This window comes from Klebsiella sp. G-Nf4, assembly GCF_002810615.1.
Taxonomy (GTDB): domain Bacteria; phylum Pseudomonadota; class Gammaproteobacteria; order Enterobacterales; family Enterobacteriaceae; genus Klebsiella; species Klebsiella variicola.
The window spans coordinates 112,840-226,413 of record NZ_PION01000001.1; the positions used below are offsets into that span (position 1 = coordinate 112,840).

Here is a 113,574-nt window from a genome sequence, read left to right on the forward strand (position 1 = left end):
GGCGGTAATGCCGTTTAACAGGTCGAATTTGGCGCCCACTTCGTAAGAGGTGGACTCTTCCGGCGGCAGCTCGCCGATATAGCTGGCGATCGACGACTGCGGCATAAACGACTGGGCGACGTTGGCGAACAGGGAGACGTTCGGCGTCACTTTGTAGACCAGGCCGGCTTTCGGCGTCCATTTCTCATCGCGGCTGTCGGTATTGACGTTAAACGGTCGGCCTTTACCGGCGTACTGGGTGTAGTACTGGTAGCGCACGCCGGCGACGGCGATCCAGTTGTCGGTCAGGTACAGCGCGTCCTGCACGTATGCGGCATAGCTCTCCTGCTGGATACGCTGATCGCTGTCGGATGCGGAAACGGTATTACAGGTGTCGAGGGTGCCGTAGACCGGATGATAGATGTTAAAGCCTTTCACGTTCTTGCAGCGCAGCATATCGGTGCGCAGCAGATCGTAATTCTCATAGGCGACGCCGGTCAGCAGTTCGTTATAAAAGCCGCCCACCACCACGTTGCCCTGCAGGTCGGCGCGGGTGGAATGCATCTTCTGCGTTGAACCGTGGGTACCGTCGACCCGGCGGGTGAGGTTGCCGGTCGCCGAATCATAGGCCATCACCCGCGCCTGGTTATCGTTGTAATTATCCTGGCTGTAGCTGTAGTCGAAGCGCGCGGTCCAGGCGTCGTTAAGGCGATACTCGGCGTTGAGCTGAGCGAGATCGGAATAGCCATCGGTAATATTAAACGCTTCATCGAAGCGGGTTTTGCGATCGACGTTCACCGCATGGCCGGTATTCAGATCGAAAATAGTGCCGCGGTCAAAGGGCGCGCTGTAGTCGCGGTGCGAATAGGACGCGGTCACCGTCGCCCGTTCACCAAACCAGGTCAGGGAAGGGGCGATAAAGCTGCTTTTGTTTTTACCAAAATTGCGCCAGTAATCCTCATTCTGATATTCCCCAATCAACCGGTACGCCAGATTTGTACCTTCGATGGGACCAGTGACGTCGAAGCTGCCGGTACCGCCGCCAAAGCTGGTAGACGTCGCGGAAACCGAACCAGAGAACTGCCGCTCCGGCCGTTTGGTGATGACGTTGATCAGCCCGCCGGGGTCGAGGATACCGTACAGCGTCGAGGCTGGCCCCTTCAGGACTTCCACCCGTTCGGTGGCGGCGTTAAAACTGCGCGGCAGCACGGTGCGCAGGCCGTTGGTCATGATCGAGCCGTCGCGGTTGGCGCCGAAGCCGCGGCGGGTAAAGGCGTCCTGGGTACCGCCGAGGGTGTTGGTCTGCACCACGTTAGCGACGTTATACAGCGCCTCGTCGAGTGAGGTGGCGTGCTGATCTTCCAGTACCCGATCGCTGACGGTATTGACCACCTGCGGAATATCCAGCAGCGGCATCGAGGTCAGCGTCGCGGTGGCGGAGCTGAGTGGCTGATAGCCGCTGGTGGCGCTCTGCTGCGCGCCGTCGGCCACCACGGTGATGGTCTCTTCCGCGTCGTTGTTACTTTTCGCCGCGCTATTGTCGGCGGCCATTAATCCCGGTGAGGCTAAAAAAAGAAGCGAAAAAAGCGCGCGCCCTTGCAACGCTCTGCAGGCGACATGGGGTTGAGTCATTATCTGTTTCTCGTGAACGAATCTGCCTTTGCGGTCAGATTAAGCCAATAAAATCATTGCCCTGAATAATAAAAGCACTCTGTTTAGCGTCTGAATGCGCCTTCAGATGTGTAATTGAGAATCATTCAATCATGAAGAGATGTAGTAGTAAACGTTATGTAAGATAAAAAATTGGCGATGGTCAATGGCGGGGTTATCACGTTTTATTGATATGGGGTTTTGTTGTTATTTTATTGATATTAGATGATTTTATTGGTTTTTATTTAGCGCGACCTCGCTGTAGTTATCGTGACAAACTGAAGACAGTGGCGAGTATTGACTACTACATCTATCCCCGTCATGATCAAAAGAGAATGAGATTTATTTTTGTTTGACTGCAGAATGTCCAGCGATGACCTGGAACGCTGCGGCGCAGGAGCGAGTTATGCCACAGCGGGTGAAACCTGCAGAGCAGGGGATCGTACTGGATGCCCTGTCGGCCGGATACGGCCAGACCCTGATCGTTAACGACATCAACCTGACCATCCCTACCGGCAAAATGACGGTGCTGGCCGGGGCGAACGGCTCCGGCAAATCCACGCTGCTCTCGACCATCGCCAGAATGCTGAAACCGCTCGGCGGTTGCGTGCGTCTGGACGGGCAAGCCATTCACCAGATGCCGACGAAGGCCGTCTCGCGCCAGCTGGGCATCCTGCCGCAATCGCCGCTGACCCCGGAAGGGTTAACGGTTTTCGAGCTGGTCTCGCGCGGGCGCTACCCGTGGCAGGGGCTGATGCGCCAGTGGTCCGAGGCCGATGAGCTGGCGGTGGAGGAGGCGCTGCGCTTAACCGGTACCGCCGAATTCGCCCATCTGCCGGTGGACAGCCTCTCCGGCGGCCAGCGTCAGCGCTGCTGGATCGCCATGGCGCTGGCCCAGCAAACGGCCACCATTCTGCTCGATGAGCCGACCACCTGGCTCGATCTGCGCTATCAGGTCGATATCCTCGAACTGCTCCAGACCCTCACCCGCGAACATGGCCGCACGGTGGTGACGGTACTCCATGACCTCAACTTTGCCGTGAACTACGCCGATCTGCTGGTGTTCCTCAAACAGGGGCGCATCGCCGGCACGATTAGCGACAACGACGTCTGTAGCCCTGAGCTGATTAAACGCGTGTTTGACGTTGACGTGCAGATGTCGATTAACCCGCAAACCGGCAAACCGTTCTTTATGCCGTTTCGCGCCCGCCAGGCCGTTGACGCATGAGCGCCGCCGTTCTGTACGCCGCGCGGCGTCATGCCCGCCCCCGACTGGCGCTCTTGCTGCTAACGCTGCTGCTTATCGCCGCCTCGCTGGTGCATCTTGGTTTGGGTGCCCGCTGGATCGCCCCGCAGACGGTGCTGCAGGCGCTGCTGGAGTACAATCCGCGCAATTTCGACCAGCGGATTATCGTCGATCTGCGCCTGGTGCGGCTGGCGGCAGCGCTGCTGACCGGCGCGGCGCTCGGCGTCGCCGGGCTGCTGCTGCAGACGGTGATCCGTAACCCACTTGGCGAGCCGCATATTCTCGGCCTTAACGCCGGCGCCTCGCTGGCGGTGGTGGCGACCTCTGCGCTGGGCCTGTCTCTCGGCGCTTTTCCCGCCGGGCGCCCGCTGACCGCCGCCTGCGGCGCAGCGCTGCTGTTCGGTGGCGTGATGGCGCTGGCCTCTGCCGGGCGCGGCGGGGCGACGCCGCTGCGCATCACGTTGTGCGGAGTGGCGCTGTCAGCGTTTGCGTCGGCAGTGACGGCGGCGATATTGATTCTCGATGAACAGACGCTGCTGGCGATGCGCACCTGGCTGGCCGGCGACCTGGCCGGACTGAACTGGAGCACGCTGCAGACGGCGCTGGTTCCGGCGCTGTGCGGCCTTGGCGTCGCGCTGCTCATTGCCCCACGGCTCAATGTGCTGGCGCTGGGGGATAAGGTGGCGCTGGGCCTTGGCGTTAATCTCGTCCAGACGCGGCTGCTGGGCCTGCTGGCGATTGCGCTGCTGTGCGGCGCGGCGGTGGCGGTGGCCGGGCCGATCGGCTTTGTCGGGCTGGTGGTGCCGCACGTGGTACGCCGTCTGGTGACGGAAGATATCCGTCTGGCGCTGCCCCTGGCGGCGCCGGTGGGGGCGCTGGTGCTGGTGCTGGCTGACATCGCCGCCCGGACGCTGGTCGCGCCGCAGGAGCTGGCGACCGGAGCGATGACCGCCCTGGTGGGTGCGCCGCTGTTTATCTTTATCGCCGCGAGGTTTTTTAAATGAAGCGCGCCGTTCACCGGGCCGGTTTTCGGCCGCTGGTTATCGCCTCCCGCCAGCTGCTGCTGCGCCCGGCGGCGCTAAAAGTTGCCGCCATCATGATGCTGATGCTGCTGGCGCTCGGGCTGTACAGCCTCAGCCGCGGCAGCTATCCGTTGCCCGCGTCGACGCTGCTGACGCCGCAGCGGTTGGGCGAGCAGCCGCGCTTTATTCTGTTTGATATCCGCCTGCCGCGGATCCTGATGGCGCTGCTGTGCGGGGCCATGCTGGGGCTGGCCGGCGCGGCGATGCAGAGCATCACCCGTAACGGGCTGGCCGACCCGGGGCTGATTGGCGTCAAAGAGGGGGCCAGCATCGTGGTGCTGGCGCTGGTGCTGTTTTTCCCGGCGGTAGGCCTGGTCTGGCGGCCGCTGGCGGGGATGGTCGGCGGCGTGGCGGTGGCCCTGCTGGTCCTGACGCTGGCGCGCGACTGTTCGCGGCCGCGTTTTATTTTAATTGGCATCGGCGTCTCCTGGACCCTGGCGGCAGCGGTCGGCATCTTTATGACCACCGCCGACGTTCGCGACGTGCAGACGGCGATGATCTGGCTGGCGGGCAGCCTGCAGGCCGCCACCTGGCCGCTGCTGGCGGTGGCCTTTTGCTGGGCGCTGCCCGGGGCCGTCATCCTGTTCTGTACCGCCCGGGCGGCGGACGTGGCGCTTCTGGGCGACCGGACCGCCATCGGCCTCGGCGTACGTCTGCAGCAGCTGACGGTGCTGCGCTTTTTCGCGCCGGTGCTGCTGACCTCGGCCAGCGTCTCCTGCGTCGGCAGCCTTGGATTTGTGGGCCTGATGGCGCCGCATATGGCGCGTTTCGTGCTGCGCGGCGGCCAGGTCTCGCTGCTGTGCGGCAGCGCGCTGATTGGCGCCTTGCTGGTGCTGGTGACCGACACCTTTGGCCGGCTGGCGTTTGCGCCGCTGCAGATCCCGGCGGGGATTGTTATTGCCCTGGTGGGCTGCCCGTTCTTTGTTGTCTTGCTCTGGCGTCGCCGTGATGCCCTTTAACCAGGAAGGTAGTATGCGTTGGTTCGTCTCATTGCTGCTGTTGCTGACGGGGGCCGTCAGCGCCGCCGCCCCACAAACTCAAACTTTCACCGATGATTTAGGCCGCACGGTCACCGTGCCGCTGCATCCGCAACGCATTGTTTCGATGCACGATCTCGATATTACCATTCCGTTGATTGAGCTCGGGGTGCCGCCGATCGCCAGCCACGGCCGGACGCGCCCGGACGGCAGCCACTATCTGCGCGCCAGCGCCCAGCTTACCGGTGTCGATTTCGACAACGGCGATATCCGCTTTATTGGCACCGCCGATATCGATCTGGAAGCGGTAGCCGCCGCAAAGCCGGATCTGATTATCACCGAGCCCAGCCGCCACGTGTCGGTAGAGCAGCTGGAGAAGATTGCCCCGACGGTGAGCATCGACCATCTGCAGGGTAGCGCCCCGGAGATTTACCGCAAGCTGGCGCAGCTTACCGGCACCCAGCCGCGGCTGGCGATCCTCGAGCGCCGCTATCAGGAACAAATCAAACAGCTGAAAGCGATGGTCAACCCACCGCAGTACAGCGTCTCCGTGATCCAGGCGAACAACGGCAAGGTCACCGTGCATCATTCGTATCATGCGCTGGGCCGGGTGCTGCGCGATGCCGGGTTCCGCTTTCCGGCGCTGATTGAGAGGATCCCCGACGGCCAGCGAATTGACGTCAGCGCAGAACAGCTGCCGGAGCTGGATGCCGATTTTGTCTTCGCCACCTGGCGGTCGGATACCGGCGGTAAGCCGCAGGATGAGCTGCAGGCGATGGAAGGCGTGATGCCCGGCTGGTGTGACTTTTTGCGTGCCTGCCGCACCGGGCACTATATTTTGCTGCCGCGGGAAGAGGTGATCTCTAACTCCTACGCCGCGCTGTCTCTGATGGTGGCCCAGGTGCAGTCGCATATTGCCGGCCGGCCGATCCCGGCGGAGGCCAAATGAAAAGCGCGGTAAAAAAAGAGAAGGGCAAAGTCGACCTGTTCGGCGAACGCTATCGCGCCCGGGCGCACCAGCTTTCCCCCCGGCTGCGGGCCGTGGTCAGCTATATCAACGACAACCGCGAGGTGGTGCTGGAGCATACGGCGATGGAGATCGCCACGGCGACCCAGACCTCCGACGCCACGGTGGTGCGCGCCATCCAGGCGTTGGGCTTCGCCGGGCTGCGCGAGCTTAAGCAGACCATGGAGCGCTGGTTCGGCACCTCGGTCACCTCGGCGGAAAAGATGCGCTCGACGGTCACGGCGCTCTCCAGCGACGTCAACTCCAGTATTGATTTTGTGCTTGAAGGCCATCAGCGGGTCTGCGAGGTCCTGGCGCGCGCCGACAACCGCGCGGCGGTGGCCCAGGCGGTGGCATTGCTCAGCGACGCGCGACAGGTAGGGATCTTCGGCATCGGCGCCTCGGGGATCCTCGCCGAGTACACCGCCCGGCTGTTCAGCCGCATTGGCTTGCCGGCGTATGTGATGAACCGCACGGGCTTCAGCCTCGCCGAGCAGCTTATCGGCCTGCAGCGCGGTGATGTGCTGATCATGATGGGGCAAAAATCCCCCCATCGCGAAGGGATGACCACCCTGCGCGAGGCGAAGCGGCTGGGTATCCCGACCATCCTGCTGACCCAGGCGGTGGACTCACGCTTCAGCCAGGAGGCGCAGGTGGTGATTGACGTCCCGCGCGGCGGGGACAGCACCAGAATGCCGCTGCACGGCACGGTGCTGGTATGCCTGGAGATGATTGTCCTGTCGGTGGCCTCCACCACGCCACAAAAAACGGTGAAATCCCTGAAGCGAATCAACGACCTGCACCGGGCTATTGGTAAATCCGGCGGTAAACGCGGCAGTTAATACGATAATTCACCAGCGGGAAGGTTTCCGGTTGCATATAAAAGTCAGTGTGTGTATTTTTATGCAAAATAAATGCATAAAAAGGAAATCTCATGATCAAGAATTTGCTCAAAGCGTGTTTCATGATGGCCGCGCTGACGGCAGCCGGACAGGCGGCTGCGGAAACCTATACCGTCGGTTCCGGCGGCACCTACCGGCCGTTTGAATTTGAAAACAGCCAGAAACAGCTGGAAGGTTTCGACATCGACATCATCAAAGCCATCGCCAAAGCCGAAGGCTTTGACGTCAAGCTGGTCAATACCCCATGGGAAGGCATCTTCGCCACGCTGAACACCGGCGACCGCGACATCATCATCTCCGGGATCACCATCACCGATAAACGCAAACAGATGGTCGATTTCTCCGCGCCTTACTTCCCGGCCGAGCAGTCTATCGTCGTCGCCCAGGACTCGAAGGTGGATTCGCTGGCGGCCCTGAAAAACGAGAAGGTCGGGGTGGTGAACTCCAGCACCGGCGATATCGTGGTTTCTGAGGTGCTGGGTAAAAACAGCACCGCGATCAAGCGTTTCGACAATACCCCGCTGATGCTCCAGGAGCTGTTTGAGGACGGTGTCAGCGCCGCGGTGGGCGACGTCGGGGTGGTGAAGTACTACATCAAACAGCACCCGGAGAAGCAGTTCAAACTGGTGCCGGATGCCAAATTTGAGCGTCAGTATTTCGGTATTGCGGTAGCGAAAGGCAACAGCGAACTGCTGGGCAAAATCAACGCCGGGCTGCAAAAGATCGTTGCTGACGGGACTTACGCCAAAATCTATAAAACCTGGTTCGACGACAACGTGCCGACGCTGCCAGCGCAATAATCCACTTTTTTCAGTGACCACGGCTATCGCCCAGGCGATAGCCGTATTTTTTAGGGAAGGACTATGACGGGATTCCGTTGGGAGATCATCGAGGAGTACGGCCCGCTGTTTGTGGACGGCGCCCTGATGACGATTAAATGTACCATTATCTGCGTGATCCTCGGGACGCTGTGGGGGTTAACTCTCGGTCTCGGGCGGATGGCGAAGGCCGAGCACGGGCCGTGGAAATATATTCTCCGCTACCTGGTGCAGTTTCCGGTGCGTTTTTACGTCAGCGCCTTCCGCGGTACGCCGCTGTTCGTGCAGATCATGGTGGTGCACTTTGCGCTGGTGCCACTGTTTATCAACCCGCGCGACGGCCTGCTGGTGACCAGCGGCCTGATGAGCGCCGACTTTGCCCGCGAGCTGCGCGCGAGCTACGGGGCGTTCCTCTCCTGCATCGTGGCGATCACCCTTAACGCCGGAGCCTATGTGTCGGAGATTTTCCGCGCCGGCATCCAGTCGATCGACAAAGGGCAGATGGAGGCCTCCCGCGCGCTGGGCATGCCGTGGTGGAAAACCATGCGCAAGGTGATCCTGCCGCAGGCGTTTCGCCGCATTCTGCCGCCGCTGGGCAACAACGCCATCGCCATTGTTAAAGACTCGTCGCTGGCTTCGGCGATTGGCCTGGCCGATCTGGCCTACGCCGCGCGCACCGTCTCCGGCGCCTACGCCACCTATTGGGAACCCTACCTGACCATCTCCCTGGTCTACTGGGTGATCACCTTCCTGCTGGCGCAGCTGGTTAACCGTCTGGAAAAGAGGTTTGGCAAAAGTGATTCACATTAATAACTTACATAAGCGCTTCGGCGACAGCCACGTGCTGCGCGGCATTAGCTGCGATATTAAACCGCAGGAAGTGGTGTGCATCATCGGCCCGTCCGGCTCGGGAAAAAGTACCTTCCTGCGCTGCATGAACGCCCTGGAAACGGTCAGCGAAGGCGAGGTGGTGGTTAACGGCTTTGCCGCCCACGACCGGACCACCGACCTCAACAAGATGCGCGAAAGAGTCGGCATGGTGTTCCAGCGCTTTAACCTGTTCCCGCATATGACGGTGCTGGAAAACCTGATTATGGCGCCGATGAATCTGCGCAATATGCCGCGCCAGCAGGCGGTCGACCTGGCGGACGCCTTGCTGGCGAAGGTGGGCTTAAGCGATAAGCGCGACGCCTGGCCCTCGAGCCTGTCCGGCGGCCAGCAGCAGCGGGTAGCCATCGCCCGTGCGCTGGCGATGAAGCCGTCGATTATGCTGTTCGATGAGCCGACTTCGGCGCTGGATCCGGAGCTGGTGGGCGACGTGCTGGAGGTGATGAAAAACCTCGCCAGTGAGGGGATGACCATGGTGATCGTGACCCACGAAATGGGCTTTGCCCGCGAAGTAGCCGACCGGGTGATCTTCATCGACCAGGGCGTGATTCAGGAAGAGGGCAAGCCGAGGCAGATCTTTAGCGCGCCGACCAACCCACGCACCGCCGCCTTCCTCAGCAAGGTGCTGTAAACAGAGCGGGCTGGCGCAATGTCATCTGTGAGGCGTTCTATAGGCTATGACATAGAGAGTAGAAGGGAAGAGGGTTAAACACGCTGAGAATAGCGAGGGTGAGAGTTTAGGACATAAGAAAGGCCGCTCTTTGGCGGCCTATATGATTTAATGTAAATATGCTGTTAGAGTCTGGTTTATTACTGGGTCTATTGTGCTTCAGAGCGTGGCCATTACCGTAGTCCATATAACCAAATGAGCCGCCATCAAGCTAATTTTCATTGCACTCTCACTAATTCACCATGCCGGATGTTTTCTTTACGATCTGCAAAGAATTCAGCCACCAGGCCGCACACTGATATTCCACAGCAATAAGGGCTAGCAAAAGAGGCCATTATCAGCAGCGCCTGAAGCAGCCACGTAGAATTGAAAAGGGTTCATCTTAATCGCCTAGCATGATTGCGTTAAATTCAGGATCATGCCATAAATCTTCAGGGTCACGCTTACGAAAGCGAGGGTGATTAAATACAGCACCTACTTTACGTTCATGCGCAATCCGTCTATCACGCTGTTCTTTGGTTTCCCGTTCATTAACTGGCGTTACTACGTATTCTTCATATGGTGTAGTCATTACTTAAATCACCCCAGCCATTAAACAGCAAAGCGCGATAAAGCCAATCACTGAAAGGATAATGTTTAGCGTCTGCTTACTGTGCTGGCGCTCTCTGAATGCCTCCAGTGTGGTGATCTCAATATCTCGCCAATCCTGATATGTATCAAAAATCGCCATATTCTTACCCTGATACATTCCCTCCGCTACTACGTATCCCTGCTTTAGCATCACTTCATAGTAACTTACATGGGGATTCATCACGCCGGGTACAATGTTAGCCTCTGCTACTGCTTTAGCTTCCCGGATTTTTTCTAAATCTTCCTGCATGATCAGGCCTTATTGTTCACTGTATTATTGATGGTGATAGGCGCTTGTGTAGGAGCTAGCACATGCATTGTATTACTTGCGTTAGCGTCTGGATGTGTTGGATCTGGCTGTGTATTCACTGTAACCGCTGTGTCTAAATCCCACGCAGCGCCAGTGATAAGATCAACGCCACCACATACAATCAACCCGCAAGCAATATCACCCCAGAGCCAGCCGTTCAGATTGTCTGTTACTGTGCCAGAGGTTATAGGGGCTGAGTCTGTACGCTGGAGTGTCACAGAATAGGGCGCATCGCCACGCTTGAGGTTTACCGTTGTAGGTGCAACGCCTGTACTCACTACTTCACCATCACCATTTCTAATCGTGTACATTGCCGGGGCATTAGTCTTAATGGCTACAGGCTGTGTTTTACCATCCACTATTAGCGCACAGCCAGAAAGTGACATAGCAGCAACAATAGCAGACAGCGCTACACAGATAGATTTGGTTTTCATTACAAGTGCATTCCTATTGATTGGATTAAATTGCTTTCTTAAAAAGTTTTGACTGATAATTACTACGTGCTTTTAGTAGAGCTTGAGTATCTTTACTTTTCCATTCGCTTAGCTTAGCCGCTAGGGTAATACCTGTATTAAGTTCCATTTGATATTTAGTCTCGAACCAGAGCGGGGGATAATGATTAATAGCAAATACCCCCGGCATGGTGTGAACCGTAGCCACCGTGGATATGTTCGCCCCTCGGACAAGCAAAGGCACCAGTAGCCACACAGAAAAGCAGGACAGCTAATAAAGTTTTCATTTGACCCCTTTCACCTTATGGCAACTAAAACTATAATCCATCTGAGCCAAATCAGGAGTTTTAGTAATTGCATCTAAGCTATATAAAAAGGTATAGCTTGCAGTATTACCTAATATCTGGAGTGATGTTGTAGACTCTCCCATAATGAAATCGTATCGAGTGCTATCACCCTTATTTGGAGTCATGATATATGAGTTACCTGTACTCTCCAAAAATTGCCGGGTAACAGGATTAAAACTTAAGTACAGGTGTTGTGGATCTTGCCCCTTGTCGATATTCTCACAGGAAAAGTTTAATACAGGATCTGTTTTTGCTTCGGTGTCAGTGTTGAATTCACCTTTACAGCCAGCCAGCACAGAGCAAGCCATTACAGCTAATAAAATCTTTTTCATTTCTAAGCATTCCACGGATTACTTACTTCAATTCGTTTACATTGGTAATTAAGACCACCGCCAATAAAAGAGGCGCTAACAGCTTTAAAATGTTTATAGGTGATCGACAAAGTTGCAAAGCCCCACGCATGGGAAAACTCTCCCACAGTAACTACGCCGTTTCCGTGAGCATTAACGACTTTATTCATGCTAATGTTTGCATCTTCACCATTACGAAAAATCTGGTGAGGCGTATCACCTAAAAAATGGTTATGAGCCACTAAGGAAACATCATACCATTCATCCGGTACTTCAGATTGTTCAACGCTGGAGATATAGCGACCGCCAGCAAAACTAACATTCATATCCCCATTACATTTGAATTCAAAATTTGCCGGGTATGTGTTCTCACCTCTGCTAATACTTCTAAGCCCCATATCATCATAATCAGAGACTTTATCACGCCCTACATACAGAGGCTGAGCAGTCTGTACAGGCGCTGAGTATTCAGGAGGAGGCGTATAGCCACCGGGACGCACAGAAGCCGCCCTAGCTCCACACAGAGAGCCATCTTTAGCTATTTGGTCTGGATAGTCGCAACGGTTAGCCTGTGCGCCAAAAGAAGCCAGTACAGCAAGAGCAATAATTAACTTTTTCATTGGATATGCGTGTCATGTGTAGAAGAGGAGCAAGAATGGTAAGTAGTACCGCCATCATTACTATAAGAATCTTTCATTGTGTTCAAATTGCTCACAAAAATAAAGCCGGGAAAGCTATATACACCGATCTGATTATTATCATAACTTGTGAAAATATGAGAGCCATTACCGATATATACAACCGTGTTATTTGTTTTTACAACGAAATTAGACACCCATGAAGAACTTTCATCTGTTTTCATGCCAGTGTCAATTACTGTGTGATTACCACAAAAATCTGTAGTTGTCTGAATAGTAGATCCGGCATTAGCCGCTACAGGCATAAGCATAGCCAATGCAATAATAAATAATTTTTTCATCTTCATGTTCTCTTTTCGTCTCCCACGTAGCGGGGAAAGCAATAGTAGGTCTATTACCATCTAATGGGTTAAGCTAATAATGATATTAGCCACGCCAGCTACTAACTAATGCGTGTTGAACCATAACGCTATGAACAACTTGCTTTAGCTTGCCCTGCACAGTGCTATAGGCTAACCTTTGACCTGCAAAGATTACCCACATAGCAGTGTTAAAAGTGATTTTAAAGTAGCAAGGGAAATCATCTCCTTTAATCACTGTCTATACGTCTGAAACGTCAGTAGGACATACAATATTATCAACTGCTTTAATTATCGATTTCTTATTGTTCAGCAGAGTATTGTACATTTCTTTAACGCTGTTGACCAAAGCATGGGCATTCAAGTTAGTGATAGTAGAAAATTCTATTAACCTCATGTTTGTTGTTCGTCATTACTGCTGTGTGATGAATTATCCTAGGGACATTCTAATAGGGCCACTACTATTGAGATGATTCTTATGTAATGCGCACAAATACATTAAGAATTTATATTTATAATCAGACCTGCCCATCATTTCATATTTATATATTTATGCCGTTTATGAAATTAACATAACAGTAAAATAAAGTGTATTTAACGGTTACATTCAAAGCATTTAATGTAGTGTACACATGTGATTACTCAGCATGCATGTAACACATGCGTAGAAGTAAATGAGATGTGATTAATGCGCCGCAGTTATTTACTTTACTCTGTAAAAAACGATGAAAAGGAAAGAAAAGTAAAAAAACAGCTATTGCTAGCTAATACATACACTCAATGGCTTTACATCACATAGCTGTATGAATTTCTGCAAAACGAACCATTCACTTTTCCTGCGCTGCATGAACGTCCTGGAGACGGTCAGCGAAGGTGAGGTGATTGTCAACGGTTTTGCCGCCCACGACCGGACCACCGACCTCAACAAGATGCGCGATAGCGTCGGCATGGTATTCCAGCGTTTTAACCTGCTCCCGCACATGACGGTGCTGGAAAACCTGATTATGGCGTCGATGAATCTGCGCAATATGCCTCGCCAGCGAGGGGATGACCATGGTGATCGTGACCCACGAAATGGGCTTTGCCCGCGAAGTAGCCGACCGGGTGATCTTCATCGACCAGGGCGTGATTCAGGAAGAGGGCAAGCCGGGACAGATCTTTAGCGCGCCGACCAACCCTCGCACCGCCGCCTTCCTCAGCAAGGTGCTGTAAACCGAGCGGGCTGGCGCCAGGCCAGCCCGCTGAGCGCTGATCAGAAATGCATCACCATTATCGAGTTACTGAACCTCCATTTTTGCCACAATCCGCATTTCCACAAGGGCATTTTCGGGAATGAACTCTGATACACCGATGGCGGTCCATGCCGGGTATGGCGCTTTTATATACCTATCTTTCACTTTAGAAAAAAGGTCTATATGTTTTTTTAGATCAATATGAAAAGTCGTCATTTCAAGTATGTTTTCATAAGTTAATCCGGCAGCTTCTAAATAAACCCCCAGCTTATAAAAAGCATCATGGAATTGTTCTTCAGGATGTTGACTAATCGGTTTGTCTTTACGCGCGGCGGTGACACCTGAAAGGTACACTGTGCCATCTGACTCGATGATGGGGGAGAAGTGCCAGTCATTAAAATAATGTTGAAACTCTTCAGGAACTATCGACTTTTTCATGATTTTTCTCAAATGGATGACTTAAAAATGACAGCGTGCTCGAAGCGGTGATGTCCAAAAATACGGTTAAACAAGCTTAAACTATCTCTGCGGTCAGGGGGGCTGTTTGAGCATCGCGTATTCAATCAGCCACCTGCCTGTTGCTTTTGCTGCCAGCAAGACGGGCCTCAGTTGAAAATAAACCGGTGGAGCGCCTGATAAGCCGGATACTTAGCCCGGCGCCCGTGGCGAGACATACCGCCATCGTTAGCAGGGCGACGATAAAGGCATGCGTGATGTGTGCGCCACTTCTTCCGTTTTCCAACATGCTGTAAAAAATGCCGCCGATAATGGCGACGCTTAGCGCCGTGCTGATCTGGAGCGTTGAGCTGGTCACGCCGGCTATCATCCCTGAAAACTCTGGCGCAACGCGGCCTGTTACCATCCGCACCAGCGTAGGCATCGCCAGTCCCTGGCCAAGACCGGTGACAAAGAGCAGTAGCGCGAGAGGCAGCATGGGCGGAGGCGTGCCCGTCATCGTGTTGGCAATCAACCCTGCAAGGCCTGCTAGCCCGAAAGTCTCGCATCCCATCCCTATTGCACTCAGATAATTTCCGACAAAACGTCTCAGGAAAGGGGTCAGCAACGGACCGATAAGAAAGCCGACGCCAAAAGGCAGAAAAATCAGGCCCGCGTTCAGGGCGTTTAAATGTAGCGCGTCCTGGAGATAGACAGAAAACAACAGGAAAAAGGCGCCGATGGAATAAAACAGCAAAACGATCGCCAGTCCCTGGCCCAGGCCTGGGGCACGTAACACCGTCGGATCAAGCAGCGGAGAACCGCCATGCTGGCTAAGGCGACGTTCATAACGCCATAACAATGAGACCAGTAACGGGAAGGCCAAAAATGACAGCCATGTCCACCAGGGCCATCCCGCCTCACGGCCTTCAATCAGTGGCACAATCAGCGTGCTCAGCATGACGGTTGCCAGCAGCATACCGACGGGGTCGAGTTTTGAGCAGATTGCGCCCGTGTCTCTTTTACCAGCGGCAGACCACAGAGAATGACCAGCAGCGCCACCGGCAGGTTAACGAGAAAAATAGCTCGCCATCCCAGGTGAAACAGGTTCACTGAAATGAGAATGCCGCCCAACACCTGCCCGATAACCGACGCCAGGCCAAATACTGCGCCATAGAGGCTCAGTGCTAGCGGTTTTTCCGCCTCCGGGAAAATAGCCTGTACGGAAGCCAGCGCCTGGGGTGCCATAATCGCGGCCGTGGCTCCCTGTAACACCCGTCCGGTAATCAGTACCCATGGTGACCAGGCTAAACCGCACAGCAGCGATGCGGCAGCAAAACCGACCAGCCCAAGAAAGAACATCTTTCCACGGCCATATATATCACCCAGGCGGCCGCCGGTAATTAATGTGACCGCGTACACGGCAGCATAGGATGAAATGACCAGTTGTTCAGCGGAGGATGAGGCACCCAGCTCACCCTGAATGGCAGGCAGCGCAACATTGACTATAAAAAAATCGAGCGGCGGCAAAAACGCGCCGACCAGCAGGATGACAAACATTGCCCAGCGACGCGGCTCGGCTTGCATGATGGTAGGTGTCGACATTGTACACTCCATAGTGAATGGCCGCCGTCCCCGGTAAGAAACGGCTGTCGTGAGGGTGGGGTCAGCGCATGCCGCCAGAGGCCAGAATCACCTCGCCGGTGACCCACCCCGCGTCGTCTGATGCAAGAAATGAGACAATTGGAGCAACATCCTGCACCTGGCCGATGCGTCCAAGCGGCGTCTGCTTTTCATTCCATATCTGAAAATCCGAGTTCATCGCGCCCGAAATATGGCTACCTTCCGTTTCGATAAGCCCTGGGTTGACCGCGTTGACGCGGATTCCTCGTGGGCCGAGTTCTCGTGAGAGTACGCTGGTGATGGCGTCAATTGCGCCTTTGGTGCCGCTGTAGATGGCGCTCTCGGGGATAGCGACGCGAGTGACGAACGAACTGATGTTGATTATGCTGCTGCCCTTACCCAGATGCGGGGTGGCGGCGCCAACCAACAGCAGCGGGCCGAGAACATTGATGTCAAACTGCCTGCGATAGAGTGCTTCCGTACTATCTTCAATCCTGGCGAACTGATAGATACCGGCGTTGTTCACTACAATGTCGAGGCGCCCGAAGTTGCCAATGGTTGAGTTAACCAGCGCCTCGACCTCTGATGGGTTGGTGACATCTGCCGCTACCGCCACGGCCCGTCCACCGGCAGCTTCAATATCTGCAACAACCTTATCTGCACTGCTTCTGTTTGACGCGTAGTTGACGATGACCCTCGCGCCGTCAGCCGCCAGCTGACGGGCAATACCTGCTCCGATCCCACTGGATCCACCGGTTACAATGGCCACTTTGTCTTTTAATTTGTTCATATCTAAGCTTCCTCGAATTGCCGTCCTGAGCGGTATGGTTGAGGAGGCTATAGTGATATCGACAAAGTTGTTTTAGAACTGACGATTTTGTATATTCGATGTTCATTTTTGAACGGCGAGGCAATGGCATGGAATGGGGCGACGTCCGGGTGTTTCTTGCTGTCATGCGTAAGGGGTCTTTCGGGGAGGCGGCCCGTAGCCTTGGCGTAAGCCATCCGACGGTGGGTCGGCGGATAAAGGCGCTTGAGGCTGAGGCGCAGCAGGCACTGTTTCGCCGGACAAAGGAAGGGCTGGTGCTGACGGATGCTGGTGATAGAGTGTTGAAGCTGGCAGAGGCGGTCGAAAACTCCGCACTGGCGATGGAGCGACGCCTGGCAGGGAATCACGAACGTCTCGAAGGGATACTGCGGATATCTTGCGCTGAATGGTTTGCTAACTACGTTCTGGCGCCGGTTCTGAGCGAGTTGACGCGCCGCCATCCCGCGATTGTACCGGAGATAATCGCGAGTTACCGCTTGCTTAATCTGTCGCGCCGTGATGCCGACATCGCGTTTCGCATCGTGCCCTTTACCGAACCGGATATTGTCCAGCGCCGCCTGATGACCATTCCCTATGCGCTGTATGGAACGCCGGATATGGCCGGGATCGCGCAACACGACCCGGCTGCAGTGGGGCTTATTCTGATGAATACGGCACAATCCCATTTCTCTGACGTCGCCTGGCTGCTCGACAGGTTCCCTCAGTCACGGCGTGTGTTTACCAGTACCAGCCGGGCCGTACAGGCGCAGATGTGCCAGCGGGGGATGGGGATTGCCGTGCTGCCGCGGCCGCTTGGCGATGCCATCATCGGTTTGCAACCCATCAGCATGCCAGAGCCACCGCCATCCAAAAATATATGGGTGGGTTATCACTCTGACCTCCGGCATATGGACCGCCTGCGTGTCATGCTGGATATTGCCGATGTGTTGCTTGCGGATCCCGGGACGGCCGCAACGTGAGCTTACGGTTTACGGATGCCAGTCATGCTGTTGAACACGCCGTCACGTAGCACGAAAGCATGTAGCAACGCAGCCGCCAGGTGAAGCATCACTGTTGCGAATAATGCCAGAGCCACCCAGGTGTGAAGAGGCCGTAGTTCCGCATACCAGTCATTATTGACTCCCAGGATGGGGGGCAGGACGATCCCGTAGCCAAGGGTGACGGGATATCCTGCAGCTGAAAGCATGGCCCAACCTATTAGTGGTTGGGCCAACATCATCAGATAGAGTACCCAGTGCGAAAGGTGGGCAATGCCACGCTGCCAGGCAGGGATGGTGGCGGGCAAAGAGGGAGTAGGCGTGGTGAATCGCACCCACAAGCGAACGATAACCAGAAGCAATATCATCACCCCCAGAGGCTTGTGGATCGACACCAACAGGCTGTGCAAGGAGGATACGGTCGAGACCATCGCCACTCCGATAAATAACATACTGAGGATCGCAGCGGCCATCAGCCAGTGAAGGACGCGCAGAGCCGGATGAAAGTAAGCAACCTGTTTCATAAATGCTCTCCTGCTTGTTGTGCCTGTTCATGCGTACGCAGATTGTAGGATTTGGCATAAGCCGATGAGCGTGCGTTAAGTATCGGGTCATCAGACGCGGCAATGCCATCAGGCAAGATCAAGGGATCGTAGTTAATGTCATTACAGGGGCCTTGCTGTTGAGGGATGGCCTTGTTTAAGACTAACGTACCGGCATTAATCGTTTTCCGGTCTGCGGGCCAGGCTTTGGTGGAATCGTTACCTTTGTCCTCCGCCTGAGCCAGCGTGAAAACTAAATTCCACTCCAGCGTGCCCTGTTCCAGATGTTGCTGAAGATCCTGTTGCAGAAAATCTTTGTTCTGTTTATTGATATCGCTTATGGGGACAAACCTGGTGTGCGGCACCATACTCCAGCGAACCAGATGTTCATTGCCCGCCTGATCGATCAGGCGAAAAGCATTCAGGCTGTTAAAGCGATCGCTGGCCCAGCTTGAAGAGGGGATGTATTGCTTTGCCCAGGCAAAAAAAGGCTTGATTTCCGGATGGCTCATGACAAACGCATTTACTTTTTCCGGATTCGGTTTGCCGGTTTTGGCGTCCGGCAGCGTCGCGGTTTGAAGCTCATAGAAACTTTCGACGGAACTGACGGGGAAAAATGGCATGGCGTTCATCCCGGTTCGCCACTGTTCACCATTGGCCTGCGTAAAGGACAGCGCCATACTCCTGACAGGCACGGTATAATCCGGAGCTGCGGGGTTACCTCCTGCAATAGCCAAACGTCCTGTTACCGCGGTTTCGCCTTTGTTGAATAGTAAGGCGCGCGATAGCGTGCTGGCATTCCCGTTTGAGATAAAACTCCCCAGCACGCACATGCCTTTAGCATGATTCCGCCGATAGCCTTGATGAACGCCACCCGACTGTTGTAATACCGTGACAAGCTTATCCGACGTCAGCCTTTCAGGCGTAAGCCATCCACCAGCCCACAGGAATAATAAAATAAGGAACAATGGAATAATGCCGACCAGCGCCAGACGCACTAACGTCTGTTTGTTTACCTGTACTTTGATATTCATAGTGTTAACTCATTCTGTCCACGATTTTTGCTAAACGAGAAGTGCATTCAGCCTGGTTGTTGTGCTTCTCTTTTTTGTCGAACGGTTAGCGACACGGTTGAAATACAAAAATAGAAGGCGCCAAACGCCGCATAACCTACAATGTTGTCTATAGACGGTGGTTCTGTTGTTCGGGACTGAAAGAGAAAAAAAGCACCTGCTAACGTAGACTGGGCGCCACTTAATATCATGCTCCATTGCGCACGATAGTTTTTCCAGCGCTGTACCGCTGCGCCCAACTGTAGTAGGCCTGATAATATTGCCCAGCAACCGAATATCCGAATCACATCATTCATGCTGCTGTTAATAGCCAATATCACCGCCAGCGTTGTGACGGCGCTTACGATAATATTGACGGTCTGCATCCGGTTACGGACGAATCCGCCGTTTCTAATAGCATCAATGTAATTCGCTATCGCATCCCAGGCGGGATAAAGAATTAACAAAAATGACGCCAAAAAATAAGAATGCCGGGCAGCGATAAATGCGGAAACAGCCCATAAAATCGAGAAGATGGTGCGGGAAAAATAATACTGTCTGAGCCAGTTCTGCTGATTCCCCTGATGAATACTGTCGGTCATTTTAACCCTCTCAAGCTGGCATGTTGGACAAGCGAAGCATCGACGTGAGCTTCTTTCCGTTAGTAAACCTACTAGTAGGTAGGTAAAAGATCAACATGTTTTGATGCAATCCAGGTGAGGTCATAAGAGCGTTATCGAGGTGCGAGAGGTAAGGGGCCGTTTTGCAACAAGTATTGCCCGGTAAGTCACCGGGCAACCGTCAGGCGACTTTTATGATTTTGTTTATCAGAGGCCAGGCAATCTGATCAAACACCAGCGGATTATTGAATGCCCGTGCTGCCAGCATGGCACCATGTATACCAGCCATCAGGGCTCTGGCTTCTACTTCCGCCGTTTCATTGAGTTTGAAAACGCCCTGGGTTTCACCCGCCCTAAGTAACGATGCCAGCCAGTCAGAGAGATCGCTGAAATGGCCAGTGACCTCATCGGCAATATCGGCAGGTAATGTCGGAAGCTCAACAGCAAGCATGACACAGATGCAAAATGACGAAGTACCATCCTTGATACATGCTGACCAGAAATCGGCATACCCTTTCACTTTGATCAGCGGATCGTGTATTTGCTGATCCATGGCCTCCATGCCCGCCCGGGCTTCTGCACGGTACTCCTGTACAACAGCATGAACTAAATCTTCTTTGCTGGGAAAATGATGATGGATACTGGCTTTACGAATTCCCACGCGCTCAGCAAGATCGGCATAGCTAAAACTTTTATACCCTCCGACGGTGAGCAGCTGTCTCGTATTGGCCATAATTTCTCGCGCTTTCGGCGAACGTTCGATCATTTCACGCTCCAGCAATCATTGCGGTGAAAAAGTGCGCTATCTACAGCGGGTTCTATTCAGCCGGGACAACCTACTGGTAGGAAGTGAGATTGTCAAATTTCCTCTCCTGCCAGCAGCCCGCAAGCTCCTCAGATCTCAACGTTCAATCTGCAGACGCATAATAAACAAACGCCAGCTTATTGCCGTCGGGATCGCGGACGTAGGCGCTGTGAAAACCGTCGCCATACTGCGGCCGGTGACCGGGACCGCCTTCGTCACGTCCGCCGAGTTGCAGGGCGAGGGCATGCAGTTCCGCAATATGCTCGACGGAGCGGGCGTTAAGCGCCACCATCGTTCCATTACCCACCCCGGCAGGCTGCTGGTCAAAAGGGACGCCCACGCACAGCCCACAGGTGTGATTGCCGTTGAAGGTGCCCCAGGACGCCCCCTGTTCGTTACGGCCGGCTTTGACGTGTCCCAGCATCGCCATTAACGGGTCATAGAACTTGATGGCGCGTGGCAGGTCATTGGTTCCAAGCATGATGTATGAAAACATGATGTCCTCCTGGAGCAGGTTTGATGGCGTAAAACCTCAGCCTGGTTGCTGGCGAGCGGGCTGGCGCCAGACTAGCCCCACGCAAAACTAGCGTGCGGACTCCGTCGCCTCGTCCATCTCCTCTTCCTGCTCACTGGCAAGCAGGGTTTTCTCGTTTTTGCACAGACACTGAATCAACAGGAACAGCACGCCGCTGGCCACCAGGGTGACGATCAGGCCATCGTAACCGGTGATGCCGATCAGCATGCCGCTGACCACCGGCCCGGCGACGCTGCCGGCGGACCAGAAAAAGCCGAACAGGGCGTTAATCATAATCAGCTTCTGCCCATTGAAGGTTTTCCCCGCCCGCACCAGCGACAGGGTATAAAGCGCGCCCGCCGCGGCGCCCAGCAACAGGCAAATGGCCATCAGCTGAATGCGCGAGCCGAGCATCAGCGGCAGGGCCAGCAGCGACAGGCTGAAGACTACCGCGCAGGTCAGATGCACGCGGCGAATGCCGACCCGGTCGGCCAGCCAGCCGAGCGGGGTCTGGAACATCGCATCCCCGGTGAGCACCACGGTGACCAGCAGCACCGCCATTCCTTCATTAAGTCCTTTGTCCATGCCGTACAGCGGCAGCAGCGCGAGGATGCTGGCGTCAAAGAAGGCGAAGCAGAACACCCCGGAGGCGAGTACCGGCAGGAAAGCGCCGAGGCTGCGCCAGCTGGCGCGCTCCCCGAGGCTTTCGCGGGTACCAGTGGGCAGATGGCGCAGCATCAGCAGGCAGACGGCGGTGACCGCGACGATCGCCATCAGCGCAGAGGCCTGCCAGGCGGGGCCGACGGAGATCAGTAACGGCCCGGCCAGCTGGCAGCCGGTAAAGGCCGAGGCGTAGATGCCGGTGAGGGTGGCGCGCTGGCTGCCCGCCGCGCCGCCGGTGATCCAGCTTTCGCCCAGCACGATAATGACCCCGGAGGCCAGGCCGGTCAGCAGGCGCGGCAGCAAAAGCAGCGTCATATCGGTGGTCATGCAAGAGGCGATGGTCGCCAGCGCCAGCAGGATCAGACTGCCGCTCAGCAGCACGCCCATTTCAACGCGCCGGCACAGCGCAGGAGAGAGGAAAGAGGAGATCATCATGCCGGCGGGCGGCAGGGCGGCCAGCAGGCCGACGTACAGCGGCGCGATCTGCTGCTGCGCCAGCTCAAGACTGATTAACGGCACCGTATAGCCGGTGATAAATCCCACGAGCGACGCGGCCATGATCATCGCCAGCGTGGGGGCAAGACGATTCTGGTCTGGGTTAAACATTTTATTTCCGATGACGGAGAGGTCAGTAGTGGATCCTTCGGCAAATTGCCGTCCTGAGCTGCATAATAATTAATCGCCTGGCCGTTGTCACCGTTGAAATCACTACCAAAAAAGGACCGCAGGGCGTCGACAGGGCTGTACGCCGCGCCGCCGCCGCATTTCGTGACGTTGTCAGCGTGTTAACGACAGGATATAACGGAGGGAGCGGCAGCGACCCGACGCCGGTGAGCGACGGGGAAAAAACGCGACGCATGACCGATTATTCAGCATTACGCTATGCAGGAAAGGAGTAATACATGGCCGTATCGCCGTCACTGATCGCCGAAGCCACAGGCTGGCGACGTGAATTTCACGCCGCGCCTGAGCTCGGATATCAGGAGCAGGAAACCTCGCGCCGCGTTGCGGAACTGCTGGCCTCGTTTGGGCTGCAGGTACACCGCGGGCTGGCCGGCACCGGCGTCGTGGCGACGCTGGAAAACGGCCCCGGGCCGGTCATCGGCCTGCGCGCCGATATGGATGCCCTGCCGATCACCGAGCTGGGGAGCGTCAGCTATCGCTCGCGCCGTCCCGGGGTGATGCACGCCTGCGGCCACGATGGCCACACCGCGATGCTGCTGGCGGCGGCCGCCCATCTGGCGCAGACCCGCCAGTTCAGCGGCACCGTCCACTTTGTCTTCCAGCCGGCGGAAGAGAACCTCGGCGGCGCGCGCAAAATGGTGGAAGAGGGGTTGTTCGAACGCTTCCCGATGGACGCCATCTACGCGCTGCATAACTGGCCGGGGATCCCCCTTGGCGAAGTGGCGCTCAGCGATGGTGCGATGATGGCCTCGCTGGACGCCTTCGAGATCACCCTGCGCGGAAAGAGCTGTCATGCGGCGATGCCGGAGAGCGGGGCCGATCCGATCGTCGCGGCGGCGCAGCTGATTATGGCGCTGCAGACCATTCCTTCCCGCCGCCTGTCGCCGCAGGATTCCGCGGTAGTCAGTATCACCCAGATAAACGGCGGCGAGGCGATCAACGTCCTGCCGGACACCGTGGTGCTGCGCGGTACCTTCCGCTGTCTGAGCAATCGCGTTCGCGCCCGCGTGCGCGAGCTTATCGAAAGCTATGTGGCGACCCAGCCGCAGGTGTCCGATGTGCAGGGTGAGATTAGCTGGTTCCCGGGCTATCCGGTGACCAAAAACCATGCGCTGCAGGCGCAGCAGGTGCGCGAGGTGGCCGTCGCCACCCTCGGCGCGGAAGCGGTGCGCTGGAACCAGGCGCCGTCGATGGCCTCCGAAGATTTTGCCTGCATGCTGGAGGCCTGTCCGGGAGCCTATTTCTGGATAGGCACCGACGGCGAAACCCCGTCGAAGCCGCTGCATAACGCCAGCTATGACTTTAACGATGCGCTGATTAGTCCCGGGGTGGCCATGTGGGTGGCGCTGGTAGAGAAACAGCTGCCGGCGGCGTAACCACCGGCAGCGGCAGAGGGAGCGCGCGCGCTCCCTGAGGTCAGACGTCGGCGGTGGCTTTCAGCCGCGCCTTCATATCGCTGTAGGCCGTCCAGGCATAGCGCTCCGCCCACTGCTGGTCGGCAATCGCTTCCACTTTCACCGCACAGTATTTGGTTTCCGGCGTTTTGGAGATCGGATCGAGGTTATCCTGGGTCAGCTCATTGCAGGCGCCCACCCACCACTGATAGGTCATATAGACCGCCCCCGGATTGATGCGATCGCTGAGGTCGGCGCGGGTGATCACCTTCCCGCGCCGGGAGCTGACCCACACCAGCTGTTTGTCAGCGATCCCCAGTCGTTGCGCATCCACCGGATTCATCTGCACCCGTCCCGGCTCGTCGGCCAGCGACTGCAGCGCGGCACAGTTGCCGGTCATTGAGCGGCAGGAGTAGTGCCCCACCTCCCGCACGGTGCAGAGCACCAGCGGCCACTCGTCATCCGGGCGCTCCGCTGGCGCGCGCCAGGCGGTGGCGAACAGTTGCCCTTTACCCGATGGGGTATCGAAGCGGTTGTCTTTATACAGCCACGGCGTGCCGGGGTGGTCGAGGGTCGGGCACGGCCACTGGACATGGCCCATATCGCCCATTTTCTCCCAGGTCACGCCGTAGAACCGCGGGCAGAGTTCGCGCATCTCGTCCCAGATCTGCTGGTTGCTCTCATAGTGCATCGGATAACCCATTTCGCTGGCCAGCAGGCTGATGATCTCCCAGTCGCGCTTCACATTCCCCGCCGGAGGGATCGCCTGTTCAAAGCGCTGGAACCCGCGGTCGGCGCAGGTGAATACGCCGCCGTGCTCGCCCCAGGAGGTGGCCGGCAGCAGGACATCGGCAATTTCCGCCGTTTTGGTCATGAAGATGTCCTGCACCACCACAAAGTCCAGCGCCTCGATGCCTTTGCGCACCAGGCCGAGGTCGGCTTCGGTCTGCAGTGGATCTTCGCCCATGATGTAGTAGGCTTTGATCTCGCCGGTCAGCGCTTTATGCGGCACCTCGGTGATGCGGGTGCCGACCTGGTCATCCATCAGCGCCGGGTCGACACCCCAGGCGGCGGCGAATTTGGCCCGCACGGCGGGGTCGGTGACCTCCTGATAACCCGGGAACAGGTTCGGCAGCACGCCCATATCGCAGGCGCCCTGCACATTGTTTTGCCCGCGGACCGGGCCCACGCCGACGTTCGCCCGCCCCAGGTTACCGGTGAGCAGCGCCAGGCTTGCCAGACCGCGCACCACGTCCACCGCCTGGCCAAACTGGGTGACGCCCATGCCCCACATAATAGTGGCGGAAGGGGCCGCGGCGAAGATGCGCATCGCCTCACGGATCGCCTGCGCGCTGACTCCGACAATCGCTTCCACCGCTTCCGGGGCATAATCCTTCACCGCTTCACGGTAAGCATCCAGCCCTTCGGTATAGCGTTCGACATAGGCTTTGTTGTACAGCTCCTCCTCCAGCAGTACATAGCCGAAGGCATTCACCAGCGCCATGTTGCTGCCGTTGTTGAGCTGCAGATGACGGTCAGCAATGCGCGCAGTCTCAATGCGCCGCGGATCGCAGACGATGATTTTGGCGCCGTTTTCCCGGGCTTTGATCACCCGGCGGGCGACGATCGGATGGGAGTCGGCGCAGTTGTAGCCAAAGACCAACAGGCATTTCGAGTTTTCGATATCGCTGATCGAGTTGCTCATCGCCCCATTGCCCAGCGCCTGCTGCAGCCCGGCGACGGAAGGGCCGTGGCAGACGCGGGCGCAGCAGTCGACGTTATTGGTGTTCAGCACCGCACGGGCGAACTTTTGCATCACATAGTTGGTTTCGTTGCCGGTGCCGCGTGAGGAGCCGGTGGTCATGATGGCGCGCGGGCCATGCTTCTCTTTGATCTCCCTGAGCTTGCTGGCGGTATAGCGAATCGCCTCCTGCCAGCTGACCGGCGTGAAGGCGCCACCTTTCTGGTAGCGGATCATCGGTTGTTTGAGACGGGGCGTCAGGAGCTGCGTGTCGTTAAGAAAATCCCAGCCGTAGTAGCCTTTCAGGCACAGCTGGTTCTGGTTGGTGACGCCGTCGGCGGCTTCCGCGCGAATGATTTTATTGTTGTCGACAACCAGTTTAAGTTTGCAACCCGCCCCGCAGTAGGGGCACACGCTCGTGATTTTTTTCATCAGTAACAGACCTGTTAACAGTGAACAGAGGATCGCTGTCGCGCCGGGCCCGACGGGCAACGATCGCGGTAACGCCTGGTCGTGATGCAGACGCAGGCCTGCTGCGCTATGCAGGTCTTGTGCCAGAATTTAATTTATTGATTTGTAATGGAAAACAAAAGGTGATTACTGACGGGAGCGTGACCTCGTCACTAATGACGATGACGCAGAGCGCCGACGTCAGACGCTCTGCGGGGGTAAACGTGGCTAGGCGAGAGGGCGGCAGCGGTCGAAGTGCGATTCGCTCAGGCCGACGTCACGCGCGGCGGCGCTGATAGCCTGCCAGCTGCCGGCATCCAGCGGGATCCCCTGCGCCAGCCGCGCTTCGCGGTTGGCGGCCTCCCATTCGCCGGGCGCCAGCACCGGGGCATCGGGATCGTGCGGCGACTGTTTACACCATGCGATAAAGGCCTCCGTCTGCGCCTGGCTGTCCGGGGCATCGAACGCGTCCGGGCGCAGGATCACCGTGGTCATGCAGTTAAAGATGGCGTCGACGCTGATCTGCAGGCTCTCCTGATGGGTGGTTTGCCCCCCGGAGAGCGCGCCGCCGAGCACTTCGCACAGCGTCGCCAGGGCATAGCCTTTGTGCTGGGCGAAGGTGAGCAGGGCGCCCAGCGGCGAGGTCTGCATCACCGCCGGGTCGGTGGTGGGGAGCCCTTTGGCGTCGATCAGGCAGCCAGGGGCCACGGCTTCGCCTTTATGCCAGGCGACGCGGGTTTTACCAAAGGCGATGGCGCTGGTGGCGTAGTCCAGCAGCAGCGGAGGATGGCCCGCGCGGGGAAACACCACGCACAGCGGGTTAGTGCCGAAGCGGCTGTCCTTCCCGCGGAACGGGGCGACCATCGGGTCGCCGATCACGCTGACGAAGTGAATGGAGATCAGCCCCGCGGCGGCGCACTGCTCGGCCCAGTAGCCGATGCGCCCGACGTGATGCGCATTGCGCAGGGCGATTGCCGCCATGCCGTGCTGCTTCGCCTTTTCAATGCCTAACTGCATCGCTTCGTGGGCGACCACCTGGCCGAAGCCGGCGTTGCCGTCGAGGGTGACCACGGCGCCGGCGTCTTTGGTCACCGTGGCGTGGCGGTTGAGCTGCAGAAAACCACCGGCGTGGGATTTCACGTAGCTTGGGATCATCCCGATGCCGTGGGAGTCATGCCCGGCAAGATTGGCAGCGATCAGATGGTCCGCGACGAGGGTGGCTTCTCTTGAGGTACTGCCGAGATGGGTAAACAGTGAGACGACAAACTGATGCAGATCCGTCGCCAGAAAGCGGTGTCCTGTTGGCACTGATTCTCTCCTGTAGTCTGTTGTTATTTTGTTATGTTTGCCGTTTTATGCTGCGCCGCCCGGCGCAGAAGGTCAAGGGCGGGGGCTTCCGGCGGAACGTCACTGCGTCTGAGTCAGGCGACAGGCGATAAAAAACCGGGCCGGGATCGCGTTTTAATTAACGCCATAAACACCACATTTTTAAATTCTGCCAGTGTCACAAAAGCCAGAAAAAAGCCATCCCCGGCGTTGCAAGGGGAGCTGATACCACTATATGTTAAATTTGTGTTTATTAATTGATGGTTAAAGGTTGGTATCATGTATAAGAAAATAAGTGGTTTAGTGGTTTCACTGACGGCCGTTTTCGCCTGTGCCGCCTGGGCGGAGGTGCCTGCGGGCTATCCGGCGGATTATCAAAAAACGGTTGATGCCGCCGTAAAAGAGGGCAAGGTGGTTATTTATTCCACCACCGATACCAAAGCAGCCGGGCCGTTAATTAAAGGATTTGAAGCGCAATATCCGGGCGTCAAAGTTGAATATAACGACATGAACAGCACCGAGCTGTATAACCGCTATATCAGCGAGCAGGCCGCCGGGGGCGGCAGCGGGGACGTGGTGTGGAGCTCGTCGATGGATACCGCGCTGAAATTAGCTACCGAATACGCCGAACAATATGCCTCGCCGGAGGTGAAGCAATTACCCGACTGGGCGGTCTGGCAGCAGAAAGCCTATGGCACCACCTACGAGCCGGTGGTGTTTATCTATAACAAACGGCTGATCCCGCAGAATGAGGTTCCGGATTCGCATACCGCGCTGGCAAAACTGATCGCCAGCCAGGCCGATAAATTTAAAGGCAAAGTCACCACCTACGATATCGAAAAATCGGGCCTCGGCTTTATGCTGGCGGTGCAGGACAGCCAGGCCGACGCGAACTATTTTGCCGACCTGGCGAATATCGCTAAAGGCGGTCTGACAGTGCAGTCTTCCACCGGCACGATGATGGAGCGCGTCTCCTCTGGCGAAAACCTGATCGGCTATAACATTCTTGGCTCCTATGCCGAAGCACGGGCGAAAAACGATCCCTCTTTAGGCATCGCCTATCCGAAAGATTACGTGCTGGTGCTCTCCCGCGTCTCGTTTATTAGCCAGGAGAGCGAACATCCCAATGCAGCGAAATTGTGGCTGGATTATGTCTTGTCGGAAAAAGGCCAGCAGATCCTCGCCAGCCAGGCGGATATTCCCTCTATTCGTCGCGATATTGAAGGTAAAAATGATATCGATGGTATGACCGCGCTGTTGGGCAAAGCGTTAAAACCGATCCCGGTCAACGAAACGCTGCTCGATTATTTACAGCCGCAAAAACGTCTGCAGTTTATTAAACAATGGCGCAGCGCCGCCGCGAAATAATCCTCCCCAGGGGGCATCGTTGATGCCCCAATTCCACACCCGGCGGGTTTTTTCTCCTGACCAAAGGGATGAACCATGAATGTATTACGCAGAAAGTGGCAGGGGCTGCCGCGCGGCGTGGTGGTGTGCATCACGGCGCTGGTGATTTACGTCCCGCTGTTATTTATTGTGGTGCAGAGTTTTCTCTCCGCGCCATTCTTTTCCCGCTCCAAATCGTGGAGTCTGGAAGCGTTCGCCTTTATTTTTACCGACCCGGATTTTTATCTGGCGTTAAGGTCAGGGTTTATTCTGGCCTTTGGCCTGGTGATTATTGCCATTCCGCTGGGCGGTATTTTGGCTTTTCTGATGGTGCGCACCGATTTACCCGGCCGGCGGATCATTGAGCCGCTGATCCTGGTGCCGATCTTCGTCTCGCCGATGGTGCTGGGCTTTGGCTACGTAGTGGCCGCCGGGCCGGTAGGCTTCTTTTCCCAGTGGGCGCAGCAGCTGATCGGCTTTGTACCGTGGAATATCTACTCGATGTTCAGCATTGTGGTCATCGCCGGGTTAACCCACGTTCCGCACGCCTATCTCTATATCTCCTCGGCGCTGCGCAGCGTCGGTTCGGACGTGGAAGAGGCGGCGCGCACCGTCGGCTCCACACCGCTGCAGGTGATGACCTCGGTGAGTCTGCCGATGGTGCGGCCATCCATTCTTTACGCCTGCGTGCTGCTCTTCTTCCTCGGTCTGGAAGTTTTCGGTCTGATGCTGGTGCTGGGCGACCCTGAGGGCAACATGGTGCTGGCGACCTATCTCTATAAGCTGACCAACAAGCTCGGCACCCCCTCCTACCATCTGATGGCGGCGGTGGCGGTGGTGCTGATCTGCATCACCATCCCGCTGGTGATGCTCCAGCGTCGGCTGATGCGCACCGCCAACCGCTTTGTCACCATGAAGGGCAAGGCGTCGCAGGCGCGGGCGCTGCCGCTGGGCAAATGGCGCTGGGTGGCCGGGGCGGTGGTAGTGGCCTGGCTGACGGTGACCATCGGCGTACCACTGCTCGGCGTGGCGCTGCGCGCCTTTATCTCCAACTGGGGCGTCGGCGTGTCGCTGTGGGATGAGCTGTCGCTGGCGACGTTCCACAATATCTGGCAGCAGCCCAACCTGCTGCGGGCGATCGTCAACTCGATGGCTATCGGCATCGTCGGCGGCGCGCTGGCGGTGGTCTGCTATCTGTTTGTCGGCATCGCCATGCACCGCAAAGCGGACAACGTCACCCGCTTTCTCGACTACAGCGTGCTGGTCCCGCGCGCGGTGCCGGGGCTGCTGGCCGGTCTGGCCTTCCTGTGGGTGTTCCTGTTTGTGCCGATGTGGCTCGATCAGTCGCTGAAGCACGGCTGGCTCTCAGCGCTGCCGGTGGCCGACTGGCTGCGCGAACACGTTATCGTGCAGCTGCGCGCCCTGCGCAACACCATCTTCAGCGTCTGGCTGGCCTACACCGTGGTATGGATGGCCTACGGTCTGCGGCTCATCTCTTCGACGCTGCTGCAGGTGGGCCCGGAGCTGGAGGAGGCGGCGCGCAGCACTGGTGCCTCACGGGGGCAGATCACCCGCCACGTCACCGTCCCGCTGTCGCGCTATGGGCTGATTGGCTCGTGGCTGTTGATGTTCCTTATCTTTGAGCGCGAGTATTCCACCGGCGTCTATCTGCTGTCGCCGGGTACGGAAACCATCGGCTCGATGCTGGTGTCGCTGTGGGCGGCGGGGGCCATTGATATCGTCGCGGCGCTCTCCTTTATCAATATTCTGCTGGTGGTGGTTGGCCTTGGCATCGCCCTGCGCTTTGGAGTGAAATTACATGATTGAGTTATCGGTAGAAAATCTGCATCTCACCTATGGCGACAACCCGGTGCTGAAGGGGGTGTCCATGACGCTTGGCCGGGGGGAGGTAGTATCGCTGCTGGGGCCTTCGGGAAGCGGCAAAACCACGCTACTGCGGGCGGTGGCCGGGCTGGAGAAGCCGACGAGCGGACGGATCGCCATCGGCAACCGTACGGTGTACGACGGTACGCCGCGCAGCGAAATCCCGGCCGAAGAGCGTAACCTGGGCCTGGTCTTTCAGTCCTATGCCCTGTGGCCGCACAAAACGGTGTTCGACAACGTGGCCTATCCGCTGAAGCTGCGTAAAGTCGCCGCCGGGGAGATAAAAGAGCGGGTGCAACGCGTGCTGGATCAACTGGGGCTGGGGCACCTCGGCAACCGCCATCCGCACCAGCTCTCCGGTGGCCAGCAGCAGCGGGTGGCCATCGGCCGGGCGCTGGTCTACAACCCGCCGGTGATCCTGCTGGATGAACCGCTCTCCAACCTTGACGCCAAGCTGCGCGAAGAGGCGCGGGTGTTTCTGCGCGAGCTGATCATCAAGCTGGGCCTGTCGGCGCTGATGGTCACCCACGATCAGAATGAAGCAATGGCTATCTCCGATCGTATTCTGCTGCTGAACAATGGCGTCATTGAGCAGCAGGGGACGCCGCAGGAGATGTACGGCAGCCCGGCGACGTTGTTCGCCGCTGAGTTTATGGGCAGCAATAACCGCCTGCACGGTAAGGTGACGGCGCTGGAGAACGGCTGTGCGAGGGTTGAAGGCGCCAGCTGGACGCTGTGGGGACGAGCGGGCGAGGGGGTCAGCGTCGGCCAACCGGCGACGGCGGTGATCCGCGTCGAGCGCCTGCGTCTCGACGGCGCAGCGCAGGATAACAGCCTCCAGCTACCGCTGCTGACCAGCATGTACCTCGGCGACCGCTGGGAGTACCTGTTCCGTACCGAAGGCGACGACTTTCCGCTGCGCGCCTACGGAACGGCGCTACGCGATGCCGAACACTGCCATCTGACGCTCCCGGCGGAGGATGTGTGGATTTTTCCGCAGCGGTAACTACGCGAAGCCACGGAAGGCAAGCATCAGTACGTCGCGCTACGTTCAGGGTATGACAAAAGCGTTTTGCGCCTGGCTGCGAGGCGGGCAGGCAAGTAGGGTATATCGGTTTTGGTCAGCAGCAAGTCGACGGTGGTGATATGGGGACATACTTTTTCGTTTGATAAAGGTTGATGCTGATGCGGAAACCCTGCGGAGTGCAATTATCGTAAATCTGGTGTTTTAATACGCCGCTAAACACAATATGCTGGTGTCTTCCCCACATGCGTGGGGGTGTTTCTCGAAGAAGTCGAGTCTGGTGCATTTGATGGCGGTCTTCCCCACATGCGTGGGGGTGTTTCTGAGGGGATACAGAAAGAAAAACTACCCTTTCCGTCTTCCCCACATGCGTGGGGGTGTTTCCTTTCAGCAACAAGCGGCTATCGTTCGGATTGAGTCTTCCCCACATGCGTGGAGGTGTTTTCGCCTTTCAAGTGACGACAAGTCACGTCTGTGCGCATTTCTCAGATGGAAGGGGATTCCTGACGTAAAGGCATCAATGCCGTGACATAGTTATCCTTAATGTAGATCAATGTCTTCGAAATTTCGTTTGGCCAGCACAGTCTCATATATTTTTTATATGATTTTACTTATAAATATTCGTGAACTATGTTTGTTCTATACTTTCTTTAGGGACATCTAAATCGTTCGAGTTTCTTACTCGTCTGGAGATATTGTTCTTCATATTAATTATTTATAATTTTTTATATTATTATTTTTGGCTTTTATCTTTAATTCAGCGTGTTGTGGATATTTTTGATTTTATAAAAAGTTATTTATAAATTTCCCGGTTTTTAGTATTAATAAAGGGCACATGTTTTTTAAGGAAAAATTCCATGAGGCGCTTGACCAGGGTTTCGCTACAAAATCAACATGCCATAGCGGCGATAAGTTTTGAGAACTGCCCAGCGAAAACCCGGATGTTGAGTGATGGTCGCGTGGTGCAGGGACGCTCGGTATTGAGCCATTGTCAGATTGTCGGGGAGATTGCTCGGGCGCTTATAGCGCTGTATCCCGAGTCGATGCGAAGTCGACTCTTTCCAGCGGGAAGTGAAATGGCGGCTGCCGGTCACGATATCGGAAAGGTCAGCCCAACTTTTGCCGCCAAAATTTTTGCAGCATGTGACGTTAATGATCACCGTCTTGCTGGGTTATCGGCGGTGAACCCCGGACTCGAAACACTCTGGGGAGGACATGCAGGCGTCAGTCAGGCGACAGCGGAAAGTTTACATGCTCCGCGCTATGTTCCTGAGATCCTCGGTCAGCATCATGGTTTTAATCCAGGGCTCAACGGCAGGCGTGGCGACGCTGAAGTATTCGGCGGGCCGCTCTGGTTTGATGAGCGTAAAAAACTCGTGGATAAGCTGAAAGCGGAATTCTCCGCAGATTGGCCGACATTTGATTCAGCCGCTCAGGCTCGCGTGGTCGCCGGGTTGACCTCGGTAGCTGACTGGATTGGCTCCGGTGAGTTTTTTGAAAATCCTGAGCAAGCGTGGCAGCCTGTCATCACAGCAGCCCTTAATAACGCCGGCTTTATTAAACCCGTTATCCGTCAGGGACTATCCTTTGAGGACGTCTTTTTCCCTGACGATCCGTCGAAGAAACCACGCGAAGCGCAATCGCGCTTTATTGACCAGGTTGTGGGGCCTGGTCTCTATATTCTCGAAGCGCAAATGGGAATGGGGAAAACCGAAGCCGCGTTATACGCGGCTTATCAAATGTTGGTCCAGGAAAAAGCAACCGGCATTTATTTTGCGCTACCCACCCAGCTAACCTCGAACAAAATATACGATCGCTTTAATGCGTTTTTGCAACAGATTGTCAGTACTGAAACCCCGCGACATGCCTTACTTTTGCATTCCGGCGCCTGGTTGATGGATACCGAGATGGGGGAGGAAGGAAGCCCTGGTGGTGCGTGGTTTAACCACCGTAAACGCGGCTTATTAGCGCCGTTTGCCGTCGGTACCATCGATCAGGCGTTGATGGCGGTGATGAATGTTCAGCATGGTTTTGTCAGAGCGTATGGGCTCGCAGGCAAGGTCGTGATCCTTGATGAAGTTCATACTTACGATTTATACACTGGCACGATTCTCAATGCGTTAGTCGAATTCCTCCGTCAAATCGACTGTACAGTGATTATTCTTAGCGCCACGCTGAGTCAGACGCGTCGCGACGCATTACTGCAGCAAAGCACAACCAGTGAGGCATACCCGCTGATTACCGCGGCGCCATCAGCGGAACGGGAGCGCGGTCTGGTCGAGATTGGCGTTCCCGTCACCGAGAATACCACCGTCATCCTCCATTCTTGTCGTAAAGATGAGTCCGCGCGGGAAGAGGCGCTGCGGCGCGCAGAGCTCGGGCAGCAGGTGTTATGGATTGAGAACACCGTTGCCGAAGCGCAACAAACATATCTGGACTTGGCCAGCCGGGCAGTCGAGGCGGGATGTGAAACAGGACTCTTACATTCCCGTTTTACGCCCCAGCAACGCAACCGGCATGAGCAACGCTGGGTCGCGCTTTACGGCCGGGCGGGTTGGCCCCAACGTAAACAGTGCGGACGCATTTTAGTCGGGACCCAGGTTCTGGAACAATCCCTCGATATAGATGCTGATTTCCTCGTCAGCCGTTTTGCGCCAACCGATATGTTGCTGCAACGTCTTGGTCGGCTGTGGCGGCATACCGATACCCCCCGCCATGCCAGCGCGAAGGCGGAATGCTGGCTATTGTCCCCCTCGCTGGAGAGTGCATTAGCCAACCCGGGTTCTGCATTCGGCATGAGCGCGATGGTCTATTCGCCCTATGTGTTATGCCGCAGTCTGGAGGTCTGGCAAGCGATCCCGTCCCTCTCATTGCCTGGGGATATTCGCCCCCTGATCGATCAAACCTATACCGAGCGCGCTGAAGAGGGGACATGGGCCAGCCTATTGCATGAGCTGAAGAATGGCAGCCGTTTTCGTTCAGGAGAACAGGCGCTGCAGTCGCTGGCGAAGCTCACGTTATCTACCGGCGGGAAAACTCTGCCTGAGCATAAAGCGGAGACTCGCTATAGCGATCGTGACACCCATGACCTGTTGCTGCTGCGTGGTCTGCGTACGCAAGACGGCGTCACGTATATGCGCCTGCTAGATGGTGCTGAATTAACCCTTCCGCATGGGCGCCATCGTTTAAGTCGGGCGCAGTGGCGACAGCTGGCGGTGGCGCTTAATCAGCAGCTGGTGCGAGTTAGTCCGGCTTTTTGTCCGCCCACAATAGCTAAAAGTGAGCTGGAAAAATTACACCTGCAGGAGGTGTTCTATCTCGGTCGCCCCGAAGATGACGAGGCGTTACTGCGGGTCGCCATTGTCAGCTCAGCGGGTGAGTTGAAGACGCTGGATGGCCGGCCCGCAGGCGACAAATACACTCTCGAATATAGTGAATATCTTGGCTTCCGGGCCATTTCCAAAAAGGAATAAACCATGGAGAACCGCTTCAATTTGATTGATGAACCCTGGATTGCGGTCGTGGATGTGGGGTTGGTCAGTTTAACCGATATTTTCAGCCAGCCGGAATTACGCGCTTTAGGGGGGAATCCGGTACAAAAAATCGCACTCACCAAATTGCTTTTAGCCATCGCCCAGGCGGCTGTGACACCGACGGATGATAGCGACTGGCAGCAGATGGGCTGGCAGGGGATGGCTAATTGCTGCCTGCAGTATCTCGCTAAATGGCACGACCGCTTCTATCTGTATGGTGAAAAGCCGTTTTTACAGATGCCTGCTATTCAGACCGCGGAATGTAAGCCCTTGGGCGTTTTATCACCGGAGGTGAGCACCGGCAATACCACGATTTTGACCGAAAGCCAGCAACAGCAGCAATTATCCGATGCAGATAAAGCGCTAACCATTATAACGCAGATGGGGTTGGGTCTCGGGGGCAAGAAAACCGATAACGCTGTGGTGTTAACGCCGGGCTATCGCGGTAAACAAAACGAAAAAGGTAAACCGAGTAGTGGCAAGGCCGGTGTTTCTGTCGGGCATATGGGACTGTTACATTCGTTCTGGCTGGGCGATTCCATCGTACAGAGCGTTTGGCTCAATTTGTTTACCGCTGAGGATATTACGCAGCTGGCGATGTATCCCACGCTGGGGACTGCCCCATGGGAGCGAATGCCGACAGGGGAAGATGATGACATTGCGCGCTCGTTGAAAGCGTCGTTGCTGGGCCGCCTGATCCCGATGGGTAAATTTTGTCTGTTAGCTGAGAACGGCATTCACTATAGCGATGGAATAAGCCATGCCGGCTATCTGGAAGGCAAAACAGACCCCTCGGTTTCCGTCGATTTTTCAGGAAAGAAACCGAAGGCGTTATGGGTTAATCCGGGTAAACGCCCCTGGCGCGAGCTGACATCGCTATTGCAGTTTATTGAGCAAGATAGCCCCCGGGGATTTGAAACTCGCCAGCTTAGTCTTCCTCTGCAGCGGATATCCCATAATACGGAACAGTTTGCGTTATGGTCGGGCGGCTTACGGGTGAGTAGTAATGCGGGGGAACAGTACGCTTCAGGCACCGATGATTATGTGCAGTCAGAAATATGGTTGTCATCAGATTTAATCAATCACTCATTTTTAGAATTTTTAAAATATGAAATGACGCAACTTGATGCCGTGCAAAAACAGCTCTGGGGGGCGGTTGTGCGTTATTTCCGCCAGCTATCAGATATTGATAAATCAGCGACAGGAAAGGCTCAACCCTTTGTGGCAAAGCAGGCCGAAAAAGCGACGGCGCTATTCTGGCAACTTTGTGAGCGTCAGGCTCAGACCTTAATTAATGTTTGCTTGAATTTCGGGGAAGACCATTCCGCGCGTCATCAACTACGAAAAATTTTTGCCAGGTACGCCGGGCAGGTTTTTGATCAGCTTTGTCCCGCCGACAGTGCACGTCAATTAGACGCCTGGGCGCAGGCTCGGCCTAATTTCTCCAAATACCTCACCCTCGATTAAGGAGGATCTTCATGGATCAGTTTCCTGCAGACGTTACCGCCGAAAGCGCCGGTAACGAATCGCATGCCAAACGATTTGTCGGTTACGTGATTGAGCGTATCGCGAAAGACAATGGTTTTGCCGCCCGCCTTAAACGAGCGGATAACCCGGCGACCGAGTATCAGAGCTGGGAAATCCTGGCGGGGTTTGGCATTGACCTGGAAAAAGAGTGGCAACGCCTGCCGTACTGCGTCATTGGCGCCGCGCTGGCCAAGGCGAAACCGGCCAGCAATGGTACAACCACTCTGGGGGCCGCCATTGCGGGTTGTTATCCTGATGGCAATCAGTCTGAACAGGCGAAAGCTCGCCTGCGGCGGTTGTTGGCCTGTACATCGACGAGCGAAGCGTGCCGTATTTTGCGCCCGCTGTTGGCATTAATGGCCAGCCGTAGTGTGACACCGGATTTCGCCGGGCTACTCAATGAACTGCAGTGGTTCTCTGGCAACAGTCGCGAACGGATCCGCGCCCGCTGGGCGCAAGAATTCTATCGTCGTGCCGATGAGACTGCCGGGAATGAGATGAGGAATCCACATGACTGAACTCTTTGCGAGTGCTTTATATCTTGATCGCGCCGCGGTGAAAGCCCTGAAAATCAGCGATGCCTACTCCCTGCACCGGGTGGTGTACAGCCTGTTTGCTGATGCGCGCACAGACCAGGAGAAGTGCAGTCATATGTCGAGCGGGATTGCCTATGCCGACCAGGGCGGGGATTTTCATGGCCGCAAAGTATTGATCGTCTCTGACAGGCCTCCGGCTGTAAAGGTTGATGGGCTGTATGGTGAGGTTATCAGTAAATCGATTCCGGCTGCCTTTCTCTCCCACTCGCGTTATCGCTTTCAGGTACAGGTGAATCCGGTACGGAAAGATAAGCAAACGGGTAAACGCGTCGCGGTGAAAGGTCGGGCTGATATTGCGCAGTGGTTCATTCAGCGCGCCGCCAGCCGCTGGGGCTTTGAAGTGGATGCGCCGAGCCTGCAGATTGACGCGGTGGAAGTGCTGCAATTTAAAGATAAAGCCGGCCGCCAGGTGACCCTTGGCAAGGCGACGGTGCAGGGTTTGCTTACCGTCACAGACCAACAGCAGTTCCAGCATAGCTTTCATCATGGCATTGGCAAAGGGCGAGCCTTTGGCTGCGGCCTGCTGCAGATTGTGCCCGTTGTTGATGCTCTTTTTTCCTGATGGTTAAACAATTTATTAAGGATAATCTTATGACTACCCCGTTCAGAAACACCCGTATTGAGTTTCATATTTTGCAGTCTTTCCCGGTGACCTGCCTTAACCGCGATGATGTGGGCGCCCCCAAGTCCGCCATCGTTGGCGGTGTGTCGCGCGCCAGAGTGTCATCGCAGTGCTGGAAGCGCCAGGTGCGTCTGGCGCTGCCTGATTTTGGTATTCGTCTCGGGGTGCGGAGTAAAAAAACTGCCTCACTGCTGGCCAACGCCTGTCGCGCACTGGGAGCGAGCGAAGAGCAGGCCACCGGATGTGGTGAAGCGATGGCTGCTTTTTTCTCCGATGATACCCTGTTGTTTCTCAGCGAGGCTGAGGCCGCCGCATTTGCGGCTTATGCGCAGGAAAAAGATTTTGACGCCGCCAGCCTGAAAGACAAAGAGCTGGTCAAAGTCGCCAAAAAGGTGGTTAACAATACCCAGGATGCTCTGGATATTGCGCTTTTCGGGCGTATGGTGGCCAAAGCGGCGGATATGAACGTCGAGGCGGCGGCCTCGTTCGCGCATGCCATTTCCACCCATAAAGTGAGCAATGAGGTCGAGTTCTTTACTGCCGTGGATGATTGTAAAACAGAGGATGAAAGCGGTTCGGCACATATGGGCAGTCTGGAGTTTAATTCGGCGACCTACTATCGCTATGTCAGCCTGGATCTCGGGCAACTGGCGCAGACGTTGGGTGAAGACGCCGATATGAAAACCGCCGTCGCTGCTTTTGTTAAGGCGCTGTACGTCGGCGTCCCTTCAGCCCGACAGACAACGCAATCCGGGGCCTGCCCGTGGGAATATGCCCGCGTGTTGCTGCGGAAAGGCCAGGGTCTGCAGGCTTCTTTTGAACAGCCCGTTAAGAGTCAGGGCGAAGGCTTCTTATCGCCCAGTAAAGTGGCGCTGCAAGACTGGCTGCATAAAAAAGAAAAACTCTCCGGTTCCCTGTTCGGTAAGCAAGGCGATTACGAGTGGGGCGAGGACCTCGATTACAGCATTGACAGCCTGATCGCTGACTTACAGTCACATCTGTAATGGACGGTGGAGATGAGCCAAACTACGCAATATATGCTGCTGTGGCTTGAAGGGCCGCTGCAGTCCTGGGGATTTGATTCAAAGTTCGGTGTACGCGATACGCTGAATTTCCCGACCCGCTCGGGGATTCTGGGGCTGATTTGCTGTGCTCGAGGCGCCGCGGGGCCAGAGGTCGAGTGGCTGGCGGAGATGAATAACCTGCCGATGGAGGTTCGCGCCTACGCCCGAACCGACAAGCAGGGCCAGCCGCACCTACGTGAGCCGACATTGTGCGACTTCCAGATGGTGGGCAGCGGTTACGACGACAGCGATCCGTGGCAAAGCCTGCTGATCCCTAAAACATCCGATGGAAAGAAAGCCGTAGGTGGTGGAACTAAAATGACCTACCGCTACTACCTCCAGGATGCCGTCTTCGCGGTGGTGATGGCGCTTGGCAGTAAGCAGGCTGAGTTATTGCCGGAGGCTTTGCAAAATCCGGTATGGGATTTGTATCTGGGGCGCAAGAGTTGTGTACCTACTGAGCTTATCTACCAGGGTATCTATGACAGCGCAGAATCGGCCTGGCAGCAGGCACAGAAGTTAGCCGATAGCAAGCAGCGAGCATTGAGCTATACGGTCATTGAAGGGGAAGGGAATGGTGATGTCATCACGCTAAATGATGTCCCGCTGCAGTTTGGCCGGCATAAGCGTTATCGGGATCGCCAGGTGACCGTGCTGGAGTTCGGCTAATGGCCCAGGGGGAGAGACTGTTTGTCAAAGTCACCCGCGAACTTCTGCCTCAGGTAAAAGATAAATATCCTTTTCTCTACCTTGAGCGCGGGCGGCTGGAGATCGATGACAGCAGTGTGAAATGGGTGGATGCGGATGGCAACGTAGTGCCTCTCCCGGTTGCGACCATCAACACGCTGCTGCTTGGTCCCGGGACAACTGTGACTCATGAGGCGATCAAAACCGCAACCGCGGCTAACTGCGCGGTGTGCTGGGTGGGCGAGGATAGCCTGCTGTTTTATGCCGCTGGTTTTTTGCCTACTGCAGATACCCGCAATCTTAAAGCGCAGATGGCGCTGGCCTGCGATGCTTCGTCTGCCCTCAAGGTTTCCCGGGCGATGTTTGCTAAACGCTTTCCGGATGCTGATCTGGAGGGTAAAAGTTTAAACAGCATGATGGGCATGGAGGGGAGTCGGGTTCGCGCGTTGTATCAGCAGAAAGCGCAGGAGTATGGCGTCGGCTGGAAAGGGCGTCAGTTTACACCAGGCAAGTTTGAACTGAGTGACCTGACAAACCAGGTACTGACCTCCACCAACGCCGCCCTGTATGGCATTTTATGCTCGGTTGTGCATGCGATGGGCTACTCGCCGCATATCGGCTTTATCCATTCAGGTAGCCCTTTACCGTTTGTCTATGATCTGGCCGACCTTTACAAAGAACGGCTCTGTATTGATTTGGCATTTTCACTCTCGAGGGAAATGGCGGGCCGCTACGATAAACACAAAGTCTCTGAGGCATTCAGAAAGCGAGTGATAGCCCTGGATTTGCTCAACCTGATTGCGGCCGATATCAATGAGCTGATGGGAGGGAAAGGTGCTCGTCGTACTGGCAAATGAGCTGCCGCCAGCGGTCCGTGGACGAATGAAGCTGTGGTTTGTCGAACCCCGGCCAAATGTTTTCGTCTCAGGCGTCAAAGATTCGGTCGCGCAAACCGTTGTTGATTACCTGATGCAGTACACGCCTGTGGAATCAGGCCTGATGCTGTTTCGCAGTATTCCTCAACCGCCTGGTTATGAAATTCGCTACAAGGGTGAGGTCAGAAAGCCGATTATTGAACTCAGTGGGTTACAGCTGATTATTGAAACCCTAAAACTGTCGTAATACGTGGATATTGTGGTTAAACTCTCGCTCTTTCACAATATGTTGGTGTCTTCCCCACGCACGTGGGGGTGTTTCCAACGAACCAGCTTAAATTCGCACATAGCACCTGTCTTCCCCACGCACGTGGGGGTGTTTCTCTACCTGTCAATCCTGCAATCCTGCCGGGGGGGTCTTCCCCACGCACGTGGGGGTGTTTCTAAAATCGCCGGGTGGGAGGACTGCCGCACCGTGTCTTCCCCACGCACGTGGGGGTGTTTCTTTAATTACATCAATGCCGGCTAGTGTAATCTCGTCTTCCCCACGCACGTGGGGGTGTTTCCAGATGGTCCCTGGACAGCCCTTCCAGTGCTGGGTCTTCCCCACGCACGTGGGGGTGTTTCCAGATGGTCCCTGGACAGCCCTTCCAGTGCTGGGTCTTCCCCACGCACGTGGGGGTGTTTCCATCCGGCGCCTTAACGAGCACTACCGATCCTAGTCTTCCCCACGCACGTGGGGGTGTTTCTCCGGAGAACGCAAAAGCGGGCAAGGCGATTGGGTCTTCCCCACGCACGTGGGGGTGTTTCTGAAGTAGCCTTTTTATTATTCCTGAACAATCCGTCTTCCCCACGCACGTGGGGGTGTTTCCGTGCCGGTGAGCACGTCGCCAATGCGCCCCATGTCTTCCCCACGCACGTGGGGGTGTTTCCGTATCACGACTGCCTGGTGAACCTGCTGGATAGTCTTCCCCACGCACGTGGGGGTGTTTCCCACTACGTTTGTGGCTCCATCATGCAGCAGATGTCTTCCCCACGCACGTGGGGGTGTTTCCTTTGTCGGCGGCGGCGGGGCCAGTACCGGGATGTCTTCCCCACGCACTGGGGGGGGGTCTACGTAGAGATAAACCCGGCCCTCTTTATCGTGGTCTTCCCCACGCATGTGGGGGTGTTTCCGGGGCTCACCTGCGTAGTTGTTGGCCGTCAGCGTCTTCCCCGCGCATGTGGGGTGTTTCCATGATTACCTCGTATCAGAGCGGCCGCTATCTGTCTTCCCCACGCATGTGGGGGTGTTTCTCTCTTGATACTGACTCGGTGCCCGAGCGAGACGTCTTCCCCACGCATGTGGGACTTAGCAATAAGCGGAATACTCGTATTAGAATAAATATTTTATAGCCAGCGAAACTAAAATAATTTTTAGCTAATGAAACTGTCGTTTGGGAGATGTAGGAATATTTTATTGCGATAGAGAAGGGAACTGTTTAAAACAATAACGGCGAATGATTATTATAAAATGAAGGATAGGGAATTCATATGTTTCGACTTTACCAGCCACATGATTTAATACGCCAATTAAATCCTGAAGACTTTCAATATATTTTGACTCCAGCAGGTTCGCTAAGAGAAGCGTGTATACATTACGACCTCTCCTGTGAGGCGAATGGTCACAGCCTCGCTTTTGGCCTACCGAAGGAAATATACAATTCATCTCCACATAAAAGGCCATATGAACGAAGGCAACGTAGCTATGCAGATCCTATCTACGATGAGGTAGAGCACAGACTACAAATTGGCTGGCTTGTTGGTGTGGATATCTCCAGGTGTTGGAGCAGTGACAGAAATCCATTTTACATCGACGACAATGGCGATTTAATTTTTACCCCTACCACTTCGTTATACCATGCGTGGTTTAAGGACGAAATTATGAACGCCTACAGGCACACGATTGCCGATCGCCAAGGAAGGAGGCCAGCTCCCACTCAGCGTATACAACACAATTATAATGGCTCAAGAATCGCACCAGCGTCAAAGACACTAAACAGTAAGACCATTGGCCGACTGCTAGCCGCTGGCGGTGTATATAATGGCAACATTGAAGGATTCCATGAAACAGCGTTGCAACTAGGTGGTGATGCGCCTGCAGGTTACGACCAGATTATGGACAATAAAGGATTACTCATTGCTGGAGCCTCTTTCGCGGCAGGATTAACAATGGGTAGATTGAATCCTTTAAGTGAGTTAGATGAGTTATCGAGTCTCAGTAAAATACCAGCCTTTGAAAGCCCGTATGTGAAGGGCTTCATCTCTGAGAACGGTACGTTAGTGAATGCTGAACACGCCGTTATCGATCCGAAAAAACTCGCGACGTACGCTTTAGATTCAACACATCCTACAGGCGGTCATAAGGCTCGGGTGTTTGAGTCTGCCCTGGGGTACAACCCAACGAATGCGGATGTCTTAGCAGCACGAATTCAGAAGGGCGTATTATCGGCCCCAGCAAAGATATTGCAGACAAACAACTACGGTCAAACAATGGCTGTAGATATGCCAATTTTAGGCGTCAATGGTGAAACGGCGGTCATCCGTACAGGCTGGATGTATGAAACAGATGCGCTCGTTCCTCGCCTGACAACTATTTACGTTAAATAGGGAAATAAACATGAAAAGAGCCGAATTAGACGTTGTGGTTTTAGGTGAGGATTTACCGAATGAAGGGCTGGTAAAAGGAACGCTTGGTACGATTGTTATGGTTTTTAATGCGCCAACAACTGGCTATCTGGTCGAGTTTTGCGACGAGAAAGGAAAAACAATCGCAATGCCAGTTTTATTCCCCGCCCAGCTAAAGCGCTATTTCACGATTGGTAACCTGAAGTCTCTGATGGTGGAAGGTAATTATCCCGTAGCCGACCCTGTAGACCCAGACGTCATGGCAGATTTAATGCACAAAGTCGCGCCTGCTGAATGGGAGGACAAGAAAAGAAGGGTCTATGAGGATATTCAACGACTATTGATTAGTCGGCCGGACTACGCGGATATGTTCAATATTATGGATGGGGGTGAGTACAATGGCATGACATTGTACAGCCTGGTGCAGGCAGAGAACGGTGAACCTGCATGGTCGAATATCTTTGTTCGAAACTTTGAGACGCGTATTAACGAAATCTATGTCGATCCGAACCTCAATGACAAAGTAGTGATTGGTGAAGAGGGCATGTCCGTGATTGTCTACAGCTTCACAGATGACCGTTTCGAAATCCGCGATAAAGTCTCCTCGGATTATGTCATTGAGTCACATACCCACTTCAACGGACTGTTGTCCGCCCTCATTGAGCCGGTCAGCTGAATCCGACACATCCATACCTTCAGCGTTTCCCACGGACGTGGGAATTTTTTTCCGCTCAGCTTACCCCGCCAGATGGCACACGGCTTCAATATTGTGCCCGTCTGGTGCAATCACAAAGGCGGCGTAGTAACTGGCGTGGTAGTTTGGCCGTAACCCCGGCGCGCCGTTGTCCTTTCCTCCGGCGGCCAGCGCCGCCTGCCAGAAGGCATCGACCTGCTCGCGGCTGTCGGCGCGAAAGGCGATATGCAGCGGCGTCGGTTTTTCCGCACTTTGATAGAGGCATAGAGAGACATCGCCGCTGCCGGCCAGCTCTGCGCCGTAGCTCGGCTCGCCTTCGCCAACCAGCGTTACGCCAAGCGGGGCCAGGGCCTGTAAAAAGAACGCTTTGCTGGCGGCATAGTCGCTAGCGCCGAATTTCACATGATCGAACATATCTTCTCTTCTCCTGTGGATGGGGATCGCCAGCTGAACGGTTCAGCCAGGAAATAGATGGGAAATAATTAACAACGGTTAGTAACTTTTTTAACAGCTCAAATTGTTTAATTATTCCTAAAACGAGTATTTACAGACGTTTAATCTGCCATGTACCATAAACAAAAATAACATTTGTGATACAAGTCACTCTTTTTGGCGCATGGGTAAGCTCAGTGCGGTGTCTACGCCGCCGGTTTGCCGCCTCAAGGTTTATGGCAGCACCCTTCTCACGATGACATTCCGGTGAATTTCTCTCCGATTTCCCGCGTTTCGTTGAGAATCGTCTACTATCCAAACGATAACCCTATAAATGATATCGCCACTGGCGATGTTTTATCCGACTTGCCGGGCCGGGCCAGACGTTAAGTGGTTGCGAAGCGTAATGGTATCGGTTCCAGCACGACATTCACTGGGTTTGTCAGCGACAAAAACAGTAATTTTCAATGACAGGAATGTGATGATGTCGAGCGAGAAAACCAACAATTCCAGGCGTGATTTCCTGGTGAAATCGATGGCGCTGATCCCGACGGTGGTGATCGGCGGCGCGGGAGCAGGGGCCATTGGCGTGGCCACCAGCGCGACCGCGCAGGCGGCCCCCGCGTCTGAGCCCGCTTCCGGGAACACCGTGGCGGCCAGCGACTGGAAGCCGCAGTTCTTCAACGATCGTGAGTGGGTGTTTATCAACGCCGCCGTCGCTCGCTTAATCCCGGCGGATGAACTCGGTCCTGGCGCCAAAGAGGCCGGGGTGCCGGAGTTTATTGACCGCCAGCTCAATACCCCTTACGCCACCGGCTCCATCTGGTACATGCAGGGTCCCTTCAACCCCGACGTACCGAAAGAGATGGGCTATCAGCTGCCGCTGGTGCCCAAACAGATCTATAACCTCGGGATCGCCGATGCCGAGGCCTGGTGTCAGGACAAGTATCACAAAACCTTCGCTGAACTGAGCAGCGAGCAGCAGGACGAGGCGCTCGGCCTGTGGGAATCCGGCAAAGCCGAGTTCAAACAGCTCCCGGCCTCGCTGTTCTTCTCCTATCTGCTGCAAAACACCCGCGAAGGCTTCTTCAGCGACCCGATCCATGGCGGCAATAAAGGCATGGTCGGCTGGACGCTGATTAATTTTCCCGGCGCGCGCGCCGACTTTATGGACTGGGTTGAACGAAGCGAACGCTATCCCTTCCCACCAGTATCAATTAATGGGGAGAGGGCGTAACCATGGCCACCGTATTGAAAAAAACCGATGTCGCGATCGTCGGCTTCGGCTGGGTTGGGGCGATCATGGCCAAAGAGCTGACCGAAGCCGGGCTCAACGTCGTCGCGCTGGAGCGCGGCCCGATGCGCGACACCTGGCCGGACGGCGCCTATCCGCAGGTGATTGATGAGCTGACCTACAACATCCGCCGCAAGCTGTTCCAGGATCTGTCGAAAAGCACCGTTACCATCCGGCATAACACCAGCCAGCAGGCGGTACCGTATCGCCAGCTGGCGGCCTTCCTGCCGGGTACCGGCGTGGGCGGTGCCGGGCTGCACTGGTCCGGCGTGCATTTTCGCGTCGATCCCATCGAACTGCGGATGCGCAGCCACTATGAAGAGCGCTACGGCAAAAACTTCATCCCCCAGGATATGATCATTCAGGATTTCGGCGTCACCTACGACGAACTGGAGCCGTTCTTCGATAAAGCGGAAAAAGTGTTCGGCACTTCCGGGACTGCCTGGTCGATCAAAGGCAAGGTCGTCGGCAAAGGCCGCGGCGGCAACGCCTTCGCCCCGGACCGCTCGGACGACTTCCCGCTGCCGGCGCAGAAAAACACCTGGTCGGCGCAGCTGTTTGAAAAAGCGGCGCTGGAAGTGGGCTATCATCCCTATAACCTGCCTTCCGCAAACACCTCCGACTCCTATACCAACCCGTATGGCGCGCAGATGGGCCCGTGCAACTTCTGCGGTTTCTGCAGCGGCTACGCCTGCTACATGTATTCGAAAGCCTCGCCGAACGTGAACATCCTGCCGGCGCTGCGCCAGGAAAAACGCTTTGAGCTGCGGACTAACGCCAACGTGCTGAAGGTCAACCTGACCGACGACAAATCCCGTGCCACCGGCGTGACCTACGTCGACGGCCAGGGGCGCGAAATGGAACAGCCGGCGGACCTGGTGATTATCGGCGCCTTCCAGTTCCACAACGTGCACCTGATGCTGCTCTCCGGGATCGGCAAACCCTACAATCCGGAGACCGGCGAAGGGGTGGTGGGGCGTAACTTCGCCTACCAGAACATGACCACCATCAAGGCCATTTTCGACAAAGACACCTATACCAACCCGTTTATCGGCGCGGGCGGCAACGGCGTCGGGGTCGACGACTTCAACGCCGACAACTTCGACCACGGCGCGGCCGGCTTTGTCGGTGGTTCTCCATTCTGGGTCAACCAGGCCGGGACCAAGCCCATCTCCGGTTTTCCGGTTCCGCCAGGCACCCCGGCGTGGGGCAGCAAATGGAAAGCGGCGGTAGCCGATACCTACACCCATCACCTGTCGATGGATGCCCACGGCGCGCACCAGTCCTATCGCCAGAACTACCTCGATCTTGATCCAAACTACAAAAACGTCTTTGGCCAGCCGCTGCTGCGCATGACCTTTGACTGGCAGGAAAACGATATCAAGATGGCGCAGTTTATGTTCGATAAGATGGCGCCGATCGCCAAAGCGATGAAGCCGAAATATATCCTCGGCAGCCCGAAAAACGCCAACAGCCACTTTGATACCACCAGCTACCAGACCACCCATATGAACGGTGGGGCGGTGATGGGGGAAGATCCGAAAACCAGCGCCGTGAACCGTTATCTGCAAAGCTGGGACGTGCATAACGTCTTCGTCATCGGCGCCTCCGCGTTCCCGCAGGGGCTGGGCTACAACCCAACCGGCACGGTGGCCGCGCTGGCCTACTGGTCAGCGAAGGCGATCCGCGAGCAGTATCTGAAAAATCCGGGACCCCTGGTGCAGGCATAAAGGAAGGCAGATGATGAAAATGCAATGGTTATCGGCCCTGGTGCTTGGGGCATTGAGCTGCGCGGCTTTTGCCGAAGAGGCGCCTGCGGACAGCAATCTGATTAAGCAGGGGGAGTATCTGGCGCGGGCGGGGGACTGTGTCGCCTGCCACACCAACGGCAAAGCGGGCAAACCTTTCGCCGGTGGTCTGCCGATGGAGACGCCGATCGGCACCATCTACTCCACCAATATCACGCCGGATAAAGAACATGGCATCGGCGGGTACACCTTCGAAGAGTTCGACGACGCGGTGCGCAAGGGCGTGCGGAAAGACGGTTCCACGCTCTATCCGGCGATGCCGTATCCTTCGTTCGCGCGGATCAGTGAAGCGGACATGCGCGCCATGTACGCCTACTTTATGCATGGCGTGGAACCGGTGAATGCCGCCAACAAGGACACCGATATCCCGTGGCCGCTGTCGATGCGCTGGCCGCTGGCGTTCTGGCGCGGCATCTTCGCCCCGACGCCGAGCGACTTTGTCGCCAACCCGCAGGTTGACCCGGTGCTGGAGCGCGGCCGCTATCTGGTGGAAGGCCTGGGCCACTGCGGCGCCTGCCATACCCCGCGCAGTCTGACGATGCAGGAAAAAGCGCTCAGCGAAAGCGAAGGCGATGATTACCTGGCGGGCAGCAATGCGCCGATTGACGGCTGGGTCGCCTCCAGCCTGCGCGGTGAAAACCGCGACGGTCTGGGAACCTGGAGCGAAGCCGAACTGGCCGAGTTCCTGAAAACCGGACGCAACGATAAATCGGTGGTCTTCGGCGGCATGAGCGATGTGGTGGAGCACAGTCTGCAGTATCTCTCTGATGACGACATCACCGCCATCGCCCGCTATCTGAAGTCGCTCCCGCCGCGTGGCGGCAAACAGACCCCAGCCCCGGTGGAAGACAGCGTGGCGAAAGATCTGTGGAAGGGTAATGACAGCAAAACCGGCGCCGCGCTGTACGTTGATAACTGCGCCGCCTGCCACCGCACCGACGGCGTGGGCTACCAACGCGCCTTCCCGTCGCTGAAGGGCAACCCGGTGGTGCAGACGGAAGATGCCACCTCGCTGATACACATCGTTCTGACCGGAAGCACCACGCCGGCGGTGAAAGAGGCGGTCTCCAACCTGACCATGCCGTCGTTCGGCTGGCGTCTGGACGACCAGCAGGTGGCGGATGTGGTCAATTTCATCCGCACCAGCTGGGGCAACAATGCGCCGGCGGTCAGCGCCAGCGATGTGGCGAAGGTGCGTAAGGAGACCGCGGCGCACGATGAGAAGGCGTTAGGCAACGCCGATATCTCGAAGCTGCCGGGGGCCGGACAGTAACCGTCAGGGTTGCGTCGCCCGCGCGGCGCAACCCATACTTAGCGAAGACGTAAAATACTGTCTGAATCAAGGAGTTTGCCTTCATGCTGCATGCAGAGCGACTGACCTGCATCGTTGACGATCGACCGCTGTTTGCGGCGCTGACGCTGTCCCTCGCAGCCGGCGAGCTGCTGCAGGTCGCCGGTGATAACGGCGCGGGGAAAACCTCGCTGCTGCGGATCCTCTGCGGCCTGGCGCGCCCGGAAAGCGGGGTGGTGAGCTGGCAGGGGCAGCCGCTGGCGAAGGTCCGGGAGTCATTTCATCGTCAGTTGCTGTGGCTGGGCCATAAACCCGGCGTCAACGCGGCGCTGACCGCCGATGAAAACCTGCGTTTCTTCTTTCCATCCAGCCGCCTTCAGCAGCGGGAAAGCGCCCTCGCCGCCGTCGGCCTGGCGGGCTATGAAGACCTCCCCTTGAGCCAGCTCTCCGCCGGGCAGCAGCGGCGGGTGGCGCTGACCCGCCTGTGGTTAACCGACGCGCCGCTGTGGATCCTCGATGAGCCGTTCACCGCGCTCGACGCCACGGCGATGGAAACCCTGACCCGCCGCCTGGAGCAGCACGCCCGGCAGGGGGGAAGCGCGATCCTCACGACTCATCAGCCGCTGCGGCCGCTGCGCTGTCCGTTGCGCACCCTGCGCCTCGGCGGCGACGCGGGAGGCGGGCAATGATGCGAGCGCTGTTGGCCCGGGAACTGCGCCTGGCGTGGCGCAGCGGGGCGGAGATCCTCAATCCGCTCTGGTTCTTTCTGATCGTCATCACCCTGTTTCCGTTCGGCGTCGGCGCCGCGCCACAGCTGCTGGCGCAGATTGCGCCGGGCGTGGTGTGGGTCGCCGCGCTGCTGGCGGCGCTGCTGGTGATGGATCGGTTGTTTCGCGACGACTGGCAGGACGGTTCCCTGGAGCAACTGATGCTCCTGCCGACGCCGCTGGCGGCGGTTGTGCTGGTGAAGGTGGTTGCCCACTGGATGATGAGCGGCCTGCCGCTGCTGATCGTCTCGCCGCTGGCGGCGCTGCTGCTGGGGATGAGTCTGCACGATGCCGGCGTGCTGGCGCTGACCTTGCTGCTCGGCACCCCGACGCTCAGTTTTCTCGGCGCGGTGGGGGTTGGCCTGACGGTCGGTCTGAAGCGCGGCGGCGTCCTGCTGAGCCTGCTGGTGCTGCCGCTGGCGGTGCCGCTGCTGATTTTCGCCACCGCGGCCTGCCAGGCGGCGGCCGCTGGGCTCCCGGTCAGCGGCTATCTGGCGATGCTGGCGGCGTTCTTAACCGCCAGCGCCACCCTGTGCCCGTTCGCCACCGCCGCCGCGCTGCGGCTGACCGTGCAATAATTCGCTGCGCCTGCGGGCGCGGCCATCATAACCGTGTGAGTAAGCGTCTATGTGGAAAGCGTTACATCAACTGGCGATCCCCGAGCGGCTGTACCGCCTGTGCGGGTGCTGGATCCCCTGGCTGGCGGCGTTGAGCGCGCTGTTGCTGGTCATTGGGCTGGGGTGGGGTTTTGGCTTCGCCCCCGCGGACTATCAGCAGGGGGAAAGCTACCGGATCATGTACCTTCACGTCCCGGCGGCGATGTGGTCGATGGGGCTGTACCTGGCGATGGCCGTCGCGGCCTTCGTCGGGGTGGTCTGGCAGATCAAAATGGCCGACCTGGCGATCGCCGCCCTGGCGCCGGTGGGGGCGGTCTGCACCCTGGTGGCGCTGGTCAGCGGCGCGGCATGGGGCAAGCCGATGTGGGGGACCTGGTGGATCTGGGACGCCCGGCTGACCTCAGAGCTGGTGCTGCTGTTTCTTTACGCCGGGGTCATCGCCCTGTGGCACGCCTTTGACGACCGGCGACTGGCCGGGCGCGCGGCGGGGATCCTCGTCCTGGTCGGGGTGGTCAATCTGCCCATCATTCATTACTCGGTCTACTGGTGGAACACCCTGCACCAGGGCTCGACCAACCTGCAGCAAACCATTGACCCAAGCATGCGTCTGCCGCTGCGGATCTGTATCTTTGCTTTCCTCGCGCTGTCGGTCACGCTGACCCTGATGCGCCTGCGCAACCTGATCCTGCAACTGGAGCGCCGTCGACCGTGGGTGGTGGCGCTGGTGAATAAAGGAGCTGCCCGATGAGCCCCGCCTTTTCGTCTTTCGCCGCCTTCCTGAATATGGGCGGCTATGCCGTGTACGTCTGGCTGGCGGTGGCCGTGGCGGTCGCCGCCTTTGGCTTGCTGACGGTGCACACTCTGTGGGCGCGGCGGGCGCTGTTCCATGAGGTACGACGCCAGCAGGCGCGCGAGCGGCGGATCGCTGCCGCCCGCGAACATGACAAGGAGGCCGCGGATGCAAGCGCGTCGTAAAACCCGGCTGTATATCGTGCTGGCGGTGCTCGCCGGCCTCGGGCTGACCGTCAGCCTGACGCTGTACGCCCTGAGCAGCAATATCGATCTGTTCTACACCCCGGGGGAAATTATCTACGGCAAAACGGAAACCCGGGCGCTGCCCCATACCGGGCAGCGGCTGCGGGTGGGAGGCTACGTTCAGCCGGGCTCCCTGCAGCGCGACCCGCAAACCCTCGACGTGCGCTTTAAGCTGTATGACGCCCGCGGGGTCGTGGACGTCAGCTATAAGGGCATTCTGCCGGACCTGTTTCGTGAAGGGCAGGGTGTGGTGGCCCAGGGCGTGCTTGACGGCGAGCGGCATATTACCGCCCAGCAGGTGCTGGCCAAACATGATGAAAATTACACGCCGCCGGAGGTGAAAAACGCCATGACGCCGGAGAAAACGGGGGCGCAGCCATGATGCCGGAGCTGGGCAACTTTTTATTGTGTCTGGCGGCGGGGCTGGCGCTGCTCCTGAGCGTCTATCCCCTGTGGGGCGCGGCGCGGCAGGACCGGCGGCTGATGGCCCTGGCCCGGCCGCTGGCCTGTGGGCTGTTCGCCTGTATCGGCGGCGCCTTCCTGCTGCTGGTGCACGCCTTCGTGGTCAACGACTTTACCGTCCGCTACGTGGCGGAAAACTCCAACAGCGCGCTGCCGGTGTGGTATCGGGTGGCGGCGACCTGGGGGGCGCACGAGGGCTCGCTGCTGCTGTGGGTCCTGCTGCTCAGCGTCTGGACCTTCGCCGTCGCCATCTTCAGCCGCCGAATGCCGCTCGACGCCGTCGCCCGGGTGCTGGCGGTGATGGGGATGATCGCCTTTGGGTTCCTGCTGTTTATCCTCTTTACCTCCAACCCGTTCAGCCGCGGCCTGCCGCAGTACCCCATTGATGGCCGCGACCTCAATCCGCTGTTGCAGGATATCGGCATGATTTTCCATCCGCCGATCCTCTATATGGGTTACGTCGGCTTCTCGGTGGCTTTCGCCTTCGCCATCGCCTCGCTGCTGGCGGGGCGGCTGGATACTGCCTGGGCGCGCTGGTCGCGTCCCTGGACCCAGGCGGCATGGATGTTCCTCACCCTCGGCATCGTGCTGGGCTCGGCGTGGGCCTACTACGAACTGGGCTGGGGCGGCTGGTGGTTCTGGGACCCGGTGGAAAACGCCTCGTTTATGCCGTGGCTGGTGGGGACCGCGCTGCTGCACTCCCTGGCGGTGACCGAGAAGCGCGGCAGCTTCCGCGCCTGGACGGTGCTGCTGGCCATAGCCGCCTTCTCCCTGTGCCTGCTGGGCACCTTCCTGGTGCGCTCCGGGGTGCTGGTTTCGGTGCATGCCTTCGCCTCGGATCCGTCGCGCGGGCTGTTTATTCTGGTACTGCTGATTGTCGCCATCGGCGGATCGCTGCTGCTGTACGCCCTGAAGGGCGGCCGGGTGCGCGCGCGGGTGGAACATACGCTGTGGTCGCGCGAGTCGTTCCTGCTTGGCAACAATATCTTGCTGATGGCCGCGATGCTGGTGGTGCTCCTCGGGACGCTGCTGCCGCTGGTGCATAAAGAGCTGGGCCTCGGCAGCATCTCCATCGGCGAGCCGTTCTTCAATACCATGTTCACCGCCCTGATGGCGCCGTTTGCGCTGCTGCTGGGGCTGGGACCGCTGATCCGCTGGCGGCGCGATGACGTCGCCAGGCAGATTAAGCGCCTGATTATCGCCCTGTTGGTGACGTTGTCACTTTCTCTGGCGCTGCCGTGGCTGCTGCAGGACCGTATCACCGCCATGGCGGTTATAGGCCTGATGATGGCCCTGTGGGTGTTGGTCTTCGCCCTGATGGAGGTTCACGAACGGGCCACCCATCGCCACGGCTTCTGGCGCGGCCTGCGCACTCTGACCCGCAGCCAGTGGGGGATGGTGCTCGGTCACGTTGGCGTGGCGGTGACCGTTATCGGCATCACCTTTAGCCAGAACTACAGCGTGGAGCGCGATGTACGGATGCGCCCCGGCGACAGCATCGATATCCACCACTATCACTTTGTGTTTAACGGCGTGCGCGATATCGTCGGCCCCAACTGGACCGGCGGCGAAGGCATTATTGCCGTGACCCGCAACGGCCGCCCGGAAGCGACGCTGTATGCCGAGAAGCGCTTTTACACCGCCAGCCGGATGATGATGACCGAGGCGGCGATCAGCGGCGGGCTGACCCGCGATCTGTACGCCGCGCTGGGGGAAGAACTGAGCGACGGCAGCTGGGCGGTGCGTCTGTACTACAAACCGTTCGTTCGCTGGATCTGGTATGGCGGGGTGCTGATGGCCCTCGGCGGTCTGTGCTGCATGCTCGACCCGCGCTATCGGATGCGTAAGAAGCTGCAGGAGGCCTCATGAACCGGAAGCTACTGTTTATCCCGCTGGTGCTGTTTCTGGCGCTGGCCGCTGCGTTGTTCTGGCAGTTGATGCGCAACGCCGATGGCGATGACCCGACGACCCTCGAGTCGGCGCTGATTGGCAAACCGCTGCCGGAATTTCGCCTTGAAGCGCTGAATACCCCCGGTCAGACGCTGGACCGCCGCACGCTGATTGACGGCAAGCCGCTGCTGCTCAACGTCTGGGCCACCTGGTGTCCAACCTGTCGCGCCGAGCATCAGTTTCTCAACGGCCTGGCGCAGCAGGGCGTGCGGGTGGTGGGGATGAACTACAAAGACGATCGGCAGAAGGCGATGAGCTGGCTGCAGCGCCTGGGGAACCCGTACATGCTGAGCCTGTACGACGGCAACGGCATGCTTGGCCTGGACCTGGGCGTTTATGGGGCGCCGGAGACGTTTCTCATCGACGGTCAGGGCATCATCCGCTGGCGGCACGCCGGCGACCTGAACGAACGGGTGTGGCGCGAGGAGCTCCAGCCGCTGTGGGATCAATACAACCGGAGGGCGGGCTGATGAGACGTGTAATGGTCATCCTGCTGGCGCTGATGCTGACCGGCCAGGCGTGGGCCGCCATCGACACCTGGCAGTTTAAAGATGAGGCCCAGGAGCAGGCCTTTCGCGAGATCACCTCCCAGCTGCGCTGCCCGAAATGCCAGAACAACAGCATCGCCGACTCAAACGCGATGATTGCCGCTGATATGCGGCAGAAGGTGTACGAGCTGATGCAGCAGGGGAAAACGAAAGGGCAGATCGTTGACTATATGGTGGCCCGCTACGGCAATTTTGTCAGCTACGAGCCGCCGCTGACCGCGGGCACGGTGCTGCTGTGGCTGGGGCCAGGGCTGTTCGTCCTGGCGGGCGCGGGGGTGATTATCGCCCGCGCGCGTCGTCGCGACATCCCTGACGCGGCGCTCAGCGCCGAAGAGCGCCAGCGGCTGGCGGCATTATTGAAAGAAGGAAAAGAACGATGAGCCTGTTGGTGGTTATCGTCGCGCTGTTGCTGGCTGGCGCGCTGGGGCTGCTTTATTACCCTTGGCCGGGCAAAGGGGCGGTGGACCGCGATACCCTCAACCGCGCCCTGTACCAGTCGCGCCTGCAGGAGCTGGCGCAGGAGCGTGGCGAGGACAACCCGGCGCTGGTCGTCGAGCTGCAGCGCACGCTGCTGACGGATATTCCGCCCCAGGCACAGCCTGGCGAACGGCCGCTAAGCCGCTGGGCGCTGCTTCCGGGCGCGCTGCTGCTGGTGGTTCTGAGTCTGGGCCTGTATCTGAAAACCAGCGATATTGGCCAGGTGCTGCTCTGGCAGCAGGCTGAACGGCATTATCCTGCGCTGTTGCAGCAGGTTAAGGACCCGACGGCGGCGCCGCTGCGTATGGATGAGCTGGCGGAGCTGCGGCTCGGGCTGCGCAGCCATCTGCAGGATACCCCGAACGATCTCCCCGGATGGCAGCTGCTTGGGCGGCTGGGCCTGTTGTTGAACGATGGCGAGACGGCGATCGGCGCCTTTGGCCGGGCGCATTATCTGGCGGCGGATGACCCGGCGGCGGCTTTCGATTACGCCAGCGCGCTGGTGCGGGCGGGGGATAGCGGTCAGGTTCGGATGGGCGAGCTGCTGCTGCGTGACCTGCATCAGCGGCAGCCGACCAGCCTGCCGGTGCTGGAGATGCTGGCCCTGAGCGCGGTGCGTAATGAAGATTACCCCGAAGCCGTGGCAGCCCTGCAGGCGTTGCTGGCCCGGCTGCCGGAAGGGGATGCGCGGCGCGAGGCGATCGTCCGCCAGCTGGCGCAAGCGCAGCAGCAGGCGCAGTAACAGCCCGGCGGCGCTGCGCAGGCGCGGGCCTGGGGCATGCCACCAGAAGAGTACGGGCGGCCCTGTTTTTGTAGGCCGGGTCAGGCGCAGCCGCCACCCGGCAAAATAACGGCACAAGAGTGGCACAACCGCGTAGCCCGGATAAGGCGCCACGCGCCGCCATCCGGGATTTTCCGAGCCGGCGCTACGCTTAGCCGCTAGCGCGTGACATCTCCTGGTGTCGATCACGCCTGCTGTGTGCCAGAGCGGACGTCGTAATGTTTGTTCAGCTAACACCCGTTGAGCGTTTCATAATGATATCTCTCTGGGGATCTGTCCCAACCTGGAAGATATGTTCACCCACCTCGGTAAACCCAAGCTTACGGTAAAAAGAGATTGCCCTTGGGTTATGTTCCCAGACACCTAACCAGACAATATCCGATCCCTGTGCCGCAAATTCAGCAAAGCACTTGTGTATCAGCGCTTGTGCAAAACCTTTGCCATGATAAGGTTCATCGATATACAGACACAGGATTTCCCCGGCGTGAATGCTATTTACACAGGGAGGAAATGCTTCCCACCTCAGTTGGGCATATCCTATCAGTTTGCTTTCGTATTCGCAGACTAATGTAATCCAGTCTTCTCTGAGGATTTCTTGCAACTGAATATCTGTTGAATAACTTGCCTGGCAGTGAAGCTCCATATCCTTCTGAGTATTACCCGCTTCAAACGTTTTTCTAAAGGTGCGTTCGGCTAAAATGGCAAGCTCTTCTGCATCAGAGGGACGGGCCCTACGGATTAACATTTATCATTACTCTCAAAAAATAGTCTTACTTTTGCCTGGGTTTACGATAAATATCGGGTCGATTGATTTGCCAGACAAAATCTGGTTGGTTCAATGGGTTATACCCCAGCTTCTGGTAGAGCCAGGGCGCGCTAGAGGTTACCAGCATTATCCGTCGCAGGCGTGACATCACGGGATGGGCGTGACAGCATTCAATCAGCCAACGACCAAGACCACTTTTCTGATACTCGTTCAGCACGTAGACGTCGCACAAATAACCAAAAGTGGCATAGTCGGTGACCAGACGGGCGAAGCCGATTTGTCTTGTTCCATCCAGAAGCGCAAAACAAAGGCTGTTCTGGATTGATATTCTGACCGTTTCAGCATCAATGCCAGGCGCCCAGGACGATTGCGAGAGGTAATCGTGAATGGCTTCCAGCTGAAAAAAGGCGGGATCGGTTGTGACAGTAAACTGGCCTTGGGTAAAACGCAGATGCTGATTATCCACTAAACGACTCCTTGCAAACTTGCTTTGATGAGACAAGCCCTACAGGCATACCGGGCAACCACTCAGGATGCTTTCTCATGTACTGTCATGATAAATACCAGCGGGCTCTCCCCCTGGTTTTCGTAGAAATGAGGAACGTCCGTTCTGGCCGTTGCCGAACAGCCGGTTTTTACCCGATACAAATGGTCCTTTACCCCCAATGTGAGCGTGCCCGACTGAACATAAAACAGTTCAAGCGTTCCTTCCGCGTGGCCCGGTGAAGCAAACTTTTCCCCCGGCTGCATTTCCCACATCCAGAGCTCGGTCATATCAGGCCCACCCGACCCTGCGAGCAGTCTTGCTCTCCCGCCTTTTTCACCTTCCCACAATTCTGGGATCTCATCTTCAGCAATGAGATGCACAGTCGGTTTGGAACTGACATCCACAAAATCAGCCACCGAAACCCCCATCGCGGTAGCCAGGCGGCATAACAGAGCAATGCTGGGATTGGCCCGGCATCCTTCTATCTCAACCAGCGCTCCCTTGCTGACGCCGGCTCGACGGGAGAGTTCATCGAGGGAGATTTTCTTTTGCTTACGATACTGTTTAATTCGCTGAGATACGGCTTCATTCACCGTGTTGACGATAGCATTTGCATCGGTCATTAAATTGACTTTTTTGGTCATCGGTCATTATCATAGAATAAATTAGTCATTAAAGGATTATCACGTGTTAACCGTCTCTCCGTCAATTGCCCCTGAAATTTATCGTATTGCCCCAGGTTTTCGGGCACTCAGTATCTGCGTAAAAGCTGCGCCAGTGCTTCATCCCGACGCTGGAGAAATCGCGCTGCGGGAAGCCTGTGAAGCCGTTCTGGCCGGCGAACCGGAATGGGCGGGATCTCATCTGGCAGCCTGGGCCGACGTTTTTCAAAAGTTTGGTGCTAAACCTAAACGCACCCCTTGCTCAGCTGATGCGTTACGTAAGCGCGTATTACGTGACGGAACGATGCCCGCGCTCGATCCCATCGTTGATCTTTATAACGCCGTGAGTCTCCGCTACGCCGTACCGGTTGGTGGGGAGAATATCTCTGCCTATCAGGGTTCACCACGTCTGGCTGTGGCAAACGGAACAGAGCCTTTTGATACCGTCAAAGAGGGTGAAACGGCCGTTGAATATCCTTCACAAGGAGAGGTTATCTGGTGTGATGACACCGGCGTGACCTGCCGCCGCTGGAACTGGCGACAGGGGATCAGAACCCGTCTGGGCGTGGACGCTCAGCAAATGTGGTTCATTCTGGAAAGCCTGCCGCAGATGCCGCTGGAAAAACTGCACGAAGCCGGGAAGATGCTGACCGACGGCCTGGAAAAAATGATGCCCGGCCTGTGGTTTGACGTTGCTCTCATCGAAGAACAACAGCAGTAATATCCTTCAGGAGAAACAGGTATGTTTAGCGGTTATCGGCGTTTCCATTAACCCCAATAGCCGCCAGCGGCGTGGATGAAAAGGGGTTCAGCCATATGCTTTCCCGCCGTACAGATGCTCGGGTTGATTCTATGGGCATCCTGGGGTCAACCGCACGCTACGCCTATCTGACCCGGGAGCAGCGCAAGCGCGTAGCCACTCTGGCAAAACAGCATGCCGGGGACATCCCGGTTATGGTCTGTGTGGGATCGGTCCGTATCGACGCCATTCTACATCTGGCTGATGATGCCCAGGCAGCTGGCGCGAATGTCCTGTTACTCCCGGCGGTCAGCTACCAGTCACTCCGTGACGACGAAGTCTTCTCACGCTTCGAGGCCGTTACCCGGCACCTGTCTGTACCAGTGTGTATCTCTGATAATCCGGGCACGACGCATTTTACCTTTACGGACGAACTCCATGGTCGTCTCTCATCACTTAAGGGTGTTAGCTCGGTCATGTTCCCTGACGAGCTGACAGCTGGCAAAAGGAATCATTGATACACTCGCTCAGCTCCCACTAGTCCTGATAGCGAAACGACCCCGGGAATGGATGTGGTACGAAGCGCCTGGTAAGGAGGTCAAAGGGATTGCCGCTGAAGACGCGGTATTCACTGATCATTTCATCTGGTAGCCTGTCACTCGCGCCGTTGGTAACGTGAAGATTCATGGTTAATTTTGGAATTCGGACGATTTATGCAAGCTATCAGACTATTCACCCTGATTCTGCCATTGTTCCTGGCACTCTGCGCCGGTATACCGGCCAGCGCCAGCACACCTTCAGGCAGCATTTCCTCTGCAAACACAGCAATTACCACTCATGATAAGAACGGAAACCTCCTGCCGAATGCTCTGCGGATTCAGTATGATGTTGATTCAGATGGCAGAGTTCAGAATGTTAAGATACTGGAATCGACAACGACTCCGGAGTTTGAACATAAAATCATCGAGAAAATGATGAGTAAATGGCGCTTTGAAAAGGGGAAACCGGGAATAGCTAAAAGAGTAATCGTCATGATCCAACCCAAATCAGACGGCGGTCCCGCGAATAAGCAGTAAGCACTTTTGAGGATTAGTCGCCTGATGCATCATCTACGCCGGTAAAGTCCCCTGGGTGCCATGAGCAGACCTTTTTAAGGTTCACAGAAAAAACAAGCGGAGTGTTCGCCTGTTGATTTTACATCCTGGTTTCATTTATGGATTATGGAATTCTATATGTTCTGAAAAGGATTTATCCATGAGTGTCCTCTTTCCGCCCAGGCTGGCTCCAGGAGATGTTATTGGTGTAACCGCTCCATCTTCTGGCGTACCTGAACATCTGCATCCCAGACTGGAACTCGCCATAAAAAACCTAAAGAAAAGAGGTTACCAGGTCCGCGAAGGACGCTGCTTACGCTCGCAGCACAAAAATAAAAGCGCCACTAAATTTTCTCGCGTTGAAGAATTAATGTCTTATCTTACTGACCCAGATATAAAAGCTGTTATGCCACCTTGGGGCGGTGATCTGGCGATGGAATTGCTTGATTTGATTGATTTTGATCTGTTATCCCGGTCTAAACCAAAATGGTTTGTGGGCTTTTCAGATCTTAGTACACTTCATTTCCCACTGACGACGATATCGGGCTGGGCTACTTTGCATGGGCCAAACCTCATGGATCTTGGCGCTCGAAAGTTAGATGCCACCACTCAGGCCGTATGGGAAATTCTGGAATCGAATCGGGGAACTGTAATCAAACAGTACTCTTCAACAGCATTTCAAGCTGATGAAAATCAATGGGGAACAGCGTCAGACGGAGGTTTCAATCTGACCCAAAAAACACAGTGGAAACGCCTTGATGGTGTTACATCTTCTCTGACATTTAGCGGGAAACTGATCGGCGGCTGCCTCGAAATAATATCCAGGTTAGCAGGTACCCCATTCGGGAATGTGCCTTTGTTCAAGGCGAGCAATAGTCCTCAAGGAATAATCCTCTATTTTGAAAATGTGGAAATGGCTCCCTGTGAATTAACACGCGCATTATTTAGCTTACGATTACAGGGTTGGTTTGATAACGTAAATGGTGTTCTTATCGGCAGAAGTGCTGCACCCGACGTAAGCGACCCGACTAAACATAATTATCTGGATGCCCTTAAAGCCGCTTTTGAGAATGTTGCCGTGCCCGTACTGTATGATGTTGATATTGGCCACATACCTCCTCAAATATCCCTGGTAAATGGAGCCGATGCGACGGTTTTTTTCGCTGAAAATGGTAGCTGGGTAACTCAGCAGTTGTAGATAAGGCAGTATTAATAACAAAGGCGGGCCTTGCTGTTCTTTTGCACTGAAGATCCGCTCTTCGTTCAGAGCGGACCTCACGGCGCTTCAGAGGGGCCGCGCTTTGTCACAAATAGCCGTTTAACATGGCGATCGTTTACGTAGTGCATTAAGCAACGCCTGCGTGCCAGGAGCGGACATTGTATGAACGTAGGTGATTTAGCAGGCTCATCCCCTTTATCTAATTTCTTGCATATCTCCCTGGCAGTACCTGAACGAGACGACAAGGGTGAACGATTGCCGTTAAGGGATGTAAATCCAGCCTGGTCGTCACGTCACTGATACGGCATTCCTTTAAAGATGCCTGCGTCGCTTGTTTCATTCACGTCCGAGTCTTAAGCCTGAACCGTGAGAATGACGCTTCCTGTTGTATGACCCGCCTGCAGAACCCGGTGTGCTTCTGCTGCGTCGGTAAGGGTAAATTCAGCGCCAATGTGATTTTCAAGTCCTGCTGACAGTGCTGACATAAGGTCGGCGGCCCCTTTCCTGTATAGCGCAGCATCATCTGAATAGGCGAGTGAACTTGGTCGCATCAGTGCTATAGATCGGGCAAATCCCAGTTCTTCCACTCGCACGGGAGGTATGGGGCCGGCAGGCTGTCCAAGACTGGCGACAGTGCCAAAAGGGCGGACCACGCCGAGCGTTCTGGAGAGCATTGTTCCTCCGATACCGTCGATGGCCAGATGTACGCCATACCCTTCCGTGATGTCGCGGACTTTGTCCGGCCATGCAGCGTCGGTATGGAGCAAAACTTCACTCGCACCAGCAAGGCGGGCCGTTGCTACTTTTTCCGGTGACCCCGTTGTACCGATAACCCTGGCACCTTTCATCGTTGCCCAGCGGGTCACTATCTGCCCCAGCCCTCCGGCAGCAGAATGAACCAGTATCCAGTCGCCAGCCCTGACTTCCCTTACTTTGTTGAGCAACATATGCGCGGTAAGGCCCCGAAGCATCGTACTACCGGCTGTACGAGTGTCCACACCATCCGGGATCCTGATGAGGCGGCTGGCAGGTATATTGCGACATTCAGCATAAGCGCCCATCGGATTTCCCGTATAGGCAACGCGGTCTCCTGCAACAAGGGATCTGACGTTACTGCCCGTTGCTATGACGACTCCGGCCCCTTCAAAACCAGGCACCGCCTGGGGATAGGGCTGAGGGTAGAGCCCTGAGCGAAAATAGATGTCAACAAAATTCACGCCGATGATTTCGTGTCTGATACTGACTTCATCGGGACCGGGACAGACTAGCTCTCTTTCCACCGCTTTAAGAACCTCAGGTCCACCCGGCTGGCTAATAATCATTGCTAACGACATTATTTTTTCCTCACTTATAAAGTGAGAAAACTATAAATGAGTTTATTACAGGAAGAATACAGGTATAAAAGCACCATATATGTGTAAAAATGCACAAGAGGTGAGATATGGACTGGCAGGATTTACATTTTTTTTTCGCCCTTGCCCGGTGTGGTTCCCTGTCGGCCGCAGCCAGGGAACTTGGCGTAGACCATGCCACTGTGGGCCGCCGGATTGCGGCCCTTGAAAGTTCTCTGGGCCTGAGGCTCACAGAGCGCTTGCCACGCCGTACCACGCTTACCGGGCATGGGCGGATTATCGCCTCCGGCGCTGACGAAATGTACCGTATTGCAGACCGTATTCGAATCCAGGCGAGGTCATTGTGTGCCGAACCGGCCGTGCCTATAAATATCAGCGCGTCACCTGCCGTTGCAGCACACCTCATTGCGCCTGCTATAGCAGTATTCACCCGGAAACATCCGGGTATTACGTTGTCATTATCCGGCGTTTCGCACCATGTTCTTCTGAATAAAAGTGAGGCTGACATTGCGGTTCGCCTGGAAAGGCCTGACGATCCGGACCTGATGACAAGGCGTATAGGTACCATGCGCTTTGGTCTTTATGCTTCTCAGTTCTGGCAAGAAATTCCGCAAGAAGATTGGGTATTTATTGCTTATGACAGCACGCTTGCACATGTCACGCAGCAGCAATGGCTGGAATCACTGCTGAACGGGCGACGAGTTATCTTTCGGGCAAGCGATCTGATGGCGCAGCAACAGGCTGCCCGGAAAGGATTGGGCATCGTTACTTTACCCTGCTTTATGGGTGATAATGACAGCGAACTGGTAAGGCTGCCGGAAAATCTGCCTTCGCCCGTGAGGAACATTTGGCTGGTTGCCTACCCTGAAATTAAGCGCGATCACTCTGCTGTCGTGGTGATGGATTTCCTGGCTGAAATCATTGGCCGGTCCTGCCCACCTGGCAAGGATATCTGATTTTTTCTTGTTAATTACTTATGTTATATGACTGACAGGGCTTCCCGGTAAAACGAACCATTCACGTTTAGGGATCTTCCGACATACTGATTATGTCCTCTGAGGAGATCACCATGCGTAAAGCCCGATTCATCGAACACCAGATCATTGCCGTTCTGAAGTCCGTCGAAGACAGACGTACCGTTAAGGGGGCAGTTTGGATATCAAAAAATATTGTACGTTAAGGCTGTATTTTTGACCTTTCGACTTTAGCTGGTCTCAGCCGACGAAACCACTGCGGGGTTAATGAAACTGCCGTCGTAGTTGCTTATTTCATGCTTGTCAGAAACGACAGCATCCGTAATCAGACCTGCTGTTATCCAAATTAATGTCAGGATAAATTTATCTTCCGGCAAGTTGTATAAGTTGCATTTGCAACATGTGCGTAACCAGGCATGTTGCAAATGCAGCAGATAAGTTCCTTTCCTTTTTATAATCGTCTGATTTTAAAGAAATTATTCCGCCTCCTGTTTTGGCATGCATTCTGCAAACACCTTTATAACCAAATGCTGTCTTTTTATTTTTTAAAATCAAAAAACGTTATATAGAAAGATGGTAATTCGCGGCTACAGCAACTCGCCTGCAACGTGTTGTAAGGCGGACAGATAAATTCATCAATGACGGGAGTGCCCTATGTCCATTTCAGAGCCAGGTAATCATCCGCTGCAGTTCGCCTATTGGGTGCCGAACGTGTCGGGCGGGTTAGTGATCAGTAATATCCCGCAGCGTACCAGTTGGGATATCGACTACAACCGTAAGCTGGCGCAAATTGCTGAACGTGCCGGTTTTGACTATGCGCTTACGCAGATCCGTTTTACGGCCGGCTATGGTGCTGACAACCAACATGAGTCGGTCTCTTTTTCGCAGGCGCTACTCGCATCAACTGAAAATCTGAAAGTGATCGCCGCCTTGCTTCCCGGCCCCTGGAACCCCACTCTGGCGGCAAAACAAATCGCCACTATCAGTCATCTGTACGGCCCGCGCATCGCGGTCAATATCGTCAGCGGCTGGTTCCGTGGTGAGTTTAAAGCTATCGGCGAACCCTGGCTAGACCATGAAGAGCGTTACCTGCGTTCAGAAGAGTTTATCCGTTGCCTGCAGGGCATCTGGCGCGAAGACAGCTTTACCTTTGCCGGCGATTTCTATCGCTTTCGTGATTATTCCCTCAAGCCCAAGCCGCTGGCGCCGCTGCCGGAAATTTTCCAGGGTGGTAGTTCGCGTGCCGCGCGGGACATGGCCGCGCGCGTTTCCGACTGGTATTTCACCAACGGCAACACGCCTGAAGGCATCAAAGCACAGGTGGATGACATCCAGCGTAAGGCGGCACAAAACCAGCATCAGGTGAAGATCGGGGTTAACGGCTTCGTTATTGCGCGTGAAAGCGAAAAAGAGGCGCAGGCGGTGCTGCGGGAAATTATTGATAACGCCAATCCGGACGCGGTGAAAGGGTTCCAGCACGAAGTGAAAAACGCCGGCAGCGCATCGCCGGAGGGCGAGGGCAACTGGGCCAAATCCAGCTTTGAAGATTTGGTGCAATACAACGACGGCTTTAAAACCAACCTGATTGGCACGCCGCAGCAGATTGCAGAGCGCATCATTGCGCTCAAACAGTCAGGTGTCAATCTGCTGCTGCTGGCATTCCTGCATTTCCAGGAGGAAGTCGAGTTCTTCGGAAGGGAAGTGATCCCTCGGGTACGTGAGCTGGAAAAGCAATCTCGGCCTGTCATTGCCCCGGTTAACTGACGATAACCCCCACCGGCCTGGAGATCATTATGACGTTATCAGAAACATTTGAAACGCGCTGGTAGGTGTGTTCATTATTGGGTTCGCAGCACGACTCGCAAGCGCAACTTCCTGACTGGACAGCTAAACCGCCGTGAGGCGGTTTTTATGCGTTCTTTCGCTGGAAGGGATGGCCGCTTCTTGCTTATGGCTGACCTTTGGCTCAGTTGCCTTGTCCTCTCTGTGCTGTTAGTTCAACTGATGGACGCAACACAGATCTTCATCCCCGTCAAATTGCCCACGTCGTGCCAGAAGCGTAAGTAGGAACGCCAGAAGCCCGCAAATATTGATGCTTCGTTTTGCTGGGATGCTTACACCCAAACAAAAAAAGCCCCTGCGCGAAAGCAGGGGCAAGCCATGTCAGAGCTTATTTTTTATTAGTTAAATACCATCCCGCCGTCGATCAGCAAGGACTGACCGGTCATGTAATCAGAATCCGGGCTGGCAAGATAGGAGACGCAGGCGGCGACATCTTCCGGCTCGGACAGCCGACCGAGAGTGATGCGTTTGGCGAACTCGGCGGTACCGTAACCCAGCGGTTTACCGGCGGCTTCGGACACCTGGCGGTCAATTTCGGCCCACATTGGCGTTTTGACAATCCCCGGGCAGTAGCCGTTGACCGTGATGCCCAGCGGCGCGAGGTCGCGAGCGGCGGTCTGGGTTAAGCCGCGTACCGCGAATTTGCTGGAGCTATACACTGCCAGCTCCGGGTTGCCGACGTGGCCGGCCTGGGAACAGGCGTTGATGATTTTCCCGCCGTGCCCCTCTTTCTTAAAGGCCTCGACCGCCGCCTGGATGCCCCAGATCACCCCTTTGACGTTGATGTTGTAGACTTTGTCGACAATCTCCGGGGTGATGGACTCGATCGGCGTGGACGGCGCCACACCGGCGTTATTGACGATGACGTCGAAGCCGCCCAGCGTTTTGCGTGCCTGTTCGACGGCGGCAAACACCTGATCGCGGTCGGAGACATCCACTTTCACCGCCACGGCGTGTCCGCCGGCCTGGTTGATTTCGGAGGCGACCGCTTTGGCGGTGGCATCGTTATAATCGGCAATGGCCACGGCAAATCCATCCTTCACCAGACGAAGCGCGATAGCTTTACCAATCCCCTGGCCGGCGCCGGTAACAAGTGCGACTTTTTTCATTTTCCTTTCCTTATTGTGATGACTTACAGAATCTGACTCAGATGCAGCTGACCCATCAGCAGCGGGTTATCGCGATAATCCACCGGGATGGCCACCACCGCCGGGCCGTCGACATCCATCGCCGCGCGCAGGGTCGGTTCCAGCGCCTCGGCGCTTTCCACGGCAAACCCTTTGGCGCCGAAGGATTCGGCATAGGCTTTAAAATCCATCGGTCCGAACTCGACGCCGGACAGGCGCTGGTATTTTTTCTCTTCCTGGATGGCCACCATGTTGTAGCCGTTATCGACCCAGATGAGATGCAGCACGTTGGCTTTCAGGCGGACGGCGGTCTCCAGCTCCATGCTCGACTGCAGGAAGCCGCCGTCGCCGGAGACGGAGACCACTTTGCGCTCAGGATTGACCAGCCAGGCGCCGATGGCCCAGGGCAGGGCGACGCCCATGGTCTGCTGGCCGTTGGAGATCATCACCTGGCGGGCGCGGAAGCTGTACAGGTAGCGGGCAATCCAGATATGGAAGCTGCCCATGTCCACGGTCAGCGTGACGTCGCTGTTGACGATATCCTGCATGGCGCGAACGATGCGCAGCGGATGCAGGGCAAACTGATTCAGCTGCGCGCCTCGGCGGTCCAGCAGCTCGCGCTGGTGCTGGCGGTCGCGGAGGATCTCCGCCGCCTGCGGGGAGAGCACCAGCCGGTGATCGATATTTTGCGCCAGCTTGTTGAGGGTGCCGGCGATATCGCCCACCAGCTCGACATTCGGGGTGTAGTTGCGCTCTTCATAGGCGGGCAGCACGTCGATATGCACCAGCGTCGCGTTGCCGCTGTTCCACATCGCCGGTTCATATTCCACCGGGCTATAGCCGATGCAGATCACCAGGTCGGCGAGCTGCAGCAGACGGTCCCCGGCCTGGTTGTTAAACAGCCCGACCCGGCCGGCGAAGCGAGAGAAGTTATCCTGATTCACCGCCCCGGCGGCCTGATAGGTGCTGGTGACCGGAATATGGCTGGCCTCCAGCAAACGGCGCAGCGCCGCGCTGTTTTCCGGCTGGCTGGCCATCAGGCCGAGCAGGAAGATCGGGTTCTTCGCCTGAGCGATAAGCTTCGCCACCTGGTCGATGGCGTCATCCGGCGCGGCGCCCATCTGCGGAGCCCGGCTGGCCGGCAGTACTTTACCGCTGACCGGGCCATCGACCACATCCTGCGGCAGGCTGACGAACGCGCTGCCCGGGCGGCCCTGCTCGGCGGCGCGGAAGGCGTTAGAGACCACTTCCGCCAGCGCATCCGGCGCCGTCACCTCGACGGCGTATTTGGTGACCGGGCTGAACATCGCCACCGTATCCATACTCTGATGGACCTGCTTCGCCTTATCGGCGCGTTTCACCGCCCCGCCCAGGGCCACCACCGGGTCACCTTCGCTGTTGGCGGTGGCCATGCCGGTGATGAGGTTGGAACAACCCGGACCGGAGGTGACCAGCGCCACGCCCGCTTTGCCGGTAATGCGTCCGACCGCGGCGGCCATAAACGCGGCGTTGGCTTCGTGGCGTACCGGAATAATGCGAATCGAGGAATCCAGCAGTGAGTCGAACACCTTGTCGATTTTGGCGCCGGGGATACCGAAGATCTGACGTACGCCCTGAGCTTCCAGCTGGCTGACGACGAGATCGGCGCCGTGCGCCCACTGGCGTACCGGATACTGTTTGTCCATGTGAACCCCTTAACTTTCTACGGAACGGATGGCGGCATCGAGATTATCGGGATGCAGATTGGCCTGCAGGAACGCGCTGTCGGCGGGCAGGTCGATCATCAGCTTGTGAATTTCGCCGAAGGTCAACACCCCGTGATCGAGCTGGTAATCCAGCAGGTGACCGCCGCCTTTGCGGTCATCGGTAATAAAGTGCTCGTGATACCCGGCGACGTTGATCCCCTGCATATGCTGCGGGGTACGGAAGCCGACCAGCACCCCTTCGCGCTGGTTAAAGCGGAACACCGGCTGATCGTCGAGGACGTCGGTCATCGCCCGGTACGGCGGCGTCTGGCGCGGCACAGTGCGGGTATGGGCATGGCGGAAATGGCCGTCGATGCGCAGGGCGCAGAACAGGTTGTCAGAGGGAATTTGCTGGTCAATAACGTCGTGCAGTTGCTGGCGGCTCACCGGATGGTCAAAGGTTTTCCGGTACTGCGGCTGGAACCAGGTCATCACCGCGAACGGCGTTTTCTGCTCCGGCTGGGCTTTGCGCGCGCTACCGTCGGCGCGCAGCTGATAGACCTGACTGCTGAAGGCGATCAGCTCCCCGTCCAGCTCATTAAAGGTCCCAAGGCCGAAATCGCCGTGTTTCAGCAGGTCCGCGATGGTGGTGCTGCCTTCGTAAACCCCGCTCAGCAGGGCGCTCATGAGCGATGTCTGATAGAGCACGCTCTCCGGATGCTGCGCGGAAAACGCCCGTAGGGTTTCGCACAGACTCTCTTCGCAGGTGCATTCAGCAGAGTGATTCATATACCACTTCCTCGTTCAACAAATATAAGAAAGGTTAAATAAATGTTGACCCGATTCAGCTCACAGTTCCAATATAGAAACCATGCTGGTTTGAGACGTTTTCGATATGGAACTTCGTTATCTTCGTTATTTTGTCGCCGTCGCCAGGACGCGGCACTTCACCCAGGCCGCTAAGGAGCTGGGTATTTCACAACCTCCGTTAAGTCAGCAAATTCAGCGACTTGAGCGAGAGGTGGGGACCCCGCTATTTCGGCGTTTAACCCGCGGGGTGGAGCTGACGGAAGCGGGAGAGTCGTTCTATGAGGATGCCCGCCAGATCCTCGCCATGAGCGATGCGGCGCTGGAGAAGGCCAAGGGCATTGCGCGCGGGATGAACGGCAGCCTGTCGCTAGGCATTACCAGTTCTGATGCTTTCCATCCGCAAATCTTCACGTTGCTGCACCGTTTTCAGCTCGACCACCCCGGGGTGACCCTGCACCAGATGGAAGACAATATGGCCAATCTGATGACCGCCCTGAGCGAGGCCGAGCTGGATATCGCCTTCGTCCGTCTGCCGTGCGAGAGCAGTAAAGCCTTTAATCTGCGGATTATTGATGAGGAGCCGATGGTCATCGCGCTGCCGCGCGATAACCCGCTGGCGACGCAGCCGACCCTGGCTCTGGAGCAGCTGCGCGACGTGGCGCCGATCCTCTTCCCGCGGGAGGTGGCCCCCGGGCTGTATGAGCTGGTGTACAACAGCTGCCTGCGCGCCGGAATCGACATGGAGCGTGCCTGGCAGTCGTCGCAGATTTCGTCGTCGCTGAGCATGGTCAATGCCGGGTTCGGCTTCGCGCTGGTCCCGCAGTCGATGACCTGCATTCAGCAGCCGAACGTCAGCTATCACCCGCTCAGCGGGGCGCCGCTGAAGACCGACATCGCCATCGCCTGGCGGCGCTTTGAGCGTTCGCGCACGGTGAAACGCTTTCTGGCGATGTTTTAATTGTCTCCCCTGATAATTGGCAGGCCGCATGCTCTTGCTTTCACGTTACAGTTAGGCGGTCTTTCAGTGCTTGTACAAACAGGGAAGGATTATGAAAAAAAGAGTGATGCAGGTGATGTTGCTTGCGGTGCTTAGCGGCTGCACGCCGCTGCACCCGTCAGATTGCCATAAAACCTCGGCCCTCGGCAGCTGTAGCTCCGGACGTTTTAGCGACGAGGATGAATATGGGCAGCAGGCAAGGGCGATTAAAAAAGCGCTGGAGGCCCAGCTTGCCGATCGATATGCGTGGCACGGGAAAAAGTGCCGTCTGCATCTTGAGTTTGCCCGCGATGGTAAACTGGAAAAAATCGACGCCGTCGAGGGAAATAAAGCATACTGCGCCGCGCTGCGCGAAGCGGCAGCACGGGCGACCTTCCCGGCATTTACCAGTCAGCAAGTCTATGATGCCTTTGCCCGGTCACGTTTTAATATGCAGGGAGACTAGATTGAGGAAAGTCTTTTTTGGTTAACTAACTAATAATTTCCCGAGAGAAAGGAGGGGTGATATTAATATGTAACTGCAATGTGTTTTTTATTGTTTTCAACAGTAGGTTATTGTATTAGCTGATTAAATTAATGCTTTTAAGTATTTCAGGAAATAGAAATTGAATTTCACAGGGTTAAATCATTTGCTGCCTTAAACAAGGAGTGGTCAGTGAATAAAATTAATTTACAGGTGTGGTCAACATTCAGACTTTACGGCAAAATTTGTGAAAATTGCTCCGGCGCAATGGCACTGTGTTTGTTGCAAGCGCTGGCAATGTTGGGTTGTCTCAGCAACCGTGGTGTGGGGGGGGCATATTACTGGCTATTAACGTTTATAGCTGTTTTAGCCACCGTTGGTTTCCTGGGGTCTCTCATTAGTATTGGTAACACCATCTGTTTCTATACCAGAGACCGGAAAATCGAGTGTTATATCATTTATGCTGTTTTTTATCCTGTGGTGATTGGCGTATTGATCACTGCAGCTGCCACCTTGAAGTCAATTGGCGGTTAGTCAGCCTGTCGCTGCAGTAACAGGGGAGCCATTACCAGACTCCCCGAGTTCGTCTACTGAGCCACCCAGCCGCCATCCATGTTCCACGCGGCGCCGCGCACCTGGGCGGCGGCGTCGCTGCACAGAAACAGCGCCATTTCGCCCAGTTGCTGCGGGGTGACAAACTCCCCGGAGGGCTGTTTTTCCGCCAGCAGCTGGGCGCTGGCCTGCTCCGGATCGACCCCCTCGGCGATGCGCTTATCGATCTGCTGCTGCACCAGCGGGGTCAGCACCCAGCCCGGGCAGATGGCGTTGCAGGTAATGCCGCTGCGCGCGGTTTCCAGGGCCACGGTTTTGGTCAGCCCGACCACCGCGTGCTTGGCGGCGACGTAGGCCGATTTCTCTTTCGACGCCACCAGGCCATGCACTGAGGCTATGTTGATGATGCGCCCCCAGTTGCGCTGGCGCATGCCCGGCAGCGCCAGGCGAGTGGTGTGGAAGACGCTGGAGAGATTGATCGCGATAATATCGTTCCATTTGTCCACCGGAAACTGATCCACCGGGGCGACGTGCTGGATGCCGGCGTTATTGATCACGATATCGACGCCACCGAAGGTGCTTTCGGCATAGTGCATCATCGCCTCGATCTGCCCGACGTCGCGCAGGTCGGCGTCGTGATAGCCGGGGATCTTGCCCAGCGCGGCGACTTCAGCGCGGGCGTGGCTGCTGTCGCCGAAGCCATTGAGCACCACCTGCGCGCCCGCCTGAGCCAGCACTTTGGCGATCCCTAAACCGATCCCGCTGGTGGAGCCGGTGACCAGCGCCGTTTTACCGTGCAAATTCATTTTATTACTCCTTCAATCTGGTATCAGACAATGCCGGTCACATAGAACGTGGCAATGACAAACAGTACCGCGAGGCTTTTGATCACTGTGATGGCGAAAATGCCGCCGTAGGCCTGGCGATGGCTCAGGCCGGTGATCGCCAGCAGGGTGATCACCGCCCCGTTATGCGGCAGGGTATCCATGCCGCCGCTGGCCATGGCGGCGACGCGGTGCAGGACCTCGAGCGGAATATTGGCGGCGTGGGCGGCGGCGACAAAGGTCTCGGACATCGCCGCCAGCGCGATGCTCATCCCCCCGGAGGCCGAGCCGGTGATCCCGGCCAGCACCGTGACGCTGATCGCCTCGTTTAACAGCGGATTGGGAATGGCCGCGAGGGCTTTCGACAGCACCAGGAAACCCGGCAGGGCGGCGATAACCGCGCCGAATCCGTACTCAGAGGCGGTGTTCATCGCCGCGAGAATAGCGCCGCCGACCGCCGTTCGGCTCCCCTCCGCCAGCCGGCCACGGATATTGCGATAGCCGCAGACCAGCACCAGCACAATGCCGGAGAGCAGCGCCGCCTGTACCGCCCAGATGGCGGTGATTTTCCCCACTTCGGTGACGATAGGCTTCGCCAGACCCGGCAGGGTGAGCTCATGGCTGGCGCCGTACCACTGCGGGATCCAGTGGGTAAACAGCAGATTCAGTACCCCTACTAACAGCAACGGGGCGATAGCGATCAGCGGATGCGGCAGATCGATGTCATCCGGGGTTTCCGGCTCATTTTGCAGGTCGGTCCCATAGCCTTCGCCGCGGGCCTGCGCTTTGCGGCGCTGACGCTCCAGCCACAGCAAACCGAAGATGATGATGAACAGCGAGCCGATAAGCCCCAGCCAGGGGGCCGCCCAGGCGTTGGTGCCGAAGAAGCTGGTGGGAATAATATTCTGGATCTGCGGCGTGCCGGGCAGGGCGTCCATGGTAAATGAGAATGCCCCGAGGGCGACGGTGGCCGGGATCAGCCGTTTGGGGATCCCGCTCTGTCGAAACAGTTCGGCGGCGAAAGGGTAGACGGCAAAGGCCACCACAAACAGCGACACCCCGCCGTAGGTCAGCAGGGCGCACACCAGCACGATCACCGGGATCGCGTGGCGGCGTCCGAGGATGCGGATGGCGGCGGCGACAATCGACCGCGAGAACCCCGACAGCTCAATCAGCTTGCCGAACACGGCGCCCAGCAGAAACACCGGGAAATAGAGCTTCACGAAGCCGACCATTTTTTCCATAAACAGGCCGGTAAAGGCCGGGCCGACCGCGCCCGGGTCGGTGACCAGCACCGCGCCGAGGGCGGCGATCGGCGCAAAGAGGATCACGCTGTATCCACGGTAGGCCGCCAGCATCAGTAACGCCAGCGCGGCCAGGGCAATTATCACACTCATCACGACGTCTCACTCTCATTGTTATTGTAGGGGTACAGAACGCGATACTAGGGCTTCAGGGCATAGCGAAGCTGATGTTCCCGGCGCGACTGGATGCGCTGTTGCCGCGCCTCATCCCAGCGGTAAAAGCCTTGCCCACTGCGGGCACCGGTGTCGCCTCGCGCCACCTTCTCCGCCACCAGCGACATCATCTCCGTCCCGCTGGCCAGCTCTGGCAGCAGGTGCTGGCAAATATCCTGGACCGTTGCCAGCCCGGTCATGTCCGCTGCCTCCAGCGGGCCGACCATCGCATAGCGGCGGCCCAGCGAGGCGCGCATCACCTGGTCCACCACCTCGGCAGAGGCAATGCCGCTGTGGACGATATGCAGTGCTTCGCGCAGCAGGGCGAACTGCAGCCGGTTGCCGACAAAGCCCGGCGCGGCGCGATTGAGCACCACCGCTTCCAGCGCGCAGGCGGCGCAAAAGTCGCTCACCTGGCGCGCCAGATGGGGCAGCGTGGCGCTCCCGGGCACCACTTCCACCAACGGGATCAGGTGCGGCGGATGCCAGAAGTGGGCGATCAGCAGCCGTTCAGGGTGGCGCATGCCCTGCGCCAGCGAGTCCGGCGGCAGGCCGCTGGTGTTGCTGGCGATAATCGCCTCGTCGGCGATCAGCGTTTCCAGTTCGGCATACAGGGCGTGCTTCAGTGGTAGCCGCTCGGGGATCGCTTCTATCAGCAGCGTGGTGTCGGCCAGGGTATTCAGCGCCGGGGTGGGGGTCAGACGGGCCAGCACGGCGTCGCGGTCGGCGGGATCCTGCTGGCCGCTGGCCTCCAGCTCGCACAGGATGGCGCTGGCCACCGCCGGAACCTCGGCGAGACGCTGCGGATCGGTGTCATACAGGCGGACGGCGTGACCGTGACGGGCGAAATGACAGGCGATGCCGACGCCCATCAGTCCCGCGCCGAGTACCGCCAGGCGTGGTGTAAACATAGTAGCTCCTGTTAACGTTGAAGGGTCATGGCGATGCCCTGGCCGCCGCCGACGCACAGGGTTGCCAGCCCTTTGCTGGCGCCCCGGCGCTGCATCTCATGCACCAGACTGACGAGGATCCGGCAGCCGGAGGCGCCGATGGGATGGCCAAGGGCGATGGCACCGCCGTTGACGTTGACCTTCTCGCTATCCCACTCAAGCAGCTGACCGACGGCCAGCGCCTGGACGGCAAAAGCCTCGTTAGCTTCGATAAGATCCACCTCGTCCAGCGTCCAGCCGGCGCGCTGCAGCGCTTTGCGGCAGGCGCTCACCGGGCCGATGCCCATCACCGATGGGTCGACCCCGGCGACCGCTGAGCTGACAATGCGCGCCAGCACCGGTAGCCCGAGCGCGTGCGCTTTATCGACGCTCATCAGCAGGACCGCCGCGGCGCCGTCGTTCAGCGACGAGGCATTCCCGGCAGTGACGCTGCCGTCAGCGGGACGAAACGCCGGGCGCAGCTGGGCCAGCTGCTGCTCGCTGGTCTCCGGGCGCGGTTGCTCGTCGTCAGTCACGACACGCGGCGGCTTTTTGCCCTGCGGGACGCTGACCGGGACGATCTCCTCACGAAAACGCCCGGCGGCGATGGCGGCCGCCGCTTTGCGCTGGGACCCGGCGGCAAAGGCATCCTGGCGCTCGCGGCTGATGTCGAAGGCGTCGGCGAGGTTCTCGGCGGTAATGCCCATGTGGTAGTCGTTAAAGGCGTCCCACAGGCCGTCCAGAATCATGCTGTCCTGCAGGCTGGCGTGGCCGAAACGCAGGCCGTCGCGGGCGCCATGCATCAGATAGGGGGCATTGCTCATGCTCTCCTGGCCGCCGGCGATGACGATCTCGGCGTCGCCGCAGCGGATCGCCTGCACCGCCTGCTGAACCGCTTTCAGCCCGGAGCCGCACACCAGATTGACGGTGACCGCCGGGGTGTCCACCGGCAGGCCGGCCCGCAGCGCGGTCTGGCGCGCCGGGTTCTGCCCGCAGCCGGCGGTGAGCACCTGGCCGAAAATCAGTTCGTCGACCGCCGCGGCGGGCAACGGGCAGCGTTCAAGCAGGCTGCGTACCACCGCGGCGCCGAGGTCAACGGCGGAAAGCGGGGCGAAGGCGCCGCGAAAGCTGCCGACCGGGGTGCGTACTGCAGCAACAATGGCAATATCGGTCATGATCTCTCCTTAGCTGAAGCGCATTTCGCGCACATCGTCGGCCACGATCAGCCGTCCCGCCGTTTTACGCATCACCTCGTCGGGGCTCACCCCCGGGGCCACCTCGCGCAGGACAAACGCGCCGTCGACAATGTCCAGCAGGGCCAGGTCGGTGAGCACCCGGCGAATACAGCCCACGCCGGTGAGCGGCAGAGTGCACTGCGGCAGCAGTTTGGATTCACCGTTTTTTGAGGCGTGGGTCATCACCACGATGATGTTCTGCGCGCCGGCCACCAGGTCCATGGCGCCGCCCATCCCCTTGACCATTTTTCCAGGGATCATCCATGAGGCGATGTTGCCGGCGACGTCGACCTCAAAGGCGCCAAGAACGGTCAGGTCGACGTGACCGCCGCGGATCATGGCGAACGACTGGGCGGAGTCGAAGATGGCCGCCCCGGTTTGCGCGGTGACGGTCTGCTTGCCGGCGTTAATCATGTCGGCGTCGATTGTGGCTTCGTCGGGAAATTCGCCCATCCCCAGCAGGCCGTTCTCCGACTGGAGCATCACCTCAATACCGGCGGGAATGTAATTGGCCACCAGCGTCGGGATACCGATCCCGAGGTTGACGTAGTCGCCGTCGCGCAGCTCCTGGGCGACGCGCATCGCCATTTGTTCACGGGTCAGCATCTCAGTGCCCTCCGGCGCGCAGGGTGCGCTGTTCAATACGTTTTTCAAATTGCCCGACGATCAGTCGGTCGACATAGATCCCCGGGGTGTGGATGGCGGAGGGCGGCAGTTCGCCCGGCGGCACAATCTCTTCCACCTCCACCACCGTAATACGCCCGGCGGTGGCCATCAGCGGGTTGAAATTCTGCGCGGTATGGCGATAAACCACATTGCCGTACCAGTCGGCTTTCCAGCCTTTGACCAGCGCGAAATCGCCGCGGATCGCCTCTTCAAGGATGTAGTGCCTGCCGTCGAACTGGCGCACCTCTTTGCCTTCGGCGACCGGGGTGCCATAGCCGGTGGCGGTGTAAAAACCGGGGATCCCGGCGCCGCCGGCGCGAATTTTTTCGGCCAGCGTTCCCTGCGGGGTGAGCTCAACCGCCAGCTCGCCGCTCAGCACCAGCTGTTCAAACAGCGCGTTCTCCCCGACGTAAGAGGCCACCACCTTGCTGATCTGGCGTGACTCCAGCAGCATACCGAGACCGAAGCCGTCGACGCCGCAGTTATTGGAGACCACTGTCAGCCCCTGCACCTGGCGACGCTGCACCTCGGCGATCAAGTTCTCGGGAATGCCGCACAGGCCGAAACCGCCAGCAAGCAGCGTCATGCCGTCCGTTAACCCTTCCAGCGCCGCTTCATAGCTGGCGACGCGTTTATCCAGTCCTGCCATCTTGTCTCTCCTGCCTTGCGATAGCCTTATCATTGGCGCTGGAGACTGATTTGATAATTTTGAATTTGTGACCCACTCATTTGGAATTTTAATTAATTTCCTGTTAACTAATTTTTTTCAATTAGTTAACAGGAAGAAAAATGAGAATGAGTGTCAAACAGTTACGCGCGTTTTTAGCGGTAGCTCACACTCTGAATTTCGCCCACGCCAGCGAAAGGCTCAATTTGTCGCAGCCAGCCCTCAGTTTGACCATCAAGGGGTTGGAGGAGGCGCTGGGTGGCGCGCTGCTGCAGCGCAGCACCCGCAAAGTGACCCTTACCCAGGAGGGGGAACTCTTTCTGCCGATGGCCCGTCAACTGCTGGCCGACTGGGATAACGTCGAGGAGGCCATGCGTCAGAGCTTTACCCTGCAGCGGGGTAAAATTTCGGTGGCCGCGATGCCGTCGTTTGCCGCCAACGTCCTGCCGGAGGCGCTGAAGGCCTTTCGCGACCGCTATGCCGGCGTGAACGTCACGGTGCATGACGTGATTAATGAGCAGGTGATCGAGATGGTGCGCGAGGGGCGAGTGGAGATGGGCATTGCCTTCGAGCCATCGCCCACCCACAACCTGCTGTTTACCCCGCTGGCGGTGGACCGCTTCGTGGCGATCGTTCCCCGGCAATCGCCGCTGGCGAAGAAAAAGCAGCTCACCTGGCAGGAGCTGTTGACCCTCGATTTTATTACCCTTCAGCGTCCCTCGGCGGTACGCTTGATGCTGGAGGAGGCGCTGGCGTGCAGCGGTCGCCAGCTGGACGTGGCGCTGGAGAGTCACCAGCTGGTGACGGTGGGAAGAATGGTGGCCAGCGGCCTGGGGGGCAGCGCGGTACCGGCGCTGTGTAAAACGCAGATGACCTCCCTGGGGGCCGTCTGCATCCCGCTCAGCGATCCGCCGATTGAGAAATGCGTCGGCGCGATCCATGCCGGGCATATGCCGCTGTCAAAGGCGGCGCAGGCGCTGCTGGATACGCTGAAAGGGTTCTTGCCGACCTGAGCAGGCGGGAGGGGCAAAAAAAACCGGCCTGCTGGCCGGTTTGACAATCAGATTTTGCAGGCGTCGCCGCAATCGTCATCGGCAACGATCGCCTGCGCTTTTTTGTCCGCTTCTTCCAGACGCTCCGCGTTGCGTTCTTCTGCTTCATCCAGGCCGCTGAAGACCAGGTTGTCGAGATCAATTTCCATAAGTTACCTATCGTTGCTGGTTTTTAATCAGCGTCAAGTATAGGGCAAAACCGCCAGCGGATGTAGCCGCTCTCCGCGCCGAACGCACAGAGCGTTAAGTCGCTGAGCGCCAGGCTTCCCCTACCATAAATAACCGTTGACAGACTGGCGTTGGCTTTATTAATCACCAGGCAGAATGATTTCCTGTGTATATATTAAATGAAAGGACAACGAAGGAGTAATTAAGCGTTGACGAAAAGCTTTTATGTTAATATGCCCGCGATTATGGATGAATCTATGGATCTTAATCAATGGAACATACTGTTGCAGGCGCCATCAAAGAATGGCGTAAACATAATAAAGTGATCGGTCAGGTCAAAATAAACTATAAAAAAATTTTACGAAAATGCAGAGAGCTCTCGCTCGCAGGAGGTAAATACAGAGAATATCAAGAACTTTGTGCAAAATATCAGTGCGCGCGGTTGACAGCCGTAACCAAAGGGCTGGTGCCTTTCGAGGATAAACCATTTAAGGCGTATCTCAATAAACGGCTGTCAAAACGACGCAAGCTGGATATTGCCCACGGTTCACTGAATTTTATTGAGAAAACGTTTCACCCTGATGTCTTGCCGCAGCTGTACAATGTGGCGGATTTTGGTCGCGCGATGTTCTCTATTCCTTTGAAAAATGGCGATAATCTTGACGTTAAGCTGTTGGCGTCGCCGTTTCAGGAGGAGGGGGAGCTGATGCTGCAGCTGTTTCTCGGTGACCGGCGCGTCTATAGCGTCTGTTTTTCCTGTACCGATGATGGCCGCGCCTATATTGGCGGCATCCAGGGCGGGAAAGATATCACCAATGACGAAGTGAAGGTGCTGACTAAAGAGCTGCATGGCACGCGGCCGAAAAATATCATCATGAGCGTGCTGTATGGTTTCCTGCGTTATTTCAGCATCACCACCGTCTACGCGATCGATTCCGATTACCACGTGAAAAGCGATCTGGTGAAAGCCAGTTATTCATCGCTGTGGCTGGAAATGGGTGGTGAGAAACAGGCTCGCGGCTGGTATAAATTACCGGCGCAAGAGATCAAAAAAAGTATTGAAGAGGTGAAAAGTAAGCACCGCAGCCAGTTTATTAAGCGCGAAGGTGTCAAGGAGTTGATTCAGCTCGATATGGCGAACGCCCTGCAGCACATTACGTTGCGAGCACGGGTGAATTAACGCCTCTCATACGCCAGCCGGGCTGCAGGGGGCTGCTGTCCGGCTGGCGATTTCCTCTTTCCCCAGGTCGCTCTGCCGTAGGTTACTGCCCGCTCTCGCAGATTGGCGGTGACGCGGAGGCGGTAAGCAGTGGAGCGCTGCGCCACCATACTATCAGGGCGACAATCGCGATAACGCTCAGCACGCCGAAGGCGGTGGCATAGGAGTAGTGCCCGGCGATAGACCCGGTTAACGCCGGACTCATTGCCGCCCCGGCGCCCTGCATCAGCATCACCACGCTCTGTCCGGCGTTAACGTGCCCGCTGCCGCGCAGCAGCGAGACGATAAAGCTGGGCACCGCCACCCCCAAAATCCCTGCCGCCAGGCCATCAAGAATTTGCACCGGGACCATCATCGCCGGGGCGTCGCTGGACGCCGCCAGCGCCGCGCGGATGGGCATGATCAGCAGCGCCAGCAGGATGCATCGCCAGTAACCGTATTTGTCGATGCTGCCGGCGACCCGGATGGCCACCGGGATCATCACCACCTGCGAAATAATCACCGTGGCGGCAGCAAACAGTCCGGGATTGAGGTGTCCGGGCGCGGCGGCGATCCGCATGCTCAGCATCGGCAACAGCGCGGCATTGGCGAGATGGAACAGCATCAGGGTCACGCCGGCGATCAGCAGCGGCGTATGGCGGAACAGGATGGCAAACCCCGGCAGGGAGGGCGCGGATGCCGCTTCGATGCCCCGGGCGGCGTCATCGTCTATATCGCCGCCGCGGATCGCCAGCAGGGCGACCAGGGTAAGCAGCGTGGTACAGGCCATCAGAATGAAAATGCCGCCGATGCCCCAGTACCAGGCGATAGCCCCGGCCATTAGCGCGGTGAAAAAATTCCCCGCGTGGTTGAAGGCTTCGTTTTTCCCCATCTGGGCGCTAAAGCCGCGCTGTCTGGCAAGACCGAGGGTAATCCCGGCGATCAGCGGTCCGACAAAGGCCGCGCAGATGCCGCTGGCGACTTGCGAGAGGCCGACCACGCTGGTCTTCTGACTAAACCAGAGCAACAGGGTGGTGAGGGTGATCACCAGGCAAACCCCGGCCAGCAGCAAGCGCTTATGCCGCGAGCTGTCGGTGATGAAGCCGGCGGGCAGGGTCGCCAGCAGGCCGGCGATACCGCCGACGGACATCAGCAGGCCAATGTCCTCCGCCTGCCAGTGACGCTGGGTGAGAAAGATCCCCAGAAACGGGCCGAGGCCGTCGCGCACGTCGGCAATAAAAAAGCTGGTCAGACATAAAGCCCGCAGAGAACGAAGCGACATTTTCTACCTTTAGCATGCACGATCTGCGCGTCGGAATGGCCGGGTCGTGGTTACCGGATGCCTTCATCCTTTATCGCACAGTTCGATGAAACAAAAATGTCCCGCGCTCGTCGGGTACCGTGGCTATGCAACATACCCGCTTGCGGCGGCTTTCGCCAGAGGCGTACGAAAGTTCTGTAGCGGCGCAACCGCGACCTTGTCAGGGTCACGCCTCAGGAGGATCAACCTCCCCGGCTTTGACGATCTGCAGGGCGGCGGGGCTCGCCACGGTGCCGCTGGCAGTAATAAACCCCGGATGGACGGCCTCGCCACTGGCGCTGTCCACCAATGCAATATGCGGCGCGCTGTGCAGCACGTGCTGGTGGCCCCATTCCATCAGGGCGAACAGCACCAGCGCCAGGCTACGGCTTTTATCGGTCAGAACATATTCATACCGTTCGCGGGAGCCGGCTTCCCGGTAAGGCACTTTGCTGAGCAATCCCGTTTCGGTCATGGTTTTTAACCGGGTGGTGAGCGTCTGGCGGGTGATATGGGTGTGCGACAGCATCGTTTCAAAGCGCGTCACGCCGTAAAACGCTTCGCGGAGGATCAACAGCACCCAACGGTCGCCGAGGATTTTCGCCCCTTCCGCCAGGCCGCACAGCGCCGGGTCGAGGTAGGGCAGTGATTTATTTTTTGACATCGCGAGAATGACCTTCTACTCTGAGTTTGAATTTTAGACCTAGATGCTAAGGAGAATAGCGTGCCATTTGTTAACGTGCAAACCATTAAAGGGATCATGACCGCGGAACAGAAAAGTGAACTGCTGCGACGGATGACCGATCTGCTGGTGGAGATTGAGGGGCAGGGCGATCCGCAGTTCCGCCAGTCCGTCTGGATCCGCATTGACGAACATGACCCGGAGCAGTGGAGTCTGGGGGGCGTCCAGCCGACGGCCGCGATGATCGCGGCGAAATTTGCCGCCGCGCGGCGCGACGGATCCCCGGAATAAAACGGGCGGCGAAGCCCGGCCCGGCGATCTGACGCAGAAGAGGGGCCAGATCGCCGGGTGATATTGCGATTCGCTATGGTGCAAAAGCGCATTTTGCGGCTAAGGTAACGGTCAGGGAACCCAACAAGCAGGGCGCGATGCCAGACGGCCAGCCTGGCGCCACTCTCAAACCGGTGAAAACAACGGATGTCTACAGAACACATGCTGCCGCTGGCGGTGCAGAACAAAAATATCCTTCGCCTGGCTGCCGCTCAGGCGCTGGCCGGCGCCAACTCGGTGGTCTTCTACGCCACCGGCGCGATTGTGGGTAACGCGATTGCCCCCAGCCCGTCGCTGGCCACGCTGCCGATCACCCTGTTTGTGCTGGGGATGGCGGCCTCCATTCTGCCTTTCGGCGCGCTGGCGCGAACGCGGGGCCGCAAAGCGGCGTTCAGGCTCGGCACTGGCGCCGGGGTGGTGACCGGACTGACGGCCGCGCTGGCGGTAGTGCTGAATTCTTTTCTGCTGTTTTGTCTCGCCGCGATGCTTGGCGGCGCCTATGCCGCCGTGGCGCTCAGTTTTCGTTTTGCCGCCACCGACGGCGTCGCCCCGGCGCGTCGCGCTCGCGCGCTGTCGCTCGTGATGGGCGGCGGCGTGGCCGCCGGGATCATTGGCCCGATGCTGGTCACCGGCACCATGCACCTCTGGCCGGCACATACCTTCGCCGTCACCTTCCTCGCTCAGGCGCTGGTTGCAGTGCTGGCCGCCTTTCTGTTGAGAGGGGTGACGCCGGCGGAGCCCACCGCGGCCAGCGTGCGCGGTGGGCGGCCGCTGCGCGAGATTGTCCGCCAGCCGGGTTTTGCCACTACGGTATTCAGCGGTGCGGTGGCCTATATGGTGATGAATTTTCTGATGACCGCCGCGCCGCTCTCCATGCATATGCACGGCCTTTCCCAGCAGGCCGCTAACCTCGGGATCCAGTGGCATGTGATGGCGATGTACGGCCCGGGATTTTTCACCGGCCGGCTGATCCAGCGCTTCGGCGCAGTGCGAATGGCGGCTGCGGGATTGCTGATCACCGCCGCGTCGGTGGCGGTCGGCCTGAGCGGTCTCGGCGTGTATCATTACTGGCTGTCGCTGATTTTGCTCGGCATCGGCTGGAACTTTGGCTTCACCGGGGCTTCGGCGAAAATCATCGATTTCCACCGCCCGGAAGAGAAGACCCAGGTTCAGTCGCTCAACGATTTTCTGGTCTTCGGCGTAATGATCGTGGGGTCGTTTTCCTCCGGGGTTCTGCTCAACGCCTTCGGCTGGAACGCCGTGCTGTGGGGCTCCCTGGTCCCGGTTGCGGTGGCGTTGTTGACCCTGCTGCTGCTGCGCCCCTTATCCCCACCCCGCGCTTAGCGCCTGGCCTGCCGCTGCGCAGGCCGTCTTTTGCTTTTTTCAGCTATGCATTGCTGAAGTTCATCTAACCCCGTGCACGTAAAAACGTCACAGACGCTACATGCTGTAGTAATCTCTACAACATGACAATGCATCTCTTGATCCTTAACCTGACGACGTCTCAAGCCACGCTGCGCATGCGTGTCTGGCGAACCCTGAAGCAGAGCGGGGCGGCGGTCCTGCGCGATGGGGTCTATCTGCTACCCGACGTGCGCCAGGGCTATGACACTTTCCTCAGCACCTGCCAGGCGATCCGCGCGGAAGGGGGGGCCGGGTATGTTTTCACGATTGAGGCGGCGGAAGAAGAGGCGCTCAGGCCGCTATTCGATCGCCGCGAACAGTACGACGCGCTGTTGCAGGATCTGCAGGCGCTGCAGGGGACGTTATCCAACGACGAACTGGCGGCTCAGCTGAAACAGCTGCGTAAAATTCAGCGTGACTACCGACGGATCGAGGCCATTGATTTCTTTCCGGGGGCCGCCCGGGAGCAAGCCGCTGAGCGACTGGCCACTATCGAGCAGGTCATTAATCAGCGGCTATCGCCGGACGAGCCGCAGTCGGTGGCGGGCGAACTGAGCCTGCTGGACAGAGGCGCCTTTCGCGGCCGGCTGTGGGCCACCCGCCGACGCCCGTGGGTCGATCGTCTGGCCAGCGCCTGGCTTATCCGGCGCTTTATTGACGACGAGGCGCGGTTCCTGTGGCTGGCCGCGCCCGAGACCTGTCCGGCGACGGCGGTCGGTTTTGATTTTGACGGCGCGCCATTCAGCCATGTCGGCACGCTGGTGACCTTTGAAGTACTGGTCCGGCGTTTTGCGCTGGAGGCGGTGATCCCCGACAGTCTGGGGCGGTTGATCCACTTCCTGGACGTCGGTGGGGTACCGACCCCGGAGGCGGCGGGCGTGGAGAGTGTTCTTGCAGGGCTGCGGGAAACCATTACGGACGATGACCAACTGCTGGCGACAGCTTGCTCGCTGTTCGACGGCTTACTGAGGTCCTGTGAAATGAGGTCTGGCAATCATGAGCAAAACGGTCGTTCTTCCGCAGACTGACAGTCCTTCCGTCGTCGCTTCCGTCTCCTTCTGGCAGGCATTTCGCTTTTGGCTCAAGCTTGGCTTCATCAGCTTCGGCGGGCCTGCCGGGCAGATCGCCATGATGCACCAGGAGCTGGTGGATAACCGACGCTGGATATCGGAAGGGCGATTCCTGCATGCGCTCAATTTTTGTATGGTCCTGCCCGGCCCGGAGGCCCAGCAGCTGGCGACCTATATCGGCTGGCTGATGCATAAAACCTGGGGAGGCGTCATCGCCGGGGTGCTGTTTATTTTGCCCTCTCTGCTGTTGCTTATTGTCCTGGCGTGGATCTATCTCGTCTGGGGGGATGTCGCGGTGGTGGCGGGGATTTTTTATGGCATCAAACCCGCCGTGGCGGCGATAGTATTGCAGGCGGCGCACCGCATCGGCTCGCGGGCGCTGAAAAATGGCGCCTACTGGGCCATCGCTGCCGCTGCTTTTGTCGCTATTTTTGCGCTGAACGTTCCTTTTCCGCTGATCGTCCTCGCCGCGGCACTAGTGGGTTTTATCGGCGGACGGCTGGCGCCGGCGATATTCGGCAAAGCGGACGCCCACCGTGCGCAGAGTCACCCTGGCGGAGCCGCCATCATTGATGACACGACGCCGATCCCGGCCCATGCCATTTTCAGCTGGCGGCGTACCTCCCAGGTGCTGATCGCCGGGATGCTGCTGTGGCTGGTGCCGATGGCCGCTCTGACGCTAATGTTGGGCTGGGCGCATCCGCTGACCCAGATGAGCTGGTTCTTTACCAAAGCCGCGCTGATGACCTTTGGCGGGGCATATGCCGTCTTACCTTATGTTTACCAGGGGGCGGTGACCCACTATGGCTGGCTGACGGCAGGGCAGATGATGGACGGCCTCGCCCTTGGGGAATCGACCCCCGGACCGTTGATCATGGTGGTGACCTTTGTCGGGTTTGTCGGCGGCTACACCAAAGCGGTGTTGGGCGTCGATGATGTGCTGCTGGGGGGCATCGCGGCGGCGTGCCTGGTGACATGGTTTACCTTTTTGCCCTCGTTCATCTTTATTCTCGCCGGCGGGCCGTTTATTGAAACGACCCATAATAAGGTGGGATTTACCGCGCCGTTGACCGCCATCACCGCCGCGGTGGTGGGCGTTATCCTGAATCTGGCGCTGTTTTTTATCTGGCATAGCGTCTGGGGACCGTCCGGTTTCGACCCGTGGTCCGCAGCCATTGCCCTGGGCGCCGCCGGGCTGCTGTTTCGCTATAAGTGGAAGCTGACCTGGGTACTGGCCGCCGCCGCCGCAGTAGGGCTTATCGTCCATATGGCGGGACTGTCCGGCGCAGGATAAGGTCGGCGTTGGGCTGAGAGAAACGTGGCCAGATGGGGGATTGGGGAGGGAGGCCAGTGCCTGAGCTGGCCCTGGCCGGATGGGTGGCAATGTCTTTATTTTTCAACGCGTGCTAAATATCTCCCACTGAATAACCTCATCACCAAAATCGGGCGGCGTAATTAAAATGCTTCATTTGATGTTCGTCGACATAGGAGCTGGTTCCATCATTTTTTGAATCCTTGCCGGAGACCGTATTCCCCGAGATATATTGTGGCACCCCATTAACTATACCTGTGTAAATGCCGGCATGATCTCCTGGTTTTTGACCATTAGCCTGGATGGGATAATCAACTCTTAAAACAATATCGCCATCGGCAATGTCAGAAATGGCTATTATTTTCCCGAGTGCTAATGACTCCTGATAGAATTTCTCTACGCTGGCAGTTTTAGGCAGGCCGGGAATGCCAGCCTGCCAGCTACACCAGTAGACAAAAGCCATACACCATGGCGAGCCGGGTGCGCTGCCCGCCGCTTTGAGATAGGTATCTACCATCGGGCCAGAATTGCTGTTAAGCGGCTGCTCTTTGACATTAAGCTGACTTCTTGCTTTTTCTATCAAGTCGTTACCATTAGGCATGGTCTTATCCTCGTCATATTGGTTGGTGTAATCGTGAATATAGAGATAGCTGCTACGAGTTTTTCTTCATCCAGTCGTACATAATAAGGACATGGTCTGCATAGATTTGTGCCCGTTCGCCCTTGCCGTTATAGAGGCGGATCGTCTCGCGTAAATCCCCACTGGCGGACTGGTTTTTGAGTTTTAATTCACTCATCACCCGCACCAGACAACTTGGGAGATCTCGCCATTGCTTGTTCAGGAAAAAGCTGGGGTCTGTCAAAATGTGCTGCAAGTCGTACTGGAATATTCCGTAACCTTTATAGACCCAATCCTTAGGTCCCATCTTTCTGAGCGCTCTGGTACGGTTTGCCTCATCGATAAACTCAGCGGTGACCTGATCGCCATACTTCTTACGAAAAATGGCGGTATTTGCAGGAAACGCGTTACGGCTGGTGCCTGGGGCATCACCGCTGGCATCAAAAACACAGCGGGCAACAATTTCGTTGGCACTCATCTGATTTATCCAGTTGAGCCATATCGGGGCGGTTTCCTTGGCGGCGATAGCGCAAATCAGCAAAGCATCGAAAGGGGTGCCAGATACGGCCTTCTCTATCTCGGAACCAAAGTGTTGCATTAACCAGTCACGGCACTGAAGGGCCTGGTCACGACGGAGAGGCGGTTTTGAAGCCGTTGAGCGTATCAATGAAGAGACGTCCGGGGGGGACCACTGAGCCGGTGCTATCCCGGTTTTCGGCTCAGGAAACGCCGCTATTGCCTTGCCGAATAACGCATCGTGGGTCAACCTGCCCACGACGCCATCGACAATTAAATCGCGTACGCTACGCTGGAAGGCTTCCACTGAGAGCCGAGTGGCATTGCCAAAAATACCGTCCGAAGTTCCACAAGGGGGTTGCACTCCGAGCGTGGTCAGCGCCTTTTGTACGGCACGTACATCTTCACCCCGCATCAGCGGAAAACAATAAAACAGGTCACGTGGTTCGCTCATGGTATCAACCTTATACACAGGTGGAGGGAAGACCTGGGCCACCGATGGCAGCGGCATTGACGGTCTGCTGGAGACGTATTGCTATCTCGCCCGTGGCTGGCGGTTGCCCCTGAAGACCGCCCAGGGCGCGTATTCGGGCATCACGGGCGGCCTGACAGCGCTCGGCCTGAGGCAGGTCGGTACGCTGAGCCAGACTGAGGAATGCATTACTGGTGGTAAGCGCGCGGGATGGATTCGGCGGTAACTGGTCCAGTTTTGCCACGGCTTCACGTGTCATTGCCACCGCCTCAGCGGGTTGCTTAAAGGGGGCTGAGCAGGTCAAAGCAAGGACCTGGTTTTCTATCAGATGTGTCTCATCTTCGCTGCCTCTGGCGGCGGCAGAAGATGCAAGCGCATAATCGTTTACCGCATTGTCCATATTGGCCCGGGTCGATGGGGTCGGCATTGGACAGCGAGCCCCCGCCTGAGACTCATTCATCGCGAGTTTGAGGTAGGCATGGCCCCGAATTGCGTAGAACTGCCGACAGACTTCACTACTCTGAGAGGGATCGTTGCAGGACGTCGCTGGTGTTTCCGCAATGATTGCGTCGTACTGCCCGTTGTTTTGCAACTGTTTCATGTGGGCCAGTTGCATGGTGGCACAGGCAGTCAGCAGGCATAGCAAGCTGGCCAGGTTGATGTAACGTTGCATCAGCTTCATAACTTGAGATCCGCAATGGCCTGGACAAAGTCGACGTTCGCCCGGCGTGCAGCATCGACAAGCATGATCAGCAGGTCGAATGCAGCCCTGCTGTCTGCGGGATTGGCGACCATGCTTGAAACACCAGAGACCAGATTGATAAGTTGATTGATGTCCGTAGCACTCAAATTGTTCAACGCTGCGCTGGCTGCGCCCAAGGCTTGAGACGCCGGGGATGTCAGGCTTGCGCGTACTTTGCTGGCGATCTCTTCCGTAATGTCACCCTTGCCATAGAGTGCGAGGAGAGATTGCTGGAGCTCGGTAACGATAGATATGGCTTGCTCGCAGTCATGGACGATGTCAGCAGCGACGTTTCCGTTGGGCCCATAGGCCTCATTGAGCACAGACACAGGATCGTCGGCTGCCAGCACATTCGCCAGGACGCTATCCACCTCTGCCGGTGGCCGTGCGGCAAAAAAGGGGAAGGCTGCTGGGGCGTTCTCCAGGGCGGCACGGGTCAGGGGGAGGGTGAGTGTCCCGCTTTCAACCAGCCCTTGGGCCAGCGGGGCTGCCAGTACGCGAGCGCGCCAGCGCTTGAACTGATCGGAACCCAGTTTAGCGCCGACACCCAGCAGCATCACGATCCCCGCGATGGGGCCTAATGCCGGCATGGCCGGTGCCACTAAGGGTGCCGCTTTGCTTAAAAGGACACTCAATGGTGAAGTGGCGCCGGTCAGGATATTGACGACTTGATTGAGTTCGTCAAGTTGATCGGAGGTGACATCTTTCTTACTGAGATTACGCAAGGCATTAATAATGCTCTCTGCGCGGGTAATAGTATTGTTCAGGTCTCCGGGTAGAACATCTCCCAGTCCAGTAGGCAATGAGTTAGTCTGTGGGAGCATTGCCAGTAATGCCTTCGCTAAGGCTAACTGCCGTTGCGTTTTGTCGAGCAGAGAATCGACATCCGCCGTACTTTGTATTTTTTTGGCAAGCTGCATTTTCTGGTCGGCATCATTTTGCGCTCTCTCCGCTTGCCTGGTTTGCTCTTGCGCCGCTTGCTGTGCATTGGCGACGATATTATTTGTCGTAGCCGTTGAAGCTGCCGCCCGGGTGCCAAAGTAATAGCCAAAAACGCCGGTAATAATGCCATTGAGATACCCGGCAATCTCCGGGGTGGTGCCCAGTTGAGAACTGAATAGCAACAGAGGCAGGCCCACAACGGCTACGATCAGCGCTAAAATAGCCCGAACTGTGCCTTCAGGCAGCCCCATGGGCAGGTCTTTGAGTTGCGCCACCTTATCGATATTTTCCCCGGCGAAACCCAGCAGCCTAAAATACCGAGAAGATAGCCACCAGAGAAAAGACACCATACCTGTGCCGACTAAGAAAACGATGAGGGCAATAAAGGCCTTGAACCCGCTGCCAGTCTCTTTCGAGGGCCAGGAAATGGGGTGTAAACCGAGATAAGTAAAAAGCTTGGCAACGATAAATATCGATACACCCATCATCACAATTTGCAGTGGGAGTTTACAAATCCTTGCCCAGTTTATTTTTGATTGGTCAGTCATAGTCACCTCATCGATGTGGGGCCGTTATTGGCAGGACGTCATAATGAGGCATCCTGAATTAACGCAAATATTGATTATGTTTTTCAATGCCATAGGTTTTAGTTATCACTCGCCTCCGTTATCGCAAACCAGATTAATTGATAGGCGGGATGCCAATGCTTGTTGTTGCGAGATTAATATGAGTAAAAATAACCGTGGTGGCTACATGTTTCCTGTATTCTCTAACCGCCAAATATAAACACTATTAATGACTAAAAAAGTTCATTATGTGCAAAAGATATAATGCCTTTGAATGCGTCATGACTGCTCTGTAATTTATGAGTTTTTCATGTTTATTTGTTTTTTATTAATTATGATGAAAAAACAGTTTCCACCAATAAGAATAGTGGTAGAGGTAATCCAAATAAAAAATGACTGCGCTGCGTGTAATTTTCTTCATCATATTCACCAGTGATTTTTAGTGAGTCTGATAAAATAATGGTCATAACAAGCATATCTATCCGCGGAATTAATCCACGATAATAAATTTATCGTCGCTTTTTTGATGAGTATAACGGAGGAAACAGAGACGCCACTCATTCATATGAATGAGTGGCGTAAAAAAACTCGCCGCGCGGGCAGGAGGAAGAGAAGCGGGCCAGCGACCGGTTAGCGCGCCCCGCAATGGGGCGCTCAGGTCGTGGGGGTTTCGCGGGTGGCCAGTGCCAGCGGGTTGCTGTCCAGCTCCAGCTGGTCGCGCAGCGCCCAGCCGCGCAGCTTGCCGGGGTTAAGCAATCCCGCCGGGTCGAGAGACTGTTTCACCGCCACGACGTCGGGGCGAATCACGCCCTGTTTGCCGTCCTCAACCTGCAGTACGTGGGGGTTGTTAATCTTGACGTCGTTGTCGCGAAATATCTGCATGATGGCGTTGAGCCGCGCGGGCGTGGTATAGCGCACCAGTTGCAGACCGCTGGCGGTGACATTGCCCTCGATATCGCGCAGGAATTCAATATGGGAAATCACCTCCCCGGCGAAGTGCTGCTCCATCTGTAAAATTTGCTGCGGATAGCGCAGCGGATCAAACGCCGTCTGCAGATAAGTCAGCGTATTGTCCACCTTGAGCGCATGCAGGGTGGTGTGGTTCCAGCAGTATTCCATTAACGAGGCGTTTTGCGTCCGGGCCTCGTCGCTGGCCTGACGGATGGCGTTGCACCCGCGATGGCGCTGTAACAGGTTGGCGCAGAGTCCTTCGCTCTCCTCGGCGATCAGGCTGATAACCGCATGCTGCCCGGTGCGGTAACGATCGTTGAGGTGGCTAAAGTAGTCGGCGATCGGCGTGGCCAGTAGCGCGACCTGACGTTTCACCAGCCCCGGCGAGCGGACGCAGGCGTTGGCATAGTTCAGCGCATCGGCGAAATCGTCAAACACGTCCAGGCGTTCTATCCACTGGTGCACGGGCGCCAGCGCCAGCTCAACCTCCAGGATAATGCCGTTGGTGCCGTAGGCGTGATGCAGCAGCAGCGCTTCGGGAGCCGGGACGGTCAGTACGCGGGGGACCGGCTCGACGGTCATCACTTTGACGCTGAGCACATTGCCGGGCGCCGCCAGCGGCCCATAGTTGATGGAGCCGATGCCGCCGAACCCGCCGCCGTAGAGGCCGCCCAGGCTCGCCAGGCGGTAGGTCGACGGCATGCAGCGCAGCTCCCATCCCGTTGGGCGGGCGGCGGTTTCGATGTCTGCCAGACGAATGCCGGCCTGGGCGCGTACCGTGCCGTTGCCGAGGGCGACGATCTGGTTGAGTCCGGTCATATCGACCAGCAGCCCGCCTTCGAGGGGGACCAGTTGGCCATAGTTGCCGGTGGCGCTGCCGCGCAGGGTCAGCGGCAGCTGGTGCTGCGCGCAGGCGGCGACCAGCTGGCGCAGCTCCTCTTCGTCGCGTGGGCGAACCACCGCGTCCGCCTGTTTCCCCGCCAGTTGCTCAGTGAGTACCGGACTGAACCAGTGAAAATCGCGGGAAAGCCGTTTGATCTTCGCCGGCTGTAAGGTCCACTCCAGCGTCGGGAGTGCCTGCTGGATCGCCGCGACCGCGTGTTGACGCTGCTCATCAGTCATCATTTTTCTTCCTGTTCGTCAGCAAAACATTAATGAGATTGCACGGCTTCGCTTTCATGCCAGGCGCTGAGCGCCCGGCGCGAAACCCAGGACATCACGCCAAACAGAGCGATCCCGGCGAGAGAGATCAGCAGCAGCGCGGCAAACATCAGCGGAATATCCAGCTGGTAGCCAGCCTGCAGGATCTGATAGGCCAGACCGGTATTGGTCCCGCCGGTCCCGGCGACAAACTCCGCCACCACCGCGCCAATCAGCGACAGCCCACTGGAAATACGCAGCGCGCCGAAGAAATAGGGCAGCGCCGAGGGGATACGCAGCCGCACCAGCGTTTGCCAGCGGCTGGCGTGATTGAGGCGAAAATAGCTCAGCAGGCCGGGGGAGACGCTGCGCAGGCCCTGAGTGGTATTGGAGATGATGGGAAACACCGCCATCAGGGTGGCGCACACCACCAGCGAGAGCGTGGCATCCTTCACCCAGATGATGATCAGTGGGGCGATGGCGACAATCGGCGTCACCTGCAAAAACACGATGTAGGGAAACAGGGCGGTTTCCACAAAGCGGTTCTGCACCAGGATAAACGCCACCGCGGCGCCAATGACAATCGACAGCAGAAACGAGATCAGGGTGATCTTGAGGGTGAACAGCAGCGCCAGCAGCAGCGGCGTGAGATGTGTCCACAGGCTTTCCAGCATCACCAGCGGCGACGGCACCAGAAAGGCCGGGATGCGAAAATAGCTCACCGCGCCCTGCCACAGGAGCACCACCGCCACCGCGACGAGGGTCGGATAGAGAATTTTGAGAAAACGCGGATGCTGGACCCACGGCGTTGAGGTTGTATTTTTCATATTATGACTCCATGCCGGACTGGCTGGCCTGCAACAGACTGTCCTGCAGCTGACGGGCATACAGGGAAAAGGCCGGACTGACGCGGAACGCCTCGCTGCGCGGGAACGGCTCGCGGATGGCGATATCTTCGACCACCCGTCCGGGACGGGCCGCCATCATGATCACCCGCTGTGAGAGAAACACCGCTTCGTGGATCGAGTGGGTGACGAACACCACCGTCAGGTTCTGCTCCTGCCAGAGACGCAACAGGTCGCTGTCGAGTTTGTTACGCGTAATTTCATCGAGCGCGCCGAAGGGCTCATCCATCAGCAGCAGCTTTGGCCGGGTGACCAGGCCGCGGGCGATGGAGACGCGCATTTGCATGCCGCCGGAGAGTTCGCGCGGCAGGACGTCGGCGAATTTGCCCAGCCCCACCAGCTCAAGGACTTCACTCACCCGGGTATTACCTTCCGCGCGCGGCACGCCGGCCAGATCCAGCGGCAACCTGACGTTATTGCGCACGCTGCTCCACGGCATCAGGGTGGCTTCCTGGAAGACGAACGAGAGCGGATGCTGGGCTTTCTCCCGGCTATCGCGCCGCCACAGCATCAGCTTGCCGTCGCTGGGCTCCACCAGGCCGGCGACCATTTTCAGCAGCGTACTCTTCCCGCAGCCGGACGGGCCGAGCAGGGTAATAAACTCCCCCTGATTGATGGTCAGGTTAACGGGCAGCAGCGCCCGGGTACCGTTGCTGTAGATCTTCTCCGCCGACAGCACCTCGATGGCCGGGGTGGCAGAGGCGGGCGTAAAGCGGGTGTCGCTCATCACGGTCAGTTTCGGGGCGGTATTCATGGCATCACTCCGGCGTCTTTGACCATCTCCAGGGTGTAAGTCTGCTCAAACGGCACCTTGCTGGCGTCGATCAGTTTGTTTTTCACCAGCATGTCCCAGGTTTTCTTCAGCCGCGGCTCGGTGATGATGCCGATGCCGCCGGTCTTGGCATCGCCGCCGGTTACCAGCTGGTACTGCTTCATCTGGGCAATACCAAAGGCGATCTGCTCGGCGCCCATTTGTGGATTTGCTTTACCGATCAGACTGTTGCCGGGGGTGGGATCCTGCAGGTAACTTTTCCAGCCCTCCATGGAGGCTTTGACGAAGGCCGCCACCGCCGCCGGACGTTTGCGGATGGTGTCCGCCATACAGATAATCGAGTTGCCGTAGGGCGGGTAGCCCCAGTCGCTGAGCGGATAGACATAGAACGGCTGCCCGCCTTTGGCGACGGAGAACGGCTCGGAGGTCACGTAGCCCTGCTGCACCAGATTTTTATCGGCGAGGAACGGCTGGACGTTAAAGGTATAGGGGCGCACTTTGCTGCCAGCCAGACCCAGCTCGCTCTTCGCCCACGGCCAGAAAGAGGTATAGGCCTCGGTGGCGAGCAGGAAGGTTTTGTCTTTAAGCTCCGCCGGGTTCTCCACTTTATCATGGGTGATAAACACCGTCGGCGAGTGCTGGAACACGGTGGCGACGGTCACCGCATGTACCCCGGCCTGCCAGGTCTCCAGCGCCTGACCGTTGTCGCCAAGGGTACAATCCGCCTGACCGGCCGCCATCAACTGCATGACGTTGATCTGCGGACCGCCCATTTTAATCTCGACATCGAGACCGGCGTGCTGATACAGCCCGGTGGCCTGGGCCTGGTAAAACCCGCCGTGCTCGGCCTGGGCATACCAGTTGGTGAGAAACGTAAACTTCTCCGCCGCGAAGCCGGAGGCTGAGGTGGCGAGGGCGGCCACGGTCAGCAGGGTAAAAACGGGCGTCGATCTGGTATTCATCAGGGCTCCTTGGATTCAGCAGCGAAAGAGGGGGGGAGGGACTGCACAAAGCCGTGCCAGTGCTGTTTGCCCCAGGTCGGTTCGTGACGTTCGACCCAGGCCATGCGGTGGATCTCGATGATCGCTTGCGCCCAGCTGGCGGCGAGGGAGTCGAGAAGCCCTTCGCCTTGCTCCCGCGTCGCCGGGGTCGGGTCGCCAATCACCCCGCTGGGGCCAAAGTCATAGGACGCCCACGCCGCCGCCGGACGGCCTTTCGACAGGGTTGGGCAGGGGAATTCCGGCGGGAAGTTGGCGACGGCCCGTTCCATATGAACGCACTCCGGGGCCAGCGCCAGCATCAGCGCCGTTTCGCTATGCCCGGCGTGCATCGCCATCCGTTGTTCATGCGGGCTGAGAAACTGTTTTTCGCAGTTGGGCACGTTGAACACGTCGTGGGAGATGGCGATGAAATCCCCGTGGCGCAGGCGCATTTCCCGGCTGGCTATCTGCAGGATCTGCGGCTGGCCGCCGTGGCCGTTGATCATCAGCAGCTTGCGAAAACCGGCCCGATAGAGGGATTCGGCGATCTCCAGCACGGTATGCAGCAGCGTATCGCCGCTGAGGGTCAGGGTGCCGGGAAAATGCAGATGCTCCTCTGACTTACCGTAGGTGATCGGCGGGATGGCGTAGGCCGGGATCGCTGCCGGTAGCCGGGCAAGGGCATGGCCCGCCACGCCGGAAGATATCACGCTGTCCACCGAGCAGGGCAGATGCGGACCGTGCTGTTCGATCGCCCCGGTGGGGAGGACGATAACCGTGTTGCTTTTATCCGGCAGGGCGGCCACGTCCGTCCAGCTCAGAAAAGGGAGAAAGCGCGCTGCAGGAATGTAACCGTTAATCATCGCGGAGCCTCGGAGTTAAATGACGGGGGTAACCAGACGGTTGCTTCAACTTCAATCAATACCGTGGCGTCGGGCAGCATTTCGCTGACCTGGACCACGGTGGAAACAGGCGGCTGGTCGGGATAAAACAGCTTCCTGACCCGGCTGTAATAGGGAAAATGGTCAAGGTTGCGAAAGTACTGCACCAGCTTGATAACGTCGCTCATCTGCCCTCCCGCGGACTCCACGGTGCGGCGGATGCTTTCCAGTACGTACCAGCTCTGGGCGAGGATCGGGCCCTGTTTCGCATCGGTCGAAAATTCGCCGGTCGCCCCCAGCAGCTCTCGCACCGGCTCAGGCACATCCTGAAAGCCGTTGACGATGGTGCCGGTCAGGGGATTGACCGGAATAATGCCGGAGAGAAAAATAAAATCACCGGCTCTGCGCCAGGCGGCATACCGCGCCAGCGGCGCCCCCGCGCCTGTTTCAAGACTCATGTGCCATCTCCTCTTGCCACACGCGCCGGTGGGTTAACCTGCCGTGGTTAACCACCAGACGGGCGGCGCTGTTTAAAGGCCAGGTAAAACGGTCGCTACCCGGGAAAATCACCACGCTGGCCGCCGCGCCGATGGCAAAGGGCGCCGCGTCTGCCGGCGAACCGGTTAACGCCGCGCGATCGCAGATCAGCCGCGATTGCCGATCGAACAGCTCGCTGAGCTGGGCGCTGAACAGGCCGCAGGCCAGGGTGTCCAGCGGGTCATAGCTCCCCGCCGGGCAGAAGGCATCCTGTACGTTGTCGCAGCCGAGCAGGGTGGCCACGCCGGCGGCCTGCGCCTCGTGCAGCAGGGTGATCCCCCGCTGGCGCGGCGTGCGACCGAACGTCGCATCCTGCAGCAGCAGGTTGGTCATCGGCAGAGCGATAAGGGTGACCCCGTGCGCCGCCAGCTGGCGCAGGATCGGCGCCGCCTGTTCGTCGCTGCCGGCGGCCAGCGCGCAGCCGTGGCTGCAGCAGATATGCCCGGGAAAAGGGTGGCGGGAGAGATGGTCCGCCAGCCAGGTCAGCCCCTGAGACACCTCGCTGAGCTCCTCATCAATATGCAAATCCAGATCCAGCTCCCAGCGGGCCGCGCTACGCAGCAGGTTTGCCATGGCGGCGGCGTCCCAGTTGGAGGAGTGGATGAAGCCGCCCAGCAGGCAGCGCTCCCCGCTGGTGGCGACCATTCGGGCAATGGCCCCGGCGTCCGCCGGATCGCGAAACAGGGTCAGCGGGACCAGCGCCACCCGCTCCAGGGTGATGCCGACGGTGTCGAGGCGGGCGATCTCCTGCCAGGCGTCCGGTGCGTCGGTGGTAAACCAGTCGATATGGCTACGCAAATGGGTCACGCCATTTTCTGCCGCCCGGGCCAGCGCGGCGGACGCCCGACGTTGAATATCCGCCCTGGTCCAGTGCTGGCGATCCTCGTGCATGGCGTGGATCGCCGCCAGCAGCCCGGCCTGCGCCGGACGGCAGCGTTCAATGGTAAAGGTCTTGTCCAGATGGGCATGAGGTTCCACCAGGCCGGGGAGCGTCAGGGCCCCCGCCAGGTCCCACAGGCCGGGAGTCGGCTGGTCGGTCGGGGTCAATGCGGCAATCCGGCCGTCGCGAAAGGTCAGGTCCGCCAGCAGCGGTTCACCGTTGGCCTGCGTCGGCCAGCCGTCGGGCAGCGCCCAGGCCGGGAGTCGGGCGCGGCTGATACCGGCGAGCGGCGCGGAAGAGGAGGGGAACGTCATCGTCAGTCTCCTCACAGATCCAAAACCAGAACCGGCGATTTCGCCCGCGAACAGCAGAGCGTGATCTGGTCGTTGCCCGCTTTCTCTTCCGCCGTCAGCACGCTGTCCCGGTGTTCGGGGATCCCGTCGAGGACCCCGGTAATACACGACCCGCACATTCCCTGTTCGCAGGAGAGCATCACCTCCACGCCGGCGTGCTGTAATACCTGAGCAATGGTTTGATCCGCGGCGACCTGCAGGCGCTGCCCGCTGGAGGCCAGCTCAATATAAAACGCATTTTTCGCCGCAGTATTATTTTCCGTCGCGGGAGTAAAACGCTCGAAGACGAATTGCGACGGCGACCAGCGATATTCCTCCATGACCGACTGCAGTCGCTGAATAAAACCCTCCGGGCCGCAGGCGACCACTGTGGTTTCAGGATCGGGCGTGGTTAAGCAGGCGGGGATCCGCTGGCGAAACGACGCGCCTTCCTCGCTACAGTGGATCGCCACCGTGCCGCCCGCAGCCAGCTGGGTCAGGCGCGGGGAGAAGGCCGTCTGGCGCGCGCTGGCGACATAATAATGCAGCTCCAGCGCCCCCTTTCTGGCGGCAATCGCTTCAGCCATCGCCAGCAAAGGCGTGATGCCGATACCGCCGGCAAACAGCAGGTAGCGCCCGGCCTGCGGCAGGGGAAAATGGTTGCGCGGAGGCGAAATGGAGAGCCGATCGCCGGCTTTGAGCTGCTGGTGCATATAGCGTGAGCCGCCGGTGGAGGTGTCAGCCAGCCTGACGCAAACTTCATAGTCTTTGCCGCGGTCAGGCATGCCGCACAGGGAATACTGCCGTGGGCCAACGCCGGGAATAATAATATCGATATGCGCCCCGGCAGAGTAGGCCGGTAATATTTCCCCGGCCGCCGCCTGCAATATTACGGATAGATTTCCCTGTCCGTTGGGGCGTATTTCCCCGACCGAGACCGAAATAAGATCGTGGCTGTGCATTAACGTTTACTCTCCCTCATTCCGCTGTCTGCAGGGCGGCCAGGGTCGGCGAAGAGATAACTCCCCCTTCGCGGTAAACTGTCCGGCGTGCAAGAAAATGGGTGAAACGATCGTTTCTCCGCTATGAATGCTACGGTATTGTGATAAAACTGTTGCGTCCAGAGCTTTGATTCGCACAACCCGTTGCAAAAAAGAGAGCACCCAAACCATGTTTGCCTTCTCCCGATTTCTGCTCTATTTCACCGAAGTGGCCCGTCAGGGATCGTTTCGTAAAGCGTCAGAGGCGTTGCATGTGTCGGCGTCTTCCATCGACCGTCAGATTTTGCGCGTGGAACAGGAGCTGGCGATGCCGCTCTTCGAGCGCCATCCCACCGGGCTGCGGCTGACCGCCGCCGGGGAGCTGCTCCTGCACGCGGCCAATAACTGGAAAAAGGACTTTACCCGGGTCTGCGAGCAGCTGGATGACCTGCGAGGGTTGCGGCGGGGGCATGTGCGTATCGCTACCATCGATGCCATTAACCGGCATTTTTTTTCGACGATGCTCAAAGAGGTGCATAAACATTATCCCAACATCTCTTTTACATTGACCACCATGAACAATATCCACATTCAGCAGGCGCTGATCTCCGGCGAGGCGGATTTCGGCATCATGCTCAATCCCCAGACCTCCCGCGAACTGCAGGTGCGGGCGTTTGCCGAGATGAATATGGGTATCGTAGTGCCGACCGGCCATCCGCTGGCCAGCCGCAGCGCCGTGCGCTTTAGTCAGTGCATCGACTACCCGTTTATCCTGCCGTCCGCCCCATTGATGATCAGCGAGCCGGTGGAGGCGCTGGTGAACATCAGCGGCAACGAGGTGAAGGAGGTGGCGGTGTCGAACAACATTCACATGATCCGCACCCTGATCAAAGAGCAGATGGGCATCGGCATCCTGTGTCGGCTGGATATTCTCGATGAGATCGAGTCCGGCCAGCTGGCGTTTGTACCGCTAACCGATCCGCAGCTTAAGCCTTTCACGCTGGCGCTGTGCGTCTCGCCCGCCCGCCAGCTTTCCCTCGCCGCCTCGATGATGTTGAACCAGCTGGAGATGCTCTTTAGTCAGCTGTGAGAGACCGGGCAGGCACTAAAATCATTCATTAACGCACCATGATGGTGCTTTTTTTGTGTGCATGAATCAAAGGTTGCATGCCCAGGGGCGGCGGCGCAGGCGATTTCTCGCGGCCGCTCGCGGGGCAATCAAATCTGGCATTGTTTTTGTATAACTGAGTGTGAGTAGAAGCGGTCAGTACGGGTTATCCATACGGGACATTGCTCAGTCACCATGTCGCGGTTCAATGTTGACCGGGATGGGAGGCTGAGCCGTGGTTTGCTCGCCCCTCTCCCGGCATGAAGAGGAGAGGGATAATGAAAAGTCGTGCACGCCTTCCCCGGGGCTTTCGCTGGCTGGGCCTGATGGCTCTCGGCGGTGTCTCGCTGGCCGTTCAGGCCGAGGAGAAAATCGTTCTGCTGACCTCCTGGTACGCTCAAGCGGAGCAGGGCGGTTATTATCAGGCTCAGGCCACTGGGCTGTACAAAAAATACGGTCTCGACGTCGAGATCCGCTCCGGCGGACCGCAGGTCAACGGCATGCAGTTGCTGTTGTCGAAGCGGGCCGATGTGATCATCGGCTACGATCTGCAACTGCTGGAAGGCATTCAGCGCGGCTTCCAGGCGAAAGCCATTGCCGCGCCCTTTCAGTACGATCCCCAGGGGCTGCTGACCCATGCCGATGTCACCTCCCTGCAGGGGCTGAAAGACAAAACGCTTCTGGTCTCCAGCTCTGGTCAGGCGACGTGGTGGCCGTGGCTGAAGGCGCAATATCAGCTGAGCGACGCGCAGGTTCGCCCCTATACCTTCAATATTCAACCCTTTGTCGTCGATGACGCTGTCGCCCAGCAGGCCTATGTCAGCTCCGAGGTGTTCCAGGTGCAGAAGGCTGGGGTGAAGGCGAACTTCTTCCTCTTTTCCGAACACGGCTATCCCCCCTACGGCGGCATTCTCATCGCCCGCCCGGATACCATCGCCGAGCGTAAAGCGGCGATGGCGAAGTTCGTCCGCGCCTCGATGGAGGGTTGGGTGAGCTACCTCAACAATCCGGCGCCGGGAAATGCGCTGATTAAGCAGGACAATCCGAAAATGACCGACGATCTGCTCGCCTGGGGCGTGACCCAGATCCGTGAGCATCACCTGATCGACGGCGGGGATGCCGCCAGCCAGGGCTGGGGCACGATGACCGACGCGCGCTGGCAGAAGACCCGCGATTTTATGGTCAGTACTGGTCTGCTGGCGGCGGCCACCGACTGGAAACAGGCCTACACCACCGAATTTGTCCAGGCCATGCAGGTTAAACCCTGAGGAGCAACGTCATGTCATTAATGATTAAAAATGCCCATGCCATCCTCAGCGGCTTGCCCGGAGAGGCGGCGCGGCTGGCCGGGCCGGATATTCGCATCCGCGACGGCAAGATTGCGGCCATCGGCAGCCTGACCCCGCTGCCGGAAGAGCGACTGATTGATGCCCGCGACTGCGTGATCTATCCGGCGTGGGTGAACACGCACCACCATCTTTTTCAGTCGCTGCTGAAGGGCGAGCCGCAGGGGCTGAACCAGAGCCTGACGGCCTGGCTGAGCGCCACGCCGTACCGCTTTCGCGCGGCCTTCGATGAACACACTTTTCGTCTGGCGGTGCGCATTGGTCTGGTGGAGCTTCTGCGCTCGGGCTGCGCCAGCGTGGCGGATCACAACTACCTGTACTGGCCGGATATGCCCTTCGATACCTCGGAGATTGTCTTCAGCGAAGGGGAAGCGCTGGGGATGCGTATCGTCCTGTGCCGGGGTGGGGCGACCCAGGGCCGGGCGGTGGAGCAGGATCTGCCGGTGGCGCTGCGTCCGGAAACCTTCGACGGCTATATGGCGGATGTCGAACGGCTGGTCAGCCGCTATCACGACCCCCGGCCCGATTCTCTGCGCCGGGTGGTGATGGCGCCCACTACCATACTGCACTCCGCGCCGGGCGCCCAGCTGCGGGAGATGGCGAAGCTGGCCCGCCAGCTGGGGATCCGGTTGCACAGCCATTTATCGGAAACCGTCGATTATCTCGACGCCGCGCGGCAGAAATTCGCCATGACGCCGGTGCAGTTCTGCGCGGAGCACGACTGGCTGGGAAATGACGTGTGGTTTGCCCATCTGGTGAAGCTGCTGCCGGAGGAGATTGCCCTGCTGGGCCGCACCGGAACCGGCATTGCTCACTGCCCGCAAAGCAACGGCCGGCTGGGCAGCGGCATCGCCGATCTGCTGGCGCTGGAGCAGGCCGGGGTTCCGGTCTCGCTGGGAGTGGACGGCGCCGCCTCGAATGAAGCGGCGGATATGCAAAGCGAAGCCCATGCCGCATGGCTGCTGCAGCGCGCGCGCAAGGGGATGCTGGCGCAGCCGCGCTACGCCGGGGGCACCTTTGAGGGCGGGGCCGATGCGGCCACGGTGGAGGATGTGGTGCGCTGGGGCAGCGCCGGCGGCGCGCAGATCCTTGGCTTAGCGCAGAGCGGCACCCTGCAGGTCGGCATGCAGGCGGACCTCGCCATTTACCGGCTGGACGATCCGCGCTACTTCGGCCTGCATGATATGGCTATTGGGCCGGTGGCCTGCGGTGGGCGCGCCGCGCTGAAGGCGCTGCTGCTGAATGGCCGGCCCATCGTGGAAGATGACGCCATTCCCGGTCTCGACCTTGACGCGATGCGCCACGACGCGCTGGCGGCCGTCCGTACCCTCCAACAGCGCGCCGCTGTTTAACTGATAACAGGATAATGACGATGACCTCAACCACCCAGAATCAACGCTACGCCTTACAGGAACTGGAAAAAGAGGCGCTGATGGGCGCCCAGGGCGAAGAGACCTTCGCCCGCGAAGTGCGCTGTATCGACCTGTCGAACTTTGCCGAAAGAAAAAATGACATTGCCGAACAACTGTGGGAGGCGGCGGTGGAGATTGGCTTCTTCCAGGTCAGCCACCATGGTATCCCGCTGGCGGATATCCGTCAGGCGTTCAGCATGACCGAGGCGTTTTTCGACCTGCCCGACGAGGTGAAGCGCCAGTATCCGCTGGCCGGCAACGCCGGCTGGGAAAGCAAAGCGCAGGTTCGGCCATCGACCCGCACGCCGGATCAAAAAGAGTCGTATCAGATCACCCGGCCGCTGATGGCCGGGCGCTGGCCCAGCGATCGGGAGTTGCCAGCATTCCAGCAGACGATGCTCGGGTTTGAATCGCAGTGCTGGCAGTTGGGGATGAAGATCCTCTCCTGCTTTGCTTTGAAGCTCGGTTTTCCGGAATCGTTTTTCACCACCGCGCACGATCCGCAGCGAGACACCTACCAGAGCACCTTGCGTATGCTGCATTACTATGCGACCGAGCAGTCGCAGCAGGGGATGTGGCGGGCCGGCGCGCACACCGATTTTGACTGCCTGACGCTGCTGTTCCAGCGCCCCGGTCAGGGCGGCCTGCAGGTTTGTCCCGGTAAAGACCGCGAAAGCCAGCAGTGGACCAGCATTGAACCGCGGGAGGAGGTGATCACCTGCAATATCGGCGATATGCTGATGCGCTGGAGCGACGACCAGCTGCCGTCTAACTTCCACCGGGTGAGAAACCCGCTGCCGCACGAATATCAGGGGCCGCGCTACAGCCTGGCGTTTTTCTGCCAGGCCAATAAAGATGTCGAGATCCTCGGGCCGCAGAGAAAGTACCCGCCCATCAGCGCCGAGGATTATCTGCAGCAGCGGATCCAGGCCAATTTCGCCAAAGGGTAAACTTACCGGCGCGGGTCACTGCTGTTCAGGAGCGGCATGACCACGCGCCACGACCACCTTTTCCCGGCCGAGTACGGTAGCGAGATGGTCGGGCAGGGGCTGGTCAGTAATTAAACGGCTGATGCCCGACCAGCCCGCGTAGTGGTAGGGGTAAGTGAGGTCGAACTTCGAGTGGTCGGCGACGACAATGCTCTTCGCGGCGCGCTGGATCATCGCCCGGTAAACCGTTCCGCTGTCGATTAACGCCTCGCTTGGCCCATCGGCGGCGATACCGCTGGCCCCCAGTAACGTATAGTCCGCCGTGAACTGATTGAGGAACTGAAGCGTCTGCGCACCGGTCATTGCCCCTTCGGTAGCGCAGTACTCCCCGGGAGCGACGATCACCCGGATGGTTGGATTCATCGACAGCACCGTTGCGACGCCGAAGGCGTGGGTGATGACCGTAATATCCCGCAGCTCGCTGGCCATCCGGCGGGCAACATGTACCGTGGTGGCGCCGGAGCCGATCATAAATATTTTGCCCTCGCGCATACAATGGACGGCGTCCCGGGCGATGCGCTCGCGCTCTTCGGTAAACAGCTGGTGGCGCTCCGTGACCGTCGGTTCACTGTTCATGGCCCGCACCGCGCCGCCGTAAGTTCGGTTCAGTACGCCCCGGCGGGTAAGTTCGTCGAGATCGCGACGGATGGTTTCGGTAGAGACACCGTGGGTGCGCGCCATATCCCCAATCCGCAGGGTCGGGGTCTCAGCCAGTTCGCGCAGGATCTGTTGCTGACGGTCTTCTTTTCTCTTCGACATGAACGCTGGTTACTCTCCCTGAAGTCGCTGATGCCGTTAATATACCTGCACGCCGAGGGCAAACAAACTGGATGTTTGCCCTGTCGGTTAGACTATCCGTTCAGGCGGCCCATTACTTTCGCCAGCCGTTCGAGGAAGAAATCTGCATCATCGCGACTGAAGCACAGCGGCGGACGGATCTTCAGGCTGTTGCCAAAGCGACCGGCCGCGCCAATCAGCACGCCCTCAAGCTTCAGGTGATAGATAACGCGACTCGTCAGCTGCGGATCCGGCTCTCCGCTGTCTGGCCGGGCAAACTCGATGGCGTTGAACAGCCCGGCGCCGCGAATGTCGGCGATGGCCGGGAAATCCTGGGCCAGCTGGAGTAGTCCGGCACGCAGATAGTCCCCGTTGCGCTGGGCGTTGGTCATCAGGGCCTCCTGCTCAATCACCTCCAGTACCGCGAGGCCCACGGCGGCAGCCACCGGGTTACCGCCAAAGGTGTTGAAGTACTCGGTCTTTTCGCTGAACGCCTGCAGAATAGCCGGGCGCGTGATGACCGCGGCCATGGGAAAACCGTTCCCCATTGGCTTGCCGAGCGTGACGATATCCGGTTGCACACTGTGACGCTGGAAGCCCCAGAAATGAGAGCCTGTCCGACCAAAGCCCGGCTGGACTTCATCGGCGATAAACAGTCCGCCCCGGGCCTGTACACGGGCTACCGCCTGGGCCAGAAATCCGGGCGGATCGGCGAAAACGCCGTCGCTGGAAAAAATGGTATCCACCAGTAGCGCCGCGCAGCCGTAGCCTCGCTCATCCAGCGCGTCCATGGCGCGCTCAACGTCGGCGGCGAAGAGGTCAGACAGCGTCTGGCCCGCTGACAGCCTGCGCAGGTCAGGGGCGGGAATGGTATGCACCCACGGGGGCAGGAGGGTCTCTTTGTGCCCGGAGGGAGAGACCTCCATCACCGCCGTTGTATTGCCGTGATAGGCACTCTCGGTGACGATGATCCCTTGCCGACCACTGATAAAGCGGGCCATCCGCAGGGCGATGTCGTTGCTCTCGCTGCCGGTGCAGGTAAATATCACATTCGACAGCCCGGCGGGGAACGTCGCCAGCAGGCCGTCCGCGTACTGCTCCAGTACCGGGAACAGATAGCGGGTGTTGGTGTTCAGTAACCCGGCCTGGCGCACCATCGCCTGGGTGATATGCGGATGACAATGCCCCACGCCCGGCACGTTGTTATACATATCCAGATAACGGTTGCCGGCGGAGTCCTCCATCCAGGCTCCGGAAGCCGACGCCATGACGATCGGTTGTGGATAAAACAGCACCGAACCGGTCCCCTGGGTGGCGTGGCGACGGGCAATCTGTCGGCTCAGGTTTTCGTCGGCCACGCCGGTCAGCGCGTCAAAACGGTTCAGTTGAAGAATGGGGGTTTTATTGTTCATCAGCAGGTTCCTTGCAGTTAACGGTAGCGCTAAGCGGTGACGCCTGGAGGAGAAACGCCTGGGCCAGGCGTACGGTGATGGCGCCCCATTGCGGGCTGTAGCGACGGGCGGTGGCTGTCTCACTATGGCTGGCCAGCCAGGCCGTCAGCTGTAAGCGGCGCAGCATCACTAGCACCGGAAGCATCACTTCGTCCTGCTGGCTGAAGGGACGGACGCTACGGTAGCCCGCAAGCCACGCAGCGCGGTAGTCCACAAGGGCCGGGTCGTCTTCAATAAAACTGACGGCGGAGGCAAAATCCCAGCCAAACCAGCAGATGCCGCAGTCGTCAAAATCAATCACCGTCAGCGAATTCTCATTCACCAGCAGGTTGGCCAGCCGCATGTCGCAGTGCACCAGCCCATAGCGGTCGGCGTCCTGTCCGTACGCTTCCAGTCTGGCGACCACTGTGGCCTCCACCGCCTCCAGCAGCGTAATATCGTCGGCGCTCAGTTGCGTCATCTTCCGCCAGTCCCCCCACCAGGCATGACGTCCGGTAATCGTCTCGGTGTTCCACACCTTGCGATGAAAACCCTCGGGTTTTACCCAGCCTTCGCTGTGCCTGTGCAGTTCTCCCGCAACCCGTCCCAGGGCATGGTACCAGCCGGTGAGATGGCTACCGGTATCAGGTTCGCTGCCCGCAACAAAGGTGAATCCCACGACGTGGGTGACCGTTTCGCCGTCGATGAGGCTGGCGATACAGGTCCCATCATCCAGTACAAGCGGTACGGCGATGTTGATATCTCCCCGGGCATGCAGGGCGTTTAGCCACATCAGCTCAGAATGGATCTCCACCGCTGAGCTGTAGTTTGGGCGATGCACTCGCAGCACGATCTTTCTCTGCGTCATCTTATCGCTGACCAGAAACGTGGCATTTTCTGAAACCGTCAGCAGGCCAATCTCTGCGCCTTCGCTGAGGCCCCAGCGGGGCAGGAGCGGCCGCAGCTTCAGGGTAAGTGTTGTTAAATACTCGTCGTTAAACATGCTGTCCTCAATTTTAAATGACACACTTGACACATATTTATGTTGTAGTTTCGGGATTTGCAAGATGTGTGAGGGTTTTTTTGTTTCCTGTTGTGCTTCAATCATGCTTTTTGTTTATTTATTGCTTTAATAATAGTAAGTTAGTTTGATTTCGTTGGCTGGGGTCAGCCGGTTGCACCATAACAGAACGTATAATGTGTGTTTTTCTCATTCAGGCGTAATAAAAGCGTGAAATTAATTATTAATTTATTGATATATATTGATAAATTAATCTTCTCCCTGCACCAGTTTTGTGCCCAATCATAGCGCATTATTTTTATGCTGAAATATCACATTAAAATGTTGAATGTTCAACATTTACGTGATTATTCTTTTCCTGCCAGCGACGGAGATCGCTGCACGGCCAGGCCAAACGGATGGGATCGCAGAACTTTCACAGACGGGGATAAATGATGTCAGATTTTATGAACAAACATGTGCTGGTGACCGGCGGGAGTAGTGGGATCGGTCTTGGCATTGCACTCGGCTTTGCCCGCGCCGGGGCGAAGGTGACTATTACCGCCCGCACACCATCGCGTATCGATAGCGCGATCGGCCAGGCGGCGGAGCAGGGACTAACGCTACGCGGCCTGACCTGCAACGTCAGTCATGCCGAAGAGGTAAAAGCCTGTGTGGCAGAAGCCGCACAGCAGTGGGGGGGGCTGGATATTGTCTGCTGCAACGCGGGAATTTTTCCTTCGGCGCCGCTGGCAGACATGAGCGAACAGCAGTGGGATGAGGTGCAGGCGATCAACAGCAAAGGGACTTTTTTAACTGTCCAGGCGGCGCTGCCATGGCTTAAACGGGCAGAGTATGGCCGCATCATCCTCACCTCTTCGATCACCGGCCCCGTAACGGGCTATCCGGGCTGGGCTCACTATGCCGCCAGCAAAGCGGCCCAGCTGGGTTTTATGCGTAGCGCGGCGCTGGAACTGGCCGGCGACAACATTACCGTCAATGCCGTCCTGCCGGGGAATATCGTCACGGAAGGACTGAGGGATATGGGCGAGGACTATATCGCCGGGATGGCCAGCGCCGTGCCGCTCAAACGCCTCGGAACGGTGGAAGATATTGCCGCGGCAGCGCTGTTCTTCGCCTCCCGTCAGGCTGGCTACATCACCGGCCAGTCGCTAATTGTTGACGGTGGGCAGATCCTGCCTGAATCCGCCGCGTGCCTGAACTGAACGGAGCGTTCATCATGAGCAATGAAATTCTTGCCAATCCCGCGCCAGCGGCGGAAAAACATGTTGTGCAGCGGCTGCGGCCAAATGCGGTAGGCCTTGGCGGGGTGCTGTTTATGACTATCGCCACGGCGGCACCGATCACTGCGATGCTGGGCAATGTGCCGATCGCGGTGGGCAGTGGTAATGGTCAGTTTGCGCCCGCGGGGTTTATGGTCGCCACCCTTATCCTTGCCCTGTTTGCCATCGGCTATGCGCAGATGGCCAAGTATATTACCGCTACTGGCGCATTTTATGGCTTCATTTCGCACGGCCTGGGGCGGATCGTTGGCATGGCGTCAGGAGTGACGGTGACCATGACCTACATTGTCTTTGAGGCCGCGCTGGTCGGCATCTTCGCCTTTTTCTGCGAGGATTTAATCAATACGGTCTTCAGCGTACATATCCCCTGGCTCATCTTCGCCTTCGCCATGCTAATGACCACCGGAGTGCTGAGCTATTTCGATATTTCGCTCACTTCCCGGGTGCTCGGCCTGTGCCTGGTACTGGAAATTTTGATCCTCACCGCCGTCGCGATGGCGGTGCTGATCCATGGCGGAGGGCCACAGGGTTTTGTCCCCGAGTCGATCAACCCACTGAACGCCTTTACCCCGGCGAAAGGGGTGGTCGGCGCCAGTGCCGGAATTGGATTATTCTTCGCCTTCTGGTCATGGGTGGGCTTTGAGTCATCGGCAATGTACGGTGAAGAGTCGAAGAACCCGAAAAAAATCATTCCCCTGGCCACCCTGCTGGGCGTGATTGGTATCGGCGTGTTCTACGTGTTCATTTCGTGGATGGCGATTGCCGGAACGGGACCTGAGCGGGCTATTGCCCTTGCGCAGGATCCTAACCGCGCAGGAGAGATTTTCTACGGTCCGGCACGCCAGTATCTGGGGGAGTGGGCGGTCGGGGTGTTTAAGCTGCTGGTGATCACTGGCTCTTTTGCCTGCGGGATGGCGTTTCATAACTGCGCGGCGCGCTATCTCTATGCGCTCGGGCGGGAAAATCTGTTTCCGTTTGCCGGGCGCACGTTGGGTCGTTCACACTCGCGCCACGGCTCACCCCATGTTGCCTCTACGGTGCAGACCGTTATCGCCACGCTGATTGTGTTGCTGTTCTTTATCACCGGTAAAGATCCTTACGCGGATATTTACACCCTGCTGGCGCTGTTGGGTACGATGGGCATTATGATTGTCCAGGCGCTCTGCGCCTTTGCGGTGATCGTTTACTTCCATGGCAATAAAGAAAATATTGGTAAAGGACACTGGTTTAAAACAGGCGTTGCGCCGTTGCTTGGGGGGATGGGGATGATCTATATCGTCTACCTGTTATTCAAAAATATGGCGTTTGCCGCGGGTGCTGCCGCCAGCTCCTCCTTTTATCATGCCATTCCGTGGATCGTGTTGGCCTGCTTCTGCTTTGGCGCCGCCATCGCGGTTTGGTTTTACCTCTTTGATGCGCAAAAGTACCGAGTCATTGGGCGCATTGTACTGACGGATGATTGATGATGCGCACCTGCCGCCGGCTTTCGCTGGCCGCGCGGCAGGATATCCGGCGCTGGGCTTTTCAAGGAGTAGGGGTTGCCGATGCGGGTGACAAAGGTATCTCTGCCGCAGCCATAAAATCGATAAAACAGCGTATTCTCGGTGACAGGTAGCGGCTGGCTGGCCACAGGACGGAGAAATGCCCATCCTTGACGCAACAGCCGGGCAACACCTCCTGCAGTTGTCCCTCATTGATGGCCTCGCGCACGACAAAATCAGGCACATAAGCGATGCCCATTCCCGCCGCGCTTAAGCGAATGGCGGCCTCAATGTTATTGACCGTCATAACGGCAGCTGCCCTGAAATCTCCCGTCAGCCGCATACCGCGCAGTTCCCAGGGCTGGATCAGCCCCGTCGCGGGGAAGCGGAAAAAAATGCACTTGTGCGCCGCCAATTCCGCTGGCGAGCCGGGGACGCCGTATTCCGTCAGATAGGCCGGACTGGCGCAGAGCACAAAACGAAAGCCTCCCAGCTTTCTGGCGATCAAGCGGGAGTCCGCTAATTCACCGCTGCGGATAGCGACATCAAATCCTTCATCGATCAGATTGACCAGCCGGTCACTAAAGTCGAGATCCAGTTCAACCTGCGGATAAAGACGGGTAAAGGCGGTGAGGGCGGGGAGCAGCAGGCGGTAGCCGATGACGGGCAGTGAAATCCTCAGTTTGCCGGTGGGCTGTGAGAGACTGCTCGTCAGCTCTGACTCGGCCTCCTGGATCTGCTCAAGGATACTCTGGCAGCGGGACAGAAACGCGGCCCCCTCCGCCGTCAGGCTGACATTTCTGGTGTTGCGGTTGAACAGCCGGACCCCCAGTTTATGCTCAAGCCGGGCGACATTCTTACCCACCGCCGAGGCTGAAATGCCCAGCAACCTGGCGGCCTGAACAAAGCTTAGCGTTTCGGCGGTGCGGACAAAGGACGTCAGCGAGGTGAGGCTGTCCATCGATTATAAACCTTATGTCTCTTAAGAAGATATTTTCAGTCTATTTATCGGCAATAACATCCGCAATAGGATGGCGGCAGTTTATTTATTCCTTCCTTGTCACCTTATGAGGGCCGCCAGATGTCACGTACCGCCAGAACACCTTCCCGATACGCCAGCGCCCTGGCCGCGCTTTCTGTCTTTATGGCGGCCATGCTGCTGCCGTTAAGTTTTACCGGCGGCGTCATGACCACCCCCGCGATACAGCAGTCGCTGGGCGGCTCTCCCGCTGCGCTGTCGTGGCTGACCAATGGCTTTATGTTGACCTTCGGCAGCTTTTTGCTGGCCGCAGGCGTGACGGCGGATGCCATCGACAGAAAACGCATTTTCATTGCCGGCGCCGCGCTGTTTTGCCTGAGCAGCCTGCTGTTTTGCCTGACACACGATCTCTTGCTGTCAGGCATGCTGAGGTCACTGCAAGGCCTGGCCGCGGCGATGATTTTAGCCAGCGGCAGTGCGGCGCTGGCCCAGCTGTATGACGGCGCTCAGCGGACCCGGGCATTCAGCATCCTGGGCACGGTGTTCGGCGCCGGCCTGGCGTTTGGCCCGCTGCTGATCGGCTTCATGACCGACGCGGTGGGCTGGCGCGGCGTATACGCCCTGTTTGCGCTGCTTTCGGCAGGGGTGCTGCTTATCGGACTGGCGTATCTGCCCGCGGCAGAAAAAAGCGAGCCGCGGACACCCGACAACCTCGGCTTAACCCTGTTTACGCTGGCCCTGATGTTGTTTACCTCATCGCTCATGGTCATTCCTGCCTGTGGTTTTTTATCGCTGCCGACGTTGACCTTGTTCATCGCGTCGGCGGGACTGTTCGTGGCGTTTGTCGTGCGCTGCCAGAGGGTGAACAACCCGGTGCTGGACATCTCCCTGCTACGCCATCCGCGTTTTGTCGGCGTACTGTTGCTGCCTGTCGCCACCTGCTGTTGCTACGTTGTCCTGCTGATTATTGTTCCACTGCATTTTATGGGCGGAGAAGGGATGAGTGAGTCGCAGAGCGCGCTGTATCTGATGGCGTTAACCACGCCGATGCTGGTTTTTCCTTCCGTTGCAGCCCTGCTCACCCGCTGGTTTTCGCCCGGGATGGTGTCCACGGGAGGACTGATGATGGCCTCCGTCGGGTTGCTGTTGCTGGGAGAGGCTTTTCACAGCCAGCACCTCCCGCGGCTGGTGCTGTCGCTGATCCTCTGTGGGACGGGGGCAGCGCTTCCCTGGGGGCTGATGGACGGCCTGGCGATTTCCGCTGTGCCGGTGGCGAAAGCCGGTATGGCGGCAGGCCTGTTCAACACCGTTCGTGTTGCCGGAGAGGGAATCGCCCTGGCGATAGTCTCCGCGGTATTAACGGCAAGCAATACCCTGACGCTGCAGAGTCGCGTTCACGGGTATGCGCCTGAGGTGATTGACCGCGCCGCAGGCTGGCTGGGGGCCGGCAATATGCCGCAGGCGGCTGCGCTTTTGCCTGACTTTTCCCTCCGGGCACTGCGCGAGAGCTATGACTCTGCTTATACGCTACTGTTTAGCGTGCTGGCGGTCGTCACCCTGCTGTGCGCCCTGATGGTCTGGCGGACGCTATGCCGGAACGGGAGCGCTTTCCAAACCCGCAACAGCGAATCCTGAACCCCCTTGATAGCGCATTGGCGTCATGCTTCCCGGTTTGCTTAGCGAACCGGGACTGTCATTGTTTCGCTGGCGGAACTATGCTGATTAGGGCGGCCACATGCGCCGCTCCGGCCGCGGAAACAGTGACTCACAGGTGTCGTTATGGCGATTGATCCGGAACTGATTTACATCGAGATCCTGGAAACGGTGCTGATGGCCACCCTGGATCCTGATTTGTGGAAATCGGCGTTGCAGAAACTGGCGTTACTGACCGGCCATCAGTACGCGGCATTTCTGTTTTACGACAAAGGCAATGCGCATCTGTTGACCGATTCATTCCTGCTTGAGGAGAAGGTCTTTACCGCCTATCGCGATGTATTTCTGGCTATCGATCCCGCCGAAAAAATATTGACCGCGTTACCGGTCGGGCAAATATATCGGGACCGCGAGTATTTGGGCGATAAGTTTATTGCCGGCAGCGTCTATTACAATGAATTTCATCACCCCAACGACCTGAATAATCTCACCAGCGTCAAGCTGTGCACCATCAATGGCTATGCCACCTATCTGTCACTGATGACGGCCAATACGGCGGCTTATCCGCAGCCGGTGCAGTTTGAACTGTTCAGGCGCCTGATCCCGGCGTTAAAAACCGCCTGCCAGCTTCACGCCCGGTTTGAACAGCTGCGGGACACCATAAAATACCAGAGCGCGGTGATGGACAACGGGATCTACCCGGTATGGCTGGTGGATCATGGCGGTAAAATTCTCTACGCCAGCGCGCATGCCGAACGCTACCTGCGCGCCAACGCCCGCCTCTCCTGGTATAGCGGGGGCGATACGCTGTGCCTCAATACCGACAGTAAAAAACTCAAACGCGCCATCGAGCAGGCCACCCGGACGGCAGAGCCGCCGAAGGCAGGGCTGTGCTATACCGCCGGGCGTCAGCCGAAACCGATCCTCGTGATCCCGGCGGCCCGTCTTGCCGGGGTCGCCTGCGTGATTATTCCCGAGCCGTTTCTCACCGGCAGCGCCTTGATGGAGCTGTTTAACGTTAAGCCCGCCGAGAATGCGGTGGCGGAGCTGCTGGTGCGGGGCATGACGCCGGATGAATGCGCCTTACATCTGGGCGTATCCATCGCCACGATCAGAACCCACCTCAGCGCCCTGTACCGGAAAACCCATACTCGTCATCAGGCTGAACTTCTGCTGATCCTCCGCGCGATTCACGGCTGATTTATTTCATCCACTCATTCATATGAATGAGTGAGTCTGTTATTGCCGCCATTATAATCCTCATAAAACGAATGAAGGATTTAATCGCTCCCTGAGCGGTCAGTCCGTATATCTAATTCCTGCTGGATGGGAGTGGTTAATATGTTTTTCTTTCGTGTGATAGCCATCGTGACTTTATTCCCCGCGTTAATATCCTGCACAACGCAAAAAGCACTAAACGAAACCGGAAAGGAGATTGATAAAGGCCATTATGGTGTCGCGACATGGTATGTCGCGACCTTGCCGATTGCCATGCTTTATGACGTATTTACTCTCGGCGGTACCAGCGATCCGCAAACGGGATATAATACGGTCGCCAGCGTCGCGAATAAACAACCGGTGACTCAATTATCCCACAGTTCATCAGGTTCGCGATCTCAAACCACAACTCAAAGCGCGGCTGGCGGTTCAGTCTCGACCGTCGCCACACCCCAAAACGCCGCCCTGAGAACGGCGTCTTCGCAGGGGCAGTCATCGGTTTCTTCGTCAGTTAAATCCTATCCTCCGGCCGATAATTGCCTTACCCGTGACTCGACGTCGAATTCATTGGCTGACTTCTGGATTAATCATTGTGGCTTTGCCGTTACCGTGATGTGGTTTGATGCGAATGATTGCCGTACAGGGTGTATGGATGGCGTAGGGGCGAATTCACGCCAGACAATAACAAAAGGAAGGGCGGGAAGCGCTTATACTTCAGTGGCTTGTCCTAAACCTTCTACACCAAAAGGACCCGATGGCATTCATCAATGGGCCAATGAAGGGTACCATCAATGTACTTCCTGAGCCGTGGATAACGCCAGGCCAGAGGCATCCTGGCCTGGCTATCCAGGTCTGCCGAGCGGGCGCCAACGTTAGCAGGAGCAGCGCCAGCTCACGTCGCTCACTATCAACAGCATGACTCAGCCAGCAGAGCATCGCGCCGTCTGGATCGCCATCAGCGCGGCCACGACCAGCATCCCGGCGCTCAGGCAAAAGGTGCTCTCATAGCCCAGATGATCAAATAAAATACCGCCGACCGTTGAGCCAATGGCAATGGAAAACTGCACTGTCGCGACCATCAGTCCCCCGCCTGATTCGGTATCCGCTTTGGTGGCATGGGCGACCCAACTCCACCAACCCACCGGCGCTGCCGTGGAGAGTACGCCCCACAGGGCCAGCAGAATCGATACCGCGACAATGTTTGTCGCCAGCGGGATCAGCAGCAACGCAATCAGGGCCATCAGTAGCGGAATAATCATTAACGTTTTATAGAGCTGGTTTTTAATCACCAGCCCAATAGCCGTGGTTCCCGCCAGTCCGGAAATACCGATTGCTAATAATATTAGCGAGATGGTCCTGGCATCGACCTGAGCGATCAGTTCGAGGTACGGCCGAATATAGGTGAATAAGGTAAACTGCCCCATGAAAAAAATACCGGCCGCGCCCATGCCGATCGCCACGGAACGATCGCCCAGCAGTCTTCCCAGACCTGAACCGCTGGCGGCCTGATGCGATCCCGCTTTCATTGAGGGAAGGCTTATCCACTGCCAGATAAAGGTCACCACCGCGATGGGCACCAGGCTCAGAAAGGCACCGCGCCAGCTGGTGACTGACGCCAGATAGCTGCCAAGCGGTGCAGCCACGACGGTGGCAAGCGCATTGCCGCCATTAAAAACGGCCAGAGCGCGCGGAACCTGACTAATATGGACCAGCCTGACCGCCGTGGCGACAGACATTGACCAGAAGCCGCCAATGACCACCCCAATCAGTGCGCGCCCCAGCATGTAGATACTAAAATTCGGCGCCATTGCCACGATTAAAGCAGAAATCCCCATCAACGCGGTCAGCAGTAACAGCAGATATTTGCGGTTCATTTTTCCAGCCAGCTTGCGAATAAGCAGGCTGGTTAAGACCGCAAATATTCCCGAGATCGTCATTCCCTGACCCGCGGTGCCTTCGGTGATCCCCAAATCCAGAGCGATGGGGGAGAGCAGACTCACCGGCATAAATTCTGAAGCGATTAGCGTAAATACGCAGAGTGTGATAGCAAATACTCCCGTCCAGTTGGAGGAAGGGCGTTTTTCATCAGCATAAGCTGAATGATTTCTGAGATTCATAATGGGGTTTATTACACCTTAACGTTTACGACAGGCGTCGCTACCTTCTTTATCGGCAGCGAATTCAATACGGGTTGGATTATAAAAACCAAAATTAGGCATATTGACTCCTGTGCGCCGGGTTAGTCCCGGCGCAGAGATTAAAATGGAGGTCAATTTAAAATTATTTCATGCTGGCTTTAAAGAAGCGGTCCAGTTTATCAAACGGAATTTTCCCGCTTTGATTGTCATATAAGTCCACGTGGTTCGCACCCGGAACAATGACCAGCT

Annotated in this window: 108 protein-coding genes, 6 pseudogenes and 1 CRISPR repeat array (2 of these 115 cut by a window edge); of the genes and pseudogenes, 61 read left to right on the plus strand and 53 right to left on the minus strand. The window is 57.6% G+C overall.

Annotated features, from left to right (window positions below; all coding sequences use genetic code 11):
- Positions 1-1,530, minus strand: the 5' portion of a protein-coding gene (locus CWM57_RS00560; RefSeq protein WP_072122350.1) for a TonB-dependent siderophore receptor. 543 nt of this gene lie to the left of the window's left edge; the window shows 1,530 of its 2,073 coding nt (coding positions 1-1,530); the start codon lies at positions 1,528-1,530; its stop codon lies beyond the left edge, outside the window.
- A 505-nt stretch (positions 1,531-2,035) separates the two neighbouring features.
- Here CWM57_RS00560 and CWM57_RS00565 point away from each other — a divergent pair.
- From CWM57_RS00565 to CWM57_RS00600, 8 genes and pseudogenes are all read left to right on the plus strand, one after another.
- A complete protein-coding gene (locus CWM57_RS00565; RefSeq protein WP_061154275.1) occupies positions 2,036-2,857 on the plus strand; it encodes an ABC transporter ATP-binding protein in 822 nt (273 codons plus the stop codon).
- Complete coding sequence (locus CWM57_RS00570) at positions 2,854-3,879, plus strand: FecCD family ABC transporter permease (protein WP_046620197.1); 1,026 nt, start codon at positions 2,854-2,856, stop codon at positions 3,877-3,879. The genes CWM57_RS00565 and CWM57_RS00570 overlap by 4 nt, the downstream gene beginning before the upstream one ends.
- On the plus strand, positions 3,876-4,916 hold the full coding sequence (locus CWM57_RS00575) for a FecCD family ABC transporter permease (RefSeq protein WP_100675454.1): 1,041 nt from the start codon (positions 3,876-3,878) through the stop codon (positions 4,914-4,916). The genes CWM57_RS00570 and CWM57_RS00575 overlap by 4 nt, the downstream gene beginning before the upstream one ends.
- On the plus strand, positions 4,906-5,883 hold the full coding sequence (locus CWM57_RS00580) for an ABC transporter substrate-binding protein (RefSeq protein WP_165784145.1): 978 nt from the start codon (positions 4,906-4,908) through the stop codon (positions 5,881-5,883). Before CWM57_RS00575 ends, CWM57_RS00580 begins: the two co-directional genes overlap by 11 nt.
- Positions 5,849-6,782: pseudogene (locus tag CWM57_RS00585) on the plus strand (MurR/RpiR family transcriptional regulator). The gene CWM57_RS00580 and the pseudogene CWM57_RS00585 overlap by 35 nt, the downstream one beginning before the upstream one ends.
- A gap of 92 nt (positions 6,783-6,874) precedes the next feature.
- Positions 6,875-7,642 carry a basic amino acid ABC transporter substrate-binding protein gene (locus CWM57_RS00590; protein ID WP_061154280.1) on the plus strand — a complete coding sequence of 256 codons (768 nt, stop codon included), beginning with the start codon at positions 6,875-6,877 and terminating at the stop codon, positions 7,640-7,642.
- Between the two features lie 63 nt (positions 7,643-7,705).
- Positions 7,706-8,470: an amino acid ABC transporter permease gene (locus tag CWM57_RS00595; RefSeq protein ID WP_004151161.1), complete on the plus strand. Its 765-nt coding sequence runs from the start codon at positions 7,706-7,708 to the stop codon at positions 8,468-8,470.
- Complete coding sequence (locus CWM57_RS00600; RefSeq protein WP_100675769.1) at positions 8,457-9,179, plus strand: amino acid ABC transporter ATP-binding protein; 723 nt, start codon at positions 8,457-8,459, stop codon at positions 9,177-9,179. The genes CWM57_RS00595 and CWM57_RS00600 overlap by 14 nt, the downstream gene beginning before the upstream one ends.
- A 421-nt stretch (positions 9,180-9,600) precedes the next feature.
- Here CWM57_RS00600 and CWM57_RS27120 read toward each other — a convergent pair whose 3' ends face one another.
- From CWM57_RS27120 to CWM57_RS27130, 6 genes are all read right to left on the minus strand, one after another.
- On the minus strand, positions 9,601-9,789 hold the full coding sequence (locus CWM57_RS27120; protein WP_133122260.1) for a hypothetical protein: 189 nt from the start codon (positions 9,787-9,789) through the stop codon (positions 9,601-9,603).
- Between the two features lie 3 nt (positions 9,790-9,792).
- Positions 9,793-10,098, minus strand: coding sequence for a hypothetical protein (locus CWM57_RS00605; protein ID WP_100675457.1), 306 nt, complete (start codon positions 10,096-10,098; stop codon positions 9,793-9,795).
- Between the two features lie 2 nt (positions 10,099-10,100).
- The gene (locus CWM57_RS27125) at positions 10,101-10,592 is read right to left on the minus strand and encodes a hypothetical protein (RefSeq protein ID WP_133122261.1); all 492 of its coding nucleotides are present in this window, start codon (positions 10,590-10,592) and stop codon (positions 10,101-10,103) included.
- A 301-nt stretch (positions 10,593-10,893) separates the two neighbouring features.
- On the minus strand, positions 10,894-11,289 hold the full coding sequence (locus CWM57_RS00610) for a hypothetical protein (protein ID WP_100675458.1): 396 nt from the start codon (positions 11,287-11,289) through the stop codon (positions 10,894-10,896).
- Between the two features lie 2 nt (positions 11,290-11,291).
- Positions 11,292-11,927 (minus strand): hypothetical protein, encoded by a 636-nt coding sequence (locus CWM57_RS27995; RefSeq protein WP_206052717.1) that lies wholly within the window; start codon positions 11,925-11,927, stop codon positions 11,292-11,294.
- Positions 11,924-12,286: a hypothetical protein gene (locus CWM57_RS27130; protein WP_133122262.1), complete on the minus strand. Its 363-nt coding sequence runs from the start codon at positions 12,284-12,286 to the stop codon at positions 11,924-11,926. Before CWM57_RS27130 ends, CWM57_RS27995 begins: the two co-directional genes overlap by 4 nt.
- An 845-nt stretch (positions 12,287-13,131) precedes the next feature.
- On the opposite strand from CWM57_RS27130, the pseudogene CWM57_RS00625 reads away from it, so the two are divergent.
- A pseudogene (locus CWM57_RS00625) lies at positions 13,132-13,516 on the plus strand (ATP-binding cassette domain-containing protein); the annotation flags it as partial.
- 65 nt (positions 13,517-13,581) lie between these two features.
- Here CWM57_RS00625 and CWM57_RS00630 read toward each other — a convergent pair.
- From CWM57_RS00630 to CWM57_RS00640, 3 genes and pseudogenes are all read right to left on the minus strand, one after another.
- Entirely contained in the window at positions 13,582-13,974 is a 393-nt protein-coding gene (locus tag CWM57_RS00630; protein WP_100630648.1) for a RidA family protein, read from the minus strand.
- A gap of 121 nt (positions 13,975-14,095) precedes the next feature.
- Positions 14,096-15,576: pseudogene (locus CWM57_RS00635) on the minus strand (MFS transporter).
- 61 nt (positions 15,577-15,637) lie between these two features.
- Complete coding sequence (locus CWM57_RS00640; RefSeq protein ID WP_100630646.1) at positions 15,638-16,384, minus strand: glucose 1-dehydrogenase; 747 nt, start codon at positions 16,382-16,384, stop codon at positions 15,638-15,640.
- Between the two features lie 128 nt (positions 16,385-16,512).
- Between CWM57_RS00640 and CWM57_RS00645 the strand changes: the two genes are divergently transcribed.
- Positions 16,513-17,382 (plus strand): LysR family transcriptional regulator, encoded by an 870-nt coding sequence (locus CWM57_RS00645; protein ID WP_074385590.1) that lies wholly within the window; start codon positions 16,513-16,515, stop codon positions 17,380-17,382.
- Positions 17,383-17,384: 2 nt separating this feature from the next.
- Here CWM57_RS00645 and CWM57_RS00650 read toward each other — a convergent pair whose 3' ends face one another.
- The 6 genes from CWM57_RS00650 to CWM57_RS00675 all read right to left on the minus strand — a co-directional run bounded on the left by CWM57_RS00650 (position 17,385) and on the right by CWM57_RS00675 (position 22,202).
- Entirely contained in the window at positions 17,385-17,924 is a 540-nt protein-coding gene (locus CWM57_RS00650; protein ID WP_008804511.1) for a cytochrome b, read from the minus strand.
- Entirely contained in the window at positions 17,921-18,976 is a 1,056-nt protein-coding gene (locus CWM57_RS00655; RefSeq protein ID WP_100675460.1) for a catalase family peroxidase, read from the minus strand. The genes CWM57_RS00650 and CWM57_RS00655 overlap by 4 nt, the downstream gene beginning before the upstream one ends.
- A 47-nt stretch (positions 18,977-19,023) precedes the next feature.
- Positions 19,024-19,596 (minus strand): DUF308 domain-containing protein, encoded by a 573-nt coding sequence (locus CWM57_RS00660; RefSeq protein WP_074385592.1) that lies wholly within the window; start codon positions 19,594-19,596, stop codon positions 19,024-19,026.
- 199 nt (positions 19,597-19,795) lie between these two features.
- Positions 19,796-20,380: a TetR/AcrR family transcriptional regulator gene (locus CWM57_RS00665; RefSeq protein ID WP_074385593.1), complete on the minus strand. Its 585-nt coding sequence runs from the start codon at positions 20,378-20,380 to the stop codon at positions 19,796-19,798.
- Between the two features lie 142 nt (positions 20,381-20,522).
- Positions 20,523-20,915, minus strand: coding sequence for a VOC family protein (locus CWM57_RS00670; protein ID WP_100675461.1), 393 nt, complete (start codon positions 20,913-20,915; stop codon positions 20,523-20,525).
- An 87-nt stretch (positions 20,916-21,002) separates the two neighbouring features.
- Positions 21,003-22,202 (minus strand): MFS transporter, encoded by a 1,200-nt coding sequence (locus tag CWM57_RS00675; protein WP_070612124.1) that lies wholly within the window; start codon positions 22,200-22,202, stop codon positions 21,003-21,005.
- A 296-nt stretch (positions 22,203-22,498) separates the two neighbouring features.
- On the opposite strand from CWM57_RS00675, the gene CWM57_RS00680 reads away from it, so the two are divergent.
- A complete protein-coding gene (locus CWM57_RS00680; protein WP_074385594.1) occupies positions 22,499-23,656 on the plus strand; it encodes a M20 aminoacylase family protein in 1,158 nt (385 codons plus the stop codon).
- Between the two features lie 40 nt (positions 23,657-23,696).
- On the opposite strand, the gene fdhF is transcribed toward CWM57_RS00680, so the two are convergent.
- Both fdhF and CWM57_RS00690 read right to left on the minus strand, forming a co-directional pair.
- The gene (gene fdhF / locus CWM57_RS00685; RefSeq protein WP_100675462.1) at positions 23,697-25,847 is read right to left on the minus strand and encodes a formate dehydrogenase subunit alpha; all 2,151 of its coding nucleotides are present in this window, start codon (positions 25,845-25,847) and stop codon (positions 23,697-23,699) included.
- Between the two features lie 246 nt (positions 25,848-26,093).
- Positions 26,094-27,173 (minus strand): malate/lactate/ureidoglycolate dehydrogenase, encoded by a 1,080-nt coding sequence (locus tag CWM57_RS00690; RefSeq protein WP_100675463.1) that lies wholly within the window; start codon positions 27,171-27,173, stop codon positions 26,094-26,096.
- Between the two features lie 297 nt (positions 27,174-27,470).
- Here CWM57_RS00690 and CWM57_RS00700 point away from each other — a divergent pair, with 297 nt between their 5' ends.
- The 13 genes from CWM57_RS00700 to CWM57_RS00765 all read left to right on the plus strand — a co-directional run bounded on the left by CWM57_RS00700 (position 27,471) and on the right by CWM57_RS00765 (position 43,732).
- Positions 27,471-28,559 (plus strand): ABC transporter substrate-binding protein, encoded by a 1,089-nt coding sequence (locus tag CWM57_RS00700; RefSeq protein WP_012541442.1) that lies wholly within the window; start codon positions 27,471-27,473, stop codon positions 28,557-28,559.
- Positions 28,560-28,634: 75 nt separating this feature from the next.
- Positions 28,635-30,404, plus strand: coding sequence for an ABC transporter permease (locus CWM57_RS00705; protein WP_100675464.1), 1,770 nt, complete (start codon positions 28,635-28,637; stop codon positions 30,402-30,404).
- A complete protein-coding gene (locus CWM57_RS00710) occupies positions 30,397-31,467 on the plus strand; it encodes an ABC transporter ATP-binding protein (protein WP_100675465.1) in 1,071 nt (356 codons plus the stop codon). The genes CWM57_RS00705 and CWM57_RS00710 overlap by 8 nt, the downstream gene beginning before the upstream one ends.
- Positions 31,468-32,342: 875 nt before the next feature.
- On the plus strand, positions 32,343-34,958 hold the full coding sequence (cas3, locus tag CWM57_RS00720) for a CRISPR-associated helicase Cas3' (protein WP_100675467.1): 2,616 nt from the start codon (positions 32,343-32,345) through the stop codon (positions 34,956-34,958).
- A 3-nt stretch (positions 34,959-34,961) separates the two neighbouring features.
- The gene (casA, locus tag CWM57_RS00725) at positions 34,962-36,485 is read left to right on the plus strand and encodes a type I-E CRISPR-associated protein Cse1/CasA (protein WP_100675468.1); all 1,524 of its coding nucleotides are present in this window, start codon (positions 34,962-34,964) and stop codon (positions 36,483-36,485) included.
- 11 nt (positions 36,486-36,496) lie between these two features.
- Positions 36,497-37,063: a type I-E CRISPR-associated protein Cse2/CasB gene (gene casB, locus CWM57_RS00730; protein WP_100675469.1), complete on the plus strand. Its 567-nt coding sequence runs from the start codon at positions 36,497-36,499 to the stop codon at positions 37,061-37,063.
- Positions 37,056-37,703 carry a type I-E CRISPR-associated protein Cas6/Cse3/CasE gene (gene cas6e / locus CWM57_RS00735; RefSeq protein WP_100675470.1) on the plus strand — a complete coding sequence of 216 codons (648 nt, stop codon included), beginning with the start codon at positions 37,056-37,058 and terminating at the stop codon, positions 37,701-37,703. The genes casB and cas6e overlap by 8 nt, the downstream gene beginning before the upstream one ends.
- A 29-nt stretch (positions 37,704-37,732) precedes the next feature.
- On the plus strand, positions 37,733-38,767 hold the full coding sequence (gene cas7e, locus CWM57_RS00740; RefSeq protein WP_100675471.1) for a type I-E CRISPR-associated protein Cas7/Cse4/CasC: 1,035 nt from the start codon (positions 37,733-37,735) through the stop codon (positions 38,765-38,767).
- Positions 38,768-38,779: 12 nt separating this feature from the next.
- Positions 38,780-39,496 carry a type I-E CRISPR-associated protein Cas5/CasD gene (gene cas5e / locus CWM57_RS00745; protein ID WP_100675472.1) on the plus strand — a complete coding sequence of 239 codons (717 nt, stop codon included), beginning with the start codon at positions 38,780-38,782 and terminating at the stop codon, positions 39,494-39,496.
- Positions 39,496-40,371 (plus strand): type I-E CRISPR-associated endonuclease Cas1e, encoded by an 876-nt coding sequence (cas1e, locus tag CWM57_RS00750; RefSeq protein WP_100675473.1) that lies wholly within the window; start codon positions 39,496-39,498, stop codon positions 40,369-40,371. The genes cas5e and cas1e overlap by 1 nt, the downstream gene beginning before the upstream one ends.
- A complete protein-coding gene (cas2e, locus tag CWM57_RS00755) occupies positions 40,349-40,636 on the plus strand; it encodes a type I-E CRISPR-associated endoribonuclease Cas2e (protein WP_100675474.1) in 288 nt (95 codons plus the stop codon). The genes cas1e and cas2e overlap by 23 nt, the downstream gene beginning before the upstream one ends.
- A gap of 47 nt (positions 40,637-40,683) precedes the next feature.
- A CRISPR array of direct repeats spans positions 40,684-41,443; the repeat unit is 28 nt; unit sequence GTCTTCCCCACGCACGTGGGGGTGTTTC.
- 479 nt (positions 41,444-41,922) lie between these two features.
- Positions 41,923-43,038 carry a DUF6883 domain-containing protein gene (locus tag CWM57_RS00760; RefSeq protein ID WP_100675475.1) on the plus strand — a complete coding sequence of 372 codons (1,116 nt, stop codon included), beginning with the start codon at positions 41,923-41,925 and terminating at the stop codon, positions 43,036-43,038.
- A gap of 10 nt (positions 43,039-43,048) precedes the next feature.
- Positions 43,049-43,732 (plus strand): YrhA family protein, encoded by a 684-nt coding sequence (locus CWM57_RS00765; protein ID WP_100630637.1) that lies wholly within the window; start codon positions 43,049-43,051, stop codon positions 43,730-43,732.
- A gap of 60 nt (positions 43,733-43,792) precedes the next feature.
- Here the strand turns inward: CWM57_RS00765 and CWM57_RS00770 are convergent, their stop codons facing one another.
- Complete coding sequence (locus CWM57_RS00770) at positions 43,793-44,164, minus strand: VOC family protein (RefSeq protein ID WP_100630636.1); 372 nt, start codon at positions 44,162-44,164, stop codon at positions 43,793-43,795.
- A 499-nt stretch (positions 44,165-44,663) separates the two neighbouring features.
- On the opposite strand from CWM57_RS00770, the gene CWM57_RS00775 reads away from it, so the two are divergent.
- The 12 genes from CWM57_RS00775 to ccmI all read left to right on the plus strand — a co-directional run bounded on the left by CWM57_RS00775 (position 44,664) and on the right by ccmI (position 55,173).
- The gene (locus tag CWM57_RS00775; RefSeq protein ID WP_165784111.1) at positions 44,664-45,419 is read left to right on the plus strand and encodes a gluconate 2-dehydrogenase subunit 3 family protein; all 756 of its coding nucleotides are present in this window, start codon (positions 44,664-44,666) and stop codon (positions 45,417-45,419) included.
- A gap of 2 nt (positions 45,420-45,421) precedes the next feature.
- Complete coding sequence (locus CWM57_RS00780; RefSeq protein WP_061154294.1) at positions 45,422-47,206, plus strand: GMC family oxidoreductase; 1,785 nt, start codon at positions 45,422-45,424, stop codon at positions 47,204-47,206.
- 10 nt (positions 47,207-47,216) lie between these two features.
- The gene (locus CWM57_RS00785) at positions 47,217-48,557 is read left to right on the plus strand and encodes a c-type cytochrome (protein WP_165784112.1); all 1,341 of its coding nucleotides are present in this window, start codon (positions 47,217-47,219) and stop codon (positions 48,555-48,557) included.
- An 83-nt stretch (positions 48,558-48,640) separates the two neighbouring features.
- Positions 48,641-49,264 carry a cytochrome c biogenesis heme-transporting ATPase CcmA gene (gene ccmA, locus CWM57_RS00790; RefSeq protein ID WP_012541448.1) on the plus strand — a complete coding sequence of 208 codons (624 nt, stop codon included), beginning with the start codon at positions 48,641-48,643 and terminating at the stop codon, positions 49,262-49,264.
- Positions 49,261-49,920, plus strand: coding sequence for a heme exporter protein CcmB (gene ccmB, locus CWM57_RS00795; protein ID WP_032730613.1), 660 nt, complete (start codon positions 49,261-49,263; stop codon positions 49,918-49,920). Before ccmA ends, ccmB begins: the two co-directional genes overlap by 4 nt.
- A gap of 49 nt (positions 49,921-49,969) precedes the next feature.
- The gene (locus CWM57_RS00800) at positions 49,970-50,707 is read left to right on the plus strand and encodes a heme ABC transporter permease (protein WP_100630633.1); all 738 of its coding nucleotides are present in this window, start codon (positions 49,970-49,972) and stop codon (positions 50,705-50,707) included.
- Positions 50,704-50,934, plus strand: coding sequence for a heme exporter protein CcmD (gene ccmD, locus CWM57_RS00805; protein ID WP_002908220.1), 231 nt, complete (start codon positions 50,704-50,706; stop codon positions 50,932-50,934). The genes CWM57_RS00800 and ccmD overlap by 4 nt, the downstream gene beginning before the upstream one ends.
- Positions 50,918-51,376 (plus strand): cytochrome c maturation protein CcmE, encoded by a 459-nt coding sequence (ccmE, locus tag CWM57_RS00810; RefSeq protein ID WP_004143391.1) that lies wholly within the window; start codon positions 50,918-50,920, stop codon positions 51,374-51,376. The genes ccmD and ccmE overlap by 17 nt, the downstream gene beginning before the upstream one ends.
- The gene (locus tag CWM57_RS00815; protein ID WP_100675476.1) at positions 51,373-53,325 is read left to right on the plus strand and encodes a heme lyase CcmF/NrfE family subunit; all 1,953 of its coding nucleotides are present in this window, start codon (positions 51,373-51,375) and stop codon (positions 53,323-53,325) included. Before ccmE ends, CWM57_RS00815 begins: the two co-directional genes overlap by 4 nt.
- The gene (locus tag CWM57_RS00820) at positions 53,322-53,876 is read left to right on the plus strand and encodes a DsbE family thiol:disulfide interchange protein (protein ID WP_008804532.1); all 555 of its coding nucleotides are present in this window, start codon (positions 53,322-53,324) and stop codon (positions 53,874-53,876) included. Before CWM57_RS00815 ends, CWM57_RS00820 begins: the two co-directional genes overlap by 4 nt.
- Positions 53,877-53,887: 11 nt before the next feature.
- Entirely contained in the window at positions 53,888-54,334 is a 447-nt protein-coding gene (locus CWM57_RS00825) for a cytochrome c-type biogenesis protein (RefSeq protein WP_162493314.1), read from the plus strand.
- Positions 54,331-55,173: a c-type cytochrome biogenesis protein CcmI gene (gene ccmI / locus CWM57_RS28000; RefSeq protein ID WP_074385605.1), complete on the plus strand. Its 843-nt coding sequence runs from the start codon at positions 54,331-54,333 to the stop codon at positions 55,171-55,173. The genes CWM57_RS00825 and ccmI overlap by 4 nt, the downstream gene beginning before the upstream one ends.
- Before the next feature lie 265 nt (positions 55,174-55,438).
- Here ccmI and CWM57_RS00835 read toward each other — a convergent pair whose 3' ends face one another.
- From CWM57_RS00835 to CWM57_RS00845, 3 genes are all read right to left on the minus strand, one after another.
- Positions 55,439-55,957 (minus strand): GNAT family N-acetyltransferase, encoded by a 519-nt coding sequence (locus tag CWM57_RS00835; protein WP_016161252.1) that lies wholly within the window; start codon positions 55,955-55,957, stop codon positions 55,439-55,441.
- Between the two features lie 25 nt (positions 55,958-55,982).
- On the minus strand, positions 55,983-56,444 hold the full coding sequence (locus CWM57_RS00840) for a GNAT family N-acetyltransferase (RefSeq protein WP_100675477.1): 462 nt from the start codon (positions 56,442-56,444) through the stop codon (positions 55,983-55,985).
- A gap of 62 nt (positions 56,445-56,506) precedes the next feature.
- Positions 56,507-57,109, minus strand: coding sequence for a helix-turn-helix domain-containing protein (locus CWM57_RS00845; protein WP_012967970.1), 603 nt, complete (start codon positions 57,107-57,109; stop codon positions 56,507-56,509).
- A gap of 43 nt (positions 57,110-57,152) precedes the next feature.
- On the opposite strand from CWM57_RS00845, the gene CWM57_RS00850 reads away from it, so the two are divergent.
- From CWM57_RS00850 to CWM57_RS00865, 4 genes and pseudogenes are all read left to right on the plus strand, one after another.
- A complete protein-coding gene (locus CWM57_RS00850; protein ID WP_012967971.1) occupies positions 57,153-57,848 on the plus strand; it encodes a B3/4 domain-containing protein in 696 nt (231 codons plus the stop codon).
- 32 nt (positions 57,849-57,880) lie between these two features.
- A pseudogene (locus tag CWM57_RS00855) lies at positions 57,881-58,351 on the plus strand (dihydrodipicolinate synthase family protein); the annotation flags it as partial.
- Positions 58,352-58,579: 228 nt separating this feature from the next.
- The gene (locus CWM57_RS00860; protein WP_100675478.1) at positions 58,580-58,942 is read left to right on the plus strand and encodes a TonB family protein; all 363 of its coding nucleotides are present in this window, start codon (positions 58,580-58,582) and stop codon (positions 58,940-58,942) included.
- Between the two features lie 178 nt (positions 58,943-59,120).
- Entirely contained in the window at positions 59,121-60,158 is a 1,038-nt protein-coding gene (locus CWM57_RS00865; protein ID WP_074385608.1) for a S66 peptidase family protein, read from the plus strand.
- 374 nt (positions 60,159-60,532) lie between these two features.
- Here the strand turns inward: CWM57_RS00865 and CWM57_RS00870 are convergent, their stop codons facing one another.
- Positions 60,533-61,513, minus strand: a complete 981-nt coding sequence (locus CWM57_RS00870) for a quinone oxidoreductase family protein (protein ID WP_074385609.1) — start codon at positions 61,511-61,513, stop codon at positions 60,533-60,535.
- A gap of 107 nt (positions 61,514-61,620) precedes the next feature.
- Between CWM57_RS00870 and CWM57_RS00875 the strand changes: the two genes are divergently transcribed.
- A complete protein-coding gene (locus tag CWM57_RS00875) occupies positions 61,621-62,487 on the plus strand; it encodes a LysR family transcriptional regulator (RefSeq protein WP_100675479.1) in 867 nt (288 codons plus the stop codon).
- Between the two features lie 672 nt (positions 62,488-63,159).
- Entirely contained in the window at positions 63,160-64,269 is a 1,110-nt protein-coding gene (gene sfnG / locus CWM57_RS00880) for a dimethylsulfone monooxygenase SfnG (protein WP_100675480.1), read from the plus strand.
- A gap of 416 nt (positions 64,270-64,685) precedes the next feature.
- Here sfnG and CWM57_RS00885 read toward each other — a convergent pair whose 3' ends face one another.
- From CWM57_RS00885 to budA, 3 genes are read right to left on the minus strand one after another with little or no spacing between them, the layout of a single operon-like run.
- Positions 64,686-65,456 (minus strand): (S)-acetoin forming diacetyl reductase, encoded by a 771-nt coding sequence (locus CWM57_RS00885; protein WP_008804546.1) that lies wholly within the window; start codon positions 65,454-65,456, stop codon positions 64,686-64,688.
- A 23-nt stretch (positions 65,457-65,479) separates the two neighbouring features.
- The gene (gene alsS, locus CWM57_RS00890; RefSeq protein ID WP_060876476.1) at positions 65,480-67,159 is read right to left on the minus strand and encodes an acetolactate synthase AlsS; all 1,680 of its coding nucleotides are present in this window, start codon (positions 67,157-67,159) and stop codon (positions 65,480-65,482) included.
- A gap of 9 nt (positions 67,160-67,168) precedes the next feature.
- Complete coding sequence (gene budA / locus CWM57_RS00895; RefSeq protein WP_008804548.1) at positions 67,169-67,948, minus strand: acetolactate decarboxylase; 780 nt, start codon at positions 67,946-67,948, stop codon at positions 67,169-67,171.
- Between the two features lie 106 nt (positions 67,949-68,054).
- On the opposite strand from budA, the gene CWM57_RS00900 reads away from it, so the two are divergent.
- The 3 genes from CWM57_RS00900 (at position 68,055) to CWM57_RS00910 (ending at position 69,963) form a co-directional block, all read left to right on the plus strand.
- Positions 68,055-68,927, plus strand: coding sequence for a LysR family transcriptional regulator (locus CWM57_RS00900; protein WP_004145376.1), 873 nt, complete (start codon positions 68,055-68,057; stop codon positions 68,925-68,927).
- Positions 68,928-69,018: 91 nt separating this feature from the next.
- The gene (locus CWM57_RS00905) at positions 69,019-69,411 is read left to right on the plus strand and encodes a cell envelope integrity TolA C-terminal domain-containing protein (RefSeq protein WP_074385613.1); all 393 of its coding nucleotides are present in this window, start codon (positions 69,019-69,021) and stop codon (positions 69,409-69,411) included.
- Between the two features lie 210 nt (positions 69,412-69,621).
- Positions 69,622-69,963 carry a hypothetical protein gene (locus CWM57_RS00910; RefSeq protein WP_074385614.1) on the plus strand — a complete coding sequence of 114 codons (342 nt, stop codon included), beginning with the start codon at positions 69,622-69,624 and terminating at the stop codon, positions 69,961-69,963.
- A 53-nt stretch (positions 69,964-70,016) separates the two neighbouring features.
- Here the strand turns inward: CWM57_RS00910 and CWM57_RS00915 are convergent, their stop codons facing one another.
- From CWM57_RS00915 to CWM57_RS00940, 6 genes are read right to left on the minus strand one after another with little or no spacing between them, the layout of a single operon-like run.
- Positions 70,017-70,787, minus strand: a complete 771-nt coding sequence (locus CWM57_RS00915) for a 3-hydroxybutyrate dehydrogenase (RefSeq protein WP_074385615.1) — start codon at positions 70,785-70,787, stop codon at positions 70,017-70,019.
- A gap of 23 nt (positions 70,788-70,810) precedes the next feature.
- Positions 70,811-72,205 carry a GntP family permease gene (locus CWM57_RS00920; RefSeq protein ID WP_206052718.1) on the minus strand — a complete coding sequence of 465 codons (1,395 nt, stop codon included), beginning with the start codon at positions 72,203-72,205 and terminating at the stop codon, positions 70,811-70,813.
- 44 nt (positions 72,206-72,249) lie between these two features.
- Positions 72,250-73,173 (minus strand): 3-hydroxyacyl-CoA dehydrogenase family protein, encoded by a 924-nt coding sequence (locus CWM57_RS00925; protein ID WP_074385616.1) that lies wholly within the window; start codon positions 73,171-73,173, stop codon positions 72,250-72,252.
- An 11-nt stretch (positions 73,174-73,184) separates the two neighbouring features.
- A complete protein-coding gene (locus tag CWM57_RS00930) occupies positions 73,185-74,366 on the minus strand; it encodes an acetyl-CoA C-acetyltransferase (RefSeq protein ID WP_074385617.1) in 1,182 nt (393 codons plus the stop codon).
- 9 nt (positions 74,367-74,375) lie between these two features.
- The gene (locus CWM57_RS00935; RefSeq protein WP_012541466.1) at positions 74,376-75,032 is read right to left on the minus strand and encodes a CoA transferase subunit B; all 657 of its coding nucleotides are present in this window, start codon (positions 75,030-75,032) and stop codon (positions 74,376-74,378) included.
- 1 nt (position 75,033) lies between these two features.
- Positions 75,034-75,741, minus strand: a complete 708-nt coding sequence (locus CWM57_RS00940; RefSeq protein ID WP_074385618.1) for a CoA transferase subunit A — start codon at positions 75,739-75,741, stop codon at positions 75,034-75,036.
- Between the two features lie 140 nt (positions 75,742-75,881).
- On the opposite strand from CWM57_RS00940, the gene CWM57_RS00945 reads away from it, so the two are divergent.
- The gene (locus tag CWM57_RS00945; protein WP_165784113.1) at positions 75,882-76,772 is read left to right on the plus strand and encodes a LysR family transcriptional regulator; all 891 of its coding nucleotides are present in this window, start codon (positions 75,882-75,884) and stop codon (positions 76,770-76,772) included.
- Between the two features lie 47 nt (positions 76,773-76,819).
- Here CWM57_RS00945 and CWM57_RS00950 read toward each other — a convergent pair whose 3' ends face one another.
- Positions 76,820-76,960 (minus strand): hypothetical protein, encoded by a 141-nt coding sequence (locus CWM57_RS00950; protein ID WP_002908189.1) that lies wholly within the window; start codon positions 76,958-76,960, stop codon positions 76,820-76,822.
- A 290-nt stretch (positions 76,961-77,250) separates the two neighbouring features.
- Between CWM57_RS00950 and CWM57_RS00955 the strand changes: the two genes are divergently transcribed.
- Positions 77,251-78,159, plus strand: a complete 909-nt coding sequence (locus CWM57_RS00955) for a DUF535 family protein (RefSeq protein ID WP_077268379.1) — start codon at positions 77,251-77,253, stop codon at positions 78,157-78,159.
- An 82-nt stretch (positions 78,160-78,241) separates the two neighbouring features.
- Here CWM57_RS00955 and CWM57_RS00960 read toward each other — a convergent pair whose 3' ends face one another.
- Together CWM57_RS00960 and CWM57_RS00965 are read right to left on the minus strand one after the other, a co-directional pair.
- A complete protein-coding gene (locus CWM57_RS00960; protein WP_074385622.1) occupies positions 78,242-79,459 on the minus strand; it encodes an MFS transporter in 1,218 nt (405 codons plus the stop codon).
- A gap of 205 nt (positions 79,460-79,664) precedes the next feature.
- A complete protein-coding gene (locus tag CWM57_RS00965) occupies positions 79,665-80,141 on the minus strand; it encodes a winged helix-turn-helix transcriptional regulator (RefSeq protein ID WP_061154321.1) in 477 nt (158 codons plus the stop codon).
- A gap of 60 nt (positions 80,142-80,201) precedes the next feature.
- On the opposite strand from CWM57_RS00965, the gene CWM57_RS00970 reads away from it, so the two are divergent.
- The 4 genes from CWM57_RS00970 to chrA all read left to right on the plus strand — a co-directional run bounded on the left by CWM57_RS00970 (position 80,202) and on the right by chrA (position 84,257).
- Positions 80,202-80,450 (plus strand): tautomerase family protein, encoded by a 249-nt coding sequence (locus tag CWM57_RS00970; RefSeq protein WP_004175772.1) that lies wholly within the window; start codon positions 80,202-80,204, stop codon positions 80,448-80,450.
- Between the two features lie 186 nt (positions 80,451-80,636).
- Positions 80,637-81,833, plus strand: coding sequence for an MFS transporter (locus tag CWM57_RS00975; RefSeq protein ID WP_227520631.1), 1,197 nt, complete (start codon positions 80,637-80,639; stop codon positions 81,831-81,833).
- 128 nt (positions 81,834-81,961) lie between these two features.
- A complete protein-coding gene (locus CWM57_RS00980) occupies positions 81,962-82,921 on the plus strand; it encodes a chromate resistance protein ChrB domain-containing protein (RefSeq protein WP_100630619.1) in 960 nt (319 codons plus the stop codon).
- Positions 82,890-84,257 carry a chromate efflux transporter gene (gene chrA / locus CWM57_RS00985; RefSeq protein ID WP_100630618.1) on the plus strand — a complete coding sequence of 456 codons (1,368 nt, stop codon included), beginning with the start codon at positions 82,890-82,892 and terminating at the stop codon, positions 84,255-84,257. The genes CWM57_RS00980 and chrA overlap by 32 nt, the downstream gene beginning before the upstream one ends.
- A 139-nt stretch (positions 84,258-84,396) precedes the next feature.
- Here the strand turns inward: chrA and CWM57_RS00990 are convergent, their stop codons facing one another.
- The 12 genes from CWM57_RS00990 to CWM57_RS01045 all read right to left on the minus strand — a co-directional run bounded on the left by CWM57_RS00990 (position 84,397) and on the right by CWM57_RS01045 (position 96,472).
- Positions 84,397-84,876 carry a hypothetical protein gene (locus CWM57_RS00990; protein WP_100675482.1) on the minus strand — a complete coding sequence of 160 codons (480 nt, stop codon included), beginning with the start codon at positions 84,874-84,876 and terminating at the stop codon, positions 84,397-84,399.
- Between the two features lie 52 nt (positions 84,877-84,928).
- Positions 84,929-85,864: a peptidoglycan-binding domain-containing protein gene (locus CWM57_RS00995; RefSeq protein ID WP_074385626.1), complete on the minus strand. Its 936-nt coding sequence runs from the start codon at positions 85,862-85,864 to the stop codon at positions 84,929-84,931.
- Between the two features lie 10 nt (positions 85,865-85,874).
- A complete protein-coding gene (locus CWM57_RS01000; RefSeq protein ID WP_100675483.1) occupies positions 85,875-86,564 on the minus strand; it encodes a hypothetical protein in 690 nt (229 codons plus the stop codon).
- Entirely contained in the window at positions 86,561-88,114 is a 1,554-nt protein-coding gene (locus tag CWM57_RS01005) for a hypothetical protein (protein WP_100675484.1), read from the minus strand. The genes CWM57_RS01000 and CWM57_RS01005 overlap by 4 nt, the downstream gene beginning before the upstream one ends.
- A gap of 672 nt (positions 88,115-88,786) precedes the next feature.
- Positions 88,787-90,208, minus strand: coding sequence for an FAD-binding oxidoreductase (locus tag CWM57_RS01010; RefSeq protein WP_165784115.1), 1,422 nt, complete (start codon positions 90,206-90,208; stop codon positions 88,787-88,789).
- Positions 90,209-90,234: 26 nt separating this feature from the next.
- Positions 90,235-91,050, minus strand: coding sequence for an ABC transporter permease (locus CWM57_RS01015; protein ID WP_004175779.1), 816 nt, complete (start codon positions 91,048-91,050; stop codon positions 90,235-90,237).
- 1 nt (position 91,051) lies between these two features.
- On the minus strand, positions 91,052-91,882 hold the full coding sequence (locus CWM57_RS01020; RefSeq protein ID WP_004175785.1) for an ABC transporter ATP-binding protein: 831 nt from the start codon (positions 91,880-91,882) through the stop codon (positions 91,052-91,054).
- Positions 91,879-92,862, minus strand: a complete 984-nt coding sequence (locus CWM57_RS01025; RefSeq protein WP_061154331.1) for an ABC transporter substrate-binding protein — start codon at positions 92,860-92,862, stop codon at positions 91,879-91,881. The genes CWM57_RS01020 and CWM57_RS01025 overlap by 4 nt, the downstream gene beginning before the upstream one ends.
- Positions 92,862-93,743 (minus strand): creatininase family protein, encoded by an 882-nt coding sequence (locus tag CWM57_RS01030; protein WP_100675485.1) that lies wholly within the window; start codon positions 93,741-93,743, stop codon positions 92,862-92,864. The genes CWM57_RS01025 and CWM57_RS01030 overlap by 1 nt, the downstream gene beginning before the upstream one ends.
- Entirely contained in the window at positions 93,740-94,219 is a 480-nt protein-coding gene (locus CWM57_RS01035; protein WP_100630612.1) for a RidA family protein, read from the minus strand. Before CWM57_RS01035 ends, CWM57_RS01030 begins: the two co-directional genes overlap by 4 nt.
- Positions 94,209-95,492 carry an amidohydrolase family protein gene (locus CWM57_RS01040; protein ID WP_100675486.1) on the minus strand — a complete coding sequence of 428 codons (1,284 nt, stop codon included), beginning with the start codon at positions 95,490-95,492 and terminating at the stop codon, positions 94,209-94,211. Before CWM57_RS01040 ends, CWM57_RS01035 begins: the two co-directional genes overlap by 11 nt.
- A gap of 11 nt (positions 95,493-95,503) precedes the next feature.
- Positions 95,504-96,472, minus strand: a complete 969-nt coding sequence (locus CWM57_RS01045) for a PDR/VanB family oxidoreductase (protein WP_074385634.1) — start codon at positions 96,470-96,472, stop codon at positions 95,504-95,506.
- A 208-nt stretch (positions 96,473-96,680) separates the two neighbouring features.
- On the opposite strand from CWM57_RS01045, the gene CWM57_RS01055 reads away from it, so the two are divergent.
- The 4 genes from CWM57_RS01055 to CWM57_RS01070 all read left to right on the plus strand — a co-directional run bounded on the left by CWM57_RS01055 (position 96,681) and on the right by CWM57_RS01070 (position 101,306).
- Complete coding sequence (locus CWM57_RS01055; protein WP_061154336.1) at positions 96,681-97,580, plus strand: LysR family transcriptional regulator; 900 nt, start codon at positions 96,681-96,683, stop codon at positions 97,578-97,580.
- 296 nt (positions 97,581-97,876) lie between these two features.
- Positions 97,877-98,866: an ABC transporter substrate-binding protein gene (locus CWM57_RS01060; protein WP_100630610.1), complete on the plus strand. Its 990-nt coding sequence runs from the start codon at positions 97,877-97,879 to the stop codon at positions 98,864-98,866.
- An 11-nt stretch (positions 98,867-98,877) separates the two neighbouring features.
- Positions 98,878-100,296, plus strand: a complete 1,419-nt coding sequence (locus tag CWM57_RS01065; RefSeq protein ID WP_100630609.1) for an amidohydrolase family protein — start codon at positions 98,878-98,880, stop codon at positions 100,294-100,296.
- 20 nt (positions 100,297-100,316) lie between these two features.
- Positions 100,317-101,306: an isopenicillin N synthase family dioxygenase gene (locus CWM57_RS01070; RefSeq protein WP_061154339.1), complete on the plus strand. Its 990-nt coding sequence runs from the start codon at positions 100,317-100,319 to the stop codon at positions 101,304-101,306.
- 15 nt (positions 101,307-101,321) lie between these two features.
- On the opposite strand, the gene CWM57_RS01075 is transcribed toward CWM57_RS01070, so the two are convergent.
- The 3 genes from CWM57_RS01075 to CWM57_RS01085 form a co-directional block, all read right to left on the minus strand.
- Entirely contained in the window at positions 101,322-102,104 is a 783-nt protein-coding gene (locus CWM57_RS01075; protein WP_008804576.1) for a DeoR/GlpR family DNA-binding transcription regulator, read from the minus strand.
- A 92-nt stretch (positions 102,105-102,196) separates the two neighbouring features.
- Positions 102,197-103,534 carry an aspartate aminotransferase family protein gene (locus CWM57_RS01080; protein WP_100630608.1) on the minus strand — a complete coding sequence of 446 codons (1,338 nt, stop codon included), beginning with the start codon at positions 103,532-103,534 and terminating at the stop codon, positions 102,197-102,199.
- Entirely contained in the window at positions 103,524-104,555 is a 1,032-nt protein-coding gene (locus CWM57_RS01085; RefSeq protein ID WP_100675487.1) for a phosphotransferase enzyme family protein, read from the minus strand. Before CWM57_RS01085 ends, CWM57_RS01080 begins: the two co-directional genes overlap by 11 nt.
- A 452-nt stretch (positions 104,556-105,007) precedes the next feature.
- Between CWM57_RS01085 and CWM57_RS01090 the strand changes: the two genes are divergently transcribed.
- Positions 105,008-105,778, plus strand: a complete 771-nt coding sequence (locus CWM57_RS01090; RefSeq protein WP_004898667.1) for an SDR family oxidoreductase — start codon at positions 105,008-105,010, stop codon at positions 105,776-105,778.
- A gap of 14 nt (positions 105,779-105,792) precedes the next feature.
- Positions 105,793-107,319, plus strand: coding sequence for an APC family permease (locus tag CWM57_RS01095; protein WP_100630606.1), 1,527 nt, complete (start codon positions 105,793-105,795; stop codon positions 107,317-107,319).
- Positions 107,320-107,380: 61 nt separating this feature from the next.
- On the opposite strand, the gene CWM57_RS01100 is transcribed toward CWM57_RS01095, so the two are convergent.
- Positions 107,381-108,298, minus strand: a complete 918-nt coding sequence (locus CWM57_RS01100) for a LysR family transcriptional regulator (protein ID WP_100630605.1) — start codon at positions 108,296-108,298, stop codon at positions 107,381-107,383.
- Positions 108,299-108,418: 120 nt separating this feature from the next.
- On the opposite strand from CWM57_RS01100, the gene CWM57_RS01105 reads away from it, so the two are divergent.
- The 4 genes and pseudogenes from CWM57_RS01105 to CWM57_RS27140 all read left to right on the plus strand — a co-directional run bounded on the left by CWM57_RS01105 (position 108,419) and on the right by CWM57_RS27140 (position 111,991).
- A complete protein-coding gene (locus CWM57_RS01105) occupies positions 108,419-109,951 on the plus strand; it encodes an MFS transporter (protein WP_100630604.1) in 1,533 nt (510 codons plus the stop codon).
- A 144-nt stretch (positions 109,952-110,095) separates the two neighbouring features.
- A pseudogene (locus CWM57_RS28080) lies at positions 110,096-110,209 on the plus strand (LuxR family transcriptional regulator); the annotation flags it as partial.
- A 681-nt stretch (positions 110,210-110,890) separates the two neighbouring features.
- Positions 110,891-111,146, plus strand: a pseudogene (locus CWM57_RS28085) (transcriptional regulator).
- Between the two features lie 164 nt (positions 111,147-111,310).
- On the plus strand, positions 111,311-111,991 hold the full coding sequence (locus CWM57_RS27140) for a hypothetical protein (RefSeq protein WP_133122263.1): 681 nt from the start codon (positions 111,311-111,313) through the stop codon (positions 111,989-111,991).
- A 116-nt stretch (positions 111,992-112,107) separates the two neighbouring features.
- Here the strand turns inward: CWM57_RS27140 and CWM57_RS01115 are convergent, their stop codons facing one another.
- Positions 112,108-113,304 carry an MFS transporter gene (locus tag CWM57_RS01115; protein ID WP_100630603.1) on the minus strand — a complete coding sequence of 399 codons (1,197 nt, stop codon included), beginning with the start codon at positions 113,302-113,304 and terminating at the stop codon, positions 112,108-112,110.
- A gap of 163 nt (positions 113,305-113,467) precedes the next feature.
- Positions 113,468-113,574: the end of an alpha/beta hydrolase gene (locus tag CWM57_RS01120; protein WP_407028634.1), read on the minus strand. 925 nt of this gene lie beyond the right edge of the window; the window shows 107 of its 1,032 coding nt (coding positions 926-1,032); its start codon lies off the right edge, out of view; the stop codon is at positions 113,468-113,470.

Bases quoted from the DNA above. Each gene is read 5' to 3' on its own strand.
- CWM57_RS00565 (WP_061154275.1), top strand. From the start codon at position 2,036: ATGCCACAGCGGGTGAAACCTGCAGAGCAGGGGATCGTACTGGATGCC.
- CWM57_RS00570 (WP_046620197.1), top strand. From the start codon at position 2,854: ATGAGCGCCGCCGTTCTGTACGCCGCGCGGCGTCATGCCCGCCCCCGA.
- CWM57_RS00575 (WP_100675454.1), top strand. From the start codon at position 3,876: ATGAAGCGCGCCGTTCACCGGGCCGGTTTTCGGCCGCTGGTTATCGCC.
- CWM57_RS00580 (WP_165784145.1), top strand. From the start codon at position 4,906: ATGCCCTTTAACCAGGAAGGTAGTATGCGTTGGTTCGTCTCATTGCTG.
- CWM57_RS00590 (WP_061154280.1), top strand. From the start codon at position 6,875: ATGATCAAGAATTTGCTCAAAGCGTGTTTCATGATGGCCGCGCTGACG.
- CWM57_RS00595 (WP_004151161.1), top strand. From the start codon at position 7,706: ATGACGGGATTCCGTTGGGAGATCATCGAGGAGTACGGCCCGCTGTTT.
- CWM57_RS27120 (WP_133122260.1), bottom strand. From the start codon at position 9,789: ATGACTACACCATATGAAGAATACGTAGTAACGCCAGTTAATGAACGG.
- CWM57_RS00605 (WP_100675457.1), bottom strand. From the start codon at position 10,098: ATGCAGGAAGATTTAGAAAAAATCCGGGAAGCTAAAGCAGTAGCAGAG.
- CWM57_RS27125 (WP_133122261.1), bottom strand. From the start codon at position 10,592: ATGAAAACCAAATCTATCTGTGTAGCGCTGTCTGCTATTGTTGCTGCT.
- CWM57_RS00610 (WP_100675458.1), bottom strand. From the start codon at position 11,289: ATGAAAAAGATTTTATTAGCTGTAATGGCTTGCTCTGTGCTGGCTGGC.
- CWM57_RS27995 (WP_206052717.1), bottom strand. From the start codon at position 11,927: ATGAAAAAGTTAATTATTGCTCTTGCTGTACTGGCTTCTTTTGGCGCA.
- CWM57_RS27130 (WP_133122262.1), bottom strand. From the start codon at position 12,286: ATGAAAAAATTATTTATTATTGCATTGGCTATGCTTATGCCTGTAGCG.
- CWM57_RS00630 (WP_100630648.1), bottom strand. From the start codon at position 13,974: ATGAAAAAGTCGATAGTTCCTGAAGAGTTTCAACATTATTTTAATGAC.
- CWM57_RS00640 (WP_100630646.1), bottom strand. From the start codon at position 16,384: ATGAACAAATTAAAAGACAAAGTGGCCATTGTAACCGGTGGATCCAGT.
- CWM57_RS00645 (WP_074385590.1), top strand. From the start codon at position 16,513: ATGGAATGGGGCGACGTCCGGGTGTTTCTTGCTGTCATGCGTAAGGGG.
- CWM57_RS00650 (WP_008804511.1), bottom strand. From the start codon at position 17,924: ATGAAACAGGTTGCTTACTTTCATCCGGCTCTGCGCGTCCTTCACTGG.
- CWM57_RS00655 (WP_100675460.1), bottom strand. From the start codon at position 18,976: ATGAATATCAAAGTACAGGTAAACAAACAGACGTTAGTGCGTCTGGCG.
- CWM57_RS00660 (WP_074385592.1), bottom strand. From the start codon at position 19,596: ATGACCGACAGTATTCATCAGGGGAATCAGCAGAACTGGCTCAGACAG.
- CWM57_RS00665 (WP_074385593.1), bottom strand. From the start codon at position 20,380: ATGATCGAACGTTCGCCGAAAGCGCGAGAAATTATGGCCAATACGAGA.
- CWM57_RS00670 (WP_100675461.1), bottom strand. From the start codon at position 20,915: ATGTTTTCATACATCATGCTTGGAACCAATGACCTGCCACGCGCCATC.
- CWM57_RS00675 (WP_070612124.1), bottom strand. From the start codon at position 22,202: ATGTTTAACCCAGACCAGAATCGTCTTGCCCCCACGCTGGCGATGATC.
- CWM57_RS00680 (WP_074385594.1), top strand. From the start codon at position 22,499: ATGGCCGTATCGCCGTCACTGATCGCCGAAGCCACAGGCTGGCGACGT.
- fdhF (WP_100675462.1), bottom strand. From the start codon at position 25,847: ATGAAAAAAATCACGAGCGTGTGCCCCTACTGCGGGGCGGGTTGCAAA.
- CWM57_RS00700 (WP_012541442.1), top strand. From the start codon at position 27,471: ATGTATAAGAAAATAAGTGGTTTAGTGGTTTCACTGACGGCCGTTTTC.
- CWM57_RS00705 (WP_100675464.1), top strand. From the start codon at position 28,635: ATGAATGTATTACGCAGAAAGTGGCAGGGGCTGCCGCGCGGCGTGGTG.
- CWM57_RS00710 (WP_100675465.1), top strand. From the start codon at position 30,397: ATGATTGAGTTATCGGTAGAAAATCTGCATCTCACCTATGGCGACAAC.
- cas3 (WP_100675467.1), top strand. From the start codon at position 32,343: ATGAGGCGCTTGACCAGGGTTTCGCTACAAAATCAACATGCCATAGCG.
- casA (WP_100675468.1), top strand. From the start codon at position 34,962: ATGGAGAACCGCTTCAATTTGATTGATGAACCCTGGATTGCGGTCGTG.
- casB (WP_100675469.1), top strand. From the start codon at position 36,497: ATGGATCAGTTTCCTGCAGACGTTACCGCCGAAAGCGCCGGTAACGAA.
- cas6e (WP_100675470.1), top strand. From the start codon at position 37,056: ATGACTGAACTCTTTGCGAGTGCTTTATATCTTGATCGCGCCGCGGTG.
- cas7e (WP_100675471.1), top strand. From the start codon at position 37,733: ATGACTACCCCGTTCAGAAACACCCGTATTGAGTTTCATATTTTGCAG.
- cas5e (WP_100675472.1), top strand. From the start codon at position 38,780: ATGAGCCAAACTACGCAATATATGCTGCTGTGGCTTGAAGGGCCGCTG.
- cas1e (WP_100675473.1), top strand. From the start codon at position 39,496: ATGGCCCAGGGGGAGAGACTGTTTGTCAAAGTCACCCGCGAACTTCTG.
- CWM57_RS00760 (WP_100675475.1), top strand. From the start codon at position 41,923: ATGTTTCGACTTTACCAGCCACATGATTTAATACGCCAATTAAATCCT.
- CWM57_RS00765 (WP_100630637.1), top strand. From the start codon at position 43,049: ATGAAAAGAGCCGAATTAGACGTTGTGGTTTTAGGTGAGGATTTACCG.
- CWM57_RS00770 (WP_100630636.1), bottom strand. From the start codon at position 44,164: ATGTTCGATCATGTGAAATTCGGCGCTAGCGACTATGCCGCCAGCAAA.
- CWM57_RS00775 (WP_165784111.1), top strand. From the start codon at position 44,664: ATGATGTCGAGCGAGAAAACCAACAATTCCAGGCGTGATTTCCTGGTG.
- CWM57_RS00780 (WP_061154294.1), top strand. From the start codon at position 45,422: ATGGCCACCGTATTGAAAAAAACCGATGTCGCGATCGTCGGCTTCGGC.
- CWM57_RS00785 (WP_165784112.1), top strand. From the start codon at position 47,217: ATGATGAAAATGCAATGGTTATCGGCCCTGGTGCTTGGGGCATTGAGC.
- ccmA (WP_012541448.1), top strand. From the start codon at position 48,641: ATGCTGCATGCAGAGCGACTGACCTGCATCGTTGACGATCGACCGCTG.
- ccmB (WP_032730613.1), top strand. From the start codon at position 49,261: ATGATGCGAGCGCTGTTGGCCCGGGAACTGCGCCTGGCGTGGCGCAGC.
- CWM57_RS00800 (WP_100630633.1), top strand. From the start codon at position 49,970: ATGTGGAAAGCGTTACATCAACTGGCGATCCCCGAGCGGCTGTACCGC.
- ccmD (WP_002908220.1), top strand. From the start codon at position 50,704: ATGAGCCCCGCCTTTTCGTCTTTCGCCGCCTTCCTGAATATGGGCGGC.
- ccmE (WP_004143391.1), top strand. From the start codon at position 50,918: ATGCAAGCGCGTCGTAAAACCCGGCTGTATATCGTGCTGGCGGTGCTC.
- CWM57_RS00815 (WP_100675476.1), top strand. From the start codon at position 51,373: ATGATGCCGGAGCTGGGCAACTTTTTATTGTGTCTGGCGGCGGGGCTG.
- CWM57_RS00820 (WP_008804532.1), top strand. From the start codon at position 53,322: ATGAACCGGAAGCTACTGTTTATCCCGCTGGTGCTGTTTCTGGCGCTG.
- CWM57_RS00825 (WP_162493314.1), top strand. From the start codon at position 53,888: ATGGTCATCCTGCTGGCGCTGATGCTGACCGGCCAGGCGTGGGCCGCC.
- ccmI (WP_074385605.1), top strand. From the start codon at position 54,331: ATGAGCCTGTTGGTGGTTATCGTCGCGCTGTTGCTGGCTGGCGCGCTG.
- CWM57_RS00835 (WP_016161252.1), bottom strand. From the start codon at position 55,957: ATGTTAATCCGTAGGGCCCGTCCCTCTGATGCAGAAGAGCTTGCCATT.
- CWM57_RS00845 (WP_012967970.1), bottom strand. From the start codon at position 57,109: ATGACCAAAAAAGTCAATTTAATGACCGATGCAAATGCTATCGTCAAC.
- CWM57_RS00860 (WP_100675478.1), top strand. From the start codon at position 58,580: ATGCAAGCTATCAGACTATTCACCCTGATTCTGCCATTGTTCCTGGCA.
- CWM57_RS00865 (WP_074385608.1), top strand. From the start codon at position 59,121: ATGAGTGTCCTCTTTCCGCCCAGGCTGGCTCCAGGAGATGTTATTGGT.
- CWM57_RS00870 (WP_074385609.1), bottom strand. From the start codon at position 61,513: ATGTCGTTAGCAATGATTATTAGCCAGCCGGGTGGACCTGAGGTTCTT.
- CWM57_RS00875 (WP_100675479.1), top strand. From the start codon at position 61,621: ATGGACTGGCAGGATTTACATTTTTTTTTCGCCCTTGCCCGGTGTGGT.
- sfnG (WP_100675480.1), top strand. From the start codon at position 63,160: ATGTCCATTTCAGAGCCAGGTAATCATCCGCTGCAGTTCGCCTATTGG.
- CWM57_RS00885 (WP_008804546.1), bottom strand. From the start codon at position 65,456: ATGAAAAAAGTCGCACTTGTTACCGGCGCCGGCCAGGGGATTGGTAAA.
- alsS (WP_060876476.1), bottom strand. From the start codon at position 67,159: ATGGACAAACAGTATCCGGTACGCCAGTGGGCGCACGGCGCCGATCTC.
- budA (WP_008804548.1), bottom strand. From the start codon at position 67,948: ATGAATCACTCTGCTGAATGCACCTGCGAAGAGAGTCTGTGCGAAACC.
- CWM57_RS00900 (WP_004145376.1), top strand. From the start codon at position 68,055: ATGGAACTTCGTTATCTTCGTTATTTTGTCGCCGTCGCCAGGACGCGG.
- CWM57_RS00905 (WP_074385613.1), top strand. From the start codon at position 69,019: ATGAAAAAAAGAGTGATGCAGGTGATGTTGCTTGCGGTGCTTAGCGGC.
- CWM57_RS00915 (WP_074385615.1), bottom strand. From the start codon at position 70,787: ATGAATTTGCACGGTAAAACGGCGCTGGTCACCGGCTCCACCAGCGGG.
- CWM57_RS00925 (WP_074385616.1), bottom strand. From the start codon at position 73,173: ATGTTTACACCACGCCTGGCGGTACTCGGCGCGGGACTGATGGGCGTC.
- CWM57_RS00930 (WP_074385617.1), bottom strand. From the start codon at position 74,366: ATGACCGATATTGCCATTGTTGCTGCAGTACGCACCCCGGTCGGCAGC.
- CWM57_RS00935 (WP_012541466.1), bottom strand. From the start codon at position 75,032: ATGCTGACCCGTGAACAAATGGCGATGCGCGTCGCCCAGGAGCTGCGC.
- CWM57_RS00940 (WP_074385618.1), bottom strand. From the start codon at position 75,741: ATGGCAGGACTGGATAAACGCGTCGCCAGCTATGAAGCGGCGCTGGAA.
- CWM57_RS00945 (WP_165784113.1), top strand. From the start codon at position 75,882: ATGAGAATGAGTGTCAAACAGTTACGCGCGTTTTTAGCGGTAGCTCAC.
- CWM57_RS00950 (WP_002908189.1), bottom strand. From the start codon at position 76,960: ATGGAAATTGATCTCGACAACCTGGTCTTCAGCGGCCTGGATGAAGCA.
- CWM57_RS00955 (WP_077268379.1), top strand. From the start codon at position 77,251: ATGGAACATACTGTTGCAGGCGCCATCAAAGAATGGCGTAAACATAAT.
- CWM57_RS00960 (WP_074385622.1), bottom strand. From the start codon at position 79,459: ATGTCGCTTCGTTCTCTGCGGGCTTTATGTCTGACCAGCTTTTTTATT.
- CWM57_RS00965 (WP_061154321.1), bottom strand. From the start codon at position 80,141: ATGTCAAAAAATAAATCACTGCCCTACCTCGACCCGGCGCTGTGCGGC.
- CWM57_RS00975 (WP_227520631.1), top strand. From the start codon at position 80,637: ATGTCTACAGAACACATGCTGCCGCTGGCGGTGCAGAACAAAAATATC.
- CWM57_RS00980 (WP_100630619.1), top strand. From the start codon at position 81,962: ATGCATCTCTTGATCCTTAACCTGACGACGTCTCAAGCCACGCTGCGC.
- chrA (WP_100630618.1), top strand. From the start codon at position 82,890: ATGAGCAAAACGGTCGTTCTTCCGCAGACTGACAGTCCTTCCGTCGTC.
- CWM57_RS00990 (WP_100675482.1), bottom strand. From the start codon at position 84,876: ATGCCTAATGGTAACGACTTGATAGAAAAAGCAAGAAGTCAGCTTAAT.
- CWM57_RS00995 (WP_074385626.1), bottom strand. From the start codon at position 85,864: ATGAGCGAACCACGTGACCTGTTTTATTGTTTTCCGCTGATGCGGGGT.
- CWM57_RS01000 (WP_100675483.1), bottom strand. From the start codon at position 86,564: ATGAAGCTGATGCAACGTTACATCAACCTGGCCAGCTTGCTATGCCTG.
- CWM57_RS01005 (WP_100675484.1), bottom strand. From the start codon at position 88,114: ATGACTGACCAATCAAAAATAAACTGGGCAAGGATTTGTAAACTCCCA.
- CWM57_RS01010 (WP_165784115.1), bottom strand. From the start codon at position 90,208: ATGATGACTGATGAGCAGCGTCAACACGCGGTCGCGGCGATCCAGCAG.
- CWM57_RS01015 (WP_004175779.1), bottom strand. From the start codon at position 91,050: ATGAAAAATACAACCTCAACGCCGTGGGTCCAGCATCCGCGTTTTCTC.
- CWM57_RS01020 (WP_004175785.1), bottom strand. From the start codon at position 91,882: ATGAATACCGCCCCGAAACTGACCGTGATGAGCGACACCCGCTTTACG.
- CWM57_RS01025 (WP_061154331.1), bottom strand. From the start codon at position 92,862: ATGAATACCAGATCGACGCCCGTTTTTACCCTGCTGACCGTGGCCGCC.
- CWM57_RS01030 (WP_100675485.1), bottom strand. From the start codon at position 93,743: ATGATTAACGGTTACATTCCTGCAGCGCGCTTTCTCCCTTTTCTGAGC.
- CWM57_RS01035 (WP_100630612.1), bottom strand. From the start codon at position 94,219: ATGAGTCTTGAAACAGGCGCGGGGGCGCCGCTGGCGCGGTATGCCGCC.
- CWM57_RS01040 (WP_100675486.1), bottom strand. From the start codon at position 95,492: ATGACGTTCCCCTCCTCTTCCGCGCCGCTCGCCGGTATCAGCCGCGCC.
- CWM57_RS01045 (WP_074385634.1), bottom strand. From the start codon at position 96,472: ATGCACAGCCACGATCTTATTTCGGTCTCGGTCGGGGAAATACGCCCC.
- CWM57_RS01055 (WP_061154336.1), top strand. From the start codon at position 96,681: ATGTTTGCCTTCTCCCGATTTCTGCTCTATTTCACCGAAGTGGCCCGT.
- CWM57_RS01060 (WP_100630610.1), top strand. From the start codon at position 97,877: ATGAAAAGTCGTGCACGCCTTCCCCGGGGCTTTCGCTGGCTGGGCCTG.
- CWM57_RS01065 (WP_100630609.1), top strand. From the start codon at position 98,878: ATGTCATTAATGATTAAAAATGCCCATGCCATCCTCAGCGGCTTGCCC.
- CWM57_RS01070 (WP_061154339.1), top strand. From the start codon at position 100,317: ATGACCTCAACCACCCAGAATCAACGCTACGCCTTACAGGAACTGGAA.
- CWM57_RS01075 (WP_008804576.1), bottom strand. From the start codon at position 102,104: ATGTCGAAGAGAAAAGAAGACCGTCAGCAACAGATCCTGCGCGAACTG.
- CWM57_RS01080 (WP_100630608.1), bottom strand. From the start codon at position 103,534: ATGAACAATAAAACCCCCATTCTTCAACTGAACCGTTTTGACGCGCTG.
- CWM57_RS01085 (WP_100675487.1), bottom strand. From the start codon at position 104,555: ATGTTTAACGACGAGTATTTAACAACACTTACCCTGAAGCTGCGGCCG.
- CWM57_RS01090 (WP_004898667.1), top strand. From the start codon at position 105,008: ATGTCAGATTTTATGAACAAACATGTGCTGGTGACCGGCGGGAGTAGT.
- CWM57_RS01095 (WP_100630606.1), top strand. From the start codon at position 105,793: ATGAGCAATGAAATTCTTGCCAATCCCGCGCCAGCGGCGGAAAAACAT.
- CWM57_RS01100 (WP_100630605.1), bottom strand. From the start codon at position 108,298: ATGGACAGCCTCACCTCGCTGACGTCCTTTGTCCGCACCGCCGAAACG.
- CWM57_RS01105 (WP_100630604.1), top strand. From the start codon at position 108,419: ATGTCACGTACCGCCAGAACACCTTCCCGATACGCCAGCGCCCTGGCC.
- CWM57_RS27140 (WP_133122263.1), top strand. From the start codon at position 111,311: ATGTTTTTCTTTCGTGTGATAGCCATCGTGACTTTATTCCCCGCGTTA.
- CWM57_RS01115 (WP_100630603.1), bottom strand. From the start codon at position 113,304: ATGAATCTCAGAAATCATTCAGCTTATGCTGATGAAAAACGCCCTTCC.